We start from the raw sequence: 115343 nt of genomic DNA on the forward strand, positions 1-115343 counted from the left end.
TCGGCAATTTCAGCCACTAAGCGCGCCGTCTTGCCGTCATGACTGCTCTTGAAGTACGAGCGGACCCGATTCTTTAGATTTTTCGCTTTACCCACATAAATAATCTTGCCGGTGATATCTTTCATCTGATAACAACCTGGCAAATCGGGTAAGAGGCTCAGTTTGTGTTCAATATGTTCTGAGGCCATGGTTTCCTCCCTAAAACAAGTGTTCGCCTTATTGTATTCAATATCCGTAATGGTTGCAAGCGCGTGGCTTATCACACACAGAAAGAAGGAGCCGCGATGAGTCATCGCAGCTCCTTCTTTCTTTTGCGAACAATATGGATTAATCGTGTTCCAAAAGGTTGAGCGTTCCGGTTAACTTGGCTTGTTTCAAATCCTAAGTTCAGGATTTATCACCAATCCGTGTTAATCCTCACTCTCATAACACCTTTTGTCACAACTTCTTTGTTGTTATTGCGTTAAGACTTTGGACAAGAAATCTTGTGTCCGCGCTTCTGTCGGATGCGTAAAGATCTGATCAGGCGCACCCTTTTCAACGATTTGGCCGCCATCCATGAACCACACTTGATCGGCCACTTCGCGGGCAAAGCCCATTTCGTGAGTGACAACAACCATGGTCATCCCTGACTTGGCCAAGTCTTGCATGACCTTGAGCACTTCCCCGACCATTTCGGGATCCAGCGCACTGGTCGGTTCATCAAACAGCATCACGTCTGGTTCCATCGCCAAGGCACGGGCAATAGCGACACGCTGTTGTTGGCCCCCTGACAAGCTTGGTGGATAGACATCCGCTTTTTCAGCTAAACCGACCTTATCGAGTAATGCTTCCGCTTGCTTCCGGGCATCAGCAGCGTTGGTCCCCTTCACTTTCATCGGTGCCAACATCACGTTCTCAGCCACGGTCATATTAGGGAAGAGATTAAAGCTTTGGAACACCATGCCCATCTTTTCGCGGACTTGGTCGAGTTCCTTTTCGTTCAAGCCCACCAAGTCGGTGCCTTCAAACAAGATTTCGCCGGATGTGGGTGTGTTCAACCGATTCAGACTGCGCAGGAAGGTACTTTTCCCACCACCAGAAGCCCCAATCACGACAATCACATCGCCTTGATTGATGGTTTCAGTGATGTCATTGAGAACGACATTATCGCCGAATTTTTTGACCAAATGATTGATCTGCATTAATGGCTTAGTTTGCATGTTTCATCTTCCTCTCGTAGAAGTTTAAGAGCTTCGATAAGCTAAATGTCATCACGAAGTAAAGAATCATGGCAACAAAGATGGGTTCAATCCCTTTGTAAGTCGCTGATTGAACAACCTTCAATTGATAGATCAAATCGGTTACCCCGATGATTGACACAATGGAACTTTCCTTGATCAGGGAGATGAATTCATTCCCCAACGCAGGCCAGATATTCCGTAATGCCTGTGGTAAGACGACGCTCTGTAACGTCTGCCGTTGCGACAAGCCCAGTGACCGTGCAGCCTCAGTTTGGCCGACAGGGATACTGTTAATCCCACCACGAATGATTTCTGCTACGTAGGCCGCTGAATTCAGGGAAACGGCAATCAAGCCGGCTGTCAGTGCTGGAATATCGACAATCAGCCCAATCCCAAAGTAGACAAACATCACTTGAATCATCAGTGGTGTGCCCCGAACGAATTCGATGTAGGCAACCGCGATCCCGCGGATAATCTTGCTCTTGCCCAACCGCATCAAGGCTAATAGCGTCCCAATCGCAATCCCGACAACAATCGCAATCACGGTAATCAATAAGGTATAACCGACACCCTTAGCAAAATAGCTCCAGTAATGCAGCATGCTGGTGTCTTGCGTGTTGCTGGTCATATCCTTCCCGGCTGTCTTTAAGTAGCCAGGAATCAGGTTCTGACGGTGAATCGTGTCGATACTCTTGTTGGCTGCCTTCACCAGGCTGGTGGCACCCTTAGAGAACCCAATCGCGCTACCGACTTCATCGCCACCGATGTTGAACTTACCCTTGATAGTGGCCAAGCTAGAATCGTTTTGAACGTAAGCCAATGCCACCGCATCTTCAGCGACAATCCCACTGATTTTATGAGACTTCAACGCTAAAATCAGATCGGGCACCTTGCTAAGCCCAGTGACTGAGCTTCAGGAACCTGCTGCTTCAAGAGATCAGCCTGTAAGCTCCCGGTTTGGACACCGACTTTTTTACCTTTGAAAGAATCTTTGTCCTTGTAGACCCCTTCATCAGACTTATTGATGATGAAGTTTTGTCCCGCCTTGTAGTAGACCTTGGAGAAATCAACGGACTTCTCACGGGTAGCGGTCGGTGTCATCGCAGACAGCACCATATCGACCTTACCGGTTTCCAGTGCGACCAGCATGAATCAAAGTCCATTTGCTTGATCTGCAACTTGACGCCGATATCGTCCGCAATCTTTTGGGCGATTTGGGCATCCAAACCTACGACTTGGTTCTTGCCATTTCGATTGACTAAGAATTCATAAGGCGCGTAGTCTGGGCTTGTCCCCATTACCAGTGTGCCTTTTGCTTTAACTTTTGCTAAACTTTGATCCGCCGCGTGAACGTTGCTGGTGCAACGGCCACCACCGTCACCAACGCCAAAAACGCGATTAGCAGACTATGCCATAACTTCTTCATTGAGGAGCCTCCCTTTACTGTATGCAAGTACTATACTCGATAATTTATTTTTATGCAAGTTTTATTCAGAATTTGGGACTTGCTGAATAAATTAAGCAATGCTATACTCTAGAGCGAAGGGAGGGATTCCAATGAGTCTCAAAATTAATGCCCAAAACGATCTGAATGAACTCTTCGACAAGTTCGCTAAGGTTCCTGCCGGCAAGCCAGCAGCACCTGCACCAGAGCCACCTGTCAAACCGGTACTCGATGATCCTAAAAAAGAAGCCGACAAAGCTAAGGCAGCCACCAAAAGTCGGAACAAAAACCAGAATAAGTGCTCAGATGATAGAAAAAGAAGACTGTGATTCGCCGTTGATGGCAATCACAGTCTTCTTTTAGTTTTAACGGCTTAATTATTGAGATTAGGATACCGCTTAGCGAGTTGATCGATGTTGACCTGTGCGACTTCTTCAAATGGAATATCAGCCCACAGCGCGATTTGGGAGAGATACCAGAGCGTATCACCCAGTTCACGGGTCAATTCATCACGATTTAACTCCTGACCCTGGAAGGTGTATTTCTTGATCAGATCGATCACTTGCCCTGAATCGCTAGCTAACCCGAGGGATAAATTGGTCAGCACTTGCTCATTACCGGTGAGCGTCCGATTTGCCAATTGTTGATAATCATTTAACTCCATCACACTTACTCCTTTGTTTGTTGCTCAAGCCACTGCCAGACTGATTCCTGACCCATGCCAGTTTCGGCACTGAACAGGACTAAGGTGTCGACTTGGTTAAAATCAAGGGCCTTTTGAATCCGTCTGGTGGTTGCTGCATATTTGCTCTTACCAATCTTATCGGCCTTTGTTGCGACGACCAGGACGGGTATTTTATAGTACTTCAAATACTGATACATACTGATATCGTCATCACTGGGCTCATGGCGGCTATCAACCAGTTGGACCACGCCGCGTAAGGTTTGCCGAGTGGTCAGATATTCTTCAATCATGGTCGCAAACTTAGCGCGTGCTGTCTTACTGACTTTGGCGTAACCATAGCCAGGGACGTCCACGAAGTACAACAATGATTCGATATCGTAGAAATTCAGGGTTTGGGTCTTACCGGGCACACTAGAGGTTCTAGCCATGCTCTTGCGGTTGATCAAGCGATTGATCAACGACGACTTCCCGACGTTACTACGCCCCACAAACGCCACTTCTGGTCGTTCATCGGTTGGATATTGAGCGGCCTGAACCGCACTGATGGTTAAACTCACGTGATTAACTTGCATCGATTTGCCTCGCTTTCTAGTTGTTAGTGTAGCATACCTGCACAAACGGAATGAAGCGATTTTGAACTTATTCGCTCTCTTCACGTCGCATAAAAAATGAGGTTGTGGCAAAACACAATGTTTTGCACACAACCCCAACCTATCACGCGGTCATCATCCCGCGAGACAGTGAGTCACAAATTAAGATGCTTCGCGGCTGTTGTCGATCACAAGTTCTGGTTCGCCAGTCCCTAAGACCGCCTCTTCCGTCACGATTGCCTTCACCACTTCTGGTCGGCTAGGCAGATCAACATCATATCTTGCATCACGGCTTCAAGAATTGACCGCAAACCACGTGCCCCGGTATTTCGCACGATTGCTTGATGCGCAATGGCGTGTAAGGCAGGTTCAGTAAAGGTCAGCTCTGTGTGATCCAATGCAAACAGCTTTTGATATTGCTTGACGAGAGCATTCTTTGGTTCGGTCAAAATCCGGACCAAATCGTCTTCAGTCAGCTTTTCAAGGGCAGCCATAATTGGAATCCGGCCGATAAATTCAGGAATAATCCCGAACTTCATCAGATCTTCTGGAATCACTTGTTGCATGAGACTCTTATTTGGATCGAAGTTGTCGTCATTATCGGTTCCAAAACCAATGGTCTTCTCACCGATCCGGTTCTTGACGATAGTCTCGATGCCATCAAAAGCCCCACCGACAATGAACAGAATATTGGTGGTGTCGATCTGAATGAATTCTTGTTGTGGATGCTTACGTCCGCCTTGTGGTGGCACGCTCGCAACTGTCCCTTCAAGAATCTTCAGCAGTGCCTGTTGCACCCCTTCACCAGAAACATCACGGGTGATGGAGACATTTTTCGCTCTTTTTAGCGATTTTATCGATTTCATCGATGTAAATAATGCCCTTTTCAGCGCGTTCAACGTCGTAATCGGCGTTTTGCAGCAACTTCAAGAGGATATTTTCAACGTCTTCACCCACATAACCTGCTTCGGTTAAGGTTGTGGCGTCAGCAATTGCAAATGGGACGTTCAAAATCCGTGCCAGACTTTGCGCCAGGAAGGTCTTCCCTGAACCGGTTGGCCCGATCAACGCAATGTTACTCTTTTGCAATTCTGTGTCGCCTTCAGCAGCCACTTCCATTTGGTTAACCCGCTTGTAGTGGTTGTACACGGCAACAGCCAATGCCCGCTTTGCGGCATCTTGGCCGATCACATAGTCATTCAAAATCTTTAAGATATCAAATGGCTTTGGAACTTCGAGTAAGTTTTGAACAGCTTCTTCTTTGAACTCTTCATCAATAATCTCTTTGCATAAATCGATACATTCGTTACAAATATATACCCCAGGGCCTGCAACGATTTTCTTTACCTGGTTTTGTGACTTACCACAAAAAGAACAAGTCACTGGCCCGGTTGTCTCGACGTTGTCAAACATTAACTTCAACCCTTTCTTGTTGGCTCAATTATACCAAACAAATGACATTTGCCCAGTATTGAAGCGAAACAACTGTATCACAGTTCAATTATGGTTTCAAGTTTTCGGGCTGAACGGACACAGGGGGCCGTGACAAAACTGATGTTTTGTCGCAGCCCCCTGCCTTTAAACGCATAATGTGTCCGTAGATTAAGCTTCCTTAGCTGAATCGGTGATCAACTTGATTGCTTCCTTAACACCGATATCATGCTTTAACATGTCTTCGGTCAAGGCTTGGCGAACAGCTGATTCTTCCATGTTGTAATCAGCAGCTAAGTCTTTAATTTCAGCGTTAACTTGATCTTCAGTAGGTTCGATCTTTTCAGCAGCAACAATCGCTTCAAGAACTAAGTTAGTCTTAACGCGAGTTTCAGCATCAGATTCGAATTGCTTGTGCAAGTCTTCTTCAGTTGTACCAGTCAATTGATAGTACATCTTAGGAGAGATGCCTTGGCGTTGCATGTTGCCAAGATATTGGTCCATTTGGTTGTGGACTTCTTGGTCAATCATTGCTTCTGGAACATCCTTGATTTCAGCGTTATCAACTGCTTGCTTGATAGCTGCATCTTGAACAGCATCTTCAGCGGCTGTGTTCTTTTGATCTTGGAGTTCTTCCTTTAACTTAGCCTTTAATTCGTCTAAGGTATCAACGCCATCGTCTAAGTCCTTGGCAAAATCATCGTCAAGTTCAGGTAATTCTTGACGCTTAACTTCGTGAATTGTGGTTTGGAAGACAGCATCCTTACCAGCCAATTCGCTTGCTTGATATTCTTCAGGGAATGTCACATTAACTGTCACATCTTCACCGGACTTGTGACCGATTAATTGGTCTTCAAAGCCAGGGATGAATGAACCTGAACCTAATTCAAGGCTGTAGTTCTTAGCTGAGCCGCCGTCGAATTCAACCCCGTCAACAGTACCAACATAGTCGATAACAACTGTGTCGCCCTTTTCAGCAGGTGTGTCTTCTTGAACAACCAATTCAGCTTGTTGCTTTTGGCGATCTTCGAGGGCCTTAGCAACGTCTTCATCAGTAACAGTACGATCTTGCTTAGGTACAGTTAAGCCCTTGTAGTCACCTAAAGTAACTTCTGGCTTAACGATAACCTTAGCCTTGATGATCCAAGGTTCGCCTTGATCCATCTTGTCGATATCGATTTGTGGTTGATCCACAGGTTCGATGCCGGCTTCTTCAACAGCTGCTTCATAAGCATCTGGTAAAAGAATGTTCAATGCATCTTCGTAGAGTGCGCCTTCACCATACATCCGGTTAAAGATTGTACGACTTACCTTACCCTTACGGAAACCAGGAACTGTCAGATTCTTACGCACACGTGTGAACGCTTGATCTAACCCTTCGTTGATTTTATCGAGATCGATTTCAAATGTTAATTCACCATCATTGGTGCCTTTTTTTTTCCCATTTTGCAGACATGATGTACCTCCGACTATTGGTCTTGCAATTGTCCATTGCATACTTGACCATAATACCCGAAATGAAAGGACTTGTAAACGAATAATCGCCTCTTTGTGAAAAAAACACCCGATTCACGCTGTTTTGGCATCACTAAATCGATTTAATCCGTTCATGAAAGCACAAAAAACACCCAACCTAAGTTGAGTGTTTTTAAAACTATTGATTAGTCGAGGATTTCAGAAACAACCCCGGCACCAACAGTACGGCCACCTTCACGGACAGTGAACTTAAGACCCTTTTCGATAGCAACTGGTGCAATCAAATCGACTTCGAAAGTTACGTTATCCCCAGGCATAACCATTTCAACGCCTTCTGGTAATTCAATAACACCAGTAACGTCTGTGGTATGGAAGTAGAATTGTGGACGGTAGTTTGAGAAGAATGGCGTGTGACGGCCCCCTTCTTCCTTTGTAAGGATATAAACTTCACCCTTGAACTTGTTGTGTGTTTGGATAGAACCTGGTTGTGCTAACACTTGGCCACGTTCAACTTGTTCGCGGTTAACACCACGGAGAAGAACACCAACGTTATCCCCAGCTTCACCAAGATCAAGTGTCTTACGGAACATTTCAAGACCGGTAACGGTAGTCTTAAGCACTTCTGGCTTCAAACCAACGATTTCGACTTCTTCCCCAACCTTGATTTGGCCACGATCGATACGACCGGAAGCAACAGTACCACGACCAGTAATGGTGAACACGTCTTCGACAGGCATCAAGAATGGCTTGTCAATAGGACGTTCTGGTGTAGGAATGTATGAATCAACAGTATCCATTAATTCCATGATAACCTTTTCTTGTTCTGGGTCGCCTTCAAGAGCCTTGAGAGCTGAACCACGGAGAACAGGAATATCGTCACCAGGGAAATCGTATTCGGAAAGTAATTCCCGAACTTCCATTTCAACTAAATCGATTAATTCTTCGTCGTCAACAAGATCAGTCTTGTTTAAGAAGACGATCAAGTAGTCAACACCAACCTGGCGAGCCAAGAGGATGTGTTCACGAGTTTGTGGCATAGGACCATCAGTTGCAGCAACAACTAAGATAGCACCATCCATTTGTGCAGCACCGGTGATCATGTTCTTAACGTAATCGGCGTGTCCTGGCGCATCGATATGTGCGTAGTGACGCTTTTCAGTTTCGTATTCAACGTGAGCGGTGTTGATTGTGATACCACGTTCCTTTTCTTCTGGAGCGGCATCGATTGATGCGTAATCTTGCGCTTGTGCAAGACCCTTTTCTGATAATACCTTTGTGATGGCCGCGGTTAAAGTAGTCTTACCGTGGTCAACGTGCCCAATCGTACCAATGTTTACGTGGGGCTTTGTGCGTTCATAGTGTTCTTTTTCAGCCATGAAAAAACGAACCTCCTGTATATTTTTTCGCAAGAATTCAGAATCAACGAGCGACCTGATAATCCTTTACGAATTAGTGTACTACATTTACGCGGAAATACCAAAATAAATATTTCACGCTGGAAATGAATTCCGAAGATGATTATATCGGGAATTACTCACTTTGTAAACAGCTAGCGTCAAGAATTTTTCATTGACGCTAAAATCCCGTCATTACGCGAAATCCATTAAAGCGCTAATCTGTTGCGTCAACCAGTCCAATAATGCTTTCTGTTTGGCTGATGCCTGCTCACGGTCACCGAAATAACGATTGAGGAATTCTTCAGGATCTGGAATCACTTGATCAACAATCGGATATAGAAGCCTAGTGATAAGCGTAACATTTCGATTTCCGCATCTTGATCCGGATATTGTGTTTGCGCGGTCTGCAACAAATTGACAATCGTTGGATCATTCATCACCCCGGGTAGTGTTGCCGGCACCACTTGCTGTTCTCCAAGATACGTGGTCATCGGCAATGCTTGATCGACATCGATGGCCGTTAAGGTTTCAAGCACACTCACCCTGATGGCAGGGTGCACATCATCGTCCACCAGTAATGGTGGTAAGGCGCTGCGCAACACGGGCTTTGGCAGGCGTCCCAGTTCACTCACCAACTGTTCTTGTTCGTGAAAGGCTCGCCCACCCATGTGCTGAACTTGTTTGCGCAAGGCTTCGATGTCCGCTTTGTTACTGCTCATATCATGATCTTCAGCTTCCGCGATGCGCTGACGAAAGGCAGCTTGATCCGCGTCGTCTAAATGATGACTGAGCGCCCAAGCTGAGCTGTAATCGGGTACCGCCAGTAACGTGGTCAAGAGTTCTTGTTGATGCTCCGGGGTGGCCATGAACTGATGCATGAAATGACTGATCACCGGTAAAGCCTCGCTGGCCATTTGCATGCCATTCAACGCGCGGACCAATAAGACCGCGGTGTCGAATGTCTGATCCGTCGTGTAGGCTTTTTCCAGATGAGCCACCGCACTGGCATAGTCCTTTGCTGCCAGCGCTTGTTGCCCCACTTGAATGTGCCGTTTCACTTGATCTGGTAATGGAATCACTTTTCCCATGATGTTGCCCCCTCGTTATTATCCCGACAAAAATAGGACCGTGTCGAAACGATTCGCGTTCCAACTCAATCCCATTCTTCATTTTTATTGTCGTTTGGTGCTGTTTTGGTTCACTTCCATGATAACTGGCAAAATCACTGGTCGGCGTTTTGTCTGATCAAACAGGAAGTGGCTGAGTTCGTCGCGAACATCTTGTTTGAGATGTCCCCAATCAAATTCTTTGTTATCAAGGTTCTTTTTGAACGGTTGTGGCAACCAAGTCGCCGCTATCGCTCAACAGGTCGCGACTGGTCTTCATGTAAACAAACCCGCGACTGGTAATCTTAGGCTTGGAGACAATCTTCTTCTTTTTGCGATCGATGGTGACCACCGCCACAAAAATACCGTCTTCAGCCAGCATCTTGCGATCACGCAAGACGATGTTACCGATGTCACCGACGCCAATCCCATCAATCATGGTGTTACCAGCATCGACATGCCCGGCTGCATTCATCTTACCTTGGTCATAGCTGATGATATCACCGAGACCTGAGATAAAGATGTTTTCAAATGGAATCCCAACTTCATGGGCGTGTTCAGCGGCAGCAGCCAATTGGCGATACTCTCCTTGAACAGGCAACACGTATTGTGGATGCAACAGGTTAAACATCAGTTGCAAATCAGCCTTGTTGGCGTGACCCGATGACTTCAGATCATCACTGATGGCTTTGACTTCACCGCCGGCACGATAAATCATGTCTTTGGTCTTAGCGACATTGGTTTCCATCGCATGTGATGGCGTCGTGGTCAAGAAGACCAGGTCGCCTTCGTGAATATGAATCATGCGGTGGCGGTTGGTGGCCATCCGTTGCAAGGACTTCAATGGTTCGCCCATACGCCCGGTTTCCAAGATCACGGTCTGTTCTGGCGCTAATTCCTTCAATTCCTTTGTCTTAGCAAATAAGTCATCACTTGGGACGTTGATGTACCCCAATTTGATTGCTGTTTTGACGATTTTTTCAACATCCTGACCAGTGAGGACAACGCGTCGATTATTCTCAGCCGCTGCGGTCAACACCTGTTGAATCCGAGCGATGTTGTTAGCCACCCCGGCAACGATGATACGACCGGTATGGTAACGGAAGGTTTCATCGATATAGTCGTAAATCGCGTGTTCGCTCGCACTCTGTTGGAAGTTTTCTGCATTAGCGGAATCGGCTAAGAGCGCTAACACTTTATTCTCACCAATGTGTGCCAAGCGGGCATAATCGGTTTGATAGTTGGCCGTCGCACTTTGATCGAACTTGAAGTCCCCTGTGTAGACAATCTGTCCAACTGGTGTTTCAATATCGATCCCAAGTGAGCCTGGAATGCTGTGTGTCGTCTTGAAGAAGGAGACTTCACATCCCCAAAATCGATGACAGAACGATCGTTGATCACGTGGAAGTCATTGAACTTCTTTGCCCGTGGATCACTCTTGGTCACAATCTTGGCGAGCTCAACTGTGAGCTCGGAGCCAAAGACTGGAACGGGATGTTCGGCAACAAAATATGGTAGCGCACCGATGGCATCCGCGTGGCCGTGTGTCAGGAAGATACCTGATACCCGATCAACGTTTTCTTCCAAGTAAGTCAGATCAGGAATCACAATATCAATCCCTAATAATTCATTATCTGGATATTTCAAGCCAAAATCGACGACAAAAATTTGATCGTCCACTTCGATCGCATACATATTCTTACCATTTTCACGTACGCCACCGAGCGCGACCAAGTTAACTTTAGTACTCATGGTTTCACCTCGTGGTTATTCTTCTGATTAATCTCAGAGCCGGATTTTCCTAAAACCCAGTGTACCACAAGCCTGGCTCAAAACCTATTTTGAGTTTGTCGAAAATGTGCCGCGTCATCATGATTTTGTTTCGCTAATTGAATGCCGCGGGCCAAAATAGGCGCGACTTCAACTGCGTGCTCACTGGTCAAGAGCACACCCGTGATGCCCGCTCGCGTTTGACTGAGCACAAGCTGGCCACCGTCAAATAGGACTTGAGCTGCCATTCGTGATGAGTGGGCCAAGACCCTAGCGGCGAGTCCCGCATAAGGGTCACCAATCAGCATGCCATCTGCTTGAATGCCTTGCTGGAATAACCACGGCGTCCAGCGCAAAGGGAGTGGCTGCTGCGTCAACACAACACCGCCGTCCCCCAATTGCCAATAATCCAAATCTGGGACAGCGTTGAGACCACTTTGAATCGCTAATTCGGGTTGATTGGCTGTGATAACCGGCGTCAGGCGTTGTGGCGCTTCTCGCTCCGTTTGGTGCCAGATCATGCGTTGAAAATTCAGTAATTGATGAGCCGTTTGCGTCATGGCATCAATGGCGTGCAGCCACTCAACAGCGGTCATGGGTGCACCGGTGCCGGCCAGTTGCATCCCCTCGCCGTACTTCCCCTCAATGGCACTGGCAAGCAGTGTTGCCTGCCAGTGGCCCGCGTGCGGCGCAACACCTAAGCTCACACTGGCCTCCACTTCACGCGACATGAAGCCTTGAAGCAAACTGCTGCCCAAATCCAGCAGTGGCCGCATCTGTTCAACCGGTGCCCCTAACACCTGAACGCTCGGTTCTTCGGCAGCAGTTTGCTGCATCACCACGCTCGCTTCTCCATAGCGTAAACTGATTGCCGCATGCGTCAATGCGGTCGCTAACACTGTCACGCTGAGTAAGGTGTGCCCCACCGCCATTCGATAACTAGGTGCCATCACTATGCCTCCTTTGAAATAAAAAAAAGGGAGCCAGGACAAATTGTCCCGGCTCCCGCAAGTCTGGCCTATCGACGCAGACCTAAGCTTTGGATTAATTCACGGTAACGAACAACATCCGTCTTCCGTAAGTATGCTAATAAGTTACGACGGTGACCGATCTTCTTCATCAGACCAACGTATGAATGGTGGTCCTTCTTGTGAACAGATAAGTGATCGTTTAATGCTAAGATATCAGCAGTTAAAACAGCGATTTGAACTTCTGGTGAACCAGTATCGCCTTCGTGACGCGCGTATTGCGCGATGATTTCGTTCTTTTGTGTTTGTGAAATAGCCATAATGTATTTCCACCTTTCTGTCTATTGCCTCAAACTGGGAATGACGACGGTGATCCGACAAGCCAAGTAAGAGGTTCAAAAGTACTTTATTACTATACCTGAGTTGTGTGGCCCTTGCAAGTTTATTCTGTCGGCAATTCGCGTCGCCGCTCCTGCCACATTAATTTGGTGATGGTGAGGACAAATAAGGTCACAATGATCAGCGGCTGAAACCAGTGTGGATTTACCACAAGCCAACTGATAACCAAGAGTGTGGCAGCGGCGTCGGTCCAGCCAAAGACCCGTTGCAGGTCGCGTGAAAAGTTGTGATTTAAGAAAACATTGAAGCCGTAGAGTAAGCCGACCAACATCAAGATACTGACGACGAGCCCTAGCCGGTTGAGTGAAGTATTGGCCTCGAGTAAACGACTGACAAACAAAACGTGTAGAAATAGGCTCATGATGATCAACAGATTAAAGTAGGCGTATTTCAACGTGTCCGCATAGCGCCGAATCTGAATGTTCAGGTTATCCATGGAGGTGTAATAAATCCCCCAAATACAGATAATATCGAGCAAACTCAATAAAAATGCCCAGGTGAGATGTTCATGTGAGAGCTCAACCAACGTGGCCAGCGCCTCCCCCAAAATAATCATCGTAAACTGACCATAGCGCTCAATCAGTGAACTCGAGATGGCATAATCCAGATGACGCATGCGGTGTTCCCGGTCCTCGATCGGAATCATCAATAAGTCTGTGACCATGTCAATCATCACCCAAACAACCAGACTGGTGATCTGGCCTTGAAGCGATGGCATGAGCAAGCCAGCGACAATCACCACTAACCCGACATCGTGCGCAATATTATAGGTGAACGCGGCCGGTCGATGCCCCACATCATAAATCCCGGTCGAAAGCCAGATGTAGGTCAGTAAGCCCTGGTTGACGAAATAGGCACCGAGAAATGGCGTGAGATGGCCGGCGTAGACATCCGGAATATAGATGGCGACGACCGTAATCGCAATGATATGCAACAAGGTGAAGGTCATAGTCCGCAGGCTCTCATCCCCATGCCTGTCAAAATACTGCACCATGCTGACCCAATTGCGGAAAAACACTAAGAATAAGAGAATAAAAATACCCAACCGCGACCAACTGAGATCATCGATGACCCCAGTGGTGAGTTGATGAATAATGATAACGTAGACCAGATCCGATAACAGCTCCAGCCATGAAATTCGACGATGCCGAACTTCTTGTGTGATTGCTCGTGGCCCGGTCCACCAAGAAAGTTTGCGCATATCGACGCCCCCTCTTTGGTTTAGAATTATTTTTATCATAGCGATTATTTCAGTGATGAACAAGTCAGGACGCCCTATAAAGCCCAGTTTTGCTATCAAGCACTTTCCCTTTACAACTTTTTATTGCATTACCTCAAAAGCTTCTGTATAATAACGTCTGTTGAAACAAACCTGGAGGTGAAGAATATGCCACAAATCAAATCAGCAATCAAGCGGGTTAAGACCCAAACAGCTTCCCGTGAAGCAAACATCAGCCAAATGAACGCTATGCGGACTGCCGTTAAGAAGTTTAAGGTTGCCGACGAATCAAACGCTGACAACGCACAAGACTTGTTCAAGGCAGCTACACGTTCTATCGATATGGCTAACGCAAAGGGCTTAATTCACAAGAATAAGGCCGGCCGCGATAAGAGCCGCTTAGCAGCACTCTTAAACAAGTAAAAAATGCGATTTGCCACTCGGCAGGTCGCTTTTTTGTGTCCAAAATAAATAAGCGGATGTGATTCCCCTTCAGGGTGGCATCACATCCGCTTATTTTTATTGGGCCTGCTTTTGGCCGCTATACTGTAGCACAAACAGTTCAAAGGCTAACGTCTTATCAACCTGACCGCGCTTCATCTGCGCATCTAAGTCCACTAAACCGATAAACGCGCGGTGCAAATCATCAGGATTCAAGCGCTGACTCTGCTGCCACGCTAACTTGATGCGATAAGGATGCACCTTGAGCGTCTGCGCTAAACTTCCTTGCGAATACCCCTTTTTCATCAGGATTTGAACCTGAATCAGTAATCGAAACTGACTGAGCAGTAAGCTGATCAGCTTGATGGGTTCCTCATTTTGCGCGAGAAGCTCGCGGTATAACCCCAAGGCAGCCGTCGCATTCTTGGCCAATACGGCACCGACTAAGTCAAACACCCGGTCCGATAACTGCTTTGGCACCAATTGCTCAATGTTGGCCGCCGTCAAAACGGCCTGATCCTTGGCAAAGGCCATGAGTTTAGGCAGCTCTGTCGCCATCAGGGAATAATTACCATTGGTGCGTTGCGCGAGCAGTTGCAAGGCATTGGGTTCGATTTGAATCTTGGCCTGTGCCAAATCTGCCTTAATCTGCTGCATCGCTTTATTCTCATTCAGGGTTGTGGCATCGATGAGCAGCGCATTCTTCTTGAGCGCCTTAGACAAGCGCTTGCGGTCATCGAGCTTGGCATAAGGTGCCACCACCACCATAATCGTGCTCGGCACCGGCTGATTCAGATACTGAAGCAGACTGTCCACGTCGTGATCGATTTTGGTTGGTGCGCTCTCGCCCGTGAACATCACCGGTTCCGTTAGCACCACTTCCCGATAATCGCCAAAATGGTGGCGACATCGCGTCATCCAGTGCTACGGCCACCGGTGTTGTTTTCAGGTCATAGCTGGCAAAGTTCATCGCCTTTTGGTCTTCTGGAATCAATGCCTTCAGCATCGCAACCGCCCGATTGACGATGGCCTTTTCCTCGCCCAAAATCAAAACGAGTGGTGGCACACTTTCTTTGAGTTGTTTCTCCAATTCTTGAATTTGCATGTTGCATTCCCTTCTCTTACGGGTTCAGCATTCGGTTGAGGCGATGCGTGTTTGCCCCGCTATCCACCCAAATCATGCCTGAGTCCGCCGTGTTGAGCCACGGCACATGAGCGGCAGTGAGCGTCTGTAGTGTTTCTTGATGTGGATGACCATAACGATTGTGACGCCCTGCCGAAATCAGTGCCCATTTGGGATGAATCTGCTGGATAAAGGCCGGCGCACTTGACGTTTTGGAGCCGTGATGGCCCGCCTTCAAGAAATCAACCGCAAGCTTTTGGGGCAATAACTGATTGACCTCAACGGCTTGATCCGCATCGCCTGTGAACAACCAACGACTGTCTCCAATTTTACCATACAACACAATCGAATCGGCGTTTTTATCGGTTGCTGGTCGATCCGGTGCCACAACCTGCAGATTGAGCGGGCCGACCTGTAATCGTGAACCCGCTTGAACGAGACTGACTGCGCGAACCTGTTTCAACAGCGGCACAATCTGTGGCTGATGCTGACCAGACATTGTCGTCAATAAGCGGTCCACCCGAATGCCGCTGGTGATGACACCCGCATCACCGACATGATCGGCATCCGCGTGCGTCAACACCAGCGCATCCAGATGGGTAATTCCCCGTGCGGCCAGATAATTCAAGATGACGCGCTTAGCCGGTGGATTCGCCCGCGGTGGTCCAAAGCCGCGACCACCGGTGTCGATGAGTACCGTTCCTTGTTTGAATGGTGCTTCTATCAAAATCGCATCACCCTGGCCCACATCAAACACACTGACGCGATAATCCGGTCGCCAGTTCAGGTCAAAAATGGCAAGCATCAATAACGTCGCCAACAGGAGCCGTGTTTTGAAACCGGGGTAGGTCACCACCAGCAGATAGCCAATCACAAAACCAATCGCAAATTCTGGCCGTAACGCGCCAATCGCGACAAATCCTGGCAGCTGTTCCAATCGCAACAATAGCTGTTCCATCAATGTGAGTCCCTGCACGAGTAACGTCACCAAATTCGCTTGCGGCCAACTGACCACCAGCAGTAATGCCGGCATCAACACCAATTCAAAGATGGGCATCAGTATCAGATTGAACAGACTCGCTAATAGATGCAATCGAAAGACTTGGCTCAAGAGAACCGGCCAGCTCAAGATGCCTAGTCGCATGCTCAATTTTAACGGCGGTAATTGTTGCCACCATACCAACGCAAAAGTGAGCAGGTAAGTCAGTTGCCCACCCAATGTGAACAGCACTTGCGGTTGAATCAAACAATTCAGCACCAGCACCAGTGATAAGGTGTCGAGCGTACTCAATCCCAGATGCAACCGCTGATTCAAGATCTGAGCAATGCGAAGCCATACAGCGCGGATAATGCCCGCACCAAAGGGAATCAAGACTAATAGTGGTAATAACAGACCAATACTGGCCCAGTCCACCCACTCTTTGGGCACGTGCAGACGATCGGTCAGCCAGTAGAGCGCCCCAATCAGTGCATAAATATGCAATCCTGAGACGCTAAAGAGATGCAGAATACCCAAATTAGCAAAGGTTTGGCGCATTTCAGCGAACTCTTGGTCCAACTGGCCCAGTAAGAGTCCTTTTGCATATTTACTGATGATTATGGGTAAACTTTCGATTCGCCGCAACAGATAGACGCGCAACGTGTAGAGCCAATCGACAATATTAGTTGCTGGGGCAATCTGCCAGCGCAAGGCTTGTGTCGGTATTTCAAAGCTCTGGTGTGCTTGTTGAAAACGATAATGGGCGTAATCAAATTCGTAGAGGTTGGTGGCGCCCTGAAGTCTTGTTGGTTGACCCGACCAAGCGACCAGCGCCGTGCGATCAATTTGTTGCAATTGCTCGCGCTCTGCCGCACCGATGCTAGATGAACCACTGACGACAACCCCGTTCTCAGCCACCCCTGTCCAGCGCACAAAGCGATCTTGAAACTGCCAGTCGGTGGGGTGCACCCGCACTAACCCACTGGGTACCGGCGGCTGTGCGGCTAACTGCTGTTCGTGCCACCCCAGGACACAGCCCACAGCAAGCGCCGCGACCAACCAGGGCCACTGTTGCCAACCCAACCGGAAGCCCCATAAGGCTAACAAAAGCCCTAACCAAATCGGCCCTAACAACAAGCAAATGCCAGCAACCAGCAGTGCTGTCACCAATAACCAGCGTTGCGTCATGGTCCAACCGTCACTTGCGGGGCTAACTTTTCAAAGGTCTTATCACCGATACCCGTGACCGACTTCAGTTCCTCAACCTGTTTGAACCCCCCATGTTCATCTCGATAAGCGATAATGTCCTGCGCCTTCTTGGGTCCCACCCCGGATAGTGTCTGCAATTGTGTTTCCGTTGCCGTATTCAGATTGATGATAGCGCCACTGCTAGCACTTGCTGCAGCGGCATTGGGTTGTGCCGGTGCCGCTTGTTGGCCTTGACCCTTTTCAGGAATCAAGAGTGTCTCTTGATCACTGGCAACTTTAGCCAAATTCACCTGACTGAGATCAGCCTTAGCGGTCAGTCCCCCGGCCGCCGTGACCACAGCATCCCATCGTGTCTTGCCATCGACCGGATAGAGCCCCGGTTTTTGAACGGCACCTTTGATGTGCACAAAACCAGGGCTGACATGACTACTCTGGCTCGTGACCGCGCTCGATTTTGCTTCAGTGGATTTTATCGCCTGTTCTGGTGCCGGCGTCACCGTTGTTGCATTCGACGGATGAAACATCAACCAACCGCCGATGCCAATCACAACAACTGCCGCGATGCCATATCGCCAATAATCTTGGAGCCATTGTTTGAGCATCTTCTTCACCCCCATGGCTATACATTTCGCAAGGCACACAAAAAGCAGCGACAAACATCAAAGTTTTTGTCGCTGCTTGTTAAGTATCACAGAACATGAGCCTATCGTTTCAGGTAGTCAATCGCATCCTGGAGTGTTTTGACGGGAACGATCTTCATTTTGGTGTGAAGGGTCGCCGCCGCTTTTTTGCATCATCGTAATTATTCACATAGGTCGGATCGATTTTTTGATGGCCTTTGTTGCCGGTTGATTGGGGGCAAAGAAAATCGTTGCGCCCTTCGCATCCGCCGCGGCCACCTTCTTATCGATGCCGCCAATTTGACCCACGGTACCGTCCAATGCCATCGTGCCGGTGCCAGCAATCATTCGGCCGGCACGCAGGTTCGGTTCACTGATGGTGGTATAAACCTGCAGCGCAAACATCAAACCTGCACTCGGGCCGCCGATGTCACCCGCGTCAATACTGACCTTAGGCTTCGTCGTGACCTGCGTGTTCTCCGTCAACGTGATACCGATGCCCGCTTTCTTAGTCCCGGGCAACCGAATCAATTTGGCCGTCTCGTGTTTAACCTGCCCCTTGTGTTTATAGGTGATAGCTAGCTGACTCCCCACGCTGCGCTTCTTGATGGCATTGACATAGTCATCCGCAGATTGATACGTTTTGCCATTCAGCGCCGTGATGGTATCGCCGACAGCGAGCTGCTTGAAGGGAGAATTGGCCAGTTTGGACAAGACATAGATGCCTTCATGATTCACCGTGACTGGTTTGTGCGCCTGCTTAAAGGCAGCACCAATCGCGTTATTCGCCGCACTCTCGATGTAATACTTTTGCAATTGGTTATAGGTGGCGGTATTATCATCGCCCATCAATTCTTGCTTTGAGATCTGGTCAGTGAAGGGACGAAAATGACCCCAGACTAGCATTGCGGGACTGGCGGGTCCCACAATGCCGACTGTCATCAACAGGTACTGGCCAGCTGCTTTGTCGGTTTTGCCCGTCACTGTCACCAGTGGCTTGAGGTTGTCCGCACCACCTGGTTCTTCAAGATATTGGTTGGTGGGAAACAGGAAGAAACCCATAACCGCCACAATCAATACCGTAATCAGACTGAAGCGAACAACCCGCCTACGCTTCATGGTTGCCCCCAAGCCGCTGCTTGAGTGCTTGAACAACAGCAGGTGGTACCAATGCCGAAACATCACCGCCGAATGTGGCCACTTCCTTAATCATGCTGGAGGAGACCGACAGATAAGCCGGATCAGCCAGCAAGAACACCGTCTCAATCGATTGATCTAAGACCGCATTGACCCGCGCAATATCTGCCTCATAAGCCAGATCATTGGCATTACGCAGACCGCGAATGATGAATTTGGCATCCATTTCGTGGGCAAAATCAACGGTGAGTTTACCAGCTTGCGCCACCACGCTGACATTGGGCAAATCAGCTGTTGCCGCTTCAATCAAGGCCACACGCTCATTGCTACTGAACAACGGCTTTTTGGCAGTATTTGTCATCACGGCCACGATCACCTTGTCAAACAGTTGACTAGCCCGCTGAACGGTATCCAGATGGCCATTGGTCATCGGATCAAAACTACCAGGAAACAACGCTATTTTTGCCATCTTTATTCACCCTCGTCCGCTTCCAAAATCAAAACTTGAGCCACACCGTAAGTCTGGTGTCGGCGCTTCACAAATCCCGGAATGGTTTCTGGATAGTCGACATCTAATCCTGTTTCTAACATCACAACGCCATCCGGTGCTAACAAATGCATTTCAGCAAACACCTGCAGTTGGGCCAGCACTTCTTGCTTGGCATAAGGTGGGTCCAACATGATGAGATCAAATTGTTTGCCCTCATCTGCGAACTGCTGCAGCGCAATCGCCACTGGTTGCTTCAAAATCGTGAATTTGTCCGCTTCTTTTGTCAGTTCGACATTCTGCTTGATGGTTTTGATGGCTGCATACTGCTTGTCGACAAGCGTTGCATGATCCATGCCGCGGGAGACCGCTTCGATGCCTAATGCGCCCGTTCCCGCGTACAGATCAAGCGCCTGCCCACCGTCAAAATAGGGACCGAGCATATTAAACATTGATTCTTTGACTTTATCCGCTGTGGGCCGCGTTTGATTACCAGGAACCGGAATCAGACGGCGACCACGATAATTACCACTAATCACCCGCATCTGTTTGGTCCTCACTTTCACCGAGTTCGCCGATTCGGGCGCCAAAATTCATATCTAGGTCGGGCCTGTACGAGACTTCGACCCGCTTCACAAAGCGTAATTTCTTTAGCTTCGCGCTGGTTGCTTCGATTTGGTCACGATCCATATAAAGATAAACGTACTTCATTTTTTAGACACATAAATCACCGTGCCGTAATGACGCAGTTGCTTCAATTGCTTGAGTGAATACACCCAGACAACGAGCCCCTGGCGTTCCGTTGGTTCAAACATTAGTTCACCTCTGATTCAGCGACTGGTTTGAAAATTGCGAGTAGCTGTTGACTCGCCACCAGTTCGCCAGCTTCGACATACAGATGGGTTAATCGGCCCGTGAATGGCGCGTGAACCGTGGTTTCCATCTTCATAGCCTCGGTTGTAAATAACACGTCACCGGCCTTCACCACTTGATCCACACTGGCTTGAATGGTCAAAATCCGGCCTGCCATGGGTGCCCCGATCTGATCACTTGCTGTGGGTTCAGCGAGCTGAACGGTCGCATCGTGATGTTGATAATGCGCATCGGTGACTTGGAGCTCACGTTTTTGGCCGTTGACCGTGAAATACAGGGTGCGTTTGCCCTGTGCGTCCGGTTCACCGATCGTATCGAGACGCATGATTAATGATTGGCCCGCCTTCAGTTGCACCTGAACCGTCTCGCCTAGGCGCATGCCTTGGAAATAGGTTGGCGAATCCAACACTGTCACCGGCCCGAATTGATCCTGTTGCTGGCGATAGGTCCGATACACATCGGGATACAAGATGGCACTCAACACGTCTTCCATGGTTGGATTATCAAGGCCTGATTCAATCAATTGTTGTTTGATGGCCTCGAAATCAACGGCGGGTGCCAGCGCCCCAGGACGATCTATCAGCGGTGTTTGGCCCTTTAAGACCAGTTGTTGAAGTGCCTTAGGGAAGCCCGCGGCGGGTTGCCCCAAATCGCCCTTGAAGAACGCCACGACAGATTCTGGAAAATCAATGGTTTCGCCCTGTGCCATCACCTGTTCGGGTGTGAGCGCGTTTTGCACCATGAATAAGGCCATATCACCGACAACCTTGGATGATGGCGTCACCTTGACGATGTCGCCAAACATCTCGTTAACCGTCGCATACATTTTCTTGACCGCATTAAAATCTGTGATGCCCAAGCCCTTAGCTTGTTGTTGCAAGTTGCTGTATTGACCGCCTGGCATTTGAATGCGATAGATTTCCGTCAAGGGACTCGTAATCTGGTTGCCAAAGTCAGCGTAATAAGGCCGAATCGCTTGGAAATACTGATCGATGTGTTCGGCCGCTTCGATATCGAGTTCTGGCTGCCGCGCGTGATCACTCAGCGCGTAGTACAGACTCTCCATGCTGGGTTGACTGGTTGTACCAGAAAAACTGGATTGTGCGACATCGACAATATCGACACCGGCATCGATGGCACGCAGATACGTGCTGATGCCATTCCCCGTTGTGTCGTGGGTGTGCAAATGAACCGGCACGTCCACGGCATCCTTCAAACTCGCCACCAGACGATAAGCCGCCTCTGGCTTGAGAAGACCTGCCATATCCTTGATGGCCAACATATCGGCGCCAGCATCGACCAGTGACTTGGCCAAGTCAACATAGTATTGCAGGCTGTATTGGGGATGGCTATCCGTCAGAATATCACCGGTGTAGCACAATGTGCCTTCCGCAATCTTACCCGTCTGCTTCACGGCGTCAATACTGTGGGTCAGTTGTGGCACCCAGTTCAGACTGTCAAAAATCCGGAACACATCAATCCCAGCATCAGCGGCCGAGATGATGAATTGCTTAATCACGTTATCGGGATAGTTCTGATAGCCGACCGCGTTGCTTCCACGAAAGAGCATCTGGAGCAGCGTGTTTGGCATGGCCTGGCGCAGTTGTTTCAATCGCTGCCATGGATCTTCATTCAAGAAGCGGTAGGCCACATCAAATGTTGCCCCACCCCACATCTCGCTAGAAAAAGGTGTGGTAATCCGGCCGCCATCTCCGGCGCAATTTTGAGCATGTCATGGGTCCGCATGCGCGTGGCAAAAAGGCTTTGGTGCGCATCACGGAATGTGGTGTCCGTCAGCAGCACACGATCCTGTTGCTTCACCCAATCGGTCACGGCTTGAGCACCTTGCTGCTGGAGCAACTGTGGCAGACTGTCGGCTTTCTTAGCCTGCGTCGCCAGTGGCCGATAATGGTCATCAGCATAATACTTTGGTCGTGATGGTCCAATCCTGGAAAACCATTGACGGTGATATCCCCGATGTATTGCAACAGTTGCGTCGAAGCACTCGCCTGCTGCTTGATGTTGAACAATTCAGGCGTGGTATCTAAGAATGTCGTCATTGCGGCACCACTATCAAAGACGGGTGACTGCAAGACATTCTCTAAGAAACGCAAGTTCGTTTTGACGCCAGTGATGCGGAATTCGTGCAATACCCGCAGCATCTTGTGAATTGCGGCGTCAAAATCGACACCGTGCACGCTGGCTTTAACCAGTAAGGAATCAAAGAACGGACTGACAACAGCACCGGCATACGCGTTACCGACATCGAGCCGCACGCCAAAGCCACCTGGAGACCGATATGTCCCAATTGTGCCGGTATCTGGCATGAAATTGTTGCTGGGATCTTCCGTCGTGATGCGACACTGAATGGCCGCACCCTGATATTCAATCTGATCTTGATGTGGGAACTTGATATCGGCAAAGAGGTCTTCACCAGCAGCGACACGCAATTGGGTCTGCACGATATCTAATCCGGTAATCAGCTCGGTGATGGTGTGTTCCACTTGCACCCGAGGATTGACCTCGATGAAATAGAATTGGCCGTCTTCCACCAAGAATTCAACTGTCCCCGCGTTTCATAGTGCACGTGCGCCATCAGCTTGACAGCCGCGTCGCAAATCTCAGCGCGTAAGGCTTCAGGTAAGCCGACAGCGGGGGCAATTTCAATCACCTTTTGATTGCGACGTTGAACCGAACAGTCGCGTTCAAACAAGTGCACCAGGTGATCGTGCTGATCCCCCATTACCTGCACTTCGATGTGTTTTGCGGCCTTAATATATTTTTCAACGTACATGCGATCGTCACCAAAGCTCTGTTTCGCCTCGCTGACCGCATTTGGGTACACCGCCTCGAGTTCTTCAGCAGAGTGCACAATACGCATCCCACGGCCGCCGCCACCACTCGCCGACTTCAACATCACTGGAAAACCGTGTTCTTGGGTAAAAGCCCGGATCTCATCAAAGTCACGGGTGGGTTCCGGTGTGCCCGGAATTGTCTGCAGTCCGGCCTGGTGTGCTGCTTCTTTGGCCGCGACCTTATCACCAAACATATCGAGCAATTCGGGCCGCGGACCAACAAAGGTCAACCCCGCAGCCGCTACTTTACGCGCAAATTCTGCATTTTCAGACAGCAGCCCATACCCCGGGTGGATGGCATCGGCACCACTCTCTTTTGCGATGCGGATAATGTCGTCCATATCGAGATAGGCCGCAATTGGTGCCTTACCAGCACCGACTTGATAACTCTCTTGAGCCTTGAAGCGATGAATGGATAATTCATCTTCAGCGGCATAAATACCAACGGTTTTGAGTCCGAGCTCTTCACTGGCCCGAAAAATTCGAATCGCAATTTCGCCACGATTGGCAACTAATACTTTATGCATGACGTTCCTCCTGCTTGAGTTTGGTTTCAGCGGCACTGATGTTGAGCATAATCCCCATTGCCATCGCTAATATCAGCAGACTGGAGCCCCCATAACTGATGAATGGCAGTGTCACCCCGGTTACCGGTAGGACGCCCAGAACAGCACCGATATTGAAGCTGGCCTGTATGAACATCATCGTGGCGATCCCATAAGCAATTAAGCTATGATACGCATTTTTACTGCGAATCCCGATCAAGAGAATGCGCAAAATTAAGAAGAAGATCAGGCCAACAACAACTAGTGCGCCGATGACGCCTAATTCTTCGGTGATGATGGCCAAAATAAAGTCGGTGTATGGCTCAGGCAAGTAGCCCAGTTTCTGCGTACTGTTACCCAGACCGACCCCAAAGAGGCCACCGTGATTAATCGCATAGAACGAATTTACGATTTGGTTCCCTTCACGCGCTTTCCACGCAAATGGATGCATGACGGCCACCAAACGGCGAAATTGATAATACTTTTCAAGACTTGGGAAACGGACATTCGCAATAATGAAGTAACCAACACTGACAATGAAGGCACCGATGCCGCTCATTTTTAAGCCCCAACTCGAGGCAATCCCGGAGCTTGCGACCATCACAAAAGTAATGATGGAAAGAATCATCATCCCCCCGGTATCAGGTTGCAACAGCACGAGCAAAATCATGCCCCCAACGAGAATGATCGGTTGCCGCAGCTTTTTGAGACTATTCTCCCCTTCCAGCAATTGAGCCTGCCGATTGGTAAACATGTGTGCGAGATATAAAATCAACACCAATTTAGCCAATTCTGACGGCTGCAAATTGAATGGGCCGATGGGAATCCACGCGGAAGCCCCGTTAATCGTGGTTTCTGGATGAACATGACTCAAAACAACCAGATAGATCAGCAAGATGTAAGTCACAGCAAGCTGAGCGCCTGGACCCACGGCACGCGGAAAATAGCGAGCCTCAAGTGGAAAAAGATGAAAGTCAGAAATAATCCGACAACAATAAAGGCTGCTTGTTTCACCAAGATGCCTGTTTCTGCCATCCCTAACTGGTTTTTGATCCAATAGGCACTGGCGGAATACACCATGACCAAACCGATGGCCAGCAAAACGAGATATGGGACAAGCAAGTAGTAATCTAGATAGCGAATTTTCTTCACGCGGATCGTCCTTTCATCCATGAAGTTAACAGGTTTCATTATAGCATATGTGACTTATCGCACCGCGGCCAACCGCCAAGTCTGTCCAAAATTTATCTGAAATAAAAAAAGAAGCTGATCCAAATTCGCAATGGAATTTGAATCAACTTCTTTTGATTAGCGCAAACGCAGACGATTAGTCCTTGTTAGCAGCAATCTTCTTGCGTTTTGCCGCTTTTTGACGTTCGTTTGTATCAAGAATCTTCTTACGTAACCGGATGTTTTCAGGCGTTACTTCACAGTATTCGTCATCATTCAAGAATTCAATCGATTCTTCAAGGGTTAAGTGCTTAGGGGTCTTAATCGCAGCCGCGTGGTCCTTACCAGAAGCACGGGTGTTGGTTAAGTTCTTACCCTTTGTGGCGTTAACCGCAATGTCGTTTTCACGTGAATTTTGACCCACGATCATGCCTTCATACACTTCGGTACCGGCGTCAATGAATAATTGACCACGATCTTCGATGCTTTGAAGGCTGTATGTGGTAGCAGAACCAGCATTGATTGAAACCAAGGCACCGTTTTGACGGCCTGGTTCCCAGTTCTTAATCACTGGCATGTACTTTTCGAAGGTGTGGTTCATGATCCCGTAACCACCAGTAGCGGAAAGGAATTCAGTTGAGTAACCGATCAGACCACGGGCAGGTGCTAAGAAGGATAAACGAGTTTGGCCGTTACCTTCATTTTCCATGTTCTGCATTTCACCCTTACGTTGTGACATCGCATCGATAACAGTCCCGGTGTATTCTTCAGGTGTGTCGATTTGAACCATTTCGAATGGTTCCATCAATACGCCATCGATTTCGCGGTAGATAACTTCTGGACGGCCTAATTGTAATTCAAAGCCTTCACGACGCATCTCTTCAACTAAGATGGACAAGTGTAATTCACCACGACCGGAAACCAGCCATGCACCAGCCTGATCCGTATCTTCAACACGTAAAGAAACGTCAGTCTGTAATTGTGACTTCAAACGATCTTCAAGCTTACGGGCAGTCACGTTCTTACCTTCGCGACCAGCAAATGGGCTATCATTAGCCGCAAAAAGCATCTGCAAGGTAGGTTCGTCGATACGCAGCACTGGTAATGCTTCTGGTGTGTCAGCAGCAGCAACAGTTTCCCCAACGAAGATGTCATCCATCCCGGAAACGGCGATCAAATCACCGGCAGTCGCTTCGTTGATTTCAACCCGGTTCAAACCGAAGAAACCAAACAACTTGGTGACACGGAAGTTCTTGGCTGTGCCGTCGAGCTTCAGAACAGAAACGTTATCCCCAATCTTGATCTTACCGCGGAAGACACGGCCAATCCCGATACGACCAACATAGTCGTTGTAGTCCAACATGGACACTTGGAATTGAAGTGGTTCGTCGGAATTGTCGATTGGTGCAGGAATAGTTTCAACAATGGTCTTGAACAATGGATCCATTGTGTGCTTTTGTTCAGCAGGATCGGATTCCATGCTTGAAGTCCCGTTGATCGCAGATGCATACACAACTGGGAATTCGAGTTGAGAATCGTCAGCGCCTAATTCGATGAAGAGTTCAAGCACTTCATCAACAACTTCTTCAGGACGTGCACCTGGACGGTCAATCTTGTTGATGACAACGATTGGCACAAGGTGTTGTTCGAGCGCCTTTTTAAGGACGAAACGAGTCTGTGGCATGGTCCCTTCATAGGCATCCACAACCAGTAAAACCCCGTCAACCATCTTCATGATACGTTCAACTTCACCACCGAAGTCAGCATGTCCTGGGGTATCCAAGATGTTGATTGTGGTGTCGCCGTATTTAACAGCAGTGTTCTTAGAAAGAATCGTAATTCCGCGTTCTTTTTCGATGGCATTTGTATCCATCGCCCGATCTTGGAGGTTAATATGTTCATCTAAGGTATCAGATTGTTTGAGCATTTCATTAACCAGAGTTGTTTTACCATGGTCAACGTGGGCAATAATCGCAATATTTCGAATATCGTCGCGTGTTTTCAATTTGTCTACTTCCTTTCAGTGTGAAAAGCTTATCACAATAAAACGCTGCGCCATTTGATGGCACAGTATTCGATTAGAAATTATAACACAAGATTTTCAAAGTGTCTCTATTTTCAGAAAATCCGTTTAATTTGTTGCGGCATCATTCATCATTGTCATGATGGTTTGATGTGCCTGAGGGGTTGCGGCCACTACGATTCCCGGTGTTAACAGGTCGAGTTGGCTGCCGTCTGGGCGACTAAAAATAACGCCTGCATGCCCCAAAATTGCTAGCGCTGCGGCCACGTCCCAAGGTTGCAGGTAAGAGATATACCCGATTAATGCACCCTGGGCGATATCCGCGAAGGTCATGCCGGCACTACCGATCATCCGCACACCGGAACTCGCCATGCCAATATCGGCAACAGCGAGGCGATTGTGCGCATGCATGGGCCCATTCAACCCAATCAAGCCTGCAGCGAGCGGTTCGTCAGCTAACGCGGGCAAGCGTGTGTCATTGGCGCGCATGGCAAACCCGTGACCACCAGCAATAATGGTGTCATGCATCACATCCATGATGGCCCCATAAACGGGCTTGCCATCAACATAGACACCAATCATGATCGCAAAATAATTGTGTTCCTTCACAAAATTCATCGTGCCATCGATGGGATCGACGAAAAATACCAGGCCGTCCAACGACTTTGTTTTTGATCCTTGCCCTCTTCGCCTTCGATGCGAGCATCGGGATAGGCAGCCTGAATCTGCCCGATGAGAAACTGTTGATTGGTGCGGTCGACATTCGTCACTAAGTCATTGCGATTCGACTTTGTTGCGACGGTCAACGGATCGTTCATCAATGCCAGCACGCGTTGCCGACTGGTCTTTAACCATGTCGTCACGTTTTGATGCAAGCGCTCAATGTTGATCATTTGGCATCCTCACAATCTTTTGTCCGTGTTAGCGGCTTGTTTCATCACGCGATAGAGGGAATACCCTGAAAGCTCACTGAACTGGCGATCGAGTTGCCGTTCAGTGCCTTTGTCGGGTACCACCTGCTTAAAACCGCGATAGGCTGCCATCAGATTCACCCGGTCGACACCGCGTTCATACGCGTCCTCCACGAGTTGGTAAAAATGTCGTCACCGCAATCATTTCGTCTTTTGTCCAGTCAAAAATCTAGCGGGTACTGGTAATTTGGGACCATGCTAACTCTCCTTTGTTTCAATTTGGCGCACTTGAAGCTGTAACGCCGTCAATATTTCACTCAATGCACTTTCTTCGGCTTCTGAACCCTTGATGGCCGCAACACTCGAAATGCCGGCCTCATTCAACAGCACGGGGCCCGCATAAGCGATGTCACTATCACCGATTAACTGTGTCAGTGGCGCAAATAACGGCTTATCACCGCTAGTAGCCAGCAACACCCGTTCAACCAATTGAGGCATCACAAACATCGGTGATTGTTGACTAAAAGTCATCAACTGATCCGTGGCCTGTGACAAGAATGTGTTGGCCATATCGCGCAGATTCAACAGACTCAATAATGGAATCGAGGCCACATAAGCGCGACTCCAGCCCGCAACAAAATCCGTCCGTGTGCCGACCACATAACTTGTCACCACATCTTGGGGAACAGACAGTTGCTCGGCGATGGCCTGTTGCAGCTGAATGCTCAACCCATACGTGCCAACACCGAAGACACTGGCCTTAGGTAAACCTGAGAAGCGTTGGGCAAAGTAAGTGAGAACGGCATCATCATGGGTTGCAATCAACATCTTGCCCGCAAACCCATTAGCCATTGCCTCATTGATCACTTTACGCATCGCATCCAAGCTTTGATCGAGGTAATCCGCCTCAGTCACCTGTGCGTAGTCCGTTAAGACTAACACATCCGCGCCGGCCAATGCTTTCAAATTCCCCCGAACAAAAGAATTGCGATTGATCTGACTGAGTGCTGTCAAGCCGTCTAAGTCGATGACCAGTGGATCCGGTTCATAGATGGCCACTTGAAGCGGCTGTGCGCTTCTAATCAACTGTGCAGCGACCGCCTGTGTCACCGGTTGATGCCCAAAAACCACAACTTTTTGCATACTTTCTCCCCCAAATCTCTAGCTTTGATTGTAGCGAATCCCCTTGATAAACACAAAATATTTTTCTTTAGGGCCTTCAACCCAACAAAATAGAGGGATCGCAACCGCATGGCGCAATCCCTCTATTTTAGTGTGTTCATTGGTACCCGCTAGACTAAATATTGATTGGTAAGCCCAATGCCACTTCAGCATCATCCATGATGGCTTCACTCAATGTTGGATGGGGGTGAATGGTCAACGCGAGATCTTCAGCATTCATCCCGGATTCAACCGCAAGTGTCAACTCAGAAATCAGATCTGATGCACCAGGACCGGCGACTTGCGCCCCAATAATCGTATTGTCAGCATTCGTCACAATCCGGACAAAGCCATCGGTGTTAGCAAGGCTCAAAGCGCGACCATTCGCAGCAAATGGGAACTTGGATGCCTTAGCATCAATCCCCTGATCCTTGGCTTCCTTAACGGTCATTCCCGTTGTCGCGAGTTCGGGATCGGTATAGCAGACAGCAGGCATGGCCTTATAGTCGACTGCACTGGCTTTACCGCTGATTGCCTCAGCCGCAATTTTACCTTCATAGCTGGCCTTGTGCGCTAACGCAGCGCCGGCCACGACATCACCAATCGCATAAATGTTCGGCTTGTTTGTGCGGCCTTGATTATCGACCTTGATCAAACCACGATCGGTCATTTCAACACCGGCAATTTCTAGGCCCATATCATTGGTGTTTGGCCGCCGACCAACCGTGACCATCACATCGTCGGCCTTGATGGTCTGTTCTTTACCATCAACCGTGTAGGTGACTTCGACGCCGCCATCGACTGGCTTAGAATCCTTTGCCATCGCATTGGTAATGACATCGATATTGCGACTCTTAAAGGATTTCAAAACAAGTTGAACCATGTCTTTTTCGAAGTTTGGCAGAATGGAGTCCGTGCCTTCAAGAATCGTCACGTGCGCACCCAAGTTCGCATAGGCGCTCGCGAGTTCAGAACCGATGTAGCCACCGCCGATGACGATGAATTCCTTTGGTACAGTCTTCAGGTTCAGACCACCCGTGGAATCCAAAACATGGTCGCCAAACTTGAAGCCAGGGATCTCAATTGGCCGACTCCCGGTCGCAATAATCAAGTTGTTAAAGTTATACGTTTGGGCAGAATCTTTCTGCATCACCCGCAGACTGTGATCGTCCTTTAAGAAGGCATCACCCATGATGGCATCAATTTTGTGCTTCTTGAACAGCATGGATACCCCACCGGTCAGTTTTTCAACGACCTGATGCTGTTTCCAGTCCTGTGTGACACCAAAATCGAGCGTTGCGCCCTTGGATTGAACCCCAAAGACACTACCATCGAGCGCTTCTTGGTAGCGATGGCCGGCAGAGATCAATGCCTTAGATGGGATACAACCCACGTTCAAACATACCCCACCGATAAATTCCCGTTCAATGACGGTCACTTTTGGCCCATTTCCGCTGCACGAATGGCAGCCACGTAACCACCGGGGCCAGAACCGATGACAACGGTATCTAAATCAATTGCGAAATCTCCGACAACCATGTTTATCCCTCCATCAACAGCAGATCAGGATCTGCCAACAAGCGTTTCATTGCGTTCAATGCACTCTGAGCCAAAGCGCCATCGATCAACCGATGATCGTAAGAAAGCGATAACTTCAGCATGTTCCCGACGACGATCTCACCAGCTTCATTGACGTATGGTTCCTTCGCAATTTTACCGACACCCAAAATTGCCACTTCAGGTTGGTTGATGACTGGTGTGAACCAGCCGCCACCGATTGAGCCGACATTACTGATGGTCATGGAGCCACCTGTCATTTCTTTAGCAGACAGCTTGCCATCGTAGGCCTTTTGTGCGTTATCGCTGATTTCCTTGGCGATTTGGAACACGGATTTTGCATCTGCATTCTTGATCACTGGGACGTATAACCCGTGATCGGTGTTGGTGGCAATTCCGACATTGAAGTAATGCTTGTAGACAATTTCATCCGTTGAATCATCAATCGATGCGTTGAGTTCAGGGAAGTCACGCAGGACGGAGACCACTGCCTTCACCACGTATGGCAAGAAGGTCAACTTGATGCCTTTATCCGCAGCCACTTCCTTGTACTTTTGCGGTGAACCATCATGGCGGAGACTTCAACTTCATCAAAACTCGTCACGTGTGGTGATGTCTGCTTAGAGTTCAACATCGCCTTTGCAATGGCTTTACGTGTTGGGCTCATCTTCTCACGCGTTTCAAGATCAGCGACGTCTGCAGCTGGTACATACGGTGCCACTGGTTTTGGTGCTGGCGCAGCAGGTGCGGCAGGTGCAGCGGTTGGTGTTGCTTGTTGGGCAGCGCTTGGTGCTGCGGCAGGTGCGCCTTGCTTGAAGGCGTCGATATCCTCACGGGTGATTCGACCGTGCTTGCCGGTAGCTGGTACCTGTGAAATATCCACGCCTTGTTCACGGGCATATTGCCGAACGGAAGGCATGGCCAGAATTTCACGATTAGGATCACTGACGGCAACGACACCGCTTGTTCCAGGTGCTGGTGCGGCCGCTTCCGTTGCTGCTGGAGCAGCCGGTGCTGCAGCAGATGTGGCGTCATTGTGGCCAGGGGCATCGATTTCTACCAACACTTGACCCACTGTTGCTGTTTCACCTTCAGCCACCAACACATTGACCACTTTACCGGTCACTGGCGATGGAATTTCTTCGACAGACTTATCATTTTGAACTTCAAGCAAGGTGTCATCTTCGTTGATGGTGTCGCCAGGCTTGACGAACCACTTGACGATCTCGCCTTCCGCAATCCCTTCACCGATGTCAGGGAGTTTGAACTGATAAACCGCTGCTGCGGCAGGGGTACTTGCAGGCACAGGTGTTGCCGGTGCTGCTGGTGCAGCCGCTTCTGTTGCCGCGGGAGCACCCGTGCCATCGTCAATTTGGACTAAGGTTTGGCCAACTGTCGCCGTTTCACCTTCTGGTACCAAAACGTTTAATACTTTCCCTGTAATGGGTGATGGAATTTCTTCAACAGATTTATCATTTTGAACTTCAAGTAAGGTGTCATCTTCATTGATGGTGTCGCCAGGTTTGACGAACCACTTGACGATCTCACCTTCTGCAATCCCTTCACCAATGTCGGGGAGTTTGAATTCATAAGCCATGGGTATCCTTCTTTCTCTTAGAAATTGATGGTGTCGCGCACTTTAGCTTCAACATCTGTCGCATTTGGTAACCAGGTGGTTTCGGCCTGACCAAATGGGAAAGGTGTATCAGGGGCGGCAACTAAGCCGATTGGTGCTTCCAATGAAAGGACGGCGCGTTGTGAAATCTCACTGATGACACTGGCACCGACGCCACCCATCCGCTGTGCTTCTTGGACAACAACGACGCGATGGGTCTTCTTAACGGAATCAACCAAGGTTTGCACATCAAGTGGGGCAATGGTGCGTAAGTCAATCACTTCAACGTCAATGTTGTCTTTGGCCAATGCATCTGCGGCTTTCAGACTTTCACGCACCATGGCACCGTAAGTAATCACAGTGATGTCTTTACCTTCACGTGTCACACTGGCCTTATCTAAAGGCACTTCATACGCTTCATCAGGTACTTCATCACGGAATGAACGATACAACTTCATATGTTCCAGATACAAGATTGGGTCATTGCTTCTGATGGCACTGATCAACAAGCCCTTGGCATCGTATGGGTTACTTGGAACAACCACGCGCATACCTGGGAATTGGGCAACCAAGCCTTCAAAATTATCACTGTGCATTTCAGGGGTGTGCACACCACCACCAATGGTGCCCGGATGGTGATTGGCATTTGGCGTGTGCCGCCCATCTTGTAGCGCATCCGTGACATTTGACCACCGATACTGTCCATCACTTCAAAGATAAACCCATAGAATTGAATTTCTGGAATGGGCCGCCAGCCGGTCAATGCCAGACCGATGGCCAGGCCGCCGATCCCGGATTCGGCTAAAGGCGTGTCAAAAACACGATCCTCACCGTGCTTCTTTTGCAAGCCATCAGTTGCCCGGAACACGCCACCATTTTACCAACGTCTTCCCCGAATACTAATGTCTTGTCATCGTTTGCCAGTTCAAGGTCAAGCGCATCTGTGATCGCTTGAATCATCGTTTTTTGACTCATCTTAGTTCGACTCCTTTGCTTGGAATTGGGCCAGTTGTTCGGCCACATTCTGTGGCGCCACTTCGTAGGTGTCCTTCAAGAAGCGACTCACGGTTTGCTTTGGTGCTTGATCCGCTTCGTTAATCGCGGCTTTAATTTCTTCTTTTGTCTTTTCAATCAAGGCGTCTTCTTGCTCTTGTGACCAGATGCCCTTTTCGGTGAGGTAGTTGCGCATGCGGACTAATGGATCCCGCTTTTGCCACAGGTCATCTGTTTCCTTGCTCCGGTAACGGGTTGGATCATCCCCCGACAGCGTATGTGGCCCATAACGATAAGTTAAGGTTTCAATCAAAACGGGACCGTTGCCGGCTGCCACAAATTCCCGAGCTTCATGCATCACTTGGTAGACAGCCAATGCGTCCATGCCATCGACCTGAATTCCTGGAACCCCTGCCGCAACCGCCTTTTGGGCTAATGTGACCGCCGCGGTTTGCTTTTCACGTGGGACAGAAATGGCGTAACCATTATTTTGCACAACGAAGATGGCTGGTGCCTTGAATGCACCGGCAAAGTTGACCCCTTCATAGAAGTCACCCTGTGATGTCCCACCATCCCCCGTGTAGGTGAAGGCCACTTCATCGCTGCCATTCTTCTTTAAGCCGAGCGCAATCCCAGCTGTTTGCACGTATTGCGCACCGATGATAATCTGTGGTGGTAAGGCGTGTAATTCGTCTGGATAAGTATTGCCTTCAACGTGGCCGCGGGACCACAGGAATGCCTTTGACAATGGCAAACCGTGTTGAACCAGTTCCGGCACATCACGATAACCTGGCAACAACCAGTCGGATTGCTTCATCGCAAAGTGACTACCCAATTGACTGGCTTCTTCGCCTGCGGTTGGCGCATAAAACCCAGCCGGCCCTGGCGATTCAAAGCGGTCGCCCGTTGATCGAGAACCCGTGACCAAACCATTTGGGACATCAGTTCAACCAATTGCTCATCGGACAAGTCAGGCATCAATTCAGGATGAACGACCTTGCCTACTTCATCTAAGATTTGAACGGTTTGAAAATCTGCAGCTTGATTCGCTAAGAGTTGCTCAAAATCAACCGCTGATTGTTGCTTTGCCATAATCAAAACCCCTTTTCTGAAACTGTTGTAATTTAAGGTAAAAAACTGTATTAGTTCTCAATCTCACAATATGACCTTACCATTATTGACTTGTTTTTGCAAGCGTTTTTAGTAAGCGGTTTTCATTGATAGATACCGTTTTCATGGCCTTTTCGGCGCTAATGACACCCGACTAACACAGTTGACCATTAAGCAGTAATACACAAGCGTATCATCGTGATCGAATTTTGATGGCACACAAAAAAAGGTCGCAGTCAGAGGCTGCGACCTTTTTTAATGATTGCTATATGATGCCAAATGGCCAGTAACTGAGCTTCACGAGACAGGCGTCTGGTTATATCTAAACGCGGCCTCTCGGTCATGATGGCGAATGTGGCCAATCAGTGTCATTTGGTTAAGAAATTGCGCTAAAACTGCAATTGTGAATGTTTGAATGGGTTGTGTGAACCGATTGATCCGAACCGCAATTTGGCGGGTGCTCACTTGAAGCAGTGCCACAAGGTCAGCGACCAAGCCAACAACTTGGAAAATCAAGCTTTCAACCAATGACCCTTGCCATGGATTGAAAGTCGCATTACGCGCCGCCATAACGGCATCTGCGTCAGCAATCTCCACAGTCATGCTTTCGTTAGCGATGGCGCCAGCAGCGACAACGTTGTGACTGCCTTTGTGAACGCCAAAGGGAATGGTGAACGCTGCACTGTCAGCCATAACCGCAACAGGTAATTGATCACCTGCATACAATACCAGTTGATCGTGTGCAACGAGTTCTGCCACCGTCACTACCCGCATGAGACCTTCGCGAATCACAGCGACGCGTTGCTTGGGCGCTACGTGCAATGCGGCTTGCCATTGATGAAGCCGGTAGTAACCAGCCGCCACAACGATCAAGCTCATTGCAATCCCGACGATGATGGTCAGGACTTGATGCAACTCGCCAAACATTAACAAACTCATACCCAACGCCAAAAGCCCTAATGGCAATTGACGCACTTGAAACTTACTCGGTGTGTGCACTGGACCGCGCAGTTGCTTGGCCTTTTGCACTTCAAAGCGGTTTAACCCGCTACGTGTATACATCAACATCGTAATCTCCTCTCTACCCGAGAGGCTTGCGATGCCACCAGTGATTAAATGAAATAAAATCGTGGCGACACAATGACAAACCTTCCGGGATCTGCATTGTCGCTACTACCGCCAACAGCTGTTTGTTCCATTATGTCACCACCTTTCTTCCAAAAAAGCACCGCTATCCGTTAAAAATAAGAAAACGCCCACCAATTGAGTGCGCGCTGAATCGTTTGCATCCCAATCGTTTAGTTTTAGCACTATACGCCTAGAAGCAAGCTTCAGCTACGTTAGAAAAAGCCTTGATAGACAGTTCCAGTTGACTCAATTGGCATCTCTCGATGTTTCTGAGCAGTAGCGTTGTTCGTATAGGAGCCTCACCTAACGGAAAGCACCAGTTATTTATCTACAAGTTCCAGTGTAACAAGGACGCACTCGTAAGTCAACGATTAGGGCTAATATCTGCTATGACTGGCTTTTCAGGCACTAATCAATGTGGTAAGCTGTTATGGAACTGAATTTACGGAGGTATTGCTCGTGTACTTAATGAAAGACATCACTCGGGATGGCGCACCTGTCCTTCGCCAAATGGCCGAACAAGTCACCTTTCCGCTATCTGAAGAAGATGAAAAATTAGCTAACGACATGATGGACTACTTGGTCATCAGCCAAGATGAAACTGAAAACGAAAAGTATCATCTGCGTCCAGGCGTTGGCCTCGCCGCACCTCAAGTCGGAGTCGGTAAATCAATGGCTGCCGTCCTAGTACCCGGTGCTGAGGGTGAAATCCTGCTCAAGGAAGTCTTCATCAACCCAAAGATTATCAGCCACAGTGTGCAAGATGCGGCACTCGCTGAAGGTGAAGGCTGCTTGTCCGTTGATAAGGATATCCCCAGGCTATGTGGTCCGCCACGATCGCATCACCGTGCGCTACCAAAACATGCAGGGTGAGACCAAGAAGTTACGGCTCAAGAATTACCCTGCCATCGTGGCCCAACACGAAATTGATCATCTAAATGGCATCTTGTTCTACGACCACATCAACGATGACGCGCCATTTAAGCTCGATCCTAACGCGGTCATCATTGAATAGTTGACCTCATCACAACAAAAAAGGTAGTGACGACCCCCTCGGGTCAGGTCACTACCTTTTTTCAATTGTCATTCGGTGCCTAAATCATCCGCATCTCCGAACTGACTCTGATAGAGCTTGGCGTAGAAGCCATTTTGTTCGAGTAACTGTTCATGGTTCCCCTGCTCGATAATCTGACCGTGATTCATCACGAGAATCAGATCAGCGTGGCGAATCGTGGATAACCGGTGCGCGATGACAAAACTGGTCCGCCCCTGCATCACCCGATCCATCGCTTCTTGCAGCAATTGTTCTAAGCGCGTATCGACTGAACTGGTCGCTTCATCCAGAATCAAAATCTTCGGATCGGCCAAGACCGCCCGCGCAATGGTGAGTAATTGTTTTTGTCCGAGGGAGACGTTCTGTGCTTCCTCATCGATCACAAACTGATAACCATCCGGCAGCGTGCGCACAAAGTGGTCCACGTTCGCTGTTTTGGCCGCATCAACGACTTCATAATCGGTCGCTTCGAGCTGGCCTAAGCGGATGTTGTCCGCAATCGTCGCGTGATACAACCACGCGTCTTGTAGCACCATCCCGAATTGCCGCCGCACCTCTTCTAGTGCGACTGTCTTGGTGTTCACGTCATCGATCTCGATGTCGCCGGAATCAACGTCGTAGAACCGCATCAGTAAGTTAATCAGCGTTGTTTTACCCGCACCGGTTGGCCCAACAATGGCCACCGTATCACCGGGATTAGCCGTAAAACTCAAATGGCTGATCAGTGGTTGATCGGGCCGGTAACTGAAGCTGACATCGCGGAAGACAACCTTGCCGCTCAATTGTGCCGGTAATTTTCCGGTCTGATCAGCGACTTTTGGTCGGGCGCGTTCAGAATCTCAAAGACCCGTTCTGTGGCGGCACCCGCACTCTGCATCACCCCTGCTAACTGGGTGATTGTTGACAGGGGTTGATTGACCTGCCAGATGTACTGAATAAACGCTTGGAGATTACCCAGTGCGATGGTGCCGTTGATGACATAGAGGCCACCCAGTGTCGCCATGGCCGCATACGTCATATTGGCGGTCATCCCCACCAATGGCATCATCAAACCAGAGATGAACGCCGCCTTAAAGCCCTGCTCGGCCAGTCGGTGATTGACCTGTTTGAAAGCCGTTGTCGCCTCTTCTTCCTGACCAAACACCTTGAGCACGGTGAAGCCGGTGTAGTTTTCTTGCACATAACCGTTCAATTCACCCAGAGCGTTTTGTTGGCCATCAAAGTAGGGCTGCGAATAATGCACGATGAGGCGCGAAATCAACATGGAAGCGGGAATCATGATCAGTGACAGGACCGCCATCAGTGGATTGATCAAGACCATCATTAAGACAGCCGTTAAGATCCCGATGATGGCTGTCACAATCTGGACCACGCTCTGTTGCAAGGCATTGGTGATGGCATCCACATCATTGGTAATCCGTGACAAGAGATTTCCCTGCTGATGTGCATCAAAGTAACTGACGGGCAAACGATTGAGCTTATCAGCCAGATTCTCACGCACATCGCGCATGGCTTTTTGAACCGCCAGCGTCATCCAATAATTGGAGAGAAACATGGTGATCTGATAACCCAGTGCCTCCGCGATAATGAGAACAACCACGAATTGAATGTATGGCATGTTGACGGCAACGTGTGCGGCCAAGTTCTTCCCGATTTCAGTCACAGCAAGCCCCATAATGACGGGCCACAGTGCATTGAGTGAAACCGAGATAACGGTTGCCACCATCGCACCGATAAATGTCCAGCGGTACGGTTTCAAGAACCGCATTAATTGATTGAATTGTCGAAGTCTTGTCATTGGGCTAATTCCTCCTCTGACAGTTGAGATGCCGCAATGGCTGCATAAATGGGACTGGTTTTGAGCAATTCCTTATGCGTCCCCGTGGCCACAACATGGCCTTCATCGAGCACCACAATCGTATCCGCGTGCATAATCGTGCCCACGCGTTGGGCCACAATCAAGACCAACTTATCGCTGGTCGTTGCCGCAAGATTCTGCCGCAACCGCGCATCTGTCGCGTAATCCAAGGCGGAGAAACTGTCATCAAAATATAGATTTCAGGTTTCCGCACCAATGCGCGCGCAATCGCTAACCGTTGCTTTTGGCCACCGGACAGATTACTCCCGCCTTCACTCAACACGGTGTCCAGTTGTTCCGGCAGCTCACGGACAAAGTCTGCGGCTTCCGCAATCCGTAAGGCTTCCCAGAGCGATTCATCACTGGCCGTCTTATCACCGTACTGCAGGTTCTCCCGAATACTGCCAGAAAACAGCACCGCTTTTTGGGGGATGTAGCCGATTTTGGCCCGTAACGCTTTGAGATTGTAATCATAAACCGGATGGCCATCGACCAGAATCGTGCCCTCATTCACATCAAAGAAACGCGGAATCAACTGAATCAAGGTCGACTTACCACTCCCCGTACTGCCAACAAGGCCACCGTTTGGCCCGCATGCGCGGTAAAACTCACATCGCGCAGAATTGGCGATTCACTGTGACCAGGGTAAGCGAATGTCACCTGATCAAACGCGAGTTCACCATGGGTTGTCGTCGTTGTAATGCCATTAGGATTCTCTGTCACGGTATTCTTCACCTGCAACAACGCGTCGATTCGCTTGGCAGACACGGCCGCACGTGGATACATCATGAAGACACTGGCAAACAACATGAAGCTGAATAGGACGTGGAAAATATATTCAATAAAGGCAATTAAAGCCCCGATTTCCATTTGGCCAGCATTGATCTGTAAGGCACCCAACCAAAGAATAATCACAAACACGATATTAAAGATAAACGAGAAGCCGGGTTGGGCTAACGCCATCAGCGTGTAGAGTGAGATCGAGCTCTTGGTGTAGGCACGATTGGCATCTTCAAAATGATCGCCAAAGAACTTCTCGCGCACAAAGGCCCGAATCACGCGAATACCTGACAGCATTTCACGCAAGGTCAAGTTGACCCAATCCAGATTCTTCTGCTGACGTGTCGACATGGGTTCGGAGAAATAGCCGATAACCGCTACGCCTATCAACAAAACAGGCACCGCCAGAAAAACCACACCAGCTAAGTCTCGCGCTGTGCGCACAATCATGACGCCACTGGCGATAAACATCAGCGGGGTCATGAAGCCGGTCCGAAAGACCATCTGTAAGAAGGTCATGACCTGAAACGCATCATTGGTGGTCCGGGTAATCAGTGAACTGACACCAAACTCACCATAGGTTTCATGGGAGAAATGTGTCACCTGTTCAAAGATGTCATCCCGCATGTCGCGAATGATATTGGTACTCAGTTTGGAGCCCGTATAGGCCAGCCCAATCAGGCCCACAAGCCCGATGAGGTTGATTAACACCATCCAGAGCCCGAAGTGATACACCTCGGCCGGATTCTTGGGTGCCACACCGTGATCAATCAACTGACCGAGCAAGGTTGGCAACCCCAATTCAATCAAGATAAAACCAAAACAAAGATAAAATTAAGCGCCAGTAAGCCTTTATAGCGCTTAGTGTATCGCCACATTAATCGCATTTTTATGCTACATCAGGACGATGTAGGCTTCCTTTCTCAAACTTCAATTATGGATTCACGCGATCGATATCAGTCACATAATCAATCGTCGCTTGGTTGGTCATAAAGGCGACGTCAAAATGGACCTCTTGATTGCGGATCCAAAAATCGGTCACCTCAAACGCGGGATAGCGCACATCAGACGGTGCGATATCTTCTTCATCCGCCACTTGCGCCAGCGCACTGGCCAACAAGGCCTGCGAGATGTCTGCGTCGGGGGCATCAAACTGATAGGCAAATGCCATCACCCCATGCCCCCACACATCACTGACCGGTGTCGAATTGAGCGGCGTTTGTACCCAATTTTGTTGCTGTAGCGCTTGATTAACGGCCTTATCAGTCAGGTTCTGACTGTGACGCGTCAATAAGCGCAACGCTTTTTACGGCGGCTAATCCGCCAGTACAGCCAAACGGCCAAAAGTGCCACGATAACAAGAATCACAATAATGAGCATTATAGTCGCCCTTTCTATAGTAATAGTCGCTTTTCGGTTGTGTTAATTGCCTCACAACCTCTCTTCAGTATACCCGATTGCCAGCGCCAGCACGACCCTGGGGACGATTCCAATATACATTTTTATTCAGCTATGCTACACTAAAAACAATTGTTGAGTGATCAACACATGAGCGGACATAGCAAGAAATCCCCTACCTGTTAGGGCAATTTTTGTGTATATCGAAAGGAGCACTTTATGATTTATAAAGTATTGTACCAAGAAGACAAGATTCGTAACCCACGTCGGGAAACAACTAAGACCCTTTATTTAGAGGCTGATTCAGCTGTTAACGCGCGGGCATTAGTTGAAGAAAACACCCCCTTACAACATCGAATTCGTTCAGGAATTATCCGGTAATTTCCTCGAATTTGAACAACAGTCTGAAGACTTTAAACTGACGGAGTTTTAACGAATGAAGCTCAACGTCAAAAATAACGAAACCGCCGTCTTTGCGATTGGTGGTTTAGGCGAAATCGGGAAGAACATGTATGGTGTTCAATTCCAAGATGAAATCATCGTCATCGATGCCGGAATCAAGTTCCCTGAAGATGATTTGCTTGGAATCGACTATGTCATTTCCGATTACTCTTACCTGGTGCAAAACCAGGCCAAATCAAGGGTCTCGTTATCACCCATGGCCACGAAGACCATATCGGTGGGATTCCCTACTTCTTAAAGCAGTTACCTAATGTCCCTGTCTATGCGGGACCTTTAGCAGCAGCCTTAATCAAAGGTAAATTAGAAGAACACGGCTTATTGCGGAGTACCAATCTGACCGTGATCGACGAAGACACCGTCCTCAAGTTCCGCAAGACCAAAGTGGACTTCTTCCGGACCACACACAGTATCCCCGACACATTGGGGATTGCGGTGCATACGCCACAAGGTGTGATTGTTGAAACGGGTGACTTCAAGTTTGATCTGACCCCCGTGGGCGATCAACCTGCCCCTAATCTGCAACGAATGGCTGCATTGGGTCAAGAAGGCGTCTTATTACTGATGTCTGATAGTACCAATGCCGAAATTCCTAACTTCACCAAGTCCGAACGGTTCGTTGGGAATTCAATTCGTCACATCTTTGACGGGATTGAAGGTCGAATTATTTTCGCCACCTTTGCCTCGAACATCTCGCGTGTCGCCCAAGCTGCTGAAGCTGCTATGGCCCACGGTCGTAAGATTGCGGTTTTGGCCGCTCAATGGAAACTGCAATCGTTAACGGTCGCGAGTTGGGATATCTGGATATTCCGGATGACATGTTGATTGATGCGCACGAGCTCAATCGCCTCCCCGCAAACGAAGTCATGATTTTATGTACAGGTTCGCAAGGTGAACCAATGGCCGCCCTTTCACGGATTGCCAATGGGACTCACCGCCAAATCAGTATTCAACCTGGTGACACCGTCATCTTCTCATCGAATCCAATTCCTGGGAACACAACAAGTGTTAACCACGTCATCAATCAACTGAGCGAAGCCGGTGCCGAAGTCATTCACGGTAAGGTCAACAACATCCATACTTCTGGTCACGGTGGTCAAGAAGAGCAGAAATTAATGCTGCGCTTGATCAAGCCTAAATTCTTCATGCCAGTCCATGGTGAATATCGGATGCAAAAGATTCATACCGAACTCGCTATGTTGTGTGGTGTGCCTGAAGAGAATTGCTTTATTCTCGAAAACGGTGATGTACTCGCCTTGACGGATGATTCCGCGCGTGTGGCCGGTCACTTCCCTGCTGGCGATGTTTATATCGACGGTAACGGTATTGGTGATATCGGTAACGCGGTCATCCGCGATCGCCGGATGTTATCCGAAGAAGGCCTCGTGGTGGTGGTTGCGACCATCAACATGCAAAAGCAAGCCGTATTGGCTGGTCCTGATTTGCTCTCTCGTGGTTTCATCTACATGCGTGAATCTGGTGAGCTGATCAATCAGGCACAACGCCGAGTTTACCGCACCATCAAGCAAGTCTTCTCTGATAACGACAAGGTCACTGAGGTCATGTTAAAGATGCAATTACCAGTAATTTGCAGGAATTCCTCTTTGATAAGACGGAACGTCACCCAATGATTTTACCAATGCTCATCTTGCTTTAATGCATATACAAACGCTGTTGCCGGCCATCTGGTCTGGTGACAGCGTTTTTTAGTTATTTTTACCGAAATCACCAGAAAATTGACCGCGGCCAATTGAGTTTTTTCATTATGCTGGGGTATACTTTATGAATGCATGGGCCACGCGCCCGATTATTGGTAATGAAGGGATCAACCTCATGACTGAACCGTTTTTTATATTATCGTCAATCCCGTTGCCGGCAGCGGTAACGGCGCTAAAACATGGCAACAGATTCAACCTATTTTTGAACAGCGACACCTCGATTATCAGGTTAAGGTCTCCCAATACGCTGGTCATACGATTGAGCTCGCCAAACAGATCGGTAACTTTGCCACTCACGACCAAGCCGTTCTGATCGTCGTCGGTGGTGACGGGACGCTCAATCAGGCGCTCACTGGCTTGCGGGCCACCAAGACCCCACTGATGCCCCTCGCCTATGTCCCGACTGGATCGGGCAATGACTTTGCGCGCGGGACTGACATCAATCAAGACCCACTCAAGGCACTCGAACAAATCTTGAGCGCGACTCAGCCTGTGAGCATCGATGTGGGGCAATACAGCGAGACCACTCATCACCACGCGGGTTATTTCGTCAACAATATCGGTATCGGTTTCGACGCCGCCGTGGTGGCCAGTACGAATCACAGTAAAGCCAAGCAGTGGTTAAACCGTGTACATCTGGGCAACCTTGCTTACGGCTTCAATGTGCTCAAGGTGCTCTTCAAGCGCAAACCATTCGCGCTGACCGTCAATGTCGACGGCCAACAGATCATGATTCCCGACGCCTTCTTAGTGACCACCACCAATCATCCTTATTTCGGCGGTGGCGTCAAAATCTTGCCTGCCGCTTCCCCCGACCGATGGCAAACTTGATCTAATCGTGGTGGAACACACCAATCTAATCACTTTTGTCTTTCTCGCGATTCAACTCTTGCGCGGTCAGCACACCAAATATGCAAAAGTGCACCATTTTCAGAGCAAACACATTCAGCTCATGACCAATTCATTGGAATACGGTCAGATGGATGGTGAAGAGATGGGCACCCGCGCCTTTGCACTAGACTTCAAAGTGAGTCAACACCCCTTCTGGTACATTCCAGAGAATAAATAAACGAACACGCCGCTCAAGCTCGAGCGGCGTGTTTTTTTTGCTATTGAGAGACACATCGCTTCAGTTCATCAGTGAAGCATTTTCCATGCATGCGGTCGTCGCAGTCGGTTACGATATAAGTATACTAATTAAGGGGGATTACGATGCCAAAGACCAATTTGATTGACCCACGTCATTTGTACCACCCAAACGAGTTTCCTGAGCAAACACAGGACACACCTGCGCTCCAACAAGCGATGCAGCCTAAGCCGGACTGTGGTGAAACCAGTTATGTCGGCCACGAACGCCTGAAAGACCGCAATGTGCTGATCACTGGTGGCGATTCAGGTATCGGCCGCGCAGTTGCCATTGCCTTTGCACGAGAAGGGGCTAACATTGCCTTCCATTATTTGCCTGATGAGGCCCCAGATGCCGAGGAAGTCAAAGACCTCATTGAAGCTGAAGGCAGAAAAGCGGTTCTTCTCCCCGCAGACTTTCGTGATGCCGATGCGCCACAAGACATCGTGGCAGCGGCTATTGATGCATTGGGGAGCTTGGACACCCTGGTTTTAAACGCTGGACAACAGATTCAACATCAAGAAATTGCTGACTTGCCGATGCAGCAGGTTCACGACACCTTCATGGTGAACGTTGAGGCCATGTTTGCCATTGTGCAGGCGGCATTACCACATTTGGAACCCGGCAGCACCATTACCACAACGACATCGATTCAGGCCTTCTCACCCAGCCCGCATTTGCTCGATTACGCGGCATCTAAAGCTGCGATTGCCAATTATACGCTCGCATTGGCGCAAAAATAACACCTGAGGGCATCCGCGTGAACGGTGTCGCACCAGGGCCAATTTGGACACCGCTCCAATTGGATCATGGACAACCCGAGGACAAGATTCCAACGTTCGGCCAGGATGCCTTAATCGGCCGCGCTGGAATGCCTGTTGAGCTGGCACCTGTCTACGTGTTACTCGCTTCAAACGAAGCCAGTTACATCAGTGGCCAGATTTACGGCGTCATAGGCGGCGCACCAATCAATCCATAATCATCACAAGAATGATGCGAGTCCCTATAGTGGGTACTGGCATCGTTTTTGCGTTGCAACACTATCGCTTTACTTTCCACAGCGGTGCTCGCATAATAAATACACGGGTGTCAAGACACCGTGGCGCAGCAAGCAATGACATCAACTCCTAAAGGATGGGTGGAAATCATGAAAAAGAATCGGGTTTGGGGCCTATTGGCTCTGTTCAGTCTGTTATTGTTACTCACGGCGTGTCGGCAAGGTGCAGCACAGCAGTCGGACTCGACCGCCCCGGTCAAAATCACTTACTGGCACCGAATGACGGGCACTTATGCAAAATCACTGGATAAGTTGATCAATCAATTCAATGCCAGTCAAAAGAAGTATCGGGTGGTCGCGACCTCACAAGGATCCTATAACACGCTCCAGCAAAAATTATGGCCGCGGGTAAATCGAACACCCTGCCGACGATGGCGCAAACGCCATACACCAACATCGGCGACTATGTGCAACAGAAGCTGTTACTGCCCTTTGACGCAGAAATGCTGAATGGCACCAATAAGTTGAGCAGCACCGAATTGAATGCGATCTACCCGAATTTCTTGGCAGCGGGACGCTATGATGATCGGTATTACGCGCTTCCCTTCTCGGTCTCAACTGTGATTCTCTTTTACAACCAAAATTGATGACCAAGTATCACATCGCCATGCCTAAAACCTGGGCTGACTTTGCGACAGCGCAAACCAAGCTTCAAGGCACGAAGATTCATGCACTGGCATTAGATCGCAGCTACGATGTTGTGCTGGAGGGTTTGGCCTATGATGCGGGCAGCCAACTCATTACACCCAACCTAAAGCTCAATCTCAATGCATCCAAGACACTCAATGCGGTGCAACAGATTTTGAGTTTCCAAAAAGATGGTGTGCTGCAGACAGCGGCTGAAGATCAATACTTCAATGTGCCCTTCGTCAACGGCCAAGCCGTGTTTGGCATCGGATCATCCGCAACCATTCCAGTGCTGACACAACAGGCACCAAAAAGCCTACAATGGGGTACTGCGCTTGTGCCCACCTATGCGGGCCAGCGCAACAATCCTTTGAACGGTAACTACAACGTCTTGTTCAGAGGTGCCTCAAAGCAGCAACAGGCGGGTGCGTGGGCCTTCCAAAAATTCTTGTTGGCGACACCAAACGCCGCGCAATGGGCAATCGATTCCGGTTATGTCCCGGTCACAAAAGCAGCAGCCAACAGTGCCACCTTCAAGAAATATCTAAAGGCCAATCCAACGTATCAAGCGGCCCTCTCAGCAACACCCCAGGGCTTTGTCTCGACTGTTTTCACCGGTTACAATGACTACCGAACAGCTCTGATGAATGCCGTTGATGCCACACTGGCCAAGCATACGAGCGGTAAAAGCGCCTTTGACGCACTACAAAACAGACCCAAACGATTTTGAAACAGGCCGATTAACCTCTCGCCCCTTGCTTTGCCCAAATTAAAAAGATCGATTGCCATCATCCGCTTGGGATTAACGCAATCGATCTTTTTTAACATCAGAAATAATCTGAGAAGTACGGTTCATCGACCGGAATGATGGCCTCGAGTTCCTTCAGCATCGGTTTGGATGCCTGAATCCGCTCGATTTTGGCCAAGTACGATGGCCGGCGGTAGCTCATCATCATGGTGGTGAGCGTTTGAATATCCAGCTCAACCGCCTCGCCGACCGGTTCATCTGTGAGATGCAATTGACCGTCAACCCATGTCAGGCCGACCACACCGTTGTTCCATTCCGCCAGTGGATCACTGACCACAAATGGAACGGCTTGCCGCTCGCCTCAAATGGATAGTCGATCAAGAATTGACGCACATCCACAATCCGCGCCATGAAGTAGGGTTTGATGGTCTGCTTGATATCCCCATCATCCAGCAGAAAGTGCAGTGGTTCGTTCTTATAGATGTTGCCACGAACGTAATTCACCATCGAAAAATGGGCGGAAATAAAATTCCACAACCCGATGCGGGCCTCCTGATTCGTGTAGACCATTTCTTTGATGTGGAAAATTTCATCGGCAATCCAATAGAGAATGAACCCCTGTGGCACATCTTGTTCATCATAATAGACGGCCGCGATACGTTCTTCCTCATTCTCCCAACGCCAATACTCGTCCCAGTTCAACTGGTTACGAATCATTGCACCGTGGTTTGTTTTGGCAAAGCGTTGATAAGTCTCAATCACATCGGGATCATCGATTTCGAGTCGCTCCACATGACCGGGCGTCACCACGGGCTTTGGCAGTTGCGAATCCTTCACCTCAAATGTCAGGTGATCGGACATAATCTCCCAACCCTTTTTGCGATAGAACGGAATACTGTAGGGATAGAGATAAGAAATACTCTGGTGCCGGGCGCGCATGTGGTCCAGGCCAACCCGAATCAAGTCATGCATCAGACCGTGGCCAGCATATTCAGGATACGTTCCCACACCGGTCAACCCCGCCATCTGATACGCCTTGCCGTGAATATTGACGACACAGGGATAGATGGCCAGTTGGCTGATCAATTCATCATTGTGAAACCAACCGATCACGTCTGATTTTTCGAGCACGGGGCGCTTGGCGCGTTCGAGCTCGCCTTCTTCATAGCCTGATTCTTCAACTTCTTTGGCAGTCACCTGAAATACATAGCTCAAGAGATCATTGAATTGATCTAAATAGGCCAAGGTGACTTGCCGCAGTTCTAGTTCATCACGAATGTCTGCCATGATTGTTGCTATATCTGACGTGGAAGAATGATCATCATCAGTAAAGGCGATATAGTTTCTCCTTTTGATTTGATTATTGGCGTGATGACTTCCACTCAATTACTTCATCACGTTTTATTTCGGCATAAATGCAGCAGGGGTCAAATCAGCCATCCCAATCATGGGGTCAATCGCCTGGGTTTGAACGAGTTCAGGCGTCAGCTGATAAGAACCCTTGGCCTCTTCACTTCCGGCTCAGAGGCCGTTTCAGGCGTTTGCTTGGGTGCGACAGGCGGTGTGACAGAATGGTCACCAAAAGCCTCCTGCAGCTTCTCAACGAGTCCTGTCTGCCGGTTGTCAGCCATCTGCGTCACCGCGAGTTCAAATGCTCGCGGATCGCCCACTAAGATTAAGAAGTCCTTGGCTCGAGTGATGGCGGTGTAAATCAGGTTTCGGCGCAACATGCGGCGACTCTGGAGGGTCAGTGGCAAGATCACGAGGTCAAACTCACTCCCCTGCGCTTTATGAATCGATGTCGCATACGCTAAGGTGAATTTCTGCCAGTCGCTGCGCTTATAGGTCAATTCATTGCCATCAAAATCGATGGTCAATTCATCCGTCTTGCTCTCCGCCTGCTTGGCTGGTGTAATCCCTTGAATGACCCCAATCTCACCATTGAAGACATTCTGTTCAGGATTATTCACCAGCTGTAACACCTTGTCACCGATGCGATACTTCTGATCTCCGGATTCCACTTCTTTGGTGCGCTCGCTCTTTTGGGATTCAGGATCGATTGCGCCAACGGATTGAGGGCATCAATTCCAGCCGTACCGCGGTACATGGGGGCAAGAATCTGAATCGCTAGCGGCGCAAACTTGCCCTGCGCTTTTTGGATGACCTGCGCGACCACCGATTGAATCTGTTCAGGTGGACACACAAAGAAGGACCGATCCGCTTGCGGCTTCAGCAAATCCGCTGGTAACTCGCCCCGATTAATCGCGTGCGCCAGTGGAATAATTGAACTCGTGGCATCTTGGCGGTGAATATGCGTCAATTCCTGACTGGGCAGCACGTGACTGCTCAACAGATCAGCAAACACTTGCCCTGGTCCAACACTGGGCAGTTGGTCCTTGTCACCGACCAGGATCAGCTTGATGTCTGCATGTAGTGAGTTCAACAGCGTCCGGAACAGGTAGGTATCCACCATCGACATTTCATCGACAATCAACAAGCCATCTGGTAACTCCTTGGGCTCAAAATCTTGCGTATCCACAGACAAACCCAATAACCGGTGAATGGTGCTAGCGGGTAACCCAGTGGTCTCGGTCATGCGCTTGGAGGCGCGGCCCGTGGGTGCAGCCAACATGATCGGAAATGGCTTAGTCTCGTCATTGTACTTGTTGATATCGAGTGACAGGTCATTCAAAGCCGCATATACGCGCACAATCCCGTTAATCACCGTTGTTTTACCGGTTCCGGGACCCCCTGTCAGCATGAAAAATGGTTCCTTGATCGCTGTCAGAATCGCGTCACGTTGCACCGGATCATAATCGATTCCGATTTCCTTTTCGACCGTCTTCAGTGCTTTCTTAATCGCCGCTTCATCCGGCGCTTCAGCATCGGTCATGAGGCGCTTGAGCCGAGCCGCGATATTATTCTCTGCATCGAAGAGTCGTTTTGGAAAAATGCGTTTGCCATCCGCAATCACCTGGTTGGACTTACCCAACTGAATCAAGCTATCAGCCACCAAGTTGGGATCGATTGCGATATTTCTTGCCGACTCCAACAAATTAATCGTCTGCTTCACCAAGGTGTCGAGCTGACAATAAGTATCGCCCGTGCCATCGGTCTGTTGCTGCAAGGTATCGATCAAGGCGCCCGAAATCCGCATGGGATCATCCGGCGTGATGTTCAACTTGGCCGCAATCGCATCAGCGCGCTTGAAGCCAATCCCATCGATATCACCAATTAAGCGATATGGATTCTCTTCAATCACATCGAGTGCATCGGTTTGATACTGCTGATAGATTTTGGCCGCCAGATTACTGGAAAAGCCGTAGTCGTTGAGCCCGATAATCACCTGTTCCATGCCCAAGTTAGCCTTCAGGTTCTCAACCAAGGTGGTGGTTTTAGCCGCATTGAGGCCTAACTGCCGCAAGACTTTGGGTTCTTTCAAGATCTTATCGATTGCACCGACACCCAATGAATCCACAATGCGCTCAGCTGTCTTTTCGCCGATGCCGGGGAATTTGTCAGAACTCAAATACTGCACCAAGCCCTGTTTGGTCGTCGGTTTTTCGACCGAGTAATTGTCCGCTTGGAATTGGTTACCGTATTTGGGGTGATTAATGACGTGACCGACAAACGTGTAGACACCGTCTTCTTTGATATCACCAAACTACCCGTCACCACAATTTCAGCTTCGGGCCAAGTGATTGTCGTCGCGGTAATCTCCACAAGCAGTATTTTATAGAAGTTTGTCGGATTTTGGAAAAATATACTCTTAATTCGACCGGTGACGGTGTCTTGCTCAAGCGTTGCCATCATCACGCCCTCGTACATTCAAAAAGCGGCTGATATCACGCAATTGCGCCGTCTGCTCGGCGTAGGTTTCTGGATCCAACTGTTCGGCCTTCTCAAGGTATGGTCGCCCGTCTTTTTCCTGCGCGTTCATCGCGAGCCCATAGGTAAAGTTCACGGCCGCTGAGTCGTGTTTCAGCAGCGGCTCGAGCCGTTCGGTCACTTGTTCAAAATAGCCCTGCGTGAGCAAAAGATTGGCCACTAACAGTGCCGCATCTTCGGCGTCCGCATCGGCATCACTTGCGATCAGCGCAAAGGCAAGCGCTTGTTGCGGTTGACTCATTTTCTGATACATCAAGCCCAACATGTATGCAGCATCCGCGCGATAATCAGCATCATCCAGCAGTGGCATAAGATCCGTAATGCCCTGTTGATACTGTTCACGCGCATAGTCCAATAAGCCACCCGCATAAGTCAGGCTGGCATCATTGAAGCGTTCCTGTGCGCGCAGATAGAGTTCACTGGCCTGATCCAGTGATCCCACGCTCGTCAGCATGGTAATGAGATCGACATACCCGCCGACTTGGTCAGGATGGGTATCGATTTGTTCGATCAGTTGGTGAATCAGCTGATCGCGTTTGGTGTCATCAACTGGCATAGTTCCTCCTAAATAGTGTCGCTGGAAGTCAATTTGCGATTCAAAAAGTGGGTATCATTCCACTTGATCAACCGGTACGGTAAGGCGACTTGATCCGCCTCAAGAATAGTCACACTGCTGTTCGTCAACCCACCGTCTTTGCGCATATCAGCGATTGGTGTGCCGAGTAAACTCTGAATCAGTGCGACAAGCGCTGCCCCGTGGCTGACAAAAGCAGATTGGCTGAATCCGACAGGTCATATTCGACCGCACGCTGAATCACCGGTTGCATGCGTGCAATCAATTCCGGAAAGGTTTCGCCACCAATCGCGTGTGGATCATACTGGTCCGGCGCATAACGAAAGCCGTGCAATTCCTTAGGATACTTCGCCTCAACTTCCGCGAAGGTCTTACCTTCCATTTTACCCAAATTAAACTCGCGAATGCCCGGTTCCACTGACAATGGAATGGTTTGGTGCATCGCCGTAATCAATGTTTTTGCAGTCACCTGCGCGCGGGGTAATGGACTGACGTACGCATGGTCAAAATGAATGGGCGCTAAATCCTTGGCGAGTAATCGAATCTCGTCAAAGCTTTGTGGCAACAACGGCGAATCCCCATTGGCCCCCTGATAGCGTCCTTGTAAATTCCATTCTGTTTTGCCATGGCGCACAAAATATAATCGCGTCACGTTCTTCGCCCCCTCATCTAATCTAATATTATCGCGATTTTTACACCATAATTCAAGTTTATCTGTGAGGATACAAAAAGAGACCATAGTGAAACCCAAGAGTTTCACCACAGTCCCTCATTAACGCGCGTTTTCAGCGCTTTTTATGTGATTAAACGTACTGTAAGACCTTGGCGTCGTTATAAGCGACGTCGATTGTCCCGCCACCTAAGCACTCAGCGCCGTCATAGAAGACAACAGCCTGACCAGGGGTGATGGCACGAACGGGCTCGTCAAAAATCACCGTTGCGGTGTCCGCACCAGTCATTTTGACAGTGACACCCGTATCAGCCTGACGGTAACGGAATTTAGCCGTCACGTGGAACTCGTCACCGATTGCCCCTCCCGTTGTGAAGCTTAACTTAGAAGCATCCAAAGAGGTTGCATACAATGCTGGGTTCTCAAAACCTTGGCCGACATAGAGAATGTTCTGCTCGAGATCCTTACCCACAACAAACCATGGGTCGGAATTAGCGGAGTTCCCACCGATACCGAGACCGGAGCGCTGGCCGATAGTGTAGTACATCAAACCATCGTGTGTACCCATCACAGTCCCGTCAACGGTCATCATCTGACCTGGCTGAGCTGGTAAGTAGGTGCTCAAGAACTGCTTGAAGTTCCGCTCGCCGATGAAGCAGATTCCGGTAGAATCCTTCTTCTTAGCGGTAGCCAAGCCAGCAGCCTCAGCGATCGCACGAACCTCAGACTTCTGCATGTGGCCAATTGGGAACATGGACTTCTTCAACTGATCCTGAGACAACTGACTCAAGAAATAAGTCTGATCCTTGTTTGCATCGGCACCACGTAACATGTGTGCCACACCAGCATCATCCACCTCTACCTGAGCGTAGTGGCCCATTGCGATGTAATCAGCGTTCAACTCCTCAGCATAGTCTAAGAATGCCTTGAACTTGATCTCCTTGTTACACATCACATCAGGATTAGGCGTGCGACCATGCTTATATTCGTCTAAGAAATACTCAAAGACACGATCCCAGTATTCCTTCTCGAAGTTAATCGAGTAGTAAGGAATCCCGATCTCACTTGCCACTTTCGCGACATCTTCATAATCCTCGGTAGCGGTACAGACACCGTACTCATCTGTATCGTCCCAATTCTTCATAAAGACGCCGACAACGTCATAACCTTGTTGCTTGAGCAGCAATGCCGTCACTGAGGAATCTACCCCACCGGACATGCCGACAACAACGCGAGTATTGGAATTATCCAATATCATCACCATCATTTCATCAGATTCTGGAAGTTATCCGATTTGAAGGTCGTTATTTCCAGTATGTTCCATTATAGCAGTTGTGAAAAATTTGGCAACACTTGTAAAAGGTAAGGAACGTGTTTCATCGCTACGACAACAACAAAGGGCCGTGACGTTTTGTCACGGCCCAATATCGAGTCGAACACTTATCAATCCGCACGCAACTAGTCAGTTACAGGTGCCAAGACTTCGCGTTCAATCAAGTTTTTGGATAATGTAGTTATACTGTTCCACATTGTCCATTGTCTTATCTGTTTTAAAAATATCGATTGCTTTCAAACCGTTGGGGGTCGTCACAGCCATTTGAAAAGCTGACAGATCAGCCTTGACCGTCACCCGCAATTTGTTGGCGTTGGTATAAGGTGAATTAGGATCGAGCGGTCGTTCCAATTGGAAGTTCCCGTTTCCTGTCTTCACAAAACCCAAATCCATTAATGTATAGCGTTTGATGCCGGAACTGAGCTGATACTTTTGTGAATCGCCCAAAACGGTACCCACTGCTGCAAGCGCCATCATCATCATCTCCTTATCGATTAACTATGTCTAGTTTATCACGAGTGATGTTGCTCTGGCTACACTAGTTAGCTTTCGCCTTGAGCCGATTGATAATGCGAATCAATGCATCCGCATAGGCATCGATTTGCTCCGGTGTATTCTCACTCCCAAATGATGTCCGAATTGACTCCCCGATTCGTGGGCTGTCTGCGCCAAACATGGCTGTCAGCACGTGAGAAGGTTCCAGACTACCGGCCGTGCAGGCAGAACCACCCGAAATGGCAAAGCCGCTGAGGTCGAGATTGGTCTGTAGGGCATAAGTCGAAATGCCAGGATACCAAATATTTAAGACGTGATTCAAATTATCTGGTGCGAGATCCCCATTGACCTTGTAATCAATCCCGGCATCATCTAAGCGTGCCAGCAATTGCTTTTTGAAGCCCAAATACTTGGCTTGTCGCGTTGCCTTTTCTTCAGCGGTCAACAAGCTCACCGCCGTTGCAAAGCCCGCAATTTCAACAATGTTTTCGGTCCCAGCACGGCGCTTCAATTCCTGCTCGCCACCCTTGAGGAGTGGCTTAAAAAGAATCTTCGGGTCGCGATACAAGAAACCGATACCCTTGGGGCCATTGATCTTATGCGCGGAAGTGGACAACATGTCGATGTTCATCGCCTCGACATCGATATCTTGTAGCCCATACGCCTGCGTTGCGTCTGTATGGAACCAGGCTTGATGGTCCTTCAATCGGGCACCGATGGCCTCGATGGGCATCCGACTGCCGACCTCATTGTTACCAAACATGATGGTGACCAAAATCGTGTCGTCATCTAAGGCTGCTTCAAAGTCGTCCATGCTGATCCGACCAGTCTCATCAACGGGCAGATATGTCACGCGGAAGCCTTCATCTTCGAGTGCGGCCAGTGGCTTCATCACGGATGGATGTTCAATCGCCGTTGTGATGATGTGCTTGCCCAAGTCACGGCGGGCACGCGCGGTTTCAGTAATAGCGGTGTTGTTACTCTCGGTCGCACCGCTAGTCATCACAATGTCATTGGGCTTGGCGTTGATGCTATCAGCCAAAATCTGGCGGCTCTTATCCATTACGGTGTGGGCCTCGCGACCAAACCAATGCGTCGAGCTAGCATTACCGAACATATCCTTCATTCGTGCTGTCATGGTGTCGATAACGGCGTCGGCCATGGGTGTGGTCGCCGCGTTATCCAGATAAATGTGCTCCAATATTCGTTACCTCTTTTTGTCTTATGCGGTCTGCGCCAGATAAGTCAGCAACATCTTCGCACTGCGCTTACCGGCATCAATAATAAAGTCATCAAAGTTGACACCGGCTTCATCATCACCAACGTCACTCATGGCCCGAATCACAACAAATGGGGTGTGGAATTCTGTGGCCACTTGGCCGATTGCAGCCCCTTCCATTTCACTTGCCAATGCGGCTGGATAGATGCTGTGAATGTGGTCGATGGCTTCTTGGCTGTTGATGAACTGGTCACCGGTCACAATCAGACCATCGTGAACTGTCAAACCAGTTTCTACGGCTGCAGCCTGAATTGCCTTTGCTAAGTCCTTGTCGGCATCAAAAATTTGTGGTTGTTGTGGTAATTGGCCTGGTAAGTAGCCAAAGACTGTCGCGTCAACATCATGATAAGCCACCCCGGTAGAGATGACGATATCACCGATGTGCAAGTCTGTGCCAATCCCACCAGCACTCCCTGTGTTGATCACCACTTCGGGATCAAACAGATTGATCAAGTTGGCCGTTGTCATTGCGGCTTGCACCTTACCAATCCCTGATTCGACAATGGTCACTTCATGGCCGTTCAGTTGCCCGTGAAAGAAGTGTTGACTCGCAATCACCTTTTCACTCATATCCACCAACTGCGCCTTCAGTCGCGAAGTTCTTCTTCCATTGCACAAATAACACCGATTTTCATCAAAATATCCTCCTCTGACGCACAAACCCGTCCAGAATTCTGAACGGGCGTGGCCATACTTACTTTTCGTCATCTCATCTTACACTAAATTCAGCTTTTTCTCAATCACACCAAGAAAAGGACCAGAAAACAATCACCAACAGGCCAAGCACAATGCCGATGGCCCAGTTGAGCCGAACCTTCAAATTATGCACCTTGGGCTCAGCCATGACAGGATTGTCCCGCGTCTGTTCACGGGTCTTCTTCGCATAATCCCGCTCAACGGATTGTCGCTGTTGATCGCGCTTTTTGCCTCACGAGCAGCTCGTTCCTGCTCCTCACGATATTCCTTACGCGTTTTAACCTCTGCCATCTTTTTCCTCCGCCATCTGCCACAAGGATAGTGCCATTACCGTTTTACTATCACAGATTAATCCTTGTTGCTGCGCTGCTTGTGCCTCTTGAAGTGTCAGCCAATGCGCATCCAAAATTCGCCTTGATCCAGCGGTCGCTTCGTCGCCAACGATCTGAGCTCGGTGGCCATGAACACACTGATTTTGGCATCACTGAAGCCAATAGACTGATAAACGTGGTCAGTGGTTGCCAGTGATCCGCGGCCAGTCCCGCCTCTTCGTTGAGTTCGCGCTGCGCTGTGACCAATGGTGCTTCAGCCACTTCACATTTGCCCGCGGGAATCTCTAACGTCATCTGATCGATGGTACTGCGCCACTGTTGCACAAAAGAGCACGGTGTTGCTGCACCGCTAGCACCCCGGCTGAACCATTGGTGTGAACCACTTCTCGCGCGGCTTCTGTACCATCGGGTAATTGGACCGTCAATCGCTTCAGGGTCAAGATCTTTCCATTATATAGTGTCTCAGTATCCTTCAAGACTTCTCTTTTATCCATAGGCTCCCCTTCAATCTACTGTAATCATCATACAAAACCCGCATGCACCTGTAAAATGAATCTGCAACTTTTAGAGAATCTTGAGAATTGCCACTCAAAACTCAATCCAAGGGCTGATTTTGTGGTGAAAGGGGTTGTGCTACACTATGGTCATGATGAAATAAGGATGTGACTTCTTGTGAAACAAAAACGCCATTCAGGTTTGCGCATCACAATCTGGGCGCTACTGGGCTTTGGCATCGGATCCATGAGTGGTCGCTTAGGCATCGCGCTGTTTACAGCCATTGTCTTTGGCTTCGCGCGATGGCTCGGTGAGCGCTTGGGTGCGCCCAAAGAACAGGTGCAGCCAACTGGAGTGCCACCACTTTCAGCCAGCATGTCTGATCACTATCAAACATCTGGATTAACCGATAGCGAGATTCAGGTTTTCCGCGACACGATGGACGCCGCTGCCAAACAAATTACAACCATTGAAACGCTCACCGAAGCTGTGCCTAAGCTCAAGCAAGTGGCACTCAATCACGACCTAGTACCAGTGCTGCACGCCTACTTCAAAGCGATTGTGGATCAGCCTAAACGTCTACCAGAAGCGGCAAACTTCCTATATGATCATTTGCCTAATCTGGAGCGTTTGATGACCCGTTACCAAACCATCACCCATCACGAGGTCAAGTCGGCCGACACATTCGCTGTACTCGATCAGGCCGAACAGGCAATCGGGCAGTTGGCTGACAATATTACGAATCAATACCAAGCTTTTGTCGCCGATGATATCGAAGACCTCGAAAGCGAAATCGCATTGACTCAAAAACAAATTCCAGAAACCAGCAGCGGCAAACACGCTGCACGAGAAAATAATACCCAAGAGGAGTTGATCGCCCATGACGGAACCCAACAATCTCACCAATGATTTACTCAAAGATCCTTTTAGCACCATCAATCCTGAACCGAATCAACAAGTCGCAAACGCCGCACCATCGCCCCGGCTCAATGATGAACAACTCGTTCAGGCTAAGGCCTTAGCCAACCAAATCGATGTCAACAGCCAAGAAACTGTCCTCAATTACGGCGCGAGTGCCCAAAAGCAGTTAGGCAAATTCTCGCAAACCATGTTGGACCAAGTTCAGAGCCAAGACACCGGTGAAGTCGGCCAAGCGCTCACCACACTGATGAACCGATTACAAGAAGCCAACCCCGACGAGTTACGCGCCGAAGACAACAATGTCTTTCGCAAGTTGTTTGGTCAGGTCAAGCGGTCGATTTTTGAAATCACGACTAAGTACCAAAAGATTGGTGCACAAATTGATACCATCGCCAATCGCTTAGAAAAAGAACAACAGGGTCTCTTGAACGATAATCAAATGTTGGAAGAACTCTATGCGCAAAACAAGGCTTACTTCGATGCCTTAAATATCTACATTGAAGCCGGACGCATGAAGCTAGATGAACTCAATACCACCACGATTCCTGAAGCGATGGCTCAAGCCCAAGCGAGTGACAATCAGATGGCCGTTCAGGAAGTCAACGATTTGAAGCAATTCCAGAATCGCCTCGAAAAGCGCGTGTATGACTTGGAACTCGCCCGCCAGATCACACTGCAACAGGCACCACAGATTCGGTTGATTCAAAACACCAACCAAGCATTGGCGGAAAAGATTCAAGCGAGTGTCAACACCGCCATCCCATTGTGGAAGAACCAGGTCGCTATCGCCCTCACCCTGCTGCGGCAAAAGGACGCGGTTACCGCGCAACGTCAGGTTTCTGAAACAACCAATGATCTCTTGAAGAAGAATGCCAATATGCTCAAGATTTCAGCGATTGAGACCGCCCATGAGAACGAACGCGGCGTTGTCGATATCGAAACCTTAACGCAAACCCAAAATGATTTGGTTGAAACCCTGCAACAAACCTTACAGATTCAACAAGAAGGTCATAGCAAACGTGTCGCTGCCGAAAAGGAATTACAGCACATGGAAGATGACCTCAAGAATCAATTACTGAACTACACCCGTGGCGGTCAGCAACAAACTCCACCACAACAGTAATCAGCATGACAAAAAGGCGCTGCCCCAAACTGTAAATGGGACATCGCCTTTTTTGTGTCTCGTCAATAATATTAACAGAATAATTAATTTTACCTGATTATCACAATAGCTTTACAGGAACCCCCTGCGAATCTTTACACAGTCTAGGTATAGTAAAGACATACTAAAACGCAGGAGGAAACAAAATGAAACGGTCAATTCTTGTCTCAGCAGCAACAATCATTCTCTTACTCACTGGGTGCGGTCAAGCATCGAGTCAAAAGGCAAACTCGAGTCAAAGCAGCTCAAGTGCCTCATCTACCAAGATCTTGGCCGTCGGGTCAACCGCATTGCAGCCCTTGGTTGAACAAGCCGCTAAGGATTATCAATCAAAGACCCCCGAAGCTGACATTACAGTCCAAGGTGGCGGTTCAGGCGCCGGCCTCTCCCAAGTCGCGAGTGGTTCCGTGACAATTGGTAACTCAGATATTTTTGCTCAAGAAAAAGACGGCATTGATGCCAAGAAATTGGTCGATCACCAGGTCGCCGTTGTTGGTATCGCCCCTATCGTGCACCCAGGCGTTGGCGTCACCAACCTCTCGTCCAAGCAACTCGTTGATATCTTCACCGGTAAGGTCACCAACTGGAAGGAAGTCGGTGGCAAGGATCAGAGCATTGTCTTGATTAACCGCGCGCAAGGATCCGGGACACGAGCAACCTTTGAAAACATCGGTCTCAAAACCACGAAGGTCAAAACCGCACAAGAACAAGATTCCAGCGGCACGGTTTACAGCATGGTGAAATCCACTCCTGGGGCCATCAGCTACCTCGCCTTCTCATACATCAAAGAAGGTGTGACCGCCCTCAAACTGGATGACGTCGCACCAACCGCAAGCAACGTCACCACTAACAAGTGGAAGATCTGGGCCTATGAGCACATGTACACCAATGGTAAGCCCGACATGAACACTGCTAAGTTTATCAACTATATTCAGAAGAAATCCGTCCAACAGGGACTCGTTAAACGCATCGGCTACATCCCCGTGACCGATATGACAGTGAGTCGGACCTTTGACGGCAAAATCGAAGAAATTAACAAATAAACACAAAAAAAGAGTTGCGACAGCGATGGCGTCGCAACTCTTTTTATATTTTCGAACAATAAAGATGACTCACGATCCAAAAGGCTGAGAAGTCCGATTAATCATCCTTCTCAAAGTGTCTTTTGTCACAGCCGGTTTTATTCAGCAGAATCGTCTTTGACCACAACATTGGCCGCTTGTGGCCCACGTGGCCCTTCAACGACATCAAATGAGACCTCTTGGCCGACATTCAATTGCTTGAAGCCGCTGCCCAGAATCGCTGAGAAGTGCACGAAAATATCAGGTTCGTTCGGTACTTCGATAAAACCAAAACCTTTTTCTTGATCGAATACTTTTACGCGTCCGTCCATCCTATCACCTACTTTGTTTCAAAGCCGGTTTCAACGACTTCTGGGAAGTTCTTGGTCACGATTGCCGCACAACGACCACAGAGTGTTGGGAAGTGCGCGTCACTACCAACATCGGTCCGGGTCATCCGGCAACGGTCACAGACTTCACCTTCTGCATGCGCCACAGCAATTTTGGCATCGTCAAAGGCAACCGCATCACTTGGTGCATCTGCTGAAGCCGCAGCCACTTCAAAGTGTGACACGATCAGCAATTGCATGACATTGGCATCGATCGCATTGAGTAGATCACGCAATGGTTCGCTGGCATAGACAGTCACAGCCGCTTCCAGTGACTTACCGATTACCTTTTGATCACGAGCCATTTCAAGCGCCTTTTGAACTTCGGTCCGGAAGTCTAAGAATGCAGACCACAAGTCGATCAGTTCACTTTCATCATCAAAATGAGTGACTTCAGGCATTTCTGACAAGAAGGCATAGCTCTCTGATTGACCTAATAATGGCCAGATTTCTTCCATGGTGTGTGGCAAGATTGGTGTCAATAACTTGGTTAAGGCCACCAGGATGTCAGCCATGACAGTTTGCATCCGCCGACGCTTGATATCGTTTTGCCCTTCGATGTAGACCACATCCTTGGCAAAGTCCAAGTAGAACGCGGAAAGATCATTGACCAAGAAGTTGCTGATCAGTTTTTCAACTGTGGCAAAATCATACACATCATATGCCTGACGACTCGCTTCAATCACTTGATTCAAGCGTACTTCCAGGTAACGATCAACGGAACCCAGGTCACCATAAGCGACACGGTCTGTTTCTGGATCAAAATCACTGGTGTTAGCCAGCATGAACCGCATCGTGTTCCGGATCTTCCGGTAAGCTTCTGAAGCCTGTGCAAAGTTATCCATTGAAACCTTCACATCAGATGAGGCATCGACCGTGGAGACCCACAAACGAATAATTTCAGCCCCGTATTGCTTCTCGATGGTATCTGGCACAATGGTATTCCCCAGTGACTTACTCATCTTGCGGCCCTTATCATCCAAGGTGAACCCTTGTGAGAGCACCTGCCTGTATGGTGCCTTACCAGTGACCGCTACACTTGTGATCAGGCTACTGTTGAACCAGCCACGATATTGATCAGACCCTTCCAGATAAAGATCTGCTGGGAATGATAATTCAGGCCGAGCAGCGAGGACGGCTTGGTGGGATGAACCAGAGTCAAACCACACATCCATGATGTCGGTTTCCTTTGTGAATTCACCATTAGGACTACCAGGATGCGTATAGCCTTCCGGTAACAGATCCTTAGCTTCGCGTTCAAACCAGATATTACTACCATATTTGCCGAACAAGTCAGCCACATGTTCAATCGTTTCAGGTTCGAGAATTGGTTCGCCATTTTCCGCATAGAAGATTGGTAATGGCACACCCCAAGCCCGTTGACGTGAGATGACCCAGTCACCGCGGTCACGAATCATGTTGTAAAGACGGGTTTTACCCCAGCTAGGTTCAAAATCAACACCGTCAATTTGAGCCAAGATTTGGTCGCGGAAGGCATCAACTGATGCGAACCATTGCGTGGTTGCCCGGAAGATAACCGGCTTCTTGGTCCGCCAGTCATGTGGGTAACTATGGGTGAAGAAGTCGAGCTTGAGTAACCGACCGTTCTTTTCGAGCGCATCCGTCACCATTGGATTAGCCTTGTCGTAGAAGACACCGGTGAAACCAGGTGCTTCTTCGTTCATAACCCCTTTTTCATCGACAACAGACACCACTGGCAAGTGATAAGCTAAACCAGCCTTGTAGTCATCTTCCCCATGTCCTGGTGCGGTGTGAACCAGACCAGTCCCGGCATCGAGCGTCACGTGATCGCCCAGAATAACCAAACTTGTCCGGTCATACAGAGGGTGTTGCGCTGTCATGTTTTCGAGCTCGCTCCCCTTGAATGTCTTGAGGATTTCGGGATTATCCCAGCCCAAGGTTTCAGCAACACTTGGCAGCATTTCTGCCGCAACAACATACTTCTTGCCATCAACTGCAACCTGCACGTAGTCAAAACGTGGGTTTACCGCGATCCCTTGGTTAGCAGGAATGGTCCAAGGCGTTGTGGTCCAGATAATGAAACTCGTATCACTGTCCAACAAGCCCTTACCATCAACAACAGGGAATGACACAAAGATCGATGGTGACTTGATGTCGTGATATTCGATTTCAGCTTCAGCCAAAGTTGATTCTGAAGATGGTGACCAGTAAACGGGCTTCAAGCCATGATAGATGTAGCCCTTCTTGGCCATTTCGCCGAAGACACGAATTTCAGCGGCTTCGAATTCTGGTTGTAAGGTGATGTATGGGTGATCCCAATCACCGGAGACCCCTAAGCGCTTGAAGTCAGTCCGTTGCTTTTCGATTTCCTTCATCGCAAATTGGCGACAGAGTTCACGATATTCAGCCATGGACATTTCCTTGCGCTTGATGCCCTTCTTAGCCAATTGCTGTTCGATGGGCAGGCCGTGAGTATCCCATCCGGGAACGTAAGGGGCGCGGTAACCGCTCATCGCCTTGTAGCGAACAATGATATCCTTACTAATCTTGTTCAAAGCGTGACCCATGTGAATATTACCGTTCGCAAATGGTGGGCCATCGTGCAGAATGAAGGTTGGTTTGCCTTCGTTTAATTGTTGCCGTTGTTGGTAGACATGGTTTTCTTCCCATGCCGCTTGCCAGCCGGCTTCCTTATTGGGTAAACCCGCGCGCATTGCAAACGGGGTCTTACCCAAGTTCAATGTTTCTTTGATCTTCATGAATGCCATCCTTTCTTGATCACAAAAACTTCGCCCCTGATTAGGACGAAGTTTTTTCGTGGTACCACCTAAGTTTAGAGGATTGCTCCCCCCTCAGAATTCGTTAACGGAAATTACCCGATTGCGACTACTGATTTCACCGCAATTTTTCAAACTGATGGTCGAACCAGTCGTGTTCCCGGGCTTTCACCCACCCCGGGTCGCTGCATACCGTACTGATAAGATCGTGTGTTTGCAATTAATTTGATTCAGATTCTGGTGCCTGGCTGTTAACTTCTGACTGTGGGTTATCTTCAGGGAAAACAATTTCCGTGTAGGTATCCCCCGTCGTTGCATCAACAGGTTCTGGTGCAGCAGCCTCCGATTCAGAGTCAACGACCTGAATTGGTTCTGGCTCTGAGTCTATCGGATCAGTAGGCTGATTGTCAAGTGCTTCAGAGGCAGTCGTATCGATAATTTCGACTTCATCATCAGAGGAAGCGAGCAATTGCTTCCACTCAGGACTCTTCACCACTTCAAGTTGTGATTCCATCATGACCTGCAGCCGTTGCCGGAAAATCCGGGTTTGGCGCTTCAGATCTTCTGTTTGAATCGTGATTGCCTTGGCTTTTTCAGATGCATCGCTCAAAATCCGGTTTGATTTCTCTGTGGCATCCGTCAGCATATCCTGCGCATTGGTTTCAGCTTGTTGTTGAATGATATCGGCTTCTTTTTGCGCGTTACCCTTCACTCGGTCAGCAGCTTCCTGCGCAACAATAATCGATTGATTCAAGGCATCCTTCAAATCAGTGAAGTACTTCACCTTTTCTTGACTATCAGCCAATTCTTTCTTCAGCTGCTCATTTTCGTTGAGCGTCGCTGTGTAATCCTTGATGATTTGGTCAAGAAAATCATTAACTTGATCTTGATCATAACCCCGCATACGGGTATTAAACTCTTTGTTGTGAATGTCTAGTGGACTCAACGCCATCCCAGTTCCTCCTCATTGCACGCGAACAGAAAGTTCTGTTCGCGCTTTTGTTTCAATTTATTTGAGCACTCGTCGATCGGCAGCACACTCGTTCTCAGCTTGTTAACACATTTACACTAATGCGAAGCTTATCTTTTTGGTCGTTCCCAGGACTTGGGTCAGCAAGATGCGACCAAAGCCGCGCACTGAAACCGTGTCCTGTTCAGCCAACATGGTGTCCGGTTGACTGTTGACCTGGAAGTTCAAACGTACCTTCTCACCCTGAATCAGGGTCTTAGCGCGCTGCCGCGAAATATTGTAGACATGTGCGACAACGGTATCGAGCCGCAATGAGCTCACCGTCGTTTCACTCGTTTCCCATTCCGAAATCGGCAAGACATGCGCATCAAGTGGCACTTCTTCCAACCGGACCCCCACCCGGCCAATCTTGGTAATATTTTCAAGCACCCAACTCACCATGCTCGTGCTGACGTAGAACTGCCAGTGACCGCCATCCGTGATGATATCACCAAAAACATCACGACGAACGCCACTGTTGGCCAGCGTGCCCAAAATCGTGCTGTGCGTCAATGCCGCGAATTTCTCCGGGTAATGAATCGCAATCAGCGAGAGCTCAAAGTCAGCTTGTTTAGGTTCAAAATAGCTAGGCGCAACAATTAACCGAGAGCGTTCCGCATCGGAATAACCGCCATCGGTAAATGTTGTGACCTCACTGTGTGTGCCCACCAATTGCTTGGCGATGAACACTTGGCGAGGATCTAGAAATTCGGTCAGTACGGGCCGATATTCATTTCCCGCCTGTTCGATCAGTTCGCTGAAATGATCGATAAACGGAATTTCATCTTTGCGATAATGCTGATATACGGAATCCATCATCATTGTCCTTATCTAATCACGAGATTTAACAAGAAAGCAAACAGATAGTTCAAAAGCCATCGCAGTCCTGACAGTGCCAAAAAGGCAATGACCGGTGAGAAATCGATGCCGGCCAGAGGCGGAATAAAGCGCTGGAAAATCCTGAGAAAAGGATCAACCAAGCGGCCCAATAACAGCCCAAAGCGTGACGTCGATGCCCCAGGGAACCAGGTCATCAGCACTGAAACCATGACCACAATCATATACAGATAAATCAGTAAATCAAGCGCACTGTGAAGCGCGAGTAATAGCTGAATCATGGCACCGATCCTTCCTAATTCGTTGAATCAAATTGCTTGGTGTCGAGCACATTACTCAGATTACCGTCAATTTGAAAATTAGCTGGCGTGACTAAGAAAATCGCGTCGCCAACGCGTTTGATTTCACCATCGATGGCAAACGCTGCCCCAGTCAAGAAATCGACAATCCGGCGCGCCTCTTCAGTGCCAATGCGATCAAAATTGACCACAACGGCGTGATTGGCCAACAAGTGACGGCCGATTTCATTCACATCAGAATAAATCCGTGGCTCATAAACAATAATCTTAGATTGTTGTTCCGCGGTGGGTTTCATCGCGACGACCTTATTGCGTTGAAAATTGTTCACAGCCGGTTGCGACACGGATTGTGCTTCAGTTTCTTCAGCGGTGTATTCAGGTTCATCGTCACCATCATCCATCCCAAAGAAACGATTAAAGGTTGTTCCCAGTTTTTCAAATGCCATAAGTGCATTCCCCCCCGTCTATTGACGACGCCGCTTAAAGAATGGTGGCTGATCGTCATCATTGGGTGTGTCTTCTGTTTCTGGCTTACGTTCAAAAATATCAAAGTCAGGCTTTTGTGCCTTGTCGATTGAACTGTCCCGTGGTGTGCTGCGGGTTTCTGGTTCACGACGCAAATCCCAATCACCTAATGGATCTTGGCGTTTGGTTTCTGGTGCAGGTTCTGACTTGGTCTCGCTGGTGGCAGCTGGCCGACGCCCAGTGGTTGGCGCGTCGGTTTCAATCCCAGTAGCGATCACAGTCACAACGACTTCATCACCGAGGTCTTCGTTGATAGAAGTCCCGAAAATGATGTTGACGTCGTTGGTGGCAGCTTGTGCGACGATTTCGGACGCATCTTGCACTTCATACAGGGATAGATCAGGACCCCCAGTAATATTGAGCAAGACTTGCTTGGCGCCATCGATGGATACTTCCAGCAATGGTGATGAGATGGCCTTCTTGGTCGCTTCAATGGTCCGGTTTTCGCCAGTGGCAGAACCAATCCCCATCAAGGCGGAACCTTGATTTGCCATCACGGTCTTCACATCAGCGAAGTCCAAGTTGACAAAACCAGGGCTTGTGATTAAGTCAGAAATCCCTTGGACCCCTTGACGCAACACGTTGTCAGCTGCATGGAAGGCTTCCATCATTGGGGTCTTCTTGTCAACGATTTCGAGCAAGCGGTTATTGGCAATGATCACCAATGTGTCCACGTGTTCCTTGAGTTGTGCAATCCCATCAATCGCATTCTTGCCCCGCTTTGGGCCTTCGAACGTGAATGGACGAGTCACAACGCCGACAGTTAATGCGCCAATGTCTTTGGCAATCTTAGCGACAACGGGAGCAGCACCGGTCCCGGTACCGCCGCCCATCCCAGCGGTAACAAAGATCATGTCAGCACCTTCCAGTGCTTCGGCAATCACTTCTTCACTCTCTTCAGCGGCTTTTTGACCGATGCCTGGTGTTGCGCCGGCACCTAAGCCACGGGTTAACTTTTCACCCAATTGAATCTTCGTTTCAGCGTTTGAGTGGGACAACGCTTGGACATCTGTGTTGGCAACAATAAATTCAACGCCCTTGACGTCTTCGGCAATCATCCGATTCACCGCGTTACCACCAGCGCCACCGACACCGATAACTTTAATTACGGCTCCGGCGTCATTTTGTGCATCAAGTGAGAATTCCATGTGTGTTCCTCCTAGAAATAATTATTCGAAAAATGTTCCCAAAAACGACGCCAGCCAGCGGGCTTTTTTTCTGCTGGTGCTTCTTTGTTTTTGCGGTGTTTCTTGTGGTGTTTCAACCCGTTCAGCAGTCACTTTGGTGGCACAATTCCAGTTGGAACAGCCTGCATCACAATGCGATCCACTTCTGAGACGCGCAAGGCGTAATGGACCAGTGCCAACGCTTGGGTGAAGCTAGGATGACGAATCCCCATTTCGCTTGGCACAAAAACGTTTAACTGGCTGTTTGAAGATATCTTGTGCAAGTTCAACAACGCCTGGTAAGGCTGTTGTGCCCCCGGTGATGACAATGCCACCCGGTAAGCTCAACGCTTTAGCAGCAGACAAGGACTTCTCCAACCGCGAGAAGATTTGAGTGAGCCGCGCCTCGATGATTTCTGCCAGGTATTGCTCAGAAATCATCGCGGGTTCTGTTTTACCAACGACCGTCACGGGGAATGTTTCATCCTCACTGGCTGCCAATGAATCGGCATTACCATAGTCACGCTTCAGTTTCTCCGCGTCATCAAACGATGTGTTCAGAACGACTGAGATGTCTTTAGTGACAAAATCGCCGCCCTCTTGATCCACATCCGCAAACTTCAGCTTATGATCGTGAATCACGGCTGCGGTACTTTGGCCACCGCCGAGATCAATCACCACGGTTCCAAAGTCTTGCTCGCTATCATTCAGCGCAAACAGTCCCGTTGCTAATGGATTAACCACAAGCTCAGTGAGCGTTAGCCCTGCTTTTTCAATTGCTTTTTTGTGTTATGTAACACGGTTTTAGGTGCTGTGAATAAAATGCCGTGGAGTTCAAGCCGCACGCCAATCATGCCGCGTGGGTCCTTGATGCCATCAAAGCCGTCGACAATAAACTCAGTGGCCTGAAGTGATAAAACCTCACGCTCTGGTGGCAGGTTGCGCACTAAAGCCGCACTCGCAACGCTCGCCACATCCTTATCAACGATTTCTTTACTCTGATCACCAACCGCAATCATACCGGATACAGATTCAATCTGTAATTGATTCGCCGGTACGCCTGCGATTACCTGGTCAATTTGAATACTTGCTTTTTCTTCAGCTTGCTTAACAGCGGCGCGAATGGACGCTGCTGCTTTATCGATATCAACGATCACACCGCGACTCAGGCCTTCAGATCGTTGACTGCCCACACCAATAACATTCATTTGACCTTGCACATATTCGGCAACAATGACTTTTATTGAGGTGGTCCCGATATCAAGTCCAACATATATTCCTTGATTTGCCACGAATCCGGAACCTCCTTTGTTTTCTGCAATTTAGTTTATGCAATGACACTGGTTTCATTTTAACACACCATGATTTAAGTGCGGTAGCTTATCCCGCCTTTTACGGCGGATTTGATGAGATTTTTACTATTTTTACTCACTTACTTCTTTGCCGGTGAGAAAAAAGGCCCCCACTTCCAAGTCAACCGTGCCGGTGGTCTTCACCTGCGCGACAATGCTTGGATAGTATTGAATCTTTTTGGCAATGGTTCGCGAGTCGGCGATGATCTTATTGCCGTCCCCCATATTCAGTGTGATCTGGTAAGGATTGGCATCACCACGGGTGGCTTTAATTTCGGCGATATCTTGGCGAATCGCCTTGGGAAACTTGGCCACTATTTTGATTATCTTTGGCAACTCTTTTTGGTGAAGCCAGTAAAAATGGGATAGTTGCTGTTCGGGTTGGTCTGGCCTTTGGCTTCGATATAGCCCGTTTCCAGCACCAAATGATATTGATTGTGCCGTACGACATACCCCACTGGCGTATATTCCGTCACATGAAGCGTGACATTATGCCAATCCGAGACCTGAAGCTTTGCCGCCTTAATTTCTGGCAACTTCTCGATGCGCGTCGTGACCTTCCCAGGATTCATGAGTAACCCCAGAATCAAGTCGGATTTGGCCAAGTGACTGGCATCGATAATCGTCTGGTCCGGCGTAATCTCCGTCCCTGTGACGGTGACCAAATCGACTTTGGCCAAGGGAGACACCATATAGCCAAAGAAGGCCAACAAAAGCACGATTGGCGTCACAACAAGCCACAGATTACGTCGCAGCTGATTTCTTCGCAGAGCGGTCAGGTTTGGTAAATTTGCCTTGACCTTGGGCCGCTTGCTCTGCGCCTTTGTTTGCGCCTGATATTGTTCCCAGGGCGTCTGTTTAACCGGTTTTTCCTGTCGCTTGAACCAAGCCAATCGTCTTCACCTCATTACTTCATCACTGATTCTAGAACCTGAATCAATTGATCAGCGGCATCGGGTGTGCCGAGTTCTTTTGCTGCTGCGGACATCGCATTGAGTTTTTGCTCCGAGTTCATTAGCGTCACAATCCGCTGGCCAAAGCTAGCATCGATTTTGTTTCTTCAATTAACTCTGCTGCACCGCCTCGCACCAAACTCTGTGCATTGATCAACTGATGATTACCGGTCACATTGGGACTCGGAATCAACACAGCGGGAATCCCCAGGGCGGTGATTTCCGCAATTGATGTGGCGCCCGCGCGGCCAATAATCAGATTGATGTCCGGCAAAATAGCGGGCATGTCATCGACATATGGCACCATCTTCACATTTGCTGGCACTGTCACCTGATCAGCTAGCTGTTGATAATGAATCCGGCCGGTGACAAATAAGACCTGAAAATCTTGGCCTTCAAACGCTGGAAAAGCTGATACAGCGGCCTGATTCATTTTTGGTGCCCCACGTGAGCCACCAAAATCAATACGTCCGTTTTTAGGATCCAAACCAAATTCCGCCAGTCGATCATTGGGCACCAGATTAGCGACTTGTTGCGCCCGCGGATTGCCAGCAAGCACGACCTTTTGTTGTGGAAATGCGCTGGCCACTTCAGGAAAAGCAATCACAATTTTATCGACATAGCGACTCAAGAAGCGGTTGGTCACGCCGGCAACAGAATTCTGTTCATGGATGACCGTTGGGATATGCAGTTTTGCGGCCGCATACACAATCGCACCCGAAACATAGCCGCCGGTACCCAGCACGACGTCTGGTTTGAAGTTTCTCAACATGGTTTTTGCTTCACGCACACTCTTCAGAAAGAGTCTGATGGTTTTGAAGTTTTCAAGGGTAAGTTTGCGTTTGAAGCCCTGTAACTCGAGCGTTTTTAAACGGAATGCCGGCTTGTGGCACAATTTTGCTCTCCAAGCCGCGCGAAGTCCCGACATAGAGCACCTCGTCCGCCAGATTTCTGGCCTTCAATTGTTCAATCAGTGCGAGGGCTGGATAGATGTGACCACCAGTCCCACCGCCAGAAACCACGATTCGCATTTATTTTTCCTCCGCTTCCAACGCAGCAACAGTCTCAATAAATTGGTCACCGCGCAGTTCAAAGTTTTTGAATTGATCCCAGCTCGCTGCAGCGGGTGATAAGAGAATCACCTGACCGGGCTGACTCTGCTCGTAAGCCACCCGTACAGCTTCTGGTAATTGTTCAACACGTTCCACGGGTACACCCGCATCCTGTGCCACTTGCTGCAACAGTGGTGCGGTTTCCCCGTAAACCACCATTGAAGCGACATGTTGTTTCACCAGTGGTGTGAGGTCCGCCATGGATAACCCACGATCGAGCCCCCCTGCAATCAACACAATCGGTGCATCAAAGGCAGTCAACGCCACAGAACTCGCTTCAACGTTGGTCGCCTTACTGTCATTGTAGAACTTGCGACCATTAAACGCGGTCACGTACTGAATCCGGTGCTTGACCCCGGTGAAGCGACGCAAGACAGCAGCAATCGCACTGCCTGCTACCCCTTTGAGGCGCGCAACAGCAATGGCGGCTAACGCATTCTCGATATTGTGATCGCCTGGAATCTGTAATTCACTGGCTTTAATGATGCGCTCTGAATCAAAGTACAACCATTCGCCTTCCTGATAAGCACGTGCCCCAGCGACATGCTGGCGCGAGAACGGCACGATTTGCGCCTTGCTCTGCTTGGCCAATTCGTGCATTTCTGGCAGATCCCAGTTCATCACAAAGTAATCATCAGGCGTTTGGTTCATCGTGATCCGCATCTTAGCGGCCACATAGTGAGCCCGATCACCGTGATAATCCAAGTGAGCCTCATAGATGTTGGTTAATACCGCAATTTCTGGATGAAGTTGGGTAATGCCAAGCAACTGAAAACTGGATAATTCAGCCACAATTTGGTCATCCGCTGTCGCTTTTTCGGCGACTTGTGATGCTGGAATACCGATATTGCCAGCGTCATACGCATGGCCGGTTGTCCGCGCTTCATTGAGCATCTGCCCGATCAGCGTGGTTGTCGTTGTTTTACCATTACTACCGGTCACGGCAATCCAAGGTGCTTCAGAAACCTCATAGGCGAGTTCAGGTTCAGTAATGATTGGTAATCCCAATTCCTGGGCACGCTTGACCATGGGATTGCTATAAGGAATCCCGGGATTTTTGACCATCAATTCAAAATTCTCATCTAACAGTTCCACCGGATGGCTCCCTGTGATGACGCGGATGCCCTCTTCGAGTAGCACTTTTGCATTTTGATTGTCATCAAATTCGCGCTTGTCATTGACCGTGACCAATGCGCCCAGTCGCTTAAGCAACTTAGCGGCGTTGACCCCACTTTTGGCTAAACCTAACACTAACACCTTTTTGTTCTGATAATCCGTGATTGCTTTCATGACCTGACTTCTTTCTTAAATTAATTAATTATAGAAACAACAGTAAGTAGATGAGACTCGCAACAAGGCCCGTCGCCCAAAAGACGATGTCGACCTTCCACTCTGACCAACCTAACATTTCAAAGTGATGGTGAATGGGTGACATCTTGAAGATTCGGTGACCAGTGAGCTTGAATGAGGCGACCTGTAACATGACGCTGGCTGTTTCGCAGACAAAGACAATCCCGATTAACAGCAGTGACCATTCGCGATGCAGCAATAAGGCAATCACAGCAAGCATACCGCCCAATGCCAGGCTCCCCACATCACCCATAAAAATCTTGGCTGGCTTGTGGTTGAACATCAAGAACCCAATCATCGCCCCCATTGTAGTCAAGCAGACAATCAACACATCGGTCCGACCATCGTGTGCCGCGATAATGGCGTAAGTCCCTGTCGCAATCAAGGTCAAGCCGGCCACTAAGCCATCCAGACCATCTGTCAGATTAACGGCATTACTGAAACCGACCAACCACACAATGGCAAACAATGCATAGAGCCAGGTGATGGCAACATCACCAAAAATGGGATATAGAGACTCGCTTCAAACCCTTCATGGAAGAACGCCCATAAGAAAATGCCGGCACCAACGAGTTGGCCCAACAGTTTCTGCCATGCGCGTAACCCTAAATTACGGTGATTAGCCACCTTGACGAAATCATCGACAAAGCCCAACAGTCCGTAAAGTAAAAGAATGAACAGGCTCACCCAAAGGCTCAAGGTCAGAGCGTGTTGCCACATCCCGACCCCAATCGTGGAGACAATAATCGCTAAGATAAAGATCACGCCACCCATTGTCGGTGTCCCTGACTTTTTCTCGTGCCATTTTGGCCCTTCCTCACGAATTACTTGCCCTTCTTTTTTGAAGCGCATGTACCCGATAAACAGTGGTAATAAAATAATTGTAATTGCAAAAGCTGCCACAACTGGGATCAGCATCTGTGCATTTTCCATCCTAAACCTTCAACTCCTATTTGGGTTCAAATTTAATTGTTACTGTTTGATTATCTAATACTTGATTCTTGGCAAGACTCTGCTGGGTGGCAAAACCTTCGCCAACCAGTTTAAAGTCTTTGCCGGTAATCTGAGCGAGCTTCAAGACGTCACTCTTTGCCCACCCAGTGATATCTGGCATCGTCATCGCACCATTGGTCAGCAGCAAGACCCGCGACTTTGGTAACGCCGTGGATTTTGCTTCTGGCAATTGCTGGACGACGGTACTGCCGGTCCCGATGGTTACCGGTGTGAATGTGCTCCCCAACTTGCTTGTGGCATCCGTCAGAGACTGATTCAGAAGATTAGGCACAGTCCGTTGATCCGTGGATGAATCACTATTGCTGGTCGATAGGGCCAAGGCGCGCTGCATCATTGGCTTGAAGATTTCAGCCATGATTGATTCAGCCGCTTTGGTCATCTTCTGTGGTTGCTTCATTGTCACATACAAAATGTAGCGCGGATTACTTGCTGGTGCCATGCCGGCCACACTGAACAAGTAGTTGTTGCTACCCGTGAGATAACCCCCATTCGGACCAGCAATCTGCGCAGTCCCGGTCTTAACAGCCAGATCGACACCCGGCATCTTGTACGCTTGCCCGGTCCCGTATTCGGCAGTCACGACATCGCGCATGGCCTCAATGACTTGTTTAGCGGTCGAAGCCGAAATAGGCTTACCAACCTCTTTTTTGCCATAAGTTGTCGTCTTGCCGGACTGGTCGATAACCTTTTGGATGATGCGTGGTTCAATCATGGTTCCTTTGTTGGCAATTGCGGAAATGGCCTGCAACATTTGCACCATATTGACGTTGATGCCTTGACCAAAACTCGTAATGGCCTGATCCAATGGTTTACTAAACGAATAACTTCCCGTCGCCTCATTCGGCAGTTGGATGCCCGTCTTCTGGGCGAATTTGAATCGCTTCAAGTATTTCTGCCACGTGGCGGCACCCATCGTCTGCTCCAACTTCACCATCCCGACGTTACTGGAACGCGGAAAGGCCTGCAGCAATGGAATGGACCCCCAGCCACTGGTTTGCCAGTCGCGAATGGTGGTGCCACTGACTTGGACCGATCCCGATTGATAATACTCATTGGGATGATAGTTGCCAGAGTCAATTGCCGACGCCAGGGTCACAATTTTCATGACCGAACCTGGTTCATAGGCATCTTCAACGAGCGAATCACGCCACATGTTATCCAATCCGATACCGGTATTGGAATCAAATGTGGGCCGTTGACTGGCAGCCAAAATCGCACCGGTCTTAGCATCCATCAAGACCGCATTCAGGCCGGTCGGTTGATAGGTACTGTTCACTGAATCCATCAGTGTTTCAAGGTAAGTCTGTAAGCCACTATCAATCGTGGTGTACACACTGCCCCCATCGACAGGTTTCTTAACGATTTTTGTGAATTAGGCAATGTGTAGCCATAACGATCGGTCTGCAGTTGTTGATGGCCATTTGTGCCCTTCAACGTCTTGTTGAACAGTTTCTCAATCCCGAGAATCCCTGTCAACTGTGCGTCACTGCCAGACCCACTCGACTTCGTCAAACCGACCACGTGCGACGCGAAAGTCCCGTTTGGATACAACCGGGCCGGATTCTCAATAAACTTGATACCAGGTAGCTTTTGCTTGTCAATTTGTTGCTTCATGGCTAGCGTTAGTCGCTGACCGGATGGCCCGAATTCCACCTGGAACGTCGATTTTTTCTTCGGATTGAGATAGGCCTTGATGGCACTTTGGCTGAGGGCTAAGTAGCGGCTCAACACCCGCGCCGTCTTGGCCTTATCAACCACGTGATTGGGTTCATCACCAATCATCTGCTTTTGTCGAGAATCGCGTAGATGGTATAGGTGTTCGAGCTCTCGGCCACCACATTTCCGTTACGATCGTAAATGGTGCCGCGCTTAGCTCTCAGCACAGAGTCGGTTTGGTACTGATTGGTCCGTTCCTTTTGGAGGTTTGCCGAATCGACATGCCCGGCAACGGCGATATAGATAAAACGGCCACTAAAAATTAAAAAAACCACGGCCACCACGAGAAAAATAAAAATGCCGAAGTTTTTTCGGTTGTGTCGTGGTTGACGTGGTTTGGATGACTTATTTTTCATTTACTCACTCGCTTTATATTGCCATCAACAACCGTCAAGCCATGTTCTTTGGCAAAGGCGGATAACCGCTCAGAATTTGAAAGTTCACCAATCGACTGCTTGTAATTGTTGATTTTTGCGTTTGGGTGGTGATTGCGCTCTGAACGTCTTCGTACTGGCGTTGTGTATTTGCTAATTGGTTTTGAGAAAAGAGGCAGAAGATGCTGACAGCGACAGCTAGGACGCCAGCGAGCAGTGCCAGGCCCTTCTCAAAAGCTGAGAAAGGCACCGCTAGTGGCGCAGCGGCTGGGGCGGCAGTGACTTGTGGTTTTGGCTGTGGCTCGGGTTGTTGCACCAACGCTTCTTCTTCAGGCTGTAATTGCCGTGCTGTATTATCCAACATCTGATCACTCCTCTCCGCGTCGTTGAATGACGCGCAATTTTGCGCTATGAGCGCGATGATTATTTTCCATTTCTTCTTCAGAAGGTAAAATCGGTTTGCGATTCACTAATATGTAGTCCGGTTTGGCCTCATCTGGAATCACTGGCAAGTCTCGTGGTAAGTCTTTCATGGTGCTAACCTCACGAAACATTGTCTTGACTAGGCGATCTTCAAGCGATTGGAACGTGATGACACTGATTCGGCCACCAGGCTTTAACATACGGAGCGCCTGTTCGAGAGAATCCTCTAACGCACCTAACTCATCGTTGACCGCAATGCGTAATGCTTGGAACGTCTTCTTTGCGGGATGACCACCCGTCCGCCGCGCCGCAGCCGGAATCCCAGCCTTAATCAGCTCAACCAGTTCAAACGTGGTTTCAATCGGTGCAACTTCGCGGGCTTGCTCAATTTTTCTGGCAATCTGTTTAGCAAATTTTTCTTCACCATAACGCGTAAAAATTCGCATCAGGTCTTGAAATGACCACTCATTCACAATGGTCCGCGCTGTTAGTTCTTGGCGCTGGTCCATCCGCATATCCAGTGGCGCATCAAAGCGATAGCTAAATCCCCGTGTTGAATCATCAAACTGAGGCGAAGACACACCCAGGTCGTAGAGAATCCCATCGACTTTGGGATGCCCAAACTCAGACAGGGCCGCTTCAATCTCACGGAAATTGCGATGCACTAACGTCAATGTGTCCGGTAATGGCTTCAGGCGATTCTCAACGGCATCAATGGCCGCTTGATCTTGGTCAAACGAAAAGAGATGACCGGTTGTCAATTGGCTCAGTATGCGTTGGGTGTGACCACCACGGCCGAGCGTGGCATCCACGTAAATCCCATTTGGTTCAATATGTAAGGCGTCGGTGGCTTCTTTGAGCAACACCGTTTCATGTTTGAATTCTGTCATTGTTATAACCCGAGATCAATTAGATTTTCAGAGATAGTGTCGAAATCTGTTGCGGCCTCATCGGAGAACGATTGCCACCGTTCTTGACTCCAAATTTCAATCCGATTAGCAACCCCCACCAGCACACAGGCTTTCTCAAGCCCGGCGTGGTCGACTAATGTCTGGGGAATGTTGATGCGCCCCTGTTTATCAAAGGTACACTCGGTTGCGGCGGCATACAGAAATCGCGTAAAGGTTCTGGTATCTTTTTCGTCAATGGAAGTGTCGCCAATTTTCTTGTAAGGCCTGCCATTCGGGCTGCGGATAGCCAAACAAACAGCCATCCATCCCACGAGTCACCACAAAGTCAGCGCCCAATTGTTCCCGGAATTTTGCAGGAACAATCAGTCGCCCCTTGGTATCCATGTTGTGATGATATTCACCCATAAACATGAACGGCACCTCCCGACAAAAACAAGTCTACCACAATCCCCCACAATCCACCACATAATCACTGAATATTCAATTCAGTAAACTAAAAAAACACAGGTTGATTAAAAACCACGTCAAATTTAATCACAAAAAAGACGAACCCCCACGAAATGGGAATTCGTCTTGCAATCAATGTGGGGGCTCAACCCACAATCATGCCCAGTAATCCGATTAACCACCAGACAGTGGTGGCCAAGGCCAACCAGCGCCGCAATTGGCGAAGATAGCGGGTAATCACGAGATCAAAGTGGCGATTGATGGTGTCTAACACCAGGAGCAGCGCAATCAAGCAACTCATCAGCAGACAAATCCACAGATAGTTTGCCCACCACTGACTCCCACTGACACCGATTGCAATAAATTAAATAGAATCAGCCCAGCCATTGTCCAACCGCGATATGTTCGCAACGGGGGTAAAAAATTAAAATGAGCCAAATCACGGGTAACCCCATTAGAATCCACATTGCAGGCCCCTCCTATTTTTTGGCTAAAGATTTGCCGGAATAGTTTCAAACAGGTAAACTATAAAGGAATTTGAAAAGGTGGTCTAGTGTTATTATGAAAAAGAAAAAAAGTACCTTCACACGCGTCACCCAAACTTTTGTGTGGATCATGCTGATTATCACGATTTTGGGCTCAATTCTCGGTGTCTTGAGCAGCTTCCAGATTCTGTAAGCATCGCGCATTGGTTATGATTTAAAAAAAGAGTCTTGCCCCAACATTCAGTTGAGACGAGACTCTTTTTTGTGTCCATCTGTTGAACACAATGCGTTAAAAAAGATAGTGAGTGCAGGCTTCCAAGTCGCAGATGCACTAATTATTTTTGCAGAAGTTAACTTTTGAGCGGTTTGAGTGACAAATAATTGACGCCCAATGGGAATCATCAAGACCAAGAGCACGGTGCCCAGGATCAGGTTCATTACCGCAGAACCCCCGTTAACAAACAGTGACCATTGCCATGCAGGCCAACCCTTTGGCGCATAACTGCCCCAATAAATCCAACCGGCTAAGAAGTGAAACAGATACTTCACACCGGCCCCGATGGCGAACCCGACAATACCGATGCCCACGGCTTTTGATGTCTGATGTTGTTTGAGCGCACGCTGCATCCAAGGATACACCAGCCCCATCAAACCAGCGGCCGCAAAGGCAACCGGATATTCAATGATTCCCTGCAACGGGTTCAGGACGCCGCCATCACCAAAACCACGTAGGACCATGTCCAATAATCCCCACGTCAATCCGGCTGATACAGCGGGTAGGAGCCCGCGACGGTAAGCGAGCACAGCAATGGGAATTAACCCATAACTGAACTGCAGCCCAGAGATACCTGCCGAATGTGGTAGATACTCGAGTGCCATCGCAAAAGCGGCAATGATTGCCGTTTCAAGTAAAGTGACCAAACGCTGATGTTGCATACAAAAAGACCTCCTCTGATTGGCGATTCCCCAAACACAAAGAAGGTCAAAATTCGACTTCCACAATTCCTACGCTCGTATTAACGAACAGGTTCGAAGGGTCTGGGTTTCCCCACTCTCAGCCACTGGCTCCCCTTTGTGAAGGTTCCTCATTTAATTACACTCTAAGCATACCAAGTTTTCTGGTTTTGTCAAAGAATTGGCGCCAATAAGCGTGATAATTCTTGACCAATCTGATGCCAACGCGTTTGACTCGCGACCTGGCGCTGGGTGAGCGGTGTGGCTGCTTGCATATCCGATAGGAACAACTGCTGGAATTGACTAGCCACGTGATGATCATAGATGAACGCTGCCACTTCGAAGTTCAACTTGAATGAGCGCACATCCATATTTGCTGTTCCCGTCGCGACATAGCGCCCATCGACGACCAATGTTTTCGCGTGCAAAAAGCCTTCCTGATAGATAAACACCTGCGCCCCAGACTGAACAATCTGATCGAGATAGTAGCGTGTCGCCCGCGTCATGGTTGGTTGATTGGTTTTGCCCGGGACCATGATGCGCACGTCAATACCTGAGTTAGCCGCAATAACCAGTGCGTCCAGCAGACTGTCATCAGGCACAAAATACGGCGTTTGGATCCAGATTGAGTGTTTAGCAAGTGCAATGAGCCGCAGATAGCCCAACTTGATGGCTTCAATTGACTGACCTGGAGAACCACTCACGATTTGTATCAAACTGTGACCCGCTTTGATTGGTTTCGGAAAATACTCTTGCTGAAAATAAACTTTTTTGACTTTGGCCGTGGCGTTCCAATCCATGAAGAAGCGTGTTTGCAACGATTGCACCCCAGACCCCGTCATCCGCAGTTGCGTATCACGACTGATGGCTGGCCCACGGTGGGAATGGCCAATATTGAAACCACCGATATAACCGACCTGGCCATCGATCACAATAATCTTGCGATGATTTCGAAAGTTGATCCGCAAATTAGCTCGACTTAAGCGTGTGGCGACAAACACCTCAACCTGCCCACCAACACTGGTCAGTGGCCGCCAGAACTTCTGCGACAGTCGGTGTGACCCGAACGAATCATAGTTCACACGAACCCGGACGCCACGTTTAGCGGCCGCCACCAACAGATCACGAAGCTTGATGCCCCAATCGTCCGGTTCAATGGTATACGCCTCTAAGTGGACATGGTTGGTGGCCTGCGCAATGTCTGTAAACAGCTGGTTCATGAATTCATCGCGATCCGCCAAAATATCGATGTGGTTATCCTCTGTGATGAGCGCGCCATCCGCGACCAGTAAGGTATTGATCATCGACATCAGCCCATGCGGTAATTGACGATCAGGCAATAGTGTCTGTGTCTTGGCCTCGTGTAGTTGCGTTTCCACCAACTGATCGATTCCCAAACGCTGTTGGGTTTGGATGTCCCGCAATTTGTTGACCGACAACTTGCGACCAAAAAGCGTAGATGATAAAGCCCAAGACTGGCAACAACAATAACACCAACAGCCACGCCCACGTGGCGGAGATGTCTCGTTGTTGCTTGAAAACAGTCACAATCGCAGCTGCCGTATTCAAAACCAACACGACAATCAAACTCGTTATAATCCACATCAGAATTCACCCTATGCCCTTTGCCTTCAATTCAACGTTATTTGACCTGCACCGCGTGACCAAACCATTTTTCTGGAGCTTGGCCATGGTGCCGTCCTTCTCCAATGCCTCAAATGCGGCATCGATTTTTGATTTCAAAACTTTGTCGCTCTTACGCATCCCGACAGCGAAGTGCTCGCTAGGAAAGTTCACCGAGACGACACGATAACTCTCAGGATTGGGTTCATGGGCGATATAATACCGCGCATAAATCTCATCCATCAATAAGCCTTGAATCCGACCTGCGTTTAAATCGATTAAACCATTATTAAAGGTATCATACAAGACTGGGGATTGGTTCTTGATGTAGCGTTTCAATAGTTGTGGTGACCCGTCGAGGTCTGAAGCACCGCTGGAACCGGTCTGAACACCGAGCGTTTTGCCGCGCATCTTGGCTGCACTGGTAATGTTCTGATTGGCTTTGGTCACTAACACCTGATGATTCACCAGGTAAGGTGCCGAGAAGCCCACTTTTTTGGCTCGCTCTGGAGTCTTTGTATATCCATTCCAGATCAAATCGATAGTTTGATTCTTCAATTCCGTTTCTTTCATCGACCAGTCAATGGTCTGGAAATCCACGTGAACACCGTAGCGCTTGAAAACGGCACGTGCTAAATCGATATCATAGCCTTCGATTTGCCCATTCTTTCGCGAAAGCCCATGGGGACAAAGGTATCATCTAGCCCAATAACCACTTTCTTACTTTGTTCGATTCGAGGCCAACTGTTGGCAGCCGCTTGCCGGGCGCACCCCGAAAGGCCCAGCAGCGCCACAATAAACAGGAGCCCACTGATCAATTTGGTTCGCATTTACTGCACCTTCTCTACTTTGAATGTGGTATCCGCAACCGCCTGCGCGAAATCCATATCATGCGTGACAATCACTTGCGTCATCCCCGCTCGCTTGAACTGATTGACCAAATCGGCCACTGAGTCGCGCAAACTGGGATCAAGAGCACTGGTGGGCTCATCGTATAAAAGAATCTCGGGCTTTAAGGCCAACGCGCGCGCAATCGCGACCCGCTGTTTTTGACCACCAGACAATGAAAACGGATAGGCATCGGCCTGATCGGCAAGATCAAGTTGAGCCAGCAGTTCCATTGCCGCCGCCTTGGCCTCGTCTTCGGGCGTGCCTTGCAGCGTGGGTGCCAGTGTGATGTTGCGCAAAACCGAGAGATTAGGAAATAGTTCAAAGTTTTGGAACACGACACCGATAATGCCGTCTTGTCGCAACTTCACGGGTGTGACGGGCTGATCATTCCAAATGAAAGTTCCCGCATCGGGTTTAGTCAAGCCACTAATAATCCGCAGCAGTGTGGTCTTACCCGCACCACTGGGACCCACAATCGCCAACGTCTCATGATCCTTGATTGTCAAATCGACCTGATTCAAAATTGCCCGATCATTGAATGTTTTGGTAATGCCTTTCAGAGTTAACATCCGACTACCTCCTAACGATAGTATGCGAAGGCTTTTTCAAGCCGCTTCAGTAAGACCGTCAATCCCAGTGTCAGCAACAGATAGATCAAGCCGACCATCACCAAGGGAACCAGCGTCACATCGCGTGCTGACGCGATGTTACCGGCCCGCAACAGATCGCCCAGCCCGATAACGTACACCAGGGAGGAATCCTTGACCAGATTGATTACTTCATTCCCCACGGAAGGTAGGACAATTTTGACGACTTGCGGCATCACGACATAGCGCAGCGTCTGCATCCGAGTCATGTTCAACAGCGCACTGGCTTCGAACTGACCGTTATCGATGGCTAAGAACCCACCGCGGAAGATTTCTGCAAAATAAGCGGCGTAATTCAGAATGAATGCGACCAATGCGGCCGAGTACCGATCAAAGACAATGTGCAAGATGGGCAGACCATAGAAAACAAAATCAATTGCAACAATAAGGGCGTTCCCCGGAAGATCCACACATACCCGCTCAATAAGTCGTGGCCAAGCTTACCCAACCAGCGTTTAGGTTGATAGGTTAAGCCCACCGCCAAAATCATCCCGAGTGGAATGGCACCAATAATCGTTAAACCAAAAATACTCAGGGTCATTTTGACCCCATCCAGTAGCGACGGCAAAATTTCTAACATGTAAGTCATCATTCATCCTCCTTTTATCCAATAAAAAAGCGTCCCCTGCTGCTCGCAAGAGGACGCTTCACCGTGATTCCACCTCAATTTGTCTAATGTTCGCACACTAAACCTCTAGGGTTAAAGAAAACAAAAAAAGCCGTCCTCCTACAGCAATGCTGTAAGAGGGCGGCGTACCGCGGTTCCACCTCATATTCGCGAGCTGCTCACACAACTCGCCTCATGTCGTTTCTTCAACCACGGCGATAACGGGCCCAACCGGAAATCCCTACTCGGTTCAGGACCCCACTCATGGATGTGATCAATCATAACCGTTCACTCACTTCCCAGCCCCGTGAGTTCTCTGTGCAACTTGTCATGGTTGAATTTCCACTCTCTGTTTTTATTGATTGGCACTAAGATACGCCATTAAAAATCCGTTGTCAAGCGTGACGGCCAAACAAGCGGGACCAAAAGCCGACCTTTTTAGGCTCAATAGCCATCAATGGCACGCTTTCACCCAATAACCGGCGCGCAATATTGCGGTAGCCTGACTCGCTTGATTATCCGGATCCATGACGACCGTCTGGCCTTTATTTGTGCTGGCTAAGACGGCGTCATCATCCACAATAATACCCAACAAACCGATACCCAGGTGCTTGGTGATTTCGTCGACATCCATCGACCGGCCATCCGCCATCATGTGTTGCCGAATGCGGTTGATCACCAACCGTGGTGCAATCGGTAATTCTTTTGTTCGAGCAAGCCAACCACGCGGTCAGCATCACTCACAGAGGAAATTTCTGGTGTTGTCACAACAATCGCGCCATCTGCACCAGCAACCGCATTACGGAATCCTTGCTCGATCCCAGCAGGACTGTCCAGCAAGACAAAGTCAAACTCAGGCTTTAGTTGTTCAACAATCGCTTCGACGTCTTCTGGCATCAATGAGTCCTTATCCGCATTCTGTGCTGCGGGCAGGACATAGAGCAGATCGTCAAAGCGCTTGTCCTTGATGAGGGCCTGATGTAGCTTAGCCCGTCCCGTAGCAACATCCACAATATCGTAGATGATACGGTTAGATAAGCCCAAGACCACGTCCAAATTCCGTAACCCGATATCCAAATCGAGCATCACCACGCGCTTACCTTGAAGCGCAAGGGCGGTCCCGATATTTGCGGAGGTCGTCGTTTTACCTACGCCCCCCTTACCTGATGTGATGACTAATGCGACTCCCATTACAATTCCTCCATTTTCCGAAATAGTCGCGGCCGTAATTCCTTGAGCCGGACGATATCACCATGTTCAAGAATATGTAAATCATTGATGTAACTCAGCAAACTGCCGCTTTGCTTGCGATCCTCGATAATTTCAACCGTATCCGCGATGCGAATCTGACTGGCGTGGCTGACATCCCCCGCGATGACCGCTTGGGTATCCCCCTCGCTACCGGCAATAATCAAGCCCGATACGTCGCCCAAGATGAGGACGCTCCCCGTTGCTTGATTGTCGCACTCTTGTGCAGCGAGCCGGTAAAAATCACGTCACCGGGATACTCAACAATCTGTCCAGAACGGATCACACCACCAGCCAAGTGGGGCATAGCTTGTTGATACCGTGCTCGTAATTCCTCGACGTTACCGACAAGGCTGTGAATCTGCTTAATCGAGAATCGTGGAAAGCGATCGAACAGCTCCTCAATCCGTTGCACTTGGTTATCCACCAGCAACCGATTGCCCGTCTCCAACACAAACGCGACAGCTTCAGTTGCCGTGTCGTGATTCAACTGGGTCAGAAGCGTCTCCAGCTGGGGCATAATGACCTCAAAATCCGCCCAGTCTGCCAGCTGCAGCTCAAACCCTTCTTTACGTCCCTTCAAAATAACTGCTTCCACGCGCTCACCCCAGATTATCCTTTACTCAAGTTTATCAATAATCGTGACAAAGGCCAATACACCAGGACAAAAGAATCATGTTTAGTAAGAGATTAGGTCCTAGGTGCTGGGCAATAAAGGTCGTAAAGCCGACATCTGTATAGCCCAAAATGAATTCATCACAAAATCAGCACTGCTAAAGAGCGTCAACGTAATGATGTCCATAATGCCGATAAATAATGCGGATCGGAAAATATATGGCGTCAATTGTTGCACGACATAGACGACAAGCGGCATCAACAAGGCGTTAATTCCCAAGATACCTGTATAGAAACTGTCAAAGACCAAGCCGGTAATTGCCGCAATCGCAACCATCCAATTCTCATCGGGCAAAAGAATGGTGAGCATCACAAGCATCAATAGTGTCAGCTCTGGTACAGCCGTATAGTTTGGATGCAGTAACCACTGCGCAAAAACTTGACTGATCACACCATCGACAATCATTGCGACGAGTAAGAAAACTGGTGCAATCCAATGCTTTTGAAATGGCTTTTGCATCTCCACTAGTCGTTGCCCCCAATCGTTGGGGCAATAACAGTCACAACGTCCAGATTGTCCAGGTCAGCTGCTGGCTTCAAGTAAACCGTATTAGCCAAACCGAAGTCATCCTTCTTGATGCTAGCCACGGTTCCTAACAATAAGCCCTTAGGCGTTGAACCACCCAGACCACTCGTCATAACCTTGTCGCCAGCCTTGATTGCCTTGTCCGTGTTCAATTGGCTCAAAATCAATTGGCCACTCTTTTCATCGTAACCTGAGACGATCCCGTTCACCGAAGTGCCATCTTTGGTCAACACCGTCGCGGCAAAACGATTGGCCGCCTTATTATCGGTCGAAACCATTTCTACCTTGGCATTGGTCCGATTGACCTCAATCACACGCCCGATAACACCACTCCCGGCCATCACGGGCATCGATTTCTTGATGCCGGCACCACTACCGCGATTGATTACCACAATATTGCGCCAGTCATTGGGGCTCCGCAGCATCACAGCGGCCGTGATCTGCTGATAATCCGTCAATGTCGCATTGAGTTTGAGTTGTTGCTTTAATTTTTATTTTCTTGTTTGAGTGTTTGCACCTGAACCTTAGTTTCGGCCAAACTATCGATTTGGCTCTTCAACTTTTGGTTCTCAGTGTAGGCATTCATCATGTCATTGAGGCCATCGAGTCCGCCCTTAACAAAATTGGCTGGTCCTGAAACCACGCGCGCACCGATACCAATCACATCATTACCGATCTCTTGAATCACAGGCGGTGTGTTGCGATTGTTGCGCACGGCAATCGACCCGGCAATCAGGCCGAGACTCGCCAACAGTGCCACCATGAGCACGATTAATTTTTTATTTGAGAAAAAATTCTGCACGGTAATCCCCCATCTGTCCTTGTTGCCCAATTCGAAACTAGCCGCTCGAATTGATGACGGTAAAAATAAAAGGCGCCGAGATTCCCGCTAGGGTCGCTGGCCGCCTCCATTCTCAATTATTCGCGCTTTGAATTAACGTTTGCGTAAAACATCGAGGTTTTTAAGTGATTCACCGGTCCCAATTGCGACACAATCCAATGGATCTTGCGCAATAAATACAGGCACCTTGGTTTCATCAGAGATCACTTCTGGTAAGTGCTTCAAGAGCGCACCACCACCAGTTAACACGATTCCGTGATCGATCACATCGGCCGCAATTTCAGGAGAAGTCTCTTCGAGGGTCTCCTTGATAGCATCGATGATTTCAGTCACGATTTCTGCCATGGCAGTTGCCACGTCAACAGCACTGATTTCGATTGTCTTTGGCAAGCCACTCAACAGATCACGGCCACGGATGGTCATGTCGTCGAGTTCCTTCGCCCGTTCGATTGAAGCGGAACCGATTTGAATCTTGATTTCTTCAGCGGTCCGTTCACCGATTAAGAGATTGCTCTTTTGACGAACGTAAGTGATTAACGCTTCGTCAATCTTGTCACCAGCGGTCCGAATGGAGCGGCTGGATACAATCCCACCTAAAGAGATGGTTGCAACATCTGTTGTCCCACCACCGATATCAACAACCATGCTCCCCGTTGGATCCATGACAGGCAAGCCTGCACCGATCGCAGCGGCGTATGGTTCCTCAATCACAAATGCGTCCTTGGCACCGGCTACCTTAGCAGCATCGATGACAGCGCGCTTTTCAACTTCAGTGACACCACTTGGTACACAGATCATCACTTCTGGATGTGTTCCTGTGCCGAGTGCTTTTTCCATAAAATATTTAAGCATTGCTGCTGTTGTATCATAATCAGCGATGACGCCATCTTTCATTGGGCGAATCGCAATGATGTTGGCTGGGGTGCGGCCAATCATGTCGCGTGCTTCTTCCCCGACTGCAATCACTTCATCCGTTTGGCGATTCTTTGCCACAACGGATGGTTCATGGAGAACAATCCCCTTACCATCAACATACACTAGGGTATTTGCTGTTCCTAAATCGATCCCGATACTCTTTGATCCAATTCCAAACACGTTGTTCTCTCCTTCACCTGCTTCATCCGTACCAACACGGTCTTTTTGCATTATAGCATACTTAACCTTGTTGCCAAACGGGTTTCCAAATCGAGCAAGCAAATTAATAAAAATTTTGAAACAAGTCAAAGTTTACCGGCCTCGCGAAACGAATAATACTGATTCTCCCCGACAATCAGGTGATCAACCAGTTCAATGCCCATGATTTGGGCAGCTTGCACGAGTTGCGTCGTGACCTTCACATCCACCTCACTGGGCTTTTCTGAACCGCTGGGATGGTTGTGGGCAAGAATCAATCGCGGTGCTTTGAGCAGCAATGAATGCCGATAAATCAGTTTGGGATCAACAAGCGATGCCGTCATACTACCGATGGACAGTAGCTGACGCTGAATCACACGATTCTTCACATCCATGTAAAACCCAATCAGATATTCTTGTGGCACGCCCAAAAGTATTTGATCAAACCTTTCCCCAACGCTTCACTCGAGGTCACCGTTTCAACCCGCGTGTACTGCTGATGCAAAATTCGTTTTCCCAGTTCAATGGCGGCTAAAATATTGGTGGCTTTGTTCATTCCGATTCCGTCAAACAAAGCTAATTCTTCCACACTGAGTTGCTCCAGGCCATTCAGATTGGGGTACTGGCGCATCAGTGAATCGAGCATGAGCTGATACTTGGGCCCCACAAACACTTCAATCAATTGTCGATCAGTCAAGCTACCGGCCCCATGGGCAATCAGTTGTGCCTTAGCCGGCTGGTTTGTTTTCATCGATGCTTTTTCAAACATGTCGCCATGCCTCCCGTCTTTTGCCTCTAAATTACGCAAAAGACGAACTTGGCTTAAAGTCGCGGCTGAAGCCAAGGCCAAATGGCAGCTAAATGATCGAGTTGGACCGTCGCCAGCTGGGAGGGTGGCAAGAGATCAGCTAATTGAATGGTGGGTAATCCTGCCGCCACGGCCGCGGCAACGCCAATTGGACTGTCTTCCACGGCCACCACTTCGTCGGCATTCAACCCCGTTTTGGTCAGCAAGCGTTGATAAGCTTCAGGAGCAGGCTTAGGCAGGGAGATATCTTCAAACGTAATGACGACATCAAAATACGCTTGCCAATTGAGCTTGGCCAGCACGCGCTGCACGTAATCACGATGGTTACTCGAGACAATACTCAACCCCAAGCCCGCTTCTTGAAGTTGGTGCAAGAGCTCATCCGCACCGGCTAATTCAGGCGGGCCAACCGTTTCAACCCGATGTGTCACGTATTCTTGACTCAGGCGGACAAACCGTTGTTGATCTGCCGGCGCAAAGTGTGCTGTCAAAAAGCTAGCACGTCGGGTTCAGCCGCCCCGACCAGTGGCAAAAAACGCCTCTGGGGGAATTGTTTTACCCAGTTGTGCTGCCGCCCATGCGTTGGCCGTCAGATAGAGGCGTTCACTGTCGACCAGTGTGCCATCGAGATCGAATGCCACTCGTTTAATCATCGCTTCCTCCTAATAACGTCTGTCGTACGGCCGCCACCAGATAGAGTGAGCCGGTGACAATAATCGGTTGATCGGTATCGGCTTCTAACACCATGCTAACGCCTCTTGCCAGGAAGGCTGTGTGTTGCCCAGCGTGTCGTAGTCGGCCAGTGTCGCGCTGCGCGGTGTGTCTGGTACCGGTACTAGCGTGACTGTGCCAACCTGCTGTAACGCTGCAATCATCGGTGCCATGGCTTTATCCGCCAGCACGCCGGCAATAATCTGTGGGTTCGTGCCACTGAAACGTGTCTTGAGTGTCGTCACCAGATGTGCGATACCATCGGGATTGTGTGCCCCGTCGAGAATAATCAGCGGTTCGTCACTGATTTTTTCAAATCGACCTGGCCAACTGCTCTCTGCTAAGCCTTGGCGAATCTCCCGCGGCTTGATTGGCCACTTGGTGAGTTGTTGGTAGAGCAATGCTGCCGTGATTGCCAGCGAAGCATTGACGACCTGATAGTCCCCCACTAACGGGATGGCCAGGTCTTTGAGCTGACCGAGTTCACCCCGATAATTAAACATTTGTCCCCAAGCAATTGGCGCGAGCATCTGTGTCGCAAATTGCTGGTCGTACTGCCATACTGGGGCATCTAATTGTTGTGCCTGTGTGATGACAACGGTCTGTGCTTCATCCGGTAGCGGTCCCAAAACCACCGGCACACCTTGTTTGATGATTCCTGCCTTGTGGCCCGCGATTTCTGCCAAGGTATCGCCGAGCATTTTTTGATGGTCCAATGCGACTTCTGTGATAACGCTGACGAGTGGTGTCATCACGTTCGTTGAATCATCACGGCCACCGATACCGACTTCAAACACCGCCACATCGACATCGATATGGTCGAAGTACCAAAACGCCATCACGGTTTCAAAATCAAAGGCGGTCAGTTGATAGTCGGCATCTTCTGCCTGCAGCGTCTGAACAGCGGTGATCACCACATCAGCCGCTAAAACCAGTTCGTCATCGGCAATGGGCTGATTATCGACCATTAAGCGCTCATTGAACCGCATGATAAAAGGCGATGTGAAGAGACCCACACGCAATGCGCTGGCACTCAAAATATGACTCAGCATGCTGGCCGTTGAGCCCTTCCCGTTGGTGCCCGTGATATGAATATAGCGCCCCTTTTTGTGCGGATCGCCCAATTGGGCTAGTAAGCGTAAAACGCGTTCGTGGTCCGGCCGTTTCACCAGTCGGGGTAAGTGATTGATGTAATCGAGTGTTTCTTGATATGTGCGCATAAAAATCCCTCGTTGTCTGTTTGATAGTCTAAGCATACAAGGAATTCACGCACTTGCCAAACGGATTAGTGATGCCGCCAGCGGGCCGTAAAAAGTAATGTCTGGACCTCACTGGTGAGATCCACATAGCGAATCGTGGTGGTCGGTTTGACGTTCACTATCTGGGGAGCAAATGACAGAATCGTATCGACACCCATCGCCTCGAGTTGCTTAACAACGGCCTCGGTAGCCGCGCTCGGCACCGCAATAATGGCACTGTGAACACCCTCAGGTAGCGTTGGCATGGGCTGAAACGCGCGCACCTTCACCCGGTTAATGCTTCTGCCAATGACTTTGGGATCAACATCGAATGCGGCCACGATCTGTAAATTGGGATTGCGCCGAAACCCATTTTCGAGTAACGCCTGACCCAGTGGCCCCACACCAACAAGAATCAGCTTGTCCTCTTGCTCAACACCTAATAATCGGCCAAAAAATTCACCATATCGTTGACCGCATAGCCATAACCACTCTTGCCTAACTCGCCGAACAACGAAAAGTCATGTCGAATTGTGGCGGCTGGAATTTGCGTCAATTTGCCTAATTCCTGTGAGTTCACACGCTCTGTTCGTAACAATTGAAGCTGCTTAAACGTGCGATAGTACTGTGGCAACCGCGCAATCGTCGCTTTGGATAGATGCTGATAATCGGACACTGTAATCCCTCCTAATTGATAACGTTTTCACAATTTATTTAGCATGGTTGCGGGTCAAAAGCACCAATCTGCTGTTTAAAAAACGACACACAAAAAGGAACTGTCCCGCCAAACCCATCCGGGCGGCCGACAGTTCCTGTTTTATGACACGTCGCTTTTTGCTTACTTAGCGGCCTTCAGCTGCGCAATGCGATCAGTTGTTGCCGATAACTTAGCTTCATAGTCCGCTTTCTTTTCGCGTTGTTCAGCTACAACAGCTTCAGGTGCCTTGGCCATAAAGCCTTGGTTGCCTAATTTCTTATCGATGCGGCTGATTTCTTGCTCGAGCTTACCAGCTTCCTTGGTCAGCTTGGCGATTTCGGCATCCAAGTCGATCAATTCTGCCAACGGTACATAGACGGTTGCACCAGAAATCACGGCACTCGCTGCCATGTCAGGTTCGTTCACTGAAGTCCCCATATCAAAGGACTTGGCGTGGACGAAACGATCAACGAAATCAAAGTTTTCTTTGAAGATTGGGGCCAAACTTTCATCTTGCAGCTTAACCACAATATCAATTGGACTTGAAAGCGGTGCGTTGACATCAGCACGGATGTTCCGAACGGCACGAATCAAGCTAATGATTGATTCCATTTCGCTCACCGCAGCGTCATCCACATATTCGGGATGCACTTCAGGATAAGCGGCCGTCACCAGTGAGTCCCCGGTGTGTGGCATGGCTTGCCAGAGCTTCTCGGTAACAAATGGCATGATTGGGTGCATCAGGCGCAGGATTTGATCCAAACCGTATGCGAGGTTGATGCGCTTGTTTGCCTTGGCAACTTCGTCATCACCTGTAAGCACTTCTTTACTCATTTCGATGTACCAGTCAGCAAATTCATTCCAGATGAAGTTGTAGAGTGCACGACCGGCTTCACCGAATTCAAACTTATCAAACAAGGCAGTCACGGTTTCAACCGTTGCATTCAACCGCGCAAACATCCAGCGATCGGACAGGTCGAACGTGCTTTGATCTGGTGTTTGGTCCGGCTTGGTATCACCCAAGTTCATCATGACAAACCGACTCATGTTCCAGATTTTATTGATAAAGTTCCATGCGGCATCCATTTGGGTGTAGCTGAAACGGGTATCTTGACCAGGCGTTGAACCGGTCGCTAAGAACCAACGCAACGCATCGGCGCCGTACTTGTCGATGACTTCCATTGGGTCAATCCCGTTGCCCAAGGACTTACTCATCTTGCGACCCTGTTCATCACGAATCAGACCGTGAATCAAGGTGTGTTCAAATGGGCGTTGGTTGGTAAACTTCAAACCTTGGAAAATCATCCGGGAAACCCAGAATGGAATGATATCGTAACCCGTTACCAGGGTATTGGTTGGGTAGTAGCGCTTGTAATCAGGCGCATCGGTATCAGGCCAGCCCATGGTTGAAAATGGCCACAGAGCACTTGAGAACCAGGTATCCAAGACGTCGGTGTCCTGTTCCCAATTTTCGGCATCTTCTGGTGCATCGACACCAACATAGAGTTCACCCGTCTGCTTGTTGTACCAAGCAGGAATCTGATGTCCCCACCATAATTGACGTGAAATCACCCAGTCATGAATGTTCTCCATCCACTGCAAGAAGGTGTGTTCAAAGCGTTCAGGCACAAAGTTAACCTTGTCGTCACCCTGTTGGTTCTTGATGGCAGCTTCTGCCAATGGCTTCATCTTCACAAACCATTGCGTTGATAAGCGTGGTTCAACCTGAACACCTGTCCGTTCAGAGTGCCCCACACTGTGCACCATTGGTTCCACCTTGATCAGTACACCGGCTTCGTCCAATGCCTTCACAATCGCCTTACGCGCTTCAAACCGATCCATGCCATTGAATTCGCCCGCGTTTCATTCATGGTCCCATCGTCGTTCATCACGTTAATCCGTGGCAAATCGTGACGGTTACCCACTTCAAAGTCGTTAGGGTCATGCGCTGGTGTAATCTTAACGGCACCGGTCCCAAATTCGCGATCAACATAGAAATCACTGATGACGGGAATCTCGCGGTCGGTCAGTGGTAATTTGACCGTCTTGCCGATAATATCTTGATAACGTTCGTCATCAGGATGCACCGCAATCGCGGTATCCCCAAACATTGTTTCAGGACGTGTTGTGGCAATTTCGATGAAGCCACTGCCATCCGTGAATGGATACTTCACGTGATAGAAGGCCCCTTCGTCATCTTGGTGCAACACTTCGATATCGGATAAGGCAGTCCGCGCTTGTGGATCCCAGTTGACGATGTATTCGCCACGGTAGATTAACCCTTCGTTGTACAGATCAACAAAAACCTTCTTAACCGCCTGGCTCAAGCCATCATCCAATGTGAAGCGTTCACGGCTGTAATCCAGTGACAGACCCATCTTGGCCCATTGTGCGTGGATAATGGCCGCGTATTCGTCTTTCCAGTCCCAGACCTGTTGCACGAACTTGTCACGACCCAGATCATAACGTGAAATACCTTGTTCACGCAGCTTAGCTTCAACCTTAGCCTGTGTGGCAATACCCGCATGGTCCATCCCAGGCAGATACAGGGTATCGAAACCTTGCATCCGCTTTTGCCGAATCAACATATCCTGTAATGTCGTATCCCACGCGTGACCCAAGTGCAACTTACCTGTGACATTGGGTGGTGGAATCACGATTGAATAAGGTTTGGCTTTCTTATCGCCACTTGGCTTAAAGACGCCGGCATCGAGCCATTTTTGATACTGACCGGCTTCAACTTCGGTCGGATTATACTTTGGTTCTAATTCCATCTCTTTCACCTCATTTGAGTTTTTGCGGACAAAAACTCGCCCTAAATAAATTAGGACGAGTTGACTCGCGGTACCACCTAAATTGGGATTACTCCCCACTTAGCGCCGTTAACGATGGCTAACCGGCCGCTTCTACTGAATTCAAAGTGGCACTCACAAGCTACAGTAATCAATTCGGTCGAGGCTCGCACCAGCCGCCCCGTCGCTGAAAACACCCTTGATTACCCTCTTGGTCTACGCATTAAGGGTAGTATAAACTAGTTCAACCCCGCGAGCAAGCCTGTTTCGCTGAAATTAACGCTTACAGTAATTCCGCAATCAGATCACGATCTTGAGACAAGAAATGATCGGAAGACTTGATTTCTGTCACCTTAATACCTTCAAGGGCCCGGTTCATCAAGCCTTCAACATCAATCTTGGTCTCGTAATAGCGTGTCTTATCCAAGTTAGGCTTGGTCTTAGGTGCTGGTGGTGCAAAATCGTACAGCAATCTTCAAATGGCATGATCGATAAGTCATAGGTATCGATATCTTCTGCCACTTTGATGATTTCATTCTTGTCCATTGTCGCAACGGGCCGCACGATTGGCATGGTCGTCACGTCATTGATGGCAACCATACTCTCCAGGGTTTGAGAGGCCACTTGACCGACCGCTTCACCGTTAAAGATGGCTAATGCACCACGATTTTCAGCAATCGCTGTTGCCAGGCGCAACATCATCCGCCGTTGCACCGTCATCAGGTAACCTTCTGGCACCTTGGCCTTCACTTCTTCTTGTGTTTCTGTGAATGGCACCTGAATGAACTTGATGCTACCAACGTATGGTGCGAGCTTAGCGGTCAAATCCTTGGCCTTCGCCAGCGCACTATCACTCGTGTATGGTGGACTGAAGAAGTGCACCATTTCGATTTCAACCCCACGCTTTAAGGCGTAGTAGCCCGCAACAGGCGAATCAATCCCACCAGAAAGCATCAACACGGCCTTACCTGCTGTCCCAACAGGCAACCCACCGGCACCTTGAACGGTCGTTGTGGATAAGTAGATCGCTTCACGCCGCACTTCAACCCGCAGAATAAAATCAGGTTGGCGCATTTGAACGACCAAATCAGGCCGGGCGCAGACAGGAAATCTCCCATGTCCAAGTTCATCTGGTTAGTATCCAGTTCAAAACTGTGATCAGAACGCCGAGTGTTCACCTTGTAGGAGCTACCTTCTGGCACCGTCGCATTCATCAATTCGAGTGCTTTTTCATGGACCAAATCCATGTCTTTAGGCACCGCAACACTCGGTGAGAAGTTTTGAATCCCAAACACTTGAGATAGACGATGCATGACAGCATCGGAATCTTCGCCGTTTAATTCAATATGCATCCGATCGCGCTTAGGCCGGATGGTTAAATTTGGAAATTCGTGCAGGGCTTTAGCCACGTTACCGTTGAGGCGGCTAATGAAGCTTTGACGATTCTTACCCTTGGTGGATAGTTCGCCGTAACGCACCATAATTTCTGAATATTGCACAATATCAACCTTTCTTATTGAGCCGCAGGGGTTGCGGTGAGTTTCTGGAAGTCAGCGTATACCTGATCAAAAGCAGCATTAAATGCATCCGCTTCTTCTAGGGTATTGGCTTCGTCGAGGCTGACCCGAATGGCGCTGGTCGCCACATTGGTCTTGATGTGCATGGCAGCTAAGGTACTGCTTTCAGTCCCCTTTTTACTGCTGCAAGCACTGGTGGTTGAAATATAGATTTCGTGTTGTTCAAACGCATGAACAGTGGTTTCGCCGCGCACCCCTTCAACTGCAAAACACAAAATGTGTGGTGCAAAATCCGGTGTGAGCTGGCTGAACATAGTCACGTTTGGCATCTGACTCACGTGATTGTAAATCCGTTCCCGTACCGCTTGTTGTTGCGCCACGTGGGCCTGCTCATCCGTCAGCAATAACCGCAACGCTTTTGCCATCGCCGCGATTGCCGGTGTATTTTCGGTCCCACTGCGCCAATCGTTTTCTTGACCGCCACCGGTCATCAGTGGATCGATCAAGCGACCGCGCTTGGCGTAGATAAAGCCGGTACCACGTGGGGCATGGAATTTGTGCCCAGAGAAGGTAATGAAGTCCACGCGCGGATGGCGCAATGCATCCATGATACCCTTACCGATGGCTTGGACGGCATCCACGTGAAAATGAATCGTTGGGTAGTCTTCGAGCAAGTCCCCAATCGCTTCAATCGGTTGCATGCTTCCGACTTCATTGTTCACGGCCATGACGGACACCAGAATGGTATCCGGACGAATCGCGGCCTTCAGATCATCGACATTGACGAAGCCACGGTGATCAACGGGCAAATAAGTGACGTCAAAACCTAATTTTTCGAGTTGTTTCATCGATTGATGACAGCAGGGTGTTCAATTGAGGTGGTAATCAAGTGTTTGCCGAATGGCTTTTTGGCCATGGCTGTACCCTTGATGACCCAGTTATCCCCTTCTGTCCCGCCGCTAGTAAAATAAATCTCGTCGCTCTCTGCGCGAATCAATTGTGCGATCTGTTGGCGCGCCGTCTGCAACATCTGATTGGCGTGATCACCTAAGGCATGCAGACTTGAAGGATTGCCGAAGAAGTCCTCACTCACCTTACGATAGGTATCTAACACCTCTGGTCGCGCTTTGGTTGTTGCACTGTTATCAAAATAAATCATGGGACCATCCCTTCTGGAAACTTCTGACGAATATTATAACAAACCACATTCAGACTTCAAGCACAAAATAAATCGCCAGAACAGTTGATGACAACCGCTGGCGATTCATTTTGCTCAATTTAAAATAACGCATTTTGTTTCTGACTCAAGTAAGCCGTTTCAACTTTTTGATAGCTACCCGGTTCAACCTGTTCCAATGCGGTCGCTAATTCATCAGCGGCGGCTTGATAATGGAACTGACCATACTGCTTTTGCGCACTAGTGAGCGCACTGGCCACTTCTGGTCGCGATAATTTATAGCGATTGGCATACTGCATCAAGCTCTCGGTTAACCCAGCCGCATCGATCACCGCTTGCGTCTTGGTCGTCAATTCATCCAAATCGGTTTGAATCTGAATCAACTGACGGTTGATGGCATCCATATCGATCTTAACCTGTGATAAGTCGGTCCCCAGGTCATTGACCTCACGGGCCACCATCTGGTAATAGTCCTGATAGGCATCATCCAAACCGGGCAATTCATGTGCTTCCAGCTGCCGGCGTAAGTCGCGGATGACCTGTTCAAAGGCCTGTTGTTGATGATTGGCTTCAATCTCGCCATCCTTCAATCCGGCAACAGCCGTATTGATATCAACCTGTTGCTTCTCAATCGCTGTGAGGTCGCCCTGCCATTGCTCAAACTTGGCGAGCACTTCTGAGTAGATCACATCTTGTGCCGCTAATCGATCAGCCAACTGATGGTATTCGGTATCGATCTCGCTGAGTTGTTTTTCAAGTGCTTGGCCCGATTTCATTTCATCGTGCGATAAGGTGTAACTTTGATTGAGGTGATCGAGTTCACGCAACAAACGTTGATTTTGAGTCAGCGCATGCGCTAAGAACTGGCGCAGATCATCTTGACGCTCTAGCACCTTAGGCTTTGCTTCCATCTCGGTCTCAAGCGTGGCATAGATCTGATCAATCATTTCGGCAGTCTCTTCATTGGTCGCCTTCATCGCTGGTAAATCAGCGGCCACCAATTGTTGATGCGCATTCTCCAGATTGGTTTGAATCATATCAACGCGTTCTGGAATGGCTGGTGCTGGGAACTGGTACTGCTGTTGTTGTAATTGCTCAAAGCCGCGGTTAATCTCATCGATTTGACCTGGGAATTCATTGAGCAATTCATTGACTAATGGGGGTAAGTATTCGACTGAAGCAGAAAGCTGATCCACCGCATCTTTGGTTTCAGCGAGGGCCTGCTTAGCGGCTTTATAATCGCCCGCTTCATTTTGTTCCTCAATCAGCCCAATGCGTTCATTAATCGTCTGTGCCTGCTCTTCTAACGCGGGTAAGCCATCGCCATAGCGAAAGCCCTTCGCGAGTATCTGTTTGCGATCTTCTTGGAACTGCGTGATGACTTCCGCGAGTTGATTACGATTACTGGTTTCGGTACCCAGAATCTGTTCGAAGCGGGTCTGAATATCCTCAAGCTTAGGTGTCAAGGTCGTCAGTTCATCTGCGCTATCGGCAAGGTTCTGTTTAACGGTCCCGAAACGAAAACGCTGCAGTGCTTCTGAGGCATCTGCTAGCTGTGTTTTAATGGTTTGATAGTTGGTTTCCATCAACTGCTGATACGTGCGCTGCCACTTGGTAAAGTCCTTCAAACTGGTACCGCTGAGATTCAGCACACCAATCTGCTTAATTTGCTCATCAATCGTTGTGGTAACAAGCGCTTGATATTGACTTATCTGTGCGGTTAATTGGTTTTTGAGATACATCCGGTATCCCAATACACCACCCGCGATGACCAGGATGACGACAAGGCCAACAATCCATCCAATCATTCTATTCAACTCCCATTTACCAGTCATTCATAGTGAATCATTGATTTTTCACGTCAAATCGGCTACACTGCCGGTATTATTCTTTCTCGTCTAGTATCTCAAAAAGCTAGTCAACTTGAAAGGCTTTTTCACAAGGAATCGCTTTTTTACACATCTCATCATGGAGGAAACGCTTATGGCACACTTAGACTCACTCGTTGTCGATCAGCTCAGCGCCCTATTGACCGATGAAAGTAATCCGATTACCAACCTCAGTAACGCCGCTGCCTTGCTGAATGACAGCTTAGATCGCATCAATTGGGCTGGTTTTTACCTATATAATCAAAACACCCAAGAACTCGACTTAGGTCCATTCCAAGGTAAGGTTGCCTGCATGCACATCACCCCTGGCAGTGGTGTGGTGGGCACAAGCTATCAGCGCAACGAGAGTATTATTGTGGCTGATGTCCATCAATTCGCTGGCCACATTGCCTGTGATGCCGCAAGTAACGCCGAAATTGTCACCCCGATTGTAATCGATAATCAGGTCGTCGGCATTATCGATATCGACTCACCTGATTTCAACCGATTCGATGCCACAGACCAGACTGTTTTGACTGCTTTTGCAGAAGAACTCGCGCAACACCTTGACGTTGCCCATCTCGCTGCGATATACTAGTCAGCGTGTAAAATAATGCAGCAGTGAACGGCATGGTCGGCTCCAGTCAAACCCCACTTTGGGATAAGTAGTAACCGCGGCTGCAAAGGTGAACCTTCTAGTTTGACTGTACGAGTGCTAAGCTCACAATTTCGTTATTTTACTCCAATACAAATATTTGGAGGAACTTCAATATGTCACGTTATACTGGCCCACGCTGGAAGCAATCCCGGCGCTTAGGTTTATCACTTTCTGGTACTGGTAAGGAACTTGCACGTCGCCCATATGCACCTGGTGACCATGGTCCTAACAGTCGTCGGAAGGTTACTGAATACGGTACACAATTACGCGAAAAGCAAAAGCTTCGTTGGATGTACGGCATGACCGAACGCCAATTCCAAAACCTTTTCTTACGCGCTGGTAAGGTTAAGGAAGGAACTCATGGTGAAAACTTCATGATTCTTCTTGAAACTCGTCTGGACAACATGGTTTACCGTTTAGGTTTAGCAAGCTCACGTCCACAAGCTCGCCAATTAGTTAACCATGGTCACATCCTGGTTGATGGCAAGCGCGTTGACATTCCTTCATACGAAGTGTCTGTTGGCCAAGTGATTAGCTTACGCGAACGTTCACAAAACTTAGTTGTTGTTAATGCTGCTATCGAAGGCACTGTTTCACGCCCTGCATACGTCACATTCGATGACACTAAGAAGGAAGGTTCATTAGTTCGTTTACCTCAACGTGAAGAACTCGAACCAGAAGTTGACGAAGCCTTAGTTGTTGAATACTACAACCAAAAGCTGTAATCTCTTCACCTATCTCGTTACTCACGAGATCAAAAACACCCTCACCTTTTTGGCGGGGGTGTTTTTTGTCGTTATTTTGCCTTCTCACAACAGCGATTCACTCAGTAAAAAAGCCTTTGCTAAAATAAAAAATTTGGAATATAGTGAATCTGAAGTCATGGATGAAATCGTTATCATCACTGACATATAAGGAGGCCACCACATACCAAAATCGCATGATGCCAACAAATTTCTTACCGTTTTCTCTTCTGGACGGGATTGACAACCTGGCTGACACTCGCATTTTTTAAGGACTTCATCAATCAATTCATTACACTAATTCTGGACTTGTTTCATTAATCAAAAAACCGCCATCGATTCGATAGCGGTTTTTTGTTAGCCAGAAATTGCTGTTCTCAAATCATTCATTGACTGACTTGAGGCTCTGTCGCAGGTAGTCACGCCCAATGAGGCCGAGCAATGACACAAATAATGGCATAAGGCCAATAACAAAGCCCATGACAATCAGTCCCGGCGCGTCTTGAAGATCACCAGTAGCAAAATAAATGGCATGATGCCAACCATATACAGGCCTGTCACAATCAGCATGCTCCACTCAATCTGCCCTAGGCGTTGTATTCCTTGAATGGAAGCAAGATTAAATTGATTGATCAAATCGAGCAAGCGGAAAAATTGATACGCCGCCACCATCAAGACCAACACGGCACCATACAGTCCCACCAAAAAGTAATGTTGGTCACGCCATAGAGCGGCGAGATGGACCTTGCGGCCGCTTCGGCGATCAACGCTGAATTTCGCACAACACCAGGAAACAGCATGACGCTGAACAAAAGTATAATGCCGCTCATTAAAATTACTAATCCTTTAATCACCGCAATTGCACGTTTCATCATCCCAACCCACTTTCTTTAATTGTCATTAGCATAGCGCAGCCCCTATATCAGGTACAACGCCAGCGTGTAAAGCACAGACAATCTTATGCTTTTGGCCATTAAAACAACCACCCTTCACTTACAAATTACACACAGTTAATGTGCAAGTGAAGGGTGGTTCTTATTGATCTCAACATCATTCCTGCTGGTCATCCGCTTGATGTTCGACCTTATAAATCTTGACTGTATCCCCTGTGACACGAACGGTGATATCAAAATCAGGATCATTTTCGATTTGTCCGAATTTGTACTCGGTCGACTCGGCATCATAATCAATTTTTTCGAGTCGTGTTTTCATAATGGTGTGGAGTGCATCGGCATTCTTATAGCGCTGAGTAATGATTTCGCCGGCTTTAGCCAGCGTGTAACCATCGTCCATCATCATCTTAATCATGCTGATAATGGCAATATTTTTAAGCGTGTAGCGCTTGTTCCCACCCGATTCATGGCGAAGCGCTTCAATTAAGCCCTTCTTTTCCCAATAGCGAATTTGGGTGGCGGTTGCGCCGGTCACTCGACTGGTCTCACCAATGCCCAGCGAGATATCAAGTGACTTAATTCTGTGAGCCAAGTTGTCCAAAATGCAAACCTCCTTCTTGACTTTTCAAAGTATAGTTGTAATATATTCTAATGTCAATGTTATGTAATATGATAAGGACGTTGCTTTATATTCTAATAAGTAGGTGAACAGAATGCAAGTTAAGGACGTAAAAGGCAACTCAGTCAATGTCCCAATGATGGTCATCACCCTGATTACCGGGGTGTTCATCACGGTATTAAACCAGACAATTCTGGCGACTGCGTTTCCAACGTTAATGAAGGCCTTTGATATTTCAACGGCTACCGTTCAGTGGTTAACTACCGGGTTCCTGATGGTGAACGGGATTATGATTCCTGTTTCAGCCTATCTGAGTACCAAGTTTCCCACAAAATGGTTATATATTACGGCAATGAGCACATTCCTGTTAGGGACTGTCATCGCGTTTGTTGCTAATAGTTTTGAAATGTTACTGATTGGTCGACTGGTGCAGGCTTTAGGGGTTGGTGTTACCATGCCTCTGCTGCAAAACATCATGTTGACCATCTTCCCACCCGCACAACGCGGCCGAGCCATGGGCTTGTCCGGGATTGCGATTGGGGTGGCACCAGCGATTGGCCCGACACTGTCTGGTTGGGTTATCGATAATTCGGGTTGGCGGACACTCTTTGGCATGATTATTCCAATCGCTGTCTTAGTGATTATCATGTCTTTCTTCTTCATGAAGAGCGTGTTGCCTAACACCAATCCAAAAATTGATATTATTTCATTAATCGAATCCACCCTTGGATTTGGTTCATTATTATATGGGTTATCCGAAGTCGGTAATAAGGGCTGGGGCGATCCCATTGTCTTAATCGCGATTGCCTTAGGGATTGTCGTTATCGCCCTGTTTGGTTATCGCCAACTGCACTTGGAAACACCATTCCTTGAAGTGCGTGTGTTCAAGAATGGGACTTTCACCCTATCCACTATTTTGGGTTCCATCGCCAATATGGCCATGGTCGGAGCCGAAATGGTGATTCCAATGTACCTGCAGATTATCCACGGTAAGAGTGCCCTGGAATCTGGTTTAACCTTGCTTCCCGGGGCTTTGATGATGGGCTTGATGAGTCCAATCACTGGGACGATGTTTGACCGCATTGGTGCCAAGCGCTTGGCACAGCTCGGATTGTTCTTCTTAACTGTTGCCACAATTCCTTACGCCTTTGTGACAGCTTCTACCCCTTCCATCTACATTACCGTCTTGTACGCTGTTCGGATGTTTGGGGTCTCAATGGTGATGATGCCTGTCACAACCAACGGGATGAACGCCTTGAGTACCGATATGATTCGTCACGGTACTGCTGTCAATAACACGGTTCGTCAGGTTGCAACGTCTATGACCACCGCGATTTTGGTTTCCGTTTTGACGAACGTGACTAACCAAACCAAGCCTGCTTCAAGTTTATTGAAGAGCGATCCACTGGCATACAAGAACAGCTTCTTTAACGCCACATTGAATGGCTACCACGCTGCCTTTTGGTTTGCCGTTGGCTTTAGTCTTCTTGGCTGGTTACTGACCTTCTTCCTCAGAAGCAACAAGAAGAGCCAAGTCAAAATTGATATTGAAGGAGGTAAGAAAGCATGATCTTAATTATTTTAGGGATTGCTGTCATTGCCTTATATCTGAGTTTCATTATGATGAAATCCTCCGTTGTTCGGTCCATCTTGGTCACCATCTTCGGGGCCATCACCATCGTCAGTTTGTTGTTAATCAATATGAATGATGTGCAACATTATGGCATGAAGAAAGAAACTGTCGAAACAACAAAACCATCTACTCTGCCTCACCAAATGCACAACTGCCAATGCTGCTCAAGCAAGATGTTGGGACAAGCGGTAAGCACAATGTGTACATCTACAAGTTATCTGCTAAAGGCAAGGCGACGCATACGAAGGCTGATTACGATATTCATAATCGTGTTCAAACCGGCGCTGCTAAAGCAACAATTACTGAAAAGAAGACACGCTACACCTACAAGAGCGACTTCTATCAAACTTATTCATGAATCAAAATCAGCACGAATTGGTTAAGCAAACCAATACTATCAAGGTCCCAAGCAATTGGGCCGTGCTGACAACAACACAAGCAAAAGCCCTTGGCAAGCAACTCGCTAGCATGAAGAACCCTGATGCAGCAACTAAGGCAAAGATGGCTGCAGCTATTCAGGCGCAAGTCACCGCTCAAATCAAAGCTAATCCTGCATTAGCTTCAAAGAGTCAAGAACTGGCAAAGGCCGCACAAGCAAAACTGCAGGCCCAAGTTATTCAAGACGCCATCAAGCAAGTGAAAGCTACAGTTAAATAGCTTTTGACTGCTGACAAAAATCCCCGGAAGAATCAATCGATTCTTTCGGGGATTTTTTGATGTCTCATAAAAATAGTCTTTAACCCTTCTTCGGGTCAACCATTGTCAGTTGAATGCGTTCACGCTTCAGGTCAACTGAATCAATCCAGACCTCGACAATATCGCCGATTGCGACCACTGTGTTAGGGTCGCGCACATATTGATGTGCCATCTTGGATAAGTGGACGAGACCATCATGCTTCACACCAATGTCGACAAACGCCCCAAAATCAACAACGTTACGGACGGTACCTTCCAGCTTCATCCCTACTTTCAGGTCAGCCATCGTCAAGACATCCGTGCGCAGAATCGGAGCCGCCATGCTGTCACGCAAATCACGGCCGGGATGTTGCAAGCTAGCTATAATATCTGTGATTGTTTCAGCCCCTACGCCGGAATCTACCAAAGATTTGGTATCGACTTGGCGAATTTTAGCCATCGCGGTGGTATCGCCCAAATCACTTTCTTTCAGGCCAGCCATCTTAAGAATTTTTCTCGCGACGGCATAACTTTCGGGATGAATATCGGTATTATCGAGCGCATGCACACCACCAATAATCCGCAAGAATCCAACAGATTGTTCGAAGGCTTTCGGTCCCAAGCGTGGAACTTTTTTCAATTCCGTTCGACTGTTGTACCGTCCATTCTCATCGCGATAGGTCACGATGTTGGTCGCAATCGTCTTTGAAAGACCGGAAATGCGCGTCAGTAATTGATAACTCGCGGTGTTCAAATTCACGCCGACTTGGTTGACCGCCCGTTCGACCACGGCATCCACCTCATTGGAGAGATCTTTGGCGGGTAGATCGTGTTGGTACTGCCCCACACCGACAGATTCCGGATCGATTTTGACCAACTCAGCCAGTGGATCTTGAAGTCGCCGTGCGATACTGATGGCACTGCGCTGTTCCACCTGCAGGTCCGGAAATTCGTCACGGGCCTCTTGACTCGCGGAATAAACCGATGCGCCCGCTTCGTTCACAATCACATAGAAAATATCACGGTTAATCCGCTTCAATGTGTCGGCCACAAACAATTCGGATTCACGACTCGCTGTCCCGTTCCCGATGCAATCATCGTCACTTGATACTGTTCCAGCAAATCAATGAATTCTTGTGCCGCCGCTTGCCGCTTCTTTTCAGGAGCTGGCTTGTGCGGATAAATCACAGCCTTAGCCAAGAACTTCCCATTCTCATCCACGACAGCTAACTTACAACCCGTTCGATATGCGGGGTCAAAGCCCAGAACCACTTTGCCCTTAATCGGCGCTTGCATCAACAGATTGTAGAGGTTCTGGCCAAAACCTTGATTGATTTGGCTTCAGCATCCGCGGTCAAGCTACTGCGCACTTCACGTTCAATGGCTGGACCCACGAAACGTTTGTAGGCGTCTTGATAGGCAGCAACAATGAATGCCGTGGCTTCAGTATCGGGCCGCTTATCGATCAACCGAAAATGAAAATAGTTCATGATTGCATCGGTATCCACTTTGACCTTGACCGAGAGAATTTTTTCTTTTTCCCCACGATTAATGGCCATCGTCCGCGTTGAGGTCATCTTGCTGACGGCTTCTTCAAAATCGTAATACTGTTGGTAGACGCCTTTTTCGTCGAGGTCCTTACCCTTTGGCTTCACCGTGGCACTGATTTTACCGGTGCGCATGGTGTAACCGCGGACCCAGTTACGGATTGTGGCCACTTCACTGAAGGTTTCCGCTAGAATCTCATGAGCGCCATCGAGGACATCGTCAACAGAAGTGATTTCGTTCTCCGGATTCACATACCGCTGCGCCTCAGCATTCAAAGCACCGCTTGGAAACGACATAATCCATTGCGCAAATGGTTCGAGTCCACGTGACTTGGCCACCATTGCTTTGGTCTGTCGTTTTTGCTTGTATGGCAGATAGATATCTTCCACATCCTGCAGTTTCGCACTGGTTTGAATCTGGTGTTCTAACTCAGGCGTTAATGCGCCCTGCTCGGCAATACTTTTAATCACCGCTGCCTTGCGATCTTGCAATGCTGTGACGCGTTTGAATGCTTCTTCAATGGTTTGAATTTGAACTTCATCCAGGCTACCCGTCATTTCTTTCCGATAACGGGCGATGAATGGCACTGTGTTGCCGTCATTCATCAGATCAAGCACAGTGGTGATTTGGTGTGGATTGATGCCTGTGACCTGTTGTTGTACTAATTTGACTGTTTGATTATCAACCAATTTCTTCTGCCTCATCATTTCTACTAGGTTAGTGTTACTCAGCACTTACCATCTTAGCAACACTGCCATCAACATACAATCAATTGAGAGATGGACTTGATGCCAGTATTTTGAAAAGCGGAACCGACATAGAATGGCCGGTTGCAGCGCGACTCACCTCAATCAGTAACTATACTAACCAAGGAATCGCTGAATCGTGCCCGCATCCCATAGCACGTACAAGCCAATAAGAAGATACAAAATAGAAGTCAACGGCTGTCCATACTGCTCAAGAAACTTGGTCATCCCAGACAATCGACCCAGATTTGATGCCAGCCAGCAAAAAAGCGTCATCATAATGAAAAAAACAATCAGCGTCACAATGATGGCACCTGTCTTCATTGCGGCAAAAACGGTACATAGATTCCGATATTGTCAGCACCACATGTTGCAATCGTAATTAAAGCCACTTCGATAATTATATTAGCTCTTTGACCTACTTGTTCATCTACATCGTCGTCATCTTCTGGATTGATAAAGCCCCAGATACCCAATCCAATAGGAATGAATCCTAAGAAACCGAGCATCCAATTGGCCGGAACAAAGCCCGCTAAAAATGCAAGCAAGAGAGAAACACCAACTAGAACTGAAGTACCAAGAATATCCCCTAAATAAATGGGCCAAAACTTTTTACGTCGGGCAAAGACAACCATCAATATGAGTAAATAATCTAAACTTGTCGAAATATACGCCGTAGCGGCGGAAAAAATCGTTGTTAACATCGAGCTATCCCCTGACCTAACATTTCGTTTTATATGTCATTCTAATCATATGATGATACTATCATATGATAGGCCAGTGTCAATTATTAACGACTTGCCCGGCTGGTCAGCTCAATTTTAATGGGAATAAAAATAGCACCACGACATCTATTCAGAATTGTCGTCATGCTAACATTTCATTTTCGAGTTTCATCTGATGACTTCATTCTTTGCGCAATGCCAGCCACTCGTCACGCAAAACACCATACTTCACTGAGTCATAATAGTGTCCCTGCCAGTAGCGCACCTGACGCACTCGCGCTTCTTCTCGCATCCCGATACGCTGGCTAAGTGCCATCATGCGCTGATTTCCTGACCACGTGGTCAATCCGATGTGGGGCAAAGCAACCACTTCAAACAGGTGATCAATCCACGCTGTTAATGCCTGCTGGCCAATGTGTTGCCCCCAGAGATGATCGCGATAAATGATGATTCCCACATCCAGCCATCGTTGTAGCGCACCGTCTTCGTAATAGGCAGATACCCATGCCCACCATGGTATCATCCGCCGTCACCAGCCACCGAAAAGGTTGATTCACCCACTGGTCGGCGTTCGCCATGAATGCGGCCTGACTAGGTAGTTCATCGTGAAAATACGGGCCGTTCCACTGGCGCCATTCAGCATCTTGTCCGCCAAAGGCGAGTTGCCAGAAATCTGATAAGTCGCTGGTCGTGATTGGTCGAATGTTGATTTGCATTTATCGTCACTCCTTGTCTTAGCGCTATCATATCAAATTTCTAAGCGAGGATGCGGCTAGCAATCACACAATTAAAGATTGACTTTTCTAGAAAATAAATGATAATCTAATACTCGTATTTACTGCGTATAATGGTTCAGCGTAAAGTACACTATAAAGGTGTCTTTGCGCTTTTTTGCGCAAAGACAGAGGAAGAGGTTAGTATTTTGGATTATCACATGAAACTCCCCCGGAACAAAACGGAATTTGCCTTATTTATCGGTATTATTTCCGTGCTCTCTGTCAACATCATTGCGCCCATTATTTCGTGTTTCGAAATGGGTTTTAGCGTTGCAACTTGGCGCCAAGCGCTGGCCGTCATGCCTTTCATATGGCTTGTCGTGGTCGTCATGGTCCTACTGACCAACAGTCCCGCCGCTCTCGTCACGGACAAGCTCATCACTAAAACAGATAGCTTCAATGCCCACATGATTGTGAATTGTCTAGTGAATGTGGTTATGATGTCCCTTGTCCTCACGGTTGTTGGTAGCTGGATTGGCATGAGGACCATCTCATGGGCACCAATTCAACAATTTTTCTACAAATGGCCACGTAATTTTGCCATCTCGTTTTTGTAGAGGCAGTGATTGCCCAACCAATAGCTCGCTTTATTTTAAAACAAAAGCACCTGCGAACTGATCAGGTCCGTCATTAGAAAAAGAGACTGTCTCAAAAACAAATCGTTTTTGGGCAGTCTCTTGATTTTACGGTCAAAATCGATTCAGATGTGATTCTTTAAAGAATTAAACGATCCATTGCTGCACTATTTTAGCATCCATCAGATACTGTGTCACCATCGTTGCCACTTCTTGTTGAATGACCGCTTGTTGCCCAGTCGACTGCGCAAACCCATAACCCACAATCAGCGCATGTTGTGTGGTTTCCGTGATCATTGCTCGCGTTGAATCAGAGGTCGGACTACCAAATGGTCCGACAGAATCAGCAAGCACCATTAAATGATTCAAATCGATAGCCTTCTTACCGATTCCTGGGTACGTTTGATCTGCTTGACCAACCGTTAAACGCAGTGGCGCTGTCACTTTGTCGAGGTCGTAACTGCCAAACGGTAAGTGTGTGAGCAGTGACACCGCATTATTCAGATCAACCAAGGCATTCACCTGATATAACCCCTGCCCTTTGGCGGCACGTCGCCACAAGCTGTCTGAAGAAGGCCGAAAACGCGCTGGGTCTTTGCCTAACGCCTTATAAACCCGCTTAGTTGCTTGAATCGTCGGATTTTCCCGAATTGTTTCGAGTGTATCCTGCTGCTCAATCTGAGCCAGCAATGGATTCAAACACTCCGTCCACAATGCAGGTGCATTGGCCTGGTTTTGAATGTAATCTCGGTACAGATCAGTGACACTTGTGCTGGTATTTCAGTCGTTAATTCAATTTTTATCATTAAAATTTCCTTCCATTACTACTGCCCATGACCGTCAATACTGGTCTCAAAAGCGTGTAAATCAGCGCGTCGGCAAAGGAAGTCATTGTGTTCCTCCGCATCAATTCCAGTAAGCATCTGAAATCATCAACGGGAGTTAGCCGTTGATTAGCGGCTAACTGGAACATCACATTCAAATAACGGTGCTTTTAACATTGATCGACACCTCCATCGATTGAAATACGTATCTATCATCATAATAAATACCACTGTATTTTTCAATGACTCGGCTATTTTTATCGCAATTGTTTACTTGAAGGTTTATTTTATCCCTTCTAATTCGTTCTCAATACGGTGCTGGGGTGATAGAATATAAACATCAAACTCTACTGAAAAATAGGTGATCATCATCATATCAAAAGTAAGACCAACATTTTTTTTCAATTGTTCTTATTATCAGTCTCCTCATCGGCGTTTGGGGCAATCTACAGGGTTATGCGGGATGGCTCACATTTGTCAGCAGTGCGCTTGTTGTGTTCAACAGCGTTTTTCTGGCGCGATCACTCAATCGGATTCCACGCCAACTACTACGCTTTATCTTGATTAGTGGTCTCATCATCATGCTGCTGGGGCAACTCTTTGTGCTCACGAAGATGCCGGTGACGGTTTTCATGATCCCTATCGGGTGCTCGCACAAGCCGATCGCATGGCAGCTGGCAATCATACCTGGAATACCACTTACTTCTGGCGCAACAGTAACAACATCACGATTACCTATTTCATCGCTGTTTGGCTACGTTTGGGCCAATTTTGGCATGAACACCAATATTGCGATTCATCTGTTCAGTTTACTCATGCTCGATAGTTTCATCTTGTTGCTCCTCCATACCGTTTGGCAACTCAGCCACCGTGAAAGTTTATTGCTGGGAGCGCTGAGTTTTGCGGTTCTCACCCCGTTCGCCTATACGTACTATCTGCAGGTCTTTTACTCTGACTTGCCAATCATGCTCGCGTTATTGATCATCATTCGTACAATCATGAACTGGCCCGCCCGCTCCCACCGTCATCACCTCATTGCGGGAAGTGGTTTGCTCGTCACCGTTTTATTGGCCGGATTGATCAAACCCAACCTGATTGTCCTACTACCGGCGCTTGCATTGGTCGTGTTTGTACTTTGGCATCAACACGCTTTGACACAATCGCAACTAGTAGTGCCAATTGTTTTGATTCTATTGGGATTTGGATTAACGGTACCGGCCACGCATGGCATTCAGCGCCTAAGTGATTTTGAACCTAAAGCTGAATATCAATTACCCATCACGCACTGGATGTTGATGGGTCTGAACGCCTCGGAAAAAGGCATGTTCGCCCCGGCAGATGCGAGCAAAGCGGCGTCGCTACCGGACGAAGCCGCTCGTCAGTCCTATAATCTCAAAGAAATCCCCCAAGCGGATTCGACAATTAGGTGTTGGCGGTGTCACCAAATTATGGCTGACAAAACTCGAAATCCTCCTCGATACCCATGACGTGCAAACCTGGTACAATGGCGGGTTTCGCAATGCACCGAGTTGGTATCACAACAACGCGCAGCCCCTGCAACTCCTAACTCGAATCAGTTATACCGCAGCAACGATTGCCTTCTTAGTGGCCGTTATCGGTCGTCTGTTAACTTGGCGACCAGACTATACCGACTCAGTTCAGGTGGGAACGCTGCTAGCTATCATCACAGCATTAGGCTATCTCGCCTTCCACACCTTAGTATGGGAAACAGAACCCCGCTATGGCCAAGTTGTCGTGCCCTTGCTCTGGTTAGTATTGGCGGGCATCCCCGCTCAAAAACGGGTCAGTCAATCGAATTGGGTGTTGCCGAGTGTTAGTCTCGTGCTTTCATTCAGCGTCATCGTTGGCTGGATTGGCATGTTAGCGCAACAACATCCGCAAACCACCGTCATTGCCGCACAGCGAAGTCAGTTATCTGAGCAGTACCAAGCCCGGCCACTAGCCTTACCACCACGCGCAAGTATGAGCCAAGAAGTTGAACTTCGAGGCAATGCGAACTACTTCTCCGTTCAAGTCTATCCACAATCAACAGTGAGTGTTATTTTGGAGAATACTGACACCCAAACACAATATCGTTTCAAATACGCAGGTCCTGTGTACCGACTCAAACAACAGCTGATTCCGGGACACTACCGCATTGTTGTGAGCAATATCACGCGCGAGAGCCAGGTTGTCGATGTTGTTTCAACCTACCATTATTATCTGGCCGATCAACCGCTCATCTTGAATGGTCAAAAGCATGCCACCTACTCATTGATTTACACGGTTATGGAAACACATTAAGCCACGACGGCTAACCATCAACAAAAAAGACTGGCCCAATCCGCAAAGATTGTCGGCCAGTCTTTTTTTGCGGCCTAAAACCGCTTATTTGCATATTTTTGTTTAGTACTATACTATTTACGGAGAACAACTGGGGAGGTTATTAGTTTGGCAACAGCGGATGAATTTGATCAACTCGTAGCAACTTTTTTAAAAATCAACAATGAACTGACACAAATACAAAAAAAGCCTATCGCTATTACTGACACAGTGCGTATTAGCACGAGTGCTTTGCATTTGATTGATACAATCAGCAGATTCCCGGCATCAACAATCACAGACCTTGCGCAAAAGATGGGCGTCACTAAGGGTAATATCTCGCAACAATTGACTAAATTGAAGGCCTTAAATCTCATCTCAATCTCGCAAGCATCTAATAATAAGAAAAATAAACTCATTTCACTCACCGATAGCGGTAAGACTGTCGATCAGGCCCACCAATCCCTGCACACCGCTCTTTATCAGACAATCAAAACGGATTTGACACACTTTTCAGATGACCAAATTCACATCATGCTTGATGTCTTGGAAAAAATCGCTACTAGCATTAACACCTATCAACAGCAACTGAGCAAAGGAGCCCAACAAGATGACTAAAATCGAAATCTTTATCGCAGGTCAGCCCATCTCCCAAAAAGCAATTGATCAGTGGGAGTTCAAACGCTTAAACCACGAATATCAGTTTCTGACCCAACATGGTTTCGTCCTCAATGATCCCACTGAGATGCCCAATATTGATGCCGCGCGCCAGGTAATGGGTCGATTCAAGGCTGGTCAATCCCCCGCTACTTTTAGACAACTTTTCAAAAACCGCTACACCTTCGGTAATCTGGCCTCTAAACTAGCAGCGTATCTCTCATTTGGTCGGCGCAAGTATAGCGTGACCGAATTGGTTGTCTCTGAATCTTCACTGACACCGGATCAGGTCATGGACAAAATTAACGCCATCATGTTGGAAAATACGCCAGAACATTTATACATGAATTTAGCGACTAATCCGGATCATTTTGTGCTCCTCAGTCCGAGTCAAAACGTTCAAGAGGTGTTAGAAATTACTGGTGGTGCACCATTACCGAATCTCTTTTTGCTCATTATGGCGATGAAAGTGGCTTGAAATCAAGATTGAGTGAAGGCTATCACGTACAAGCTGCCGGTACAGCACGATTAGCGGATGGCACAATCATTGGCGGGGTCAGACACCAAATCAAGGACGAGGGGGACGGCTTCCGCTTCAAAGCCCTCGTGGAATTTCCAGCCATCTTACCCAACAGCATTATTCAGAATCACCAGTATCACTTGGCTTGCGAATTTCGTCAGTGGCTCAATGATATTGTGAACTAGGTACCGATAGGACAAGTAAAAGAAAAGTTGCACTAAAACCAACTGATTTTAATGCAACTCCTTTTGTCTACGCTTGTTTGGTGGGATAAATCGTGAACTCATTGACGTTCACTGATTCGGGTTGGTCAATCGCAAAATTGACCACATCGGCAATCGCGGTTGGTGCAATTCCGACTTGTTGATACAGCTCACTCATGCCTGCCGCGGTATCGCTATCCGTGATTGTCTTCAAGAGTTCGGTATTAATCGCCGCTGGATACAGGCTGACCGTACGAATATTGGTCCCTTCTTGTGCACTTTCCATGCGAATCACTTCCATTAGATTCCGCACGGCAAACTTGGTGGCGCCATACACACCAGCACCAGGAAAGCTTTTGATGCCCGCAACTGATGATGTTGTGATAATTTGCCCCGACTTCTGAGCGGTGAAGATTGGCATCACAGCTGCCACGCCGTTGAGAACACCTTTCAGGTTGATATCGACCATATCGTTCCACTCGTCCGTCTTCAATGCACTGATTGGTGAACTCGGCATAATCCCGGCGTTGTTAAATATCACGTCAAGTTGCCCATAGGTCGAAATTGCCAAGTCAACTAACGCTTGAACTTCTGCCGCATCACGCACATCCGTTTGTGCAAATACCGCTTCACCGCCAGCGCTCACAATATCATCAACGATTTGTTGCAGTCGTTCACGTCTGCGCGCTGCTAACACGACCTTAGCGCCGTTTTGAGCGAGCAACTTTGCCGTCGCTTCTCCGATACCAGAAGAAGCGCCGGTAATCACAACCACCTTATTTTTAACTGTCATTTATTTGTCTCCTTCTTCTGTATAAATTGCCTTAACTAAATCAAATGCAGACCAAGCCTTGGGCCAACCGGCATAAAAGGCCAAATGTGTGACGAGCGCCACCATTTCTTGCTTGGTCACCCCGTTTGTCTTTGCCAGCTTCATGTGCGCTTCAAGTTGTGGGAATAAGCCTTGACTCATCAAACTCGCACAGGTAATCAGACTGCGATCGCGAGCTGAAAGTTCGGACTCCTTGGCCCAGACCTCACCGAAAAGCACATCATCATTTAGGGCTGCGAATTGTGGCGCTAAGTCGCCAAGTTGATCGCGACCGGCCGTTTGTTTTTGAACCATTAGGCTTCCTCCTTTAAGGCATTGTAGTCGGCATCACTGACGGGTTCTAACCATTCTGGTGTGCCGGCAGTAATCGCAATATGCGCAAACCAGCTATCCTTGGTTGCCCCGTGCCAATGCTTCACCCCATCGTGCGTGACCACGACATCACCGGCCTTTAGCAGTTGTGCCGCTTGACCTTCTTCTTGATACCAGCCCTTGCCAGCCGTGACCAGCAAAATTTGATAGCCGTCGTGATGAATATGCCAATTGTTGCGTGTTCCTGGTTCGAAAGTAACGACCCCCACACCAACATTCACTTCAGGATCTGAGACCAAGTTTTGCAAATAGCTCGTTCCAGTAAAAAATTTTGCAAAGTTCACATTCTCTGGACCGCGTGGAAAAATCACACCTTGTTGAATCATTTCATCTTCTGTCATCATTTTTCTCCTTTGTTTTAATCTCGAGTGCTAGTAACCAGTGCTGCAATGCCAATTGTGCCTGGTTGGCTCGGCCACCACGAATGGCAAGCCCGGGCTCGATGATGGCTTGAGGTGCTAAGGCCTGAATACTCGTCAAAGCATGGCCCAAGCCACTTCCTTCGTGCGTGACAAAGACGCGTAGTTTGGTTGGTCTCACATCGTTTTGCTGCAACCAGCTTTTTACTGACGGTGGCACGTCACCAAACCAGTTGGGAAAGCCGAGATAAATCAGCTCACTGTGAACGGTGGGTCCCGGTTGCAATTTCGGCCATTTGGACTGCTCCGCTGTCGCTCGCTGGGTGATGCCGGCGTAATCTTTGGGGTAAGCTACTTTCGGTTGAATCGGTTCTGGCGCAATATTTAATAGTTGCCCGAGCTGCTCCGCCACCATTTGCGTGTTGCCCGCAATCTGAACGATTATTTCACCGGAATGCCAAGTCTCACCTGGTATGGAAAAATAAATAATCTGAACCATCACTCACCTCCGCTCACAAAAAACTGCATCACGTTTCTCTTTACGAGAATCATGATACAGTCGCATCAACTATACGTCTAATACTTATAAAATTAGTTAATATGCCTTTTAAGCATTGATTAGTGACCAAAGGCTTGCTCAAATCGCGTAATCAATTCCTGAACAACCGGTGTGATAACCCGCCCTTGTCGCCAAACCAAGACACAATTGGTCTCGATCCGTGGTTCCGTGGGAATGAAAACCAAATCATCGCTCATCCGGTTTTTCACCGCACCTTCAACCGCCAACGCTGCCGCCGTTTGATTTGCGACGATGGGTAAGACATTAAAAATTAAGTTGAAGGTTCCGATCACATTGAGACTGGTGTAATCGACATTCGCCCAACTGGCAATGAGCTGCTGAACTTCTGGCCGCGGCGATAATACCAGCGGAATGCCCTGAATATCAATTGGGTTGATGACTGATTTGGTCGCCAAAAGCTACCTTTAGACGTCAATAATCCCCACCGTTCTCGCCGCGGTAACACCAGCGTGTTGTACTTCTTTTTTGAGACAGGCTCAAGCAAGATGGCCAGATCGAGCAATCCCTTATCCAGTTGATCTTGAATAATGTCACTTGTGCCAGTAAAGATATTGAAGGTCACTTCTGGATAATCACCAACCAGCTCTTCAAGCATCAGTGCCATGGTATCTGAGTTATCGGCTTCCACACACCCAATCGAGACGTGACCACTGAATAAGGCCGATTTGCGCTTGGCAAATTCATTCACTGTCGCATCTGATAACGCCAAATTTCTTCAGCGCGGCTCTTTAACAACAAGCCTGCTTCAGTGAGTTGCATTTGCCGGCCGTCACGAACAAATAATGCCGTATCGAGTTCGGTTTCAAGCGCCTGCAATTGCCGACTCAGCGTTGGTTGTGTGAGATGCAAGACAGTGGCCGCTTGCGAAATGGTGCCCTCTTCCGCGATGGTCCAAAAATATCGTAATGTGTGTAGTTCCATTAACGCGCCTCCTCGTTTTTGACGTCGGCACCTGTTTGTAAGTGATCTAAGAAGGCTAATTTTTCAGTTAATTGGCGATCAATTCGCTGTAACTGTTCGATTTGACGCCGCACTTGTTGTTGATACTGCGCCGTAAACACGCGTCTTTCTGCCAATGTGCTACCCTGCTGCCCGATGAAAGATTCCGCTTTGACACCCATCGAGCGCATCAATTTCACCATTTGAAGCCAGGTGACATCATCTTCTGAGTACATCCGGTATCGATTCTTATCACGAGCCACGGGATTTAAAATGCCGATTTGTTCATAATAGCGGAGCGCATCCTTACTGAGATCTGTCATTGCCATAACCTGTTTTGTTGAATAAGTCATTATTTTCTCCTTGCTATGGGGTCCACCCCATAGTTTACACTGAATGCCAGTAAAGACAAAGGAGCATCTGATATGACTAATACAAAAATTGCCATTGTGGCTGGCGGAACATCCGGTGTTGGCAAACGGACCGCGATTGACCTTGCCAAGAAACAGGTTCATGTCATCATTATTGGTAGTAATTCACAAAAAGGTGAAACCGCACTTCAAGAAATTAAGGCCGAGGCACCCACTGCTGAAGTTGAATTCATCCAAGCTGATTTGAGCCGCCGACAAAATATTAATCAGCTCGCAACCCAATTAAGCCAACGAATCGATCATATCGATATCCTCGTCACGACAATGGGCGGTCTGTTTAACCATTACCAAGAAACTGCTGATCAGCTCGACTTAAATATTGTCATCAACTATTGGGCCCATTATTGGCTCATTACCGCCCTCGAGCCTCTGTTAACTGCTGCACCACAAAGCCGGGTGCTCGTCGTAGGTGCTTTGCCGACCATCGTTAACCATATCACACCCCATCTGCCTGAACTGCATCCCAAAGTCCAAGACTACAATAGCAACCGGGTTTCCACAGATACACTGTTAGCCCGCGTGTTGATGGTGCGCGGGCTGGCAGATCACTGGCAAAATTCAACCATTACCGTTAACCTCTTTCACCCAGGCAACGTGCCAGACTCAAGCTATGGCGCTGAAAGCAATTTGTGGTTCAAGGCGCTGGGTCAAATTCTCGCCCGCTTCTCCACCAAGAATTCAAATGTCGGCAGCCGACTCGCACTCGAGCCCGCTTTCGCAAAACAATCGGGATCTTTCTACGATGATAAAGCGCGATTGGTACCTTGGAACAAAAATACACCTTGGCACTTGCACAGCAATTGCTTGCTGCTTCAGCATAAAAAGGAGTTGCGCCACCCGTTTTTGGGGTGGCACAAACTCCTTTTTAAATTTCCGAACAAAATAGATTAATAAACAGGACGATTTTCACCTTGAGTTGCAGGATCGGCAATGCCTAAGCTATCCTTTGAAGCAAATGCTGGGTCGGCAACAATGCGCAGCACAACATCGGCAATACTTTGCCGAGAACCAGAAACACCCACGTATGTGTCATTGCGATGAGTCAATTCATACTTCACCTCATCACGATCATTTAGCCATGGCAAGCGCAGTGTGGTGTAATCAAGTCCAGAAGCTGCCAACAAGCGATCAGATTCACGCGCAGCATCTAACCCGGAAGCCACTTGTTCATGATTCCAGCGACCGAATTCACCGGGAACTTCATCATAAATACCAAGAATATTGGTCGAAATCACACGATTAACATGTTCAGCCTTCATTGCATCAATCACATTTTTGGTCAT

Annotated in this window: 82 protein-coding genes, 46 pseudogenes, 2 riboswitches and 1 other annotated feature (2 of these 131 running past the window's edge); of the genes and pseudogenes, 25 read left to right on the forward strand and 103 right to left on the reverse strand. The window is 48.5% G+C overall.

Translation table 11 applies throughout. The features are described from left to right. The 4 genes and pseudogenes from uvrC to JCM17471_RS16715 form a co-directional block, all read right to left on the reverse strand. Positions 1-188 (reverse strand): annotated as a pseudogene (gene uvrC / locus JCM17471_RS00840) (excinuclease ABC subunit UvrC) (it extends 1590 nt beyond the left edge of the window). A 267-nt stretch (positions 189-455) separates the two neighbouring features. Then, positions 456-1202, reverse strand: a complete 747-nt coding sequence (locus JCM17471_RS00845) for an amino acid ABC transporter ATP-binding protein (RefSeq protein WP_054776479.1) — start codon at positions 1200-1202, stop codon at positions 456-458. Then, positions 1192-2566: pseudogene (locus JCM17471_RS00850) on the reverse strand (ABC transporter substrate-binding protein/permease); the annotation flags it as partial. The gene JCM17471_RS00845 and the pseudogene JCM17471_RS00850, both read right to left, overlap by 11 nt. Further along, a complete protein-coding gene (locus JCM17471_RS16715) occupies positions 2551-2649 on the reverse strand; it encodes a mediator of RNA polymerase II transcription subunit 7 (RefSeq protein ID WP_225354047.1) in 99 nt (32 codons plus the stop codon). The pseudogene JCM17471_RS00850 and the gene JCM17471_RS16715, both read right to left, overlap by 16 nt. Positions 2650-2780: 131 nt before the next feature. Here JCM17471_RS16715 and JCM17471_RS00855 point away from each other — a divergent pair, with 131 nt between their 5' ends. Then, complete coding sequence (locus tag JCM17471_RS00855) at positions 2781-2996, forward strand: SPJ_0845 family protein (RefSeq protein ID WP_054776480.1); 216 nt, start codon at positions 2781-2783, stop codon at positions 2994-2996. A gap of 44 nt (positions 2997-3040) precedes the next feature. Here JCM17471_RS00855 and JCM17471_RS00860 read toward each other — a convergent pair whose 3' ends face one another. From JCM17471_RS00860 to JCM17471_RS00905, 10 genes and pseudogenes are all read right to left on the reverse strand, one after another. Beyond that, positions 3041-3331: a nucleoside triphosphate pyrophosphohydrolase family protein gene (locus JCM17471_RS00860; protein ID WP_054776481.1), complete on the reverse strand. Its 291-nt coding sequence runs from the start codon at positions 3329-3331 to the stop codon at positions 3041-3043. 5 nt (positions 3332-3336) lie between these two features. After that, complete coding sequence (gene yihA / locus JCM17471_RS00865) at positions 3337-3924, reverse strand: ribosome biogenesis GTP-binding protein YihA/YsxC (RefSeq protein WP_054776482.1); 588 nt, start codon at positions 3922-3924, stop codon at positions 3337-3339. Between the two features lie 180 nt (positions 3925-4104). After that, positions 4105-5355: pseudogene (clpX, locus tag JCM17471_RS00870) on the reverse strand (ATP-dependent Clp protease ATP-binding subunit ClpX). Between the two features lie 189 nt (positions 5356-5544). After that, positions 5545-6829, reverse strand: a pseudogene (gene tig, locus JCM17471_RS00875) (trigger factor). Between the two features lie 205 nt (positions 6830-7034). Further along, complete coding sequence (tuf, locus tag JCM17471_RS00880) at positions 7035-8225, reverse strand: elongation factor Tu (protein ID WP_054776483.1); 1191 nt, start codon at positions 8223-8225, stop codon at positions 7035-7037. A 335-nt stretch (positions 8226-8560) separates the two neighbouring features. Next, the gene (locus JCM17471_RS00885; protein ID WP_054776484.1) at positions 8561-9334 is read right to left on the reverse strand and encodes a hypothetical protein; all 774 of its coding nucleotides are present in this window, start codon (positions 9332-9334) and stop codon (positions 8561-8563) included. Positions 9335-9418: 84 nt separating this feature from the next. Further along, a pseudogene (locus JCM17471_RS00890) lies at positions 9419-11104 on the reverse strand (ribonuclease J). Positions 11105-11181: 77 nt separating this feature from the next. Then, on the reverse strand, positions 11182-12072 hold the full coding sequence (locus JCM17471_RS00895; RefSeq protein ID WP_054776485.1) for a hypothetical protein: 891 nt from the start codon (positions 12070-12072) through the stop codon (positions 11182-11184). A 68-nt stretch (positions 12073-12140) separates the two neighbouring features. After that, positions 12141-12410: a 30S ribosomal protein S15 gene (gene rpsO, locus JCM17471_RS00900; RefSeq protein ID WP_054776486.1), complete on the reverse strand. Its 270-nt coding sequence runs from the start codon at positions 12408-12410 to the stop codon at positions 12141-12143. Between the two features lie 122 nt (positions 12411-12532). Next, positions 12533-13690, reverse strand: a complete 1158-nt coding sequence (locus JCM17471_RS00905) for a low temperature requirement protein A (protein WP_054776487.1) — start codon at positions 13688-13690, stop codon at positions 12533-12535. A 186-nt stretch (positions 13691-13876) separates the two neighbouring features. Here JCM17471_RS00905 and rpsT point away from each other — a divergent pair, with 186 nt between their 5' ends. Continuing rightward, the gene (gene rpsT / locus JCM17471_RS00910) at positions 13877-14131 is read left to right on the forward strand and encodes a 30S ribosomal protein S20 (protein WP_054776488.1); all 255 of its coding nucleotides are present in this window, start codon (positions 13877-13879) and stop codon (positions 14129-14131) included. Positions 14132-14227: 96 nt separating this feature from the next. Here the strand turns inward: rpsT and holA are convergent, their stop codons facing one another. From holA to JCM17471_RS01000, 19 genes and pseudogenes are all read right to left on the reverse strand, one after another. Beyond that, positions 14228-15067: a DNA polymerase III subunit delta gene (holA, locus tag JCM17471_RS00915; protein WP_225354048.1), complete on the reverse strand. Its 840-nt coding sequence runs from the start codon at positions 15065-15067 to the stop codon at positions 14228-14230. A 203-nt stretch (positions 15068-15270) separates the two neighbouring features. Next, complete coding sequence (locus JCM17471_RS00920) at positions 15271-17439, reverse strand: DNA internalization-related competence protein ComEC/Rec2 (protein WP_054776489.1); 2169 nt, start codon at positions 17437-17439, stop codon at positions 15271-15273. Then, on the reverse strand, positions 17436-18062 hold the full coding sequence (locus JCM17471_RS00925) for a helix-hairpin-helix domain-containing protein (RefSeq protein ID WP_054776490.1): 627 nt from the start codon (positions 18060-18062) through the stop codon (positions 17436-17438). Before JCM17471_RS00925 ends, JCM17471_RS00920 begins: the two co-directional genes overlap by 4 nt. A gap of 101 nt (positions 18063-18163) precedes the next feature. Then, a pseudogene (locus JCM17471_RS00930) lies at positions 18164-19199 on the reverse strand (SepM family pheromone-processing serine protease). After that, positions 19189-19686: a pantetheine-phosphate adenylyltransferase gene (gene coaD / locus JCM17471_RS00935; protein ID WP_054776491.1), complete on the reverse strand. Its 498-nt coding sequence runs from the start codon at positions 19684-19686 to the stop codon at positions 19189-19191. The pseudogene JCM17471_RS00930 and the gene coaD overlap by 11 nt, the downstream one beginning before the upstream one ends. 2 nt (positions 19687-19688) lie before the next feature. Beyond that, positions 19689-20249 carry a 16S rRNA (guanine(966)-N(2))-methyltransferase RsmD gene (rsmD, locus tag JCM17471_RS00940; RefSeq protein ID WP_054776492.1) on the reverse strand — a complete coding sequence of 187 codons (561 nt, stop codon included), beginning with the start codon at positions 20247-20249 and terminating at the stop codon, positions 19689-19691. Next, a pseudogene (locus JCM17471_RS00945) lies at positions 20236-20519 on the reverse strand (YlbG family protein). Before JCM17471_RS00945 ends, rsmD begins: the two are co-directional and overlap by 14 nt. Next, positions 20519-23959 (reverse strand): annotated as a pseudogene (locus JCM17471_RS00950) (pyruvate carboxylase). Before JCM17471_RS00950 ends, JCM17471_RS00945 begins: the two co-directional pseudogenes overlap by 1 nt. Next, complete coding sequence (locus JCM17471_RS00955) at positions 23952-24884, reverse strand: FtsW/RodA/SpoVE family cell cycle protein (protein ID WP_225354049.1); 933 nt, start codon at positions 24882-24884, stop codon at positions 23952-23954. Before JCM17471_RS00955 ends, JCM17471_RS00950 begins: the two are co-directional and overlap by 8 nt. Further along, positions 24881-25129 (reverse strand): hypothetical protein, encoded by a 249-nt coding sequence (locus tag JCM17471_RS14750; RefSeq protein ID WP_225354050.1) that lies wholly within the window; start codon positions 25127-25129, stop codon positions 24881-24883. The genes JCM17471_RS00955 and JCM17471_RS14750 overlap by 4 nt, the downstream gene beginning before the upstream one ends. A 175-nt stretch (positions 25130-25304) precedes the next feature. Further along, the gene (gene typA / locus JCM17471_RS00960) at positions 25305-27152 is read right to left on the reverse strand and encodes a translational GTPase TypA (RefSeq protein WP_054776493.1); all 1848 of its coding nucleotides are present in this window, start codon (positions 27150-27152) and stop codon (positions 25305-25307) included. A 126-nt stretch (positions 27153-27278) separates the two neighbouring features. Continuing rightward, positions 27279-28063 (reverse strand): annotated as a pseudogene (locus JCM17471_RS00965) (inositol monophosphatase family protein). A gap of 9 nt (positions 28064-28072) precedes the next feature. After that, positions 28073-28338 (reverse strand): annotated as a pseudogene (locus JCM17471_RS00970) (UPF0223 family protein). Position 28339: 1 nt separating this feature from the next. Next, complete coding sequence (locus JCM17471_RS00975; RefSeq protein WP_054776494.1) at positions 28340-29224, reverse strand: Rossmann-fold NAD(P)-binding domain-containing protein; 885 nt, start codon at positions 29222-29224, stop codon at positions 28340-28342. A 154-nt stretch (positions 29225-29378) separates the two neighbouring features. Further along, a pseudogene (lpdA, locus tag JCM17471_RS00980) lies at positions 29379-30781 on the reverse strand (dihydrolipoyl dehydrogenase). Between the two features lie 2 nt (positions 30782-30783). Further along, positions 30784-32396: pseudogene (locus JCM17471_RS00985) on the reverse strand (dihydrolipoyllysine-residue acetyltransferase). 17 nt (positions 32397-32413) lie between these two features. Continuing rightward, a pseudogene (locus JCM17471_RS00990) lies at positions 32414-33389 on the reverse strand (alpha-ketoacid dehydrogenase subunit beta). Position 33390: 1 nt separating this feature from the next. After that, positions 33391-34499 (reverse strand): annotated as a pseudogene (gene pdhA, locus JCM17471_RS00995) (pyruvate dehydrogenase (acetyl-transferring) E1 component subunit alpha). Positions 34500-34814: 315 nt separating this feature from the next. Further along, on the reverse strand, positions 34815-35585 hold the full coding sequence (locus JCM17471_RS01000) for a hypothetical protein (RefSeq protein ID WP_054776495.1): 771 nt from the start codon (positions 35583-35585) through the stop codon (positions 34815-34817). 214 nt (positions 35586-35799) lie between these two features. Beyond that, positions 35800-35963, reverse strand: a riboswitch (M-box (ykoK) riboswitch). A 141-nt stretch (positions 35964-36104) separates the two neighbouring features. On the opposite strand from JCM17471_RS01000, the pseudogene def reads away from it, so the two are divergent. Further along, positions 36105-36660, forward strand: a pseudogene (gene def, locus JCM17471_RS01005) (peptide deformylase). Between the two features lie 68 nt (positions 36661-36728). On the opposite strand, the pseudogene JCM17471_RS01010 reads toward def, so the two are convergent. From JCM17471_RS01010 to JCM17471_RS01020, 3 genes and pseudogenes are all read right to left on the reverse strand, one after another. Continuing rightward, positions 36729-38497 (reverse strand): annotated as a pseudogene (locus JCM17471_RS01010) (ABC transporter ATP-binding protein). Beyond that, positions 38494-40224 (reverse strand): annotated as a pseudogene (locus JCM17471_RS01015) (ABC transporter ATP-binding protein). The pseudogenes JCM17471_RS01010 and JCM17471_RS01015 overlap by 4 nt, the downstream one beginning before the upstream one ends. 47 nt (positions 40225-40271) lie before the next feature. Beyond that, on the reverse strand, positions 40272-40628 hold the full coding sequence (locus JCM17471_RS01020) for a hypothetical protein (RefSeq protein ID WP_162208324.1): 357 nt from the start codon (positions 40626-40628) through the stop codon (positions 40272-40274). 326 nt (positions 40629-40954) lie between these two features. Here JCM17471_RS01020 and JCM17471_RS01025 point away from each other — a divergent pair. The 6 genes and pseudogenes from JCM17471_RS01025 to JCM17471_RS16720 all read left to right on the forward strand — a co-directional run bounded on the left by JCM17471_RS01025 (position 40955) and on the right by JCM17471_RS16720 (position 46466). Then, positions 40955-41168, forward strand: a pseudogene (locus JCM17471_RS01025) (DNA-directed RNA polymerase subunit epsilon). Between the two features lie 3 nt (positions 41169-41171). Continuing rightward, a pseudogene (gene rnjA / locus JCM17471_RS01030) lies at positions 41172-42851 on the forward strand (ribonuclease J1). A gap of 250 nt (positions 42852-43101) precedes the next feature. After that, the gene (locus JCM17471_RS01035) at positions 43102-43743 is read left to right on the forward strand and encodes a diacylglycerol/lipid kinase family protein (RefSeq protein ID WP_263849370.1); all 642 of its coding nucleotides are present in this window, start codon (positions 43102-43104) and stop codon (positions 43741-43743) included. 10 nt (positions 43744-43753) lie between these two features. Further along, positions 43754-43981, forward strand: coding sequence for a diacylglycerol kinase family protein (locus tag JCM17471_RS15715; protein ID WP_263849347.1), 228 nt, complete (start codon positions 43754-43756; stop codon positions 43979-43981). A 143-nt stretch (positions 43982-44124) separates the two neighbouring features. Next, positions 44125-45017, forward strand: a pseudogene (locus JCM17471_RS01040) (SDR family oxidoreductase). 168 nt (positions 45018-45185) lie between these two features. Further along, a pseudogene (locus JCM17471_RS16720) lies at positions 45186-46466 on the forward strand (ABC transporter substrate-binding protein). Positions 46467-46549: 83 nt separating this feature from the next. Here JCM17471_RS16720 and JCM17471_RS01050 read toward each other — a convergent pair. The 11 genes and pseudogenes from JCM17471_RS01050 to JCM17471_RS14365 all read right to left on the reverse strand — a co-directional run bounded on the left by JCM17471_RS01050 (position 46550) and on the right by JCM17471_RS14365 (position 56231). After that, positions 46550-47757, reverse strand: a pseudogene (locus JCM17471_RS01050) (GNAT family N-acetyltransferase). A 114-nt stretch (positions 47758-47871) separates the two neighbouring features. Beyond that, positions 47872-50280 (reverse strand): annotated as a pseudogene (gene recD2, locus JCM17471_RS01055) (SF1B family DNA helicase RecD2). Continuing rightward, positions 50267-50914, reverse strand: a complete 648-nt coding sequence (locus JCM17471_RS01060) for a tetratricopeptide repeat protein (RefSeq protein WP_054776497.1) — start codon at positions 50912-50914, stop codon at positions 50267-50269. The pseudogene recD2 and the gene JCM17471_RS01060 overlap by 14 nt, the downstream one beginning before the upstream one ends. A gap of 8 nt (positions 50915-50922) precedes the next feature. Next, positions 50923-51584: pseudogene (locus JCM17471_RS01065) on the reverse strand (histidine phosphatase family protein). Between the two features lie 151 nt (positions 51585-51735). Continuing rightward, entirely contained in the window at positions 51736-52857 is a 1122-nt protein-coding gene (gene mnmA, locus JCM17471_RS01070; protein WP_305068960.1) for a tRNA 2-thiouridine(34) synthase MnmA, read from the reverse strand. A gap of 203 nt (positions 52858-53060) precedes the next feature. Then, a pseudogene (locus JCM17471_RS01075) lies at positions 53061-53409 on the reverse strand (DUF1831 domain-containing protein). A gap of 64 nt (positions 53410-53473) precedes the next feature. Then, positions 53474-54631: a cysteine desulfurase family protein gene (locus JCM17471_RS01080; RefSeq protein WP_054776500.1), complete on the reverse strand. Its 1158-nt coding sequence runs from the start codon at positions 54629-54631 to the stop codon at positions 53474-53476. A gap of 21 nt (positions 54632-54652) precedes the next feature. Next, positions 54653-55347, reverse strand: a pseudogene (locus tag JCM17471_RS01085) (5'-methylthioadenosine/adenosylhomocysteine nucleosidase). A gap of 178 nt (positions 55348-55525) precedes the next feature. Then, a complete protein-coding gene (locus JCM17471_RS13220) occupies positions 55526-55696 on the reverse strand; it encodes a hypothetical protein (protein WP_225354051.1) in 171 nt (56 codons plus the stop codon). A gap of 50 nt (positions 55697-55746) precedes the next feature. Beyond that, entirely contained in the window at positions 55747-56061 is a 315-nt protein-coding gene (locus tag JCM17471_RS01090; RefSeq protein WP_054776501.1) for an NUDIX hydrolase, read from the reverse strand. Further along, positions 56028-56231 (reverse strand): NUDIX hydrolase, encoded by a 204-nt coding sequence (locus tag JCM17471_RS14365; RefSeq protein ID WP_162208325.1) that lies wholly within the window; start codon positions 56229-56231, stop codon positions 56028-56030. Before JCM17471_RS14365 ends, JCM17471_RS01090 begins: the two co-directional genes overlap by 34 nt. A 178-nt stretch (positions 56232-56409) precedes the next feature. Between JCM17471_RS14365 and JCM17471_RS01095 the strand changes: the two genes are divergently transcribed. The 3 genes from JCM17471_RS01095 (at position 56410) to JCM17471_RS01105 (ending at position 59358) form a co-directional block, all read left to right on the forward strand. Next, on the forward strand, positions 56410-57141 hold the full coding sequence (locus tag JCM17471_RS01095) for a 5-bromo-4-chloroindolyl phosphate hydrolysis family protein (protein WP_054776502.1): 732 nt from the start codon (positions 56410-56412) through the stop codon (positions 57139-57141). Beyond that, positions 57113-58276, forward strand: a complete 1164-nt coding sequence (locus tag JCM17471_RS01100; RefSeq protein ID WP_054776503.1) for a toxic anion resistance protein — start codon at positions 57113-57115, stop codon at positions 58274-58276. The genes JCM17471_RS01095 and JCM17471_RS01100 overlap by 29 nt, the downstream gene beginning before the upstream one ends. Before the next feature lie 185 nt (positions 58277-58461). Beyond that, a complete protein-coding gene (locus JCM17471_RS01105) occupies positions 58462-59358 on the forward strand; it encodes a phosphate ABC transporter substrate-binding protein PstS family protein (protein WP_054776504.1) in 897 nt (298 codons plus the stop codon). 137 nt (positions 59359-59495) lie between these two features. On the opposite strand, the gene JCM17471_RS01110 is transcribed toward JCM17471_RS01105, so the two are convergent. From JCM17471_RS01110 to JCM17471_RS13770, 18 genes and pseudogenes are all read right to left on the reverse strand, one after another. Next, complete coding sequence (locus JCM17471_RS01110; protein WP_054776505.1) at positions 59496-59708, reverse strand: cold-shock protein; 213 nt, start codon at positions 59706-59708, stop codon at positions 59496-59498. An 8-nt stretch (positions 59709-59716) separates the two neighbouring features. Further along, complete coding sequence (gene ileS, locus JCM17471_RS01115) at positions 59717-62506, reverse strand: isoleucine--tRNA ligase (protein WP_054776506.1); 2790 nt, start codon at positions 62504-62506, stop codon at positions 59717-59719. Positions 62507-62744: 238 nt separating this feature from the next. After that, the gene (locus JCM17471_RS01120; RefSeq protein ID WP_054776507.1) at positions 62745-63476 is read right to left on the reverse strand and encodes a DivIVA domain-containing protein; all 732 of its coding nucleotides are present in this window, start codon (positions 63474-63476) and stop codon (positions 62745-62747) included. 94 nt (positions 63477-63570) lie between these two features. Further along, positions 63571-64349, reverse strand: a pseudogene (locus JCM17471_RS01125) (YlmH family RNA-binding protein). An 11-nt stretch (positions 64350-64360) separates the two neighbouring features. Further along, entirely contained in the window at positions 64361-64651 is a 291-nt protein-coding gene (locus JCM17471_RS01130) for a YggT family protein (RefSeq protein ID WP_054776508.1), read from the reverse strand. 14 nt (positions 64652-64665) lie between these two features. Continuing rightward, entirely contained in the window at positions 64666-65115 is a 450-nt protein-coding gene (locus tag JCM17471_RS01135; RefSeq protein ID WP_054776509.1) for a cell division protein SepF, read from the reverse strand. Between the two features lie 18 nt (positions 65116-65133). Continuing rightward, positions 65134-66342 (reverse strand): cell division protein FtsZ, encoded by a 1209-nt coding sequence (ftsZ, locus tag JCM17471_RS01140; protein ID WP_054776510.1) that lies wholly within the window; start codon positions 66340-66342, stop codon positions 65134-65136. Between the two features lie 149 nt (positions 66343-66491). Further along, a pseudogene (ftsA, locus tag JCM17471_RS01145) lies at positions 66492-67652 on the reverse strand (cell division protein FtsA); the annotation flags it as partial. Between the two features lie 132 nt (positions 67653-67784). Continuing rightward, positions 67785-68027 (reverse strand): cell division protein FtsQ/DivIB, encoded by a 243-nt coding sequence (locus JCM17471_RS14755; RefSeq protein ID WP_054776511.1) that lies wholly within the window; start codon positions 68025-68027, stop codon positions 67785-67787. Between the two features lie 8 nt (positions 68028-68035). Then, entirely contained in the window at positions 68036-68605 is a 570-nt protein-coding gene (locus tag JCM17471_RS01155) for a cell division protein FtsQ/DivIB (RefSeq protein ID WP_054776512.1), read from the reverse strand. Positions 68606-68619: 14 nt separating this feature from the next. Further along, positions 68620-69696, reverse strand: a pseudogene (gene murG, locus JCM17471_RS01160) (undecaprenyldiphospho-muramoylpentapeptide beta-N-acetylglucosaminyltransferase). Further along, positions 69697-71067: a UDP-N-acetylmuramoyl-L-alanine--D-glutamate ligase gene (murD, locus tag JCM17471_RS01165; RefSeq protein ID WP_054776513.1), complete on the reverse strand. Its 1371-nt coding sequence runs from the start codon at positions 71065-71067 to the stop codon at positions 69697-69699. It lies immediately after the preceding pseudogene. A 28-nt stretch (positions 71068-71095) separates the two neighbouring features. Next, positions 71096-72060 (reverse strand): annotated as a pseudogene (gene mraY / locus JCM17471_RS01170) (phospho-N-acetylmuramoyl-pentapeptide-transferase). Positions 72061-72076: 16 nt separating this feature from the next. Next, a pseudogene (locus JCM17471_RS01175) lies at positions 72077-74213 on the reverse strand (penicillin-binding protein). Positions 74214-74247: 34 nt separating this feature from the next. Beyond that, entirely contained in the window at positions 74248-74595 is a 348-nt protein-coding gene (locus JCM17471_RS14370; protein WP_225354054.1) for a hypothetical protein, read from the reverse strand. A gap of 4 nt (positions 74596-74599) precedes the next feature. Continuing rightward, positions 74600-75544 (reverse strand): 16S rRNA (cytosine(1402)-N(4))-methyltransferase RsmH, encoded by a 945-nt coding sequence (gene rsmH, locus JCM17471_RS01185; protein ID WP_054776514.1) that lies wholly within the window; start codon positions 75542-75544, stop codon positions 74600-74602. Positions 75545-75546: 2 nt separating this feature from the next. Continuing rightward, positions 75547-75976, reverse strand: a pseudogene (mraZ, locus tag JCM17471_RS01190) (division/cell wall cluster transcriptional repressor MraZ). Between the two features lie 181 nt (positions 75977-76157). Continuing rightward, a complete protein-coding gene (locus tag JCM17471_RS13770; RefSeq protein WP_156321538.1) occupies positions 76158-76313 on the reverse strand; it encodes a hypothetical protein in 156 nt (51 codons plus the stop codon). A gap of 260 nt (positions 76314-76573) precedes the next feature. Between JCM17471_RS13770 and JCM17471_RS13225 the strand changes: the two genes are divergently transcribed. After that, positions 76574-76690: a DUF4044 domain-containing protein gene (locus tag JCM17471_RS13225; RefSeq protein ID WP_082395143.1), complete on the forward strand. Its 117-nt coding sequence runs from the start codon at positions 76574-76576 to the stop codon at positions 76688-76690. Between the two features lie 47 nt (positions 76691-76737). Here JCM17471_RS13225 and thiT read toward each other — a convergent pair whose 3' ends face one another. The 22 genes and pseudogenes from thiT to JCM17471_RS01290 form a co-directional block, all read right to left on the reverse strand. After that, positions 76738-77433: an energy-coupled thiamine transporter ThiT gene (gene thiT, locus JCM17471_RS01195; RefSeq protein ID WP_082395144.1), complete on the reverse strand. Its 696-nt coding sequence runs from the start codon at positions 77431-77433 to the stop codon at positions 76738-76740. Positions 77434-77482: 49 nt separating this feature from the next. Further along, positions 77483-77579: riboswitch (TPP riboswitch) on the reverse strand. Between the two features lie 45 nt (positions 77580-77624). Then, positions 77625-78890: a cardiolipin synthase gene (cls, locus tag JCM17471_RS01200; RefSeq protein WP_225354055.1), complete on the reverse strand. Its 1266-nt coding sequence runs from the start codon at positions 78888-78890 to the stop codon at positions 77625-77627. After that, entirely contained in the window at positions 78784-79056 is a 273-nt protein-coding gene (locus JCM17471_RS14765) for a PLDc N-terminal domain-containing protein (protein ID WP_225354056.1), read from the reverse strand. Before JCM17471_RS14765 ends, cls begins: the two co-directional genes overlap by 107 nt. 37 nt (positions 79057-79093) lie before the next feature. Continuing rightward, positions 79094-79904, reverse strand: a pseudogene (locus tag JCM17471_RS01205) (amino acid ABC transporter substrate-binding protein). After that, entirely contained in the window at positions 79905-80534 is a 630-nt protein-coding gene (locus JCM17471_RS01210) for an amino acid ABC transporter ATP-binding protein (RefSeq protein ID WP_054776515.1), read from the reverse strand. Positions 80535-80545: 11 nt separating this feature from the next. Continuing rightward, positions 80546-81201: pseudogene (locus JCM17471_RS01215) on the reverse strand (amino acid ABC transporter permease). 413 nt (positions 81202-81614) lie between these two features. Beyond that, positions 81615-82410: pseudogene (gene minD, locus JCM17471_RS16190) on the reverse strand (septum site-determining protein MinD). Then, positions 82410-82652, reverse strand: coding sequence for a septum site-determining protein MinC (locus tag JCM17471_RS01225; protein ID WP_162208326.1), 243 nt, complete (start codon positions 82650-82652; stop codon positions 82410-82412). The pseudogene minD and the gene JCM17471_RS01225 overlap by 1 nt, the downstream one beginning before the upstream one ends. Next, on the reverse strand, positions 82631-83065 hold the full coding sequence (locus tag JCM17471_RS01230; protein WP_156321539.1) for a hypothetical protein: 435 nt from the start codon (positions 83063-83065) through the stop codon (positions 82631-82633). Before JCM17471_RS01230 ends, JCM17471_RS01225 begins: the two co-directional genes overlap by 22 nt. Positions 83066-83164: 99 nt before the next feature. After that, positions 83165-83602 (reverse strand): rod shape-determining protein MreD, encoded by a 438-nt coding sequence (gene mreD, locus JCM17471_RS01235; RefSeq protein ID WP_225354074.1) that lies wholly within the window; start codon positions 83600-83602, stop codon positions 83165-83167. A 5-nt stretch (positions 83603-83607) separates the two neighbouring features. Further along, a pseudogene (gene mreC / locus JCM17471_RS01240) lies at positions 83608-84470 on the reverse strand (rod shape-determining protein MreC). 132 nt (positions 84471-84602) lie between these two features. Then, positions 84603-85604 (reverse strand): rod shape-determining protein, encoded by a 1002-nt coding sequence (locus JCM17471_RS01245; protein ID WP_054776518.1) that lies wholly within the window; start codon positions 85602-85604, stop codon positions 84603-84605. 125 nt (positions 85605-85729) lie between these two features. Further along, positions 85730-86047 (reverse strand): JAB domain-containing protein, encoded by a 318-nt coding sequence (locus JCM17471_RS01250; RefSeq protein WP_054776519.1) that lies wholly within the window; start codon positions 86045-86047, stop codon positions 85730-85732. Next, positions 86029-86391 carry a Mov34/MPN/PAD-1 family protein gene (locus JCM17471_RS01255; RefSeq protein ID WP_054776520.1) on the reverse strand — a complete coding sequence of 121 codons (363 nt, stop codon included), beginning with the start codon at positions 86389-86391 and terminating at the stop codon, positions 86029-86031. The genes JCM17471_RS01250 and JCM17471_RS01255 overlap by 19 nt, the downstream gene beginning before the upstream one ends. 53 nt (positions 86392-86444) lie before the next feature. After that, on the reverse strand, positions 86445-86921 hold the full coding sequence (locus tag JCM17471_RS01260; protein ID WP_054776521.1) for an HAD-IA family hydrolase: 477 nt from the start codon (positions 86919-86921) through the stop codon (positions 86445-86447). Positions 86922-86939: 18 nt separating this feature from the next. Continuing rightward, positions 86940-87083 carry an HAD family hydrolase gene (locus JCM17471_RS13775; RefSeq protein WP_156321540.1) on the reverse strand — a complete coding sequence of 48 codons (144 nt, stop codon included), beginning with the start codon at positions 87081-87083 and terminating at the stop codon, positions 86940-86942. Continuing rightward, positions 87076-88361, reverse strand: a pseudogene (locus JCM17471_RS01265) (bifunctional folylpolyglutamate synthase/dihydrofolate synthase). Before JCM17471_RS01265 ends, JCM17471_RS13775 begins: the two are co-directional and overlap by 8 nt. A gap of 65 nt (positions 88362-88426) precedes the next feature. Continuing rightward, a pseudogene (locus JCM17471_RS16320) lies at positions 88427-89061 on the reverse strand (redox-sensing transcriptional repressor Rex). Between the two features lie 156 nt (positions 89062-89217). Then, a pseudogene (locus JCM17471_RS01275) lies at positions 89218-91850 on the reverse strand (valine--tRNA ligase). A gap of 48 nt (positions 91851-91898) precedes the next feature. Further along, positions 91899-92096 (reverse strand) — a binding site (T-box leader). 55 nt (positions 92097-92151) lie between these two features. Beyond that, positions 92152-93367 (reverse strand): annotated as a pseudogene (gene thiI / locus JCM17471_RS01280) (tRNA uracil 4-sulfurtransferase ThiI). A gap of 14 nt (positions 93368-93381) precedes the next feature. Next, positions 93382-94544 (reverse strand): annotated as a pseudogene (locus JCM17471_RS01285) (cysteine desulfurase family protein). Positions 94545-94663: 119 nt separating this feature from the next. After that, positions 94664-96370 (reverse strand): septation ring formation regulator EzrA, encoded by a 1707-nt coding sequence (locus tag JCM17471_RS01290; protein WP_054776522.1) that lies wholly within the window; start codon positions 96368-96370, stop codon positions 94664-94666. Between the two features lie 175 nt (positions 96371-96545). On the opposite strand from JCM17471_RS01290, the gene JCM17471_RS01295 reads away from it, so the two are divergent. Beyond that, complete coding sequence (locus JCM17471_RS01295) at positions 96546-97028, forward strand: free L-methionine (R)-S-oxide reductase MsrC (RefSeq protein ID WP_054776523.1); 483 nt, start codon at positions 96546-96548, stop codon at positions 97026-97028. A 173-nt stretch (positions 97029-97201) separates the two neighbouring features. Further along, positions 97202-97813 carry a 30S ribosomal protein S4 gene (gene rpsD / locus JCM17471_RS01300; RefSeq protein WP_054776524.1) on the forward strand — a complete coding sequence of 204 codons (612 nt, stop codon included), beginning with the start codon at positions 97202-97204 and terminating at the stop codon, positions 97811-97813. A 504-nt stretch (positions 97814-98317) separates the two neighbouring features. On the opposite strand, the gene JCM17471_RS14375 is transcribed toward rpsD, so the two are convergent. From JCM17471_RS14375 to JCM17471_RS01320, 3 genes are all read right to left on the reverse strand, one after another. Beyond that, on the reverse strand, positions 98318-98515 hold the full coding sequence (locus tag JCM17471_RS14375; RefSeq protein ID WP_054776526.1) for a hypothetical protein: 198 nt from the start codon (positions 98513-98515) through the stop codon (positions 98318-98320). Next, a complete protein-coding gene (locus JCM17471_RS14380) occupies positions 98503-98706 on the reverse strand; it encodes a hypothetical protein (RefSeq protein WP_054776527.1) in 204 nt (67 codons plus the stop codon). Before JCM17471_RS14380 ends, JCM17471_RS14375 begins: the two co-directional genes overlap by 13 nt. Before the next feature lie 175 nt (positions 98707-98881). Then, the gene (locus JCM17471_RS01320; RefSeq protein ID WP_054776528.1) at positions 98882-99325 is read right to left on the reverse strand and encodes a MerR family transcriptional regulator; all 444 of its coding nucleotides are present in this window, start codon (positions 99323-99325) and stop codon (positions 98882-98884) included. A gap of 112 nt (positions 99326-99437) precedes the next feature. Between JCM17471_RS01320 and JCM17471_RS01325 the strand changes: the two genes are divergently transcribed. From JCM17471_RS01325 to JCM17471_RS15740, 3 genes and pseudogenes are all read left to right on the forward strand, one after another. Further along, entirely contained in the window at positions 99438-100913 is a 1476-nt protein-coding gene (locus JCM17471_RS01325; protein ID WP_054776529.1) for an MDR family MFS transporter, read from the forward strand. 53 nt (positions 100914-100966) lie between these two features. After that, positions 100967-101334: pseudogene (locus JCM17471_RS15735) on the forward strand (DUF4811 domain-containing protein). Then, positions 101331-101633, forward strand: a complete 303-nt coding sequence (locus JCM17471_RS15740; protein ID WP_263849356.1) for a DUF4811 domain-containing protein — start codon at positions 101331-101333, stop codon at positions 101631-101633. Before JCM17471_RS15735 ends, JCM17471_RS15740 begins: the two are co-directional and overlap by 4 nt. Before the next feature lie 79 nt (positions 101634-101712). Here the strand turns inward: JCM17471_RS15740 and JCM17471_RS16325 are convergent, their stop codons facing one another. The 5 genes and pseudogenes from JCM17471_RS16325 to JCM17471_RS01345 all read right to left on the reverse strand — a co-directional run bounded on the left by JCM17471_RS16325 (position 101713) and on the right by JCM17471_RS01345 (position 105386). Continuing rightward, positions 101713-102153, reverse strand: a complete 441-nt coding sequence (locus JCM17471_RS16325) for a S1 RNA-binding domain-containing protein (protein ID WP_369395765.1) — start codon at positions 102151-102153, stop codon at positions 101713-101715. A gap of 138 nt (positions 102154-102291) precedes the next feature. Continuing rightward, a pseudogene (locus JCM17471_RS16330) lies at positions 102292-102947 on the reverse strand (helix-hairpin-helix domain-containing protein); the annotation flags it as partial. Beyond that, positions 102947-103888: a Tex-like N-terminal domain-containing protein gene (locus JCM17471_RS16335; protein ID WP_369395762.1), complete on the reverse strand. Its 942-nt coding sequence runs from the start codon at positions 103886-103888 to the stop codon at positions 102947-102949. The gene JCM17471_RS16335 and the pseudogene JCM17471_RS16330, both read right to left, overlap by 1 nt. Positions 103889-104062: 174 nt before the next feature. Next, positions 104063-104649, reverse strand: a pseudogene (locus JCM17471_RS01340) (cadmium resistance transporter). A gap of 202 nt (positions 104650-104851) precedes the next feature. Further along, positions 104852-105386: pseudogene (locus JCM17471_RS01345) on the reverse strand (GNAT family N-acetyltransferase). A 206-nt stretch (positions 105387-105592) separates the two neighbouring features. Here JCM17471_RS01345 and JCM17471_RS01350 point away from each other — a divergent pair. After that, positions 105593-106003: a hypothetical protein gene (locus JCM17471_RS01350; protein ID WP_225354062.1), complete on the forward strand. Its 411-nt coding sequence runs from the start codon at positions 105593-105595 to the stop codon at positions 106001-106003. A gap of 165 nt (positions 106004-106168) precedes the next feature. Here the strand turns inward: JCM17471_RS01350 and JCM17471_RS01355 are convergent, their stop codons facing one another. Beyond that, positions 106169-106720: a B3/B4 domain-containing protein gene (locus JCM17471_RS01355; protein ID WP_225354063.1), complete on the reverse strand. Its 552-nt coding sequence runs from the start codon at positions 106718-106720 to the stop codon at positions 106169-106171. A 619-nt stretch (positions 106721-107339) separates the two neighbouring features. On the opposite strand from JCM17471_RS01355, the gene JCM17471_RS14790 reads away from it, so the two are divergent. The 5 genes from JCM17471_RS14790 to JCM17471_RS01375 all read left to right on the forward strand — a co-directional run bounded on the left by JCM17471_RS14790 (position 107340) and on the right by JCM17471_RS01375 (position 110529). Beyond that, entirely contained in the window at positions 107340-108332 is a 993-nt protein-coding gene (locus JCM17471_RS14790) for a glycosyltransferase-like membrane protein (RefSeq protein ID WP_225354064.1), read from the forward strand. Position 108333: 1 nt separating this feature from the next. After that, complete coding sequence (locus JCM17471_RS14795; RefSeq protein WP_225354065.1) at positions 108334-109149, forward strand: hypothetical protein; 816 nt, start codon at positions 108334-108336, stop codon at positions 109147-109149. 147 nt (positions 109150-109296) lie between these two features. Continuing rightward, a complete protein-coding gene (locus JCM17471_RS01365) occupies positions 109297-109785 on the forward strand; it encodes a MarR family winged helix-turn-helix transcriptional regulator (protein WP_054776530.1) in 489 nt (162 codons plus the stop codon). Continuing rightward, positions 109778-110302: a hypothetical protein gene (locus tag JCM17471_RS01370; RefSeq protein WP_054776531.1), complete on the forward strand. Its 525-nt coding sequence runs from the start codon at positions 109778-109780 to the stop codon at positions 110300-110302. The genes JCM17471_RS01365 and JCM17471_RS01370 overlap by 8 nt, the downstream gene beginning before the upstream one ends. After that, complete coding sequence (locus tag JCM17471_RS01375) at positions 110299-110529, forward strand: hypothetical protein (RefSeq protein WP_162208328.1); 231 nt, start codon at positions 110299-110301, stop codon at positions 110527-110529. The genes JCM17471_RS01370 and JCM17471_RS01375 overlap by 4 nt, the downstream gene beginning before the upstream one ends. Positions 110530-110596: 67 nt before the next feature. Here the strand turns inward: JCM17471_RS01375 and JCM17471_RS01380 are convergent, their stop codons facing one another. From JCM17471_RS01380 to JCM17471_RS01410, 6 genes and pseudogenes are all read right to left on the reverse strand, one after another. After that, positions 110597-111340, reverse strand: a complete 744-nt coding sequence (locus JCM17471_RS01380; RefSeq protein WP_054776533.1) for an SDR family oxidoreductase — start codon at positions 111338-111340, stop codon at positions 110597-110599. Further along, positions 111341-111673, reverse strand: a complete 333-nt coding sequence (locus JCM17471_RS01385; RefSeq protein WP_054776534.1) for a carboxymuconolactone decarboxylase family protein — start codon at positions 111671-111673, stop codon at positions 111341-111343. Next, on the reverse strand, positions 111673-112092 hold the full coding sequence (locus JCM17471_RS01390; RefSeq protein WP_173578925.1) for a cupin domain-containing protein: 420 nt from the start codon (positions 112090-112092) through the stop codon (positions 111673-111675). The genes JCM17471_RS01385 and JCM17471_RS01390 overlap by 1 nt, the downstream gene beginning before the upstream one ends. Further along, positions 112079-112609: a flavodoxin family protein gene (locus JCM17471_RS01395; protein WP_054776536.1), complete on the reverse strand. Its 531-nt coding sequence runs from the start codon at positions 112607-112609 to the stop codon at positions 112079-112081. Before JCM17471_RS01395 ends, JCM17471_RS01390 begins: the two co-directional genes overlap by 14 nt. Before the next feature lie 119 nt (positions 112610-112728). Continuing rightward, a pseudogene (locus JCM17471_RS14800) lies at positions 112729-113611 on the reverse strand (LysR family transcriptional regulator). Then, entirely contained in the window at positions 113611-113982 is a 372-nt protein-coding gene (locus tag JCM17471_RS01410; protein WP_054776537.1) for a MerR family transcriptional regulator, read from the reverse strand. The pseudogene JCM17471_RS14800 and the gene JCM17471_RS01410 overlap by 1 nt, the downstream one beginning before the upstream one ends. Positions 113983-114054: 72 nt before the next feature. Here JCM17471_RS01410 and JCM17471_RS01415 point away from each other — a divergent pair, with 72 nt between their 5' ends. Continuing rightward, positions 114055-114951 carry an SDR family NAD(P)-dependent oxidoreductase gene (locus tag JCM17471_RS01415; protein ID WP_054776538.1) on the forward strand — a complete coding sequence of 299 codons (897 nt, stop codon included), beginning with the start codon at positions 114055-114057 and terminating at the stop codon, positions 114949-114951. On the opposite strand, the gene JCM17471_RS01420 is transcribed toward JCM17471_RS01415, so the two are convergent. Continuing rightward, positions 114948-115343, reverse strand: the 3' portion of a protein-coding gene (locus JCM17471_RS01420; protein ID WP_054776539.1) for an NAD(P)H-binding protein. Its footprint extends 258 nt past the window's final position; the window shows 396 of its 654 coding nt (coding positions 259-654); the start codon falls outside the window, past its right edge; it ends in the stop codon at positions 114948-114950. The genes JCM17471_RS01415 and JCM17471_RS01420 overlap by 4 nt on opposite strands.

Origin of the sequence: Lacticaseibacillus saniviri JCM 17471 = DSM 24301, assembly GCF_001311785.1 — a bacterium.
GTDB classification, from domain to species: Bacteria; Bacillota; Bacilli; order Lactobacillales; family Lactobacillaceae; genus Lacticaseibacillus; species Lacticaseibacillus saniviri.

What these genes read in the sequence shown, in the direction of transcription:
- JCM17471_RS00845 (WP_054776479.1), bottom strand. Translation starts at nt 1,202, where the DNA reads ATGCAAACTAAGCCATTAATGCAGATCAATCATTTGGTCAAAAAATTC.
- JCM17471_RS16715 (WP_225354047.1), bottom strand. Translation starts at nt 2,649, where the DNA reads ATGAAGAAGTTATGGCATAGTCTGCTAATCGCGTTTTTGGCGTTGGTG.
- JCM17471_RS00855 (WP_054776480.1), top strand. Translation starts at nt 2,781, where the DNA reads ATGAGTCTCAAAATTAATGCCCAAAACGATCTGAATGAACTCTTCGAC.
- JCM17471_RS00860 (WP_054776481.1), bottom strand. Translation starts at nt 3,331, where the DNA reads ATGGAGTTAAATGATTATCAACAATTGGCAAATCGGACGCTCACCGGT.
- yihA (WP_054776482.1), bottom strand. Translation starts at nt 3,924, where the DNA reads ATGCAAGTTAATCACGTGAGTTTAACCATCAGTGCGGTTCAGGCCGCT.
- tuf (WP_054776483.1), bottom strand. Translation starts at nt 8,225, where the DNA reads ATGGCTGAAAAAGAACACTATGAACGCACAAAGCCCCACGTAAACATT.
- JCM17471_RS00885 (WP_054776484.1), bottom strand. Translation starts at nt 9,334, where the DNA reads ATGGGAAAAGTGATTCCATTACCAGATCAAGTGAAACGGCACATTCAA.
- JCM17471_RS00895 (WP_054776485.1), bottom strand. Translation starts at nt 12,072, where the DNA reads ATGGCACCTAGTTATCGAATGGCGGTGGGGCACACCTTACTCAGCGTG.
- rpsO (WP_054776486.1), bottom strand. Translation starts at nt 12,410, where the DNA reads ATGGCTATTTCACAAACACAAAAGAACGAAATCATCGCGCAATACGCG.
- JCM17471_RS00905 (WP_054776487.1), bottom strand. Translation starts at nt 13,690, where the DNA reads ATGCGCAAACTTTCTTGGTGGACCGGGCCACGAGCAATCACACAAGAA.
- rpsT (WP_054776488.1), top strand. Translation starts at nt 13,877, where the DNA reads ATGCCACAAATCAAATCAGCAATCAAGCGGGTTAAGACCCAAACAGCT.
- holA (WP_225354048.1), bottom strand. Translation starts at nt 15,067, where the DNA reads ATGACGCGATGTCGCCACCATTTTGGCGATTATCGGGAAGTGGTGCTA.
- JCM17471_RS00920 (WP_054776489.1), bottom strand. Translation starts at nt 17,439, where the DNA reads ATGACGCAACGCTGGTTATTGGTGACAGCACTGCTGGTTGCTGGCATT.
- JCM17471_RS00925 (WP_054776490.1), bottom strand. Translation starts at nt 18,062, where the DNA reads ATGCTCAAACAATGGCTCCAAGATTATTGGCGATATGGCATCGCGGCA.
- coaD (WP_054776491.1), bottom strand. Translation starts at nt 19,686, where the DNA reads ATGGCAAAAATAGCGTTGTTTCCTGGTAGTTTTGATCCGATGACCAAT.
- rsmD (WP_054776492.1), bottom strand. Translation starts at nt 20,249, where the DNA reads ATGCGGGTGATTAGTGGTAATTATCGTGGTCGCCGTCTGATTCCGGTT.
- JCM17471_RS00975 (WP_054776494.1), bottom strand. Translation starts at nt 29,224, where the DNA reads ATGCAAAAAGTTGTGGTTTTTGGGCATCAACCGGTGACACAGGCGGTC.
- JCM17471_RS01000 (WP_054776495.1), bottom strand. Translation starts at nt 35,585, where the DNA reads ATGTTGATGTATACACGTAGCGGGTTAAACCGCTTTGAAGTGCAAAAG.
- JCM17471_RS01060 (WP_054776497.1), bottom strand. Translation starts at nt 50,914, where the DNA reads ATGCCAGTTGATGACACCAAACGCGATCAGCTGATTCACCAACTGATC.
- JCM17471_RS13220 (WP_225354051.1), bottom strand. Translation starts at nt 55,696, where the DNA reads ATGGCAGAGGTTAAAACGCGTAAGGAATATCGTGAGGAGCAGGAACGA.
- JCM17471_RS14365 (WP_162208325.1), bottom strand. Translation starts at nt 56,231, where the DNA reads ATGGATAAAAGAGAAGTCTTGAAGGATACTGAGACACTATATAATGGA.
- JCM17471_RS01100 (WP_054776503.1), top strand. Translation starts at nt 57,113, where the DNA reads ATGACGGAACCCAACAATCTCACCAATGATTTACTCAAAGATCCTTTT.
- JCM17471_RS01105 (WP_054776504.1), top strand. Translation starts at nt 58,462, where the DNA reads ATGAAACGGTCAATTCTTGTCTCAGCAGCAACAATCATTCTCTTACTC.
- JCM17471_RS01110 (WP_054776505.1), bottom strand. Translation starts at nt 59,708, where the DNA reads ATGGACGGACGCGTAAAAGTATTCGATCAAGAAAAAGGTTTTGGTTTT.
- ileS (WP_054776506.1), bottom strand. Translation starts at nt 62,506, where the DNA reads ATGAAGATCAAAGAAACATTGAACTTGGGTAAGACCCCGTTTGCAATG.
- JCM17471_RS01120 (WP_054776507.1), bottom strand. Translation starts at nt 63,476, where the DNA reads ATGGCGTTGAGTCCACTAGACATTCACAACAAAGAGTTTAATACCCGT.
- JCM17471_RS01130 (WP_054776508.1), bottom strand. Translation starts at nt 64,651, where the DNA reads ATGATTCAGCTATTACTCGCGCTTCACAGTGCGCTTGATTTACTGATT.
- JCM17471_RS01135 (WP_054776509.1), bottom strand. Translation starts at nt 65,115, where the DNA reads ATGGCATTTGAAAAACTGGGAACAACCTTTAATCGTTTCTTTGGGATG.
- ftsZ (WP_054776510.1), bottom strand. Translation starts at nt 66,342, where the DNA reads ATGGAATTCTCACTTGATGCACAAAATGACGCCGGAGCCGTAATTAAA.
- murD (WP_054776513.1), bottom strand. Translation starts at nt 71,067, where the DNA reads ATGAAAGCAATCACGGATTATCAGAACAAAAAGGTGTTAGTGTTAGGT.
- JCM17471_RS14370 (WP_225354054.1), bottom strand. Translation starts at nt 74,595, where the DNA reads ATGTTGGATAATACAGCACGGCAATTACAGCCTGAAGAAGAAGCGTTG.
- rsmH (WP_054776514.1), bottom strand. Translation starts at nt 75,544, where the DNA reads ATGACAGAATTCAAACATGAAACGGTGTTGCTCAAAGAAGCCACCGAC.
- JCM17471_RS13770 (WP_156321538.1), bottom strand. Translation starts at nt 76,313, where the DNA reads ATGAGTTGCTTGATTGCGCTGCTCCTGGTGTTAGACACCATCAATCGC.
- JCM17471_RS13225 (WP_082395143.1), top strand. Translation starts at nt 76,574, where the DNA reads ATGAAAAAGAAAAAAAGTACCTTCACACGCGTCACCCAAACTTTTGTG.
- thiT (WP_082395144.1), bottom strand. Translation starts at nt 77,433, where the DNA reads ATGCAACATCAGCGTTTGGTCACTTTACTTGAAACGGCAATCATTGCC.
- JCM17471_RS14765 (WP_225354056.1), bottom strand. Translation starts at nt 79,056, where the DNA reads ATGTGGATTATAACGAGTTTGATTGTCGTGTTGGTTTTGAATACGGCA.
- JCM17471_RS01210 (WP_054776515.1), bottom strand. Translation starts at nt 80,534, where the DNA reads ATGTTAACTCTGAAAGGCATTACCAAAACATTCAATGATCGGGCAATT.
- mreD (WP_225354074.1), bottom strand. Translation starts at nt 83,602, where the DNA reads ATGCAAAAGCCATTTCAAAAGCATTGGATTGCACCAGTTTTCTTACTC.
- JCM17471_RS01255 (WP_054776520.1), bottom strand. Translation starts at nt 86,391, where the DNA reads ATGTTTGAAAAAGCATCGATGAAAACAAACCAGCCGGCTAAGGCACAA.
- JCM17471_RS13775 (WP_156321540.1), bottom strand. Translation starts at nt 87,083, where the DNA reads ATGATTAAACGAGTGGCATTCGATCTCGATGGCACACTGGTCGACAGT.
- JCM17471_RS01290 (WP_054776522.1), bottom strand. Translation starts at nt 96,370, where the DNA reads ATGATTGGATGGATTGTTGGCCTTGTCGTCATCCTGGTCATCGCGGGT.
- JCM17471_RS01295 (WP_054776523.1), top strand. Translation starts at nt 96,546, where the DNA reads ATGGCACACTTAGACTCACTCGTTGTCGATCAGCTCAGCGCCCTATTG.
- rpsD (WP_054776524.1), top strand. Translation starts at nt 97,202, where the DNA reads ATGTCACGTTATACTGGCCCACGCTGGAAGCAATCCCGGCGCTTAGGT.
- JCM17471_RS14380 (WP_054776527.1), bottom strand. Translation starts at nt 98,706, where the DNA reads ATGATGAAACGTGCAATTGCGGTGATTAAAGGATTAGTAATTTTAATG.
- JCM17471_RS01325 (WP_054776529.1), top strand. Translation starts at nt 99,438, where the DNA reads ATGCAAGTTAAGGACGTAAAAGGCAACTCAGTCAATGTCCCAATGATG.
- JCM17471_RS15740 (WP_263849356.1), top strand. Translation starts at nt 101,331, where the DNA reads ATGAATCAAAATCAGCACGAATTGGTTAAGCAAACCAATACTATCAAG.
- JCM17471_RS16325 (WP_369395765.1), bottom strand. Translation starts at nt 102,153, where the DNA reads ATGGCTGGCCTGAAAGAAAGTGATTTGGGCGATACCACCGCGATGGCT.
- JCM17471_RS01370 (WP_054776531.1), top strand. Translation starts at nt 109,778, where the DNA reads ATGACTAAAATCGAAATCTTTATCGCAGGTCAGCCCATCTCCCAAAAA.
- JCM17471_RS01380 (WP_054776533.1), bottom strand. Translation starts at nt 111,340, where the DNA reads ATGACAGTTAAAAATAAGGTGGTTGTGATTACCGGCGCTTCTTCTGGT.
- JCM17471_RS01385 (WP_054776534.1), bottom strand. Translation starts at nt 111,673, where the DNA reads ATGGTTCAAAAACAAACGGCCGGTCGCGATCAACTTGGCGACTTAGCG.
- JCM17471_RS01390 (WP_173578925.1), bottom strand. Translation starts at nt 112,092, where the DNA reads ATGACAGAAGATGAAATGATTCAACAAGGTGTGATTTTTCCACGCGGT.
- JCM17471_RS01395 (WP_054776536.1), bottom strand. Translation starts at nt 112,609, where the DNA reads ATGGTTCAGATTATTTATTTTTCCATACCAGGTGAGACTTGGCATTCC.
- JCM17471_RS01410 (WP_054776537.1), bottom strand. Translation starts at nt 113,982, where the DNA reads ATGACTTATTCAACAAAACAGGTTATGGCAATGACAGATCTCAGTAAG.
- JCM17471_RS01415 (WP_054776538.1), top strand. Translation starts at nt 114,055, where the DNA reads ATGACTAATACAAAAATTGCCATTGTGGCTGGCGGAACATCCGGTGTT.